Annotated in this window: 110 protein-coding genes, 1 other RNA gene and 1 pseudogene (1 of these 112 running past the window's edge); 65 read left to right on the top strand and 47 right to left on the bottom strand. The window is 50.1% G+C overall.

Annotated features, from left to right (window positions below):
* Positions 1–369 precede the first annotated feature (369 nt).
* Positions 370–1,782 (bottom strand): D-alanyl-D-alanine carboxypeptidase/D-alanyl-D-alanine endopeptidase, encoded by a 1,413-nt coding sequence (dacB, locus tag ACTHSQ_RS05960; RefSeq protein WP_440371165.1) that lies wholly within the window; start codon positions 1,780–1,782, stop codon positions 370–372.
* A gap of 70 nt (positions 1,783–1,852) precedes the next feature.
* The gene (locus ACTHSQ_RS05965; protein ID WP_440371164.1) at positions 1,853–3,280 is read right to left on the bottom strand and encodes an MFS transporter; all 1,428 of its coding nucleotides are present in this window, start codon (positions 3,278–3,280) and stop codon (positions 1,853–1,855) included.
* 136 nt (positions 3,281–3,416) lie between these two features.
* Here ACTHSQ_RS05965 and ACTHSQ_RS05970 point away from each other — a divergent pair, with 136 nt between their 5' ends.
* The 3 genes from ACTHSQ_RS05970 to ACTHSQ_RS05980 all read left to right on the top strand — a co-directional run bounded on the left by ACTHSQ_RS05970 (position 3,417) and on the right by ACTHSQ_RS05980 (position 6,150).
* Positions 3,417–3,983, top strand: a complete 567-nt coding sequence (locus ACTHSQ_RS05970) for an NADPH-dependent FMN reductase (protein WP_440371163.1) — start codon at positions 3,417–3,419, stop codon at positions 3,981–3,983.
* Positions 3,984–4,129: 146 nt separating this feature from the next.
* Positions 4,130–4,807: a response regulator gene (locus tag ACTHSQ_RS05975; protein ID WP_003684585.1), complete on the top strand. Its 678-nt coding sequence runs from the start codon at positions 4,130–4,132 to the stop codon at positions 4,805–4,807.
* Positions 4,808–4,836: 29 nt separating this feature from the next.
* A complete protein-coding gene (locus tag ACTHSQ_RS05980; RefSeq protein WP_440371162.1) occupies positions 4,837–6,150 on the top strand; it encodes a sensor histidine kinase in 1,314 nt (437 codons plus the stop codon).
* Positions 6,151–6,281: 131 nt separating this feature from the next.
* Here the strand turns inward: ACTHSQ_RS05980 and aroB are convergent, their stop codons facing one another.
* From aroB to pilM, 7 genes are all read right to left on the bottom strand, one after another.
* A complete protein-coding gene (gene aroB / locus ACTHSQ_RS05985) occupies positions 6,282–7,361 on the bottom strand; it encodes a 3-dehydroquinate synthase (RefSeq protein ID WP_440371161.1) in 1,080 nt (359 codons plus the stop codon).
* 22 nt (positions 7,362–7,383) lie between these two features.
* Positions 7,384–7,896 (bottom strand): shikimate kinase, encoded by a 513-nt coding sequence (locus ACTHSQ_RS05990; protein ID WP_440371160.1) that lies wholly within the window; start codon positions 7,894–7,896, stop codon positions 7,384–7,386.
* A 132-nt stretch (positions 7,897–8,028) separates the two neighbouring features.
* Entirely contained in the window at positions 8,029–10,161 is a 2,133-nt protein-coding gene (gene pilQ / locus ACTHSQ_RS05995) for a type IV pilus secretin PilQ (protein ID WP_440371159.1), read from the bottom strand.
* 20 nt (positions 10,162–10,181) lie between these two features.
* Entirely contained in the window at positions 10,182–10,724 is a 543-nt protein-coding gene (locus tag ACTHSQ_RS06000) for a pilus assembly protein PilP (protein ID WP_070591494.1), read from the bottom strand.
* A gap of 15 nt (positions 10,725–10,739) precedes the next feature.
* A complete protein-coding gene (locus ACTHSQ_RS06005) occupies positions 10,740–11,411 on the bottom strand; it encodes a type 4a pilus biogenesis protein PilO (RefSeq protein WP_004520855.1) in 672 nt (223 codons plus the stop codon).
* Entirely contained in the window at positions 11,411–12,034 is a 624-nt protein-coding gene (locus ACTHSQ_RS06010; RefSeq protein WP_128580218.1) for a PilN domain-containing protein, read from the bottom strand. The genes ACTHSQ_RS06005 and ACTHSQ_RS06010 overlap by 1 nt, the downstream gene beginning before the upstream one ends.
* A gap of 4 nt (positions 12,035–12,038) precedes the next feature.
* The gene (gene pilM / locus ACTHSQ_RS06015) at positions 12,039–13,130 is read right to left on the bottom strand and encodes a type IV pilus assembly protein PilM (RefSeq protein WP_003684494.1); all 1,092 of its coding nucleotides are present in this window, start codon (positions 13,128–13,130) and stop codon (positions 12,039–12,041) included.
* Positions 13,131–13,283: 153 nt separating this feature from the next.
* Between pilM and ACTHSQ_RS06020 the strand changes: the two genes are divergently transcribed.
* The 3 genes from ACTHSQ_RS06020 (at position 13,284) to ACTHSQ_RS06030 (ending at position 17,020) form a co-directional block, all read left to right on the top strand.
* Entirely contained in the window at positions 13,284–15,680 is a 2,397-nt protein-coding gene (locus ACTHSQ_RS06020) for a penicillin-binding protein 1A (RefSeq protein ID WP_440371158.1), read from the top strand.
* A 65-nt stretch (positions 15,681–15,745) separates the two neighbouring features.
* A complete protein-coding gene (locus ACTHSQ_RS06025; RefSeq protein WP_440371157.1) occupies positions 15,746–16,582 on the top strand; it encodes a PHP domain-containing protein in 837 nt (278 codons plus the stop codon).
* Positions 16,583–17,020 (top strand): hypothetical protein, encoded by a 438-nt coding sequence (locus tag ACTHSQ_RS06030; RefSeq protein WP_241479500.1) that lies wholly within the window; start codon positions 16,583–16,585, stop codon positions 17,018–17,020. It begins immediately after the preceding gene.
* A gap of 46 nt (positions 17,021–17,066) precedes the next feature.
* Here the strand turns inward: ACTHSQ_RS06030 and ACTHSQ_RS06035 are convergent, their stop codons facing one another.
* The 6 genes and pseudogenes from ACTHSQ_RS06035 to ACTHSQ_RS06060 all read right to left on the bottom strand — a co-directional run bounded on the left by ACTHSQ_RS06035 (position 17,067) and on the right by ACTHSQ_RS06060 (position 23,746).
* Positions 17,067–18,254 (bottom strand): hypothetical protein, encoded by a 1,188-nt coding sequence (locus ACTHSQ_RS06035; protein WP_440371156.1) that lies wholly within the window; start codon positions 18,252–18,254, stop codon positions 17,067–17,069.
* 126 nt (positions 18,255–18,380) lie between these two features.
* Complete coding sequence (locus ACTHSQ_RS06040) at positions 18,381–18,893, bottom strand: hypothetical protein (protein ID WP_003684537.1); 513 nt, start codon at positions 18,891–18,893, stop codon at positions 18,381–18,383.
* A 50-nt stretch (positions 18,894–18,943) separates the two neighbouring features.
* The gene (locus ACTHSQ_RS06045; RefSeq protein WP_440371155.1) at positions 18,944–19,810 is read right to left on the bottom strand and encodes a hypothetical protein; all 867 of its coding nucleotides are present in this window, start codon (positions 19,808–19,810) and stop codon (positions 18,944–18,946) included.
* A gap of 155 nt (positions 19,811–19,965) precedes the next feature.
* Positions 19,966–21,180, bottom strand: coding sequence for an MFS transporter (locus tag ACTHSQ_RS06050; RefSeq protein WP_440371154.1), 1,215 nt, complete (start codon positions 21,178–21,180; stop codon positions 19,966–19,968).
* A gap of 264 nt (positions 21,181–21,444) precedes the next feature.
* A pseudogene (locus ACTHSQ_RS06055) lies at positions 21,445–22,884 on the bottom strand (surface lipoprotein assembly modifier).
* Positions 22,885–23,005: 121 nt separating this feature from the next.
* Positions 23,006–23,746: a Slam-dependent surface lipoprotein gene (locus ACTHSQ_RS06060; protein WP_440371153.1), complete on the bottom strand. Its 741-nt coding sequence runs from the start codon at positions 23,744–23,746 to the stop codon at positions 23,006–23,008.
* A 283-nt stretch (positions 23,747–24,029) separates the two neighbouring features.
* Here ACTHSQ_RS06060 and ACTHSQ_RS06065 point away from each other — a divergent pair, with 283 nt between their 5' ends.
* From ACTHSQ_RS06065 to murU, 27 genes are all read left to right on the top strand, one after another.
* Entirely contained in the window at positions 24,030–24,872 is an 843-nt protein-coding gene (locus ACTHSQ_RS06065) for a class II glutamine amidotransferase (RefSeq protein WP_440371152.1), read from the top strand.
* Positions 24,873–25,070: 198 nt separating this feature from the next.
* Entirely contained in the window at positions 25,071–25,523 is a 453-nt protein-coding gene (gene nrdR / locus ACTHSQ_RS06070) for a transcriptional regulator NrdR (protein WP_283120795.1), read from the top strand.
* 14 nt (positions 25,524–25,537) lie between these two features.
* Entirely contained in the window at positions 25,538–26,641 is a 1,104-nt protein-coding gene (gene ribD / locus ACTHSQ_RS06075; RefSeq protein WP_440371151.1) for a bifunctional diaminohydroxyphosphoribosylaminopyrimidine deaminase/5-amino-6-(5-phosphoribosylamino)uracil reductase RibD, read from the top strand.
* A gap of 573 nt (positions 26,642–27,214) precedes the next feature.
* Positions 27,215–28,522, top strand: a complete 1,308-nt coding sequence (locus tag ACTHSQ_RS06080) for a nucleotide sugar dehydrogenase (protein WP_049350758.1) — start codon at positions 27,215–27,217, stop codon at positions 28,520–28,522.
* A gap of 168 nt (positions 28,523–28,690) precedes the next feature.
* Positions 28,691–30,118: an oligosaccharide flippase family protein gene (locus ACTHSQ_RS06085; RefSeq protein ID WP_440371150.1), complete on the top strand. Its 1,428-nt coding sequence runs from the start codon at positions 28,691–28,693 to the stop codon at positions 30,116–30,118.
* 42 nt (positions 30,119–30,160) lie between these two features.
* On the top strand, positions 30,161–31,471 hold the full coding sequence (locus ACTHSQ_RS06090; protein WP_003684579.1) for an O-antigen ligase family protein: 1,311 nt from the start codon (positions 30,161–30,163) through the stop codon (positions 31,469–31,471).
* Complete coding sequence (locus ACTHSQ_RS06095; protein WP_440371149.1) at positions 31,468–32,538, top strand: glycosyltransferase family 4 protein; 1,071 nt, start codon at positions 31,468–31,470, stop codon at positions 32,536–32,538. The genes ACTHSQ_RS06090 and ACTHSQ_RS06095 overlap by 4 nt, the downstream gene beginning before the upstream one ends.
* A 13-nt stretch (positions 32,539–32,551) precedes the next feature.
* Positions 32,552–33,724: a glycosyltransferase gene (locus ACTHSQ_RS06100; RefSeq protein WP_440371148.1), complete on the top strand. Its 1,173-nt coding sequence runs from the start codon at positions 32,552–32,554 to the stop codon at positions 33,722–33,724.
* Entirely contained in the window at positions 33,717–34,334 is a 618-nt protein-coding gene (locus ACTHSQ_RS06105) for a sugar transferase (RefSeq protein WP_440371147.1), read from the top strand. The genes ACTHSQ_RS06100 and ACTHSQ_RS06105 overlap by 8 nt, the downstream gene beginning before the upstream one ends.
* The gene (locus ACTHSQ_RS06110) at positions 34,321–35,295 is read left to right on the top strand and encodes an ATP-grasp domain-containing protein (protein ID WP_440371146.1); all 975 of its coding nucleotides are present in this window, start codon (positions 34,321–34,323) and stop codon (positions 35,293–35,295) included. Before ACTHSQ_RS06105 ends, ACTHSQ_RS06110 begins: the two co-directional genes overlap by 14 nt.
* Positions 35,288–35,980, top strand: coding sequence for an HAD family hydrolase (locus ACTHSQ_RS06115; protein ID WP_154953108.1), 693 nt, complete (start codon positions 35,288–35,290; stop codon positions 35,978–35,980). The genes ACTHSQ_RS06110 and ACTHSQ_RS06115 overlap by 8 nt, the downstream gene beginning before the upstream one ends.
* 13 nt (positions 35,981–35,993) lie before the next feature.
* Positions 35,994–36,773: a methionyl-tRNA formyltransferase gene (locus ACTHSQ_RS06120; protein WP_070631174.1), complete on the top strand. Its 780-nt coding sequence runs from the start codon at positions 35,994–35,996 to the stop codon at positions 36,771–36,773.
* Entirely contained in the window at positions 36,766–37,941 is a 1,176-nt protein-coding gene (locus ACTHSQ_RS06125; protein ID WP_440371145.1) for a DegT/DnrJ/EryC1/StrS family aminotransferase, read from the top strand. The genes ACTHSQ_RS06120 and ACTHSQ_RS06125 overlap by 8 nt, the downstream gene beginning before the upstream one ends.
* A gap of 109 nt (positions 37,942–38,050) precedes the next feature.
* Positions 38,051–39,952 (top strand): polysaccharide biosynthesis protein, encoded by a 1,902-nt coding sequence (locus tag ACTHSQ_RS06130; RefSeq protein WP_440371144.1) that lies wholly within the window; start codon positions 38,051–38,053, stop codon positions 39,950–39,952.
* A gap of 43 nt (positions 39,953–39,995) precedes the next feature.
* Positions 39,996–41,123 carry a polysaccharide export protein gene (locus tag ACTHSQ_RS06135; protein ID WP_003684536.1) on the top strand — a complete coding sequence of 376 codons (1,128 nt, stop codon included), beginning with the start codon at positions 39,996–39,998 and terminating at the stop codon, positions 41,121–41,123.
* A 171-nt stretch (positions 41,124–41,294) separates the two neighbouring features.
* A complete protein-coding gene (locus ACTHSQ_RS06140) occupies positions 41,295–41,744 on the top strand; it encodes a low molecular weight protein-tyrosine-phosphatase (RefSeq protein ID WP_003684563.1) in 450 nt (149 codons plus the stop codon).
* Between the two features lie 26 nt (positions 41,745–41,770).
* Positions 41,771–43,930 carry a polysaccharide biosynthesis tyrosine autokinase gene (locus ACTHSQ_RS06145; protein ID WP_440371143.1) on the top strand — a complete coding sequence of 720 codons (2,160 nt, stop codon included), beginning with the start codon at positions 41,771–41,773 and terminating at the stop codon, positions 43,928–43,930.
* A gap of 135 nt (positions 43,931–44,065) precedes the next feature.
* Complete coding sequence (locus ACTHSQ_RS06150; protein ID WP_003684559.1) at positions 44,066–45,055, top strand: NAD(P)H-dependent glycerol-3-phosphate dehydrogenase; 990 nt, start codon at positions 44,066–44,068, stop codon at positions 45,053–45,055.
* A 74-nt stretch (positions 45,056–45,129) separates the two neighbouring features.
* Positions 45,130–45,453, top strand: a complete 324-nt coding sequence (locus ACTHSQ_RS06155) for a hypothetical protein (protein WP_036472733.1) — start codon at positions 45,130–45,132, stop codon at positions 45,451–45,453.
* Positions 45,454–45,464: 11 nt separating this feature from the next.
* Positions 45,465–45,767 carry a cell division protein ZapA gene (locus tag ACTHSQ_RS06160; protein ID WP_003684483.1) on the top strand — a complete coding sequence of 101 codons (303 nt, stop codon included), beginning with the start codon at positions 45,465–45,467 and terminating at the stop codon, positions 45,765–45,767.
* 8 nt (positions 45,768–45,775) lie between these two features.
* A non-coding RNA gene (gene ssrS, locus ACTHSQ_RS06165) (6S RNA) lies at positions 45,776–45,956 on the top strand.
* 178 nt (positions 45,957–46,134) lie between these two features.
* Positions 46,135–46,566: a 50S ribosomal protein L13 gene (gene rplM, locus ACTHSQ_RS06170; RefSeq protein ID WP_003684605.1), complete on the top strand. Its 432-nt coding sequence runs from the start codon at positions 46,135–46,137 to the stop codon at positions 46,564–46,566.
* A 12-nt stretch (positions 46,567–46,578) separates the two neighbouring features.
* Positions 46,579–46,971, top strand: coding sequence for a 30S ribosomal protein S9 (gene rpsI / locus ACTHSQ_RS06175; RefSeq protein WP_003681515.1), 393 nt, complete (start codon positions 46,579–46,581; stop codon positions 46,969–46,971).
* A gap of 83 nt (positions 46,972–47,054) precedes the next feature.
* A complete protein-coding gene (locus tag ACTHSQ_RS06180; RefSeq protein ID WP_440375945.1) occupies positions 47,055–47,564 on the top strand; it encodes a protein disulfide oxidoreductase in 510 nt (169 codons plus the stop codon).
* Between the two features lie 340 nt (positions 47,565–47,904).
* Positions 47,905–48,342: a homoprotocatechuate degradation operon regulator HpaR gene (gene hpaR / locus ACTHSQ_RS06185; protein ID WP_003684610.1), complete on the top strand. Its 438-nt coding sequence runs from the start codon at positions 47,905–47,907 to the stop codon at positions 48,340–48,342.
* A gap of 10 nt (positions 48,343–48,352) precedes the next feature.
* Entirely contained in the window at positions 48,353–48,853 is a 501-nt protein-coding gene (gene hpaC, locus ACTHSQ_RS06190; RefSeq protein WP_003684519.1) for a 4-hydroxyphenylacetate 3-monooxygenase, reductase component, read from the top strand.
* Positions 48,854–48,938: 85 nt separating this feature from the next.
* A complete protein-coding gene (gene murU / locus ACTHSQ_RS06195) occupies positions 48,939–49,634 on the top strand; it encodes an N-acetylmuramate alpha-1-phosphate uridylyltransferase MurU (RefSeq protein WP_154953102.1) in 696 nt (231 codons plus the stop codon).
* A gap of 93 nt (positions 49,635–49,727) precedes the next feature.
* Here murU and rarD read toward each other — a convergent pair whose 3' ends face one another.
* The 5 genes from rarD to ACTHSQ_RS06220 form a co-directional block, all read right to left on the bottom strand.
* A complete protein-coding gene (gene rarD, locus ACTHSQ_RS06200; protein ID WP_440371141.1) occupies positions 49,728–50,630 on the bottom strand; it encodes an EamA family transporter RarD in 903 nt (300 codons plus the stop codon).
* A gap of 39 nt (positions 50,631–50,669) precedes the next feature.
* Complete coding sequence (tsaD, locus tag ACTHSQ_RS06205; RefSeq protein WP_154953100.1) at positions 50,670–51,740, bottom strand: tRNA (adenosine(37)-N6)-threonylcarbamoyltransferase complex transferase subunit TsaD; 1,071 nt, start codon at positions 51,738–51,740, stop codon at positions 50,670–50,672.
* A gap of 99 nt (positions 51,741–51,839) precedes the next feature.
* The gene (ccsB, locus tag ACTHSQ_RS06210; protein ID WP_154953099.1) at positions 51,840–53,027 is read right to left on the bottom strand and encodes a c-type cytochrome biogenesis protein CcsB; all 1,188 of its coding nucleotides are present in this window, start codon (positions 53,025–53,027) and stop codon (positions 51,840–51,842) included.
* Positions 53,020–54,972, bottom strand: a complete 1,953-nt coding sequence (locus ACTHSQ_RS06215; RefSeq protein ID WP_036472736.1) for a cytochrome c biogenesis protein ResB — start codon at positions 54,970–54,972, stop codon at positions 53,020–53,022. Before ACTHSQ_RS06215 ends, ccsB begins: the two co-directional genes overlap by 8 nt.
* Before the next feature lie 267 nt (positions 54,973–55,239).
* Positions 55,240–55,863, bottom strand: coding sequence for a c-type cytochrome (locus ACTHSQ_RS06220; RefSeq protein WP_049322625.1), 624 nt, complete (start codon positions 55,861–55,863; stop codon positions 55,240–55,242).
* A 215-nt stretch (positions 55,864–56,078) separates the two neighbouring features.
* Here ACTHSQ_RS06220 and yihA point away from each other — a divergent pair, with 215 nt between their 5' ends.
* Positions 56,079–56,720 (top strand): ribosome biogenesis GTP-binding protein YihA/YsxC, encoded by a 642-nt coding sequence (gene yihA, locus ACTHSQ_RS06225; protein WP_440371140.1) that lies wholly within the window; start codon positions 56,079–56,081, stop codon positions 56,718–56,720.
* A 345-nt stretch (positions 56,721–57,065) separates the two neighbouring features.
* Entirely contained in the window at positions 57,066–57,536 is a 471-nt protein-coding gene (locus ACTHSQ_RS06230; protein WP_440371139.1) for a PepSY domain-containing protein, read from the top strand.
* A gap of 99 nt (positions 57,537–57,635) precedes the next feature.
* Here the strand turns inward: ACTHSQ_RS06230 and ACTHSQ_RS06235 are convergent, their stop codons facing one another.
* Together ACTHSQ_RS06235 and ACTHSQ_RS06240 are read right to left on the bottom strand one after the other, a co-directional pair.
* Positions 57,636–57,854, bottom strand: a complete 219-nt coding sequence (locus ACTHSQ_RS06235; RefSeq protein WP_440371138.1) for a hypothetical protein — start codon at positions 57,852–57,854, stop codon at positions 57,636–57,638.
* Complete coding sequence (locus ACTHSQ_RS06240) at positions 57,832–58,065, bottom strand: RNA-binding S4 domain-containing protein (protein WP_002221492.1); 234 nt, start codon at positions 58,063–58,065, stop codon at positions 57,832–57,834. Before ACTHSQ_RS06240 ends, ACTHSQ_RS06235 begins: the two co-directional genes overlap by 23 nt.
* Positions 58,066–58,230: 165 nt before the next feature.
* Between ACTHSQ_RS06240 and dnaE the strand changes: the two genes are divergently transcribed.
* Positions 58,231–61,665: a DNA polymerase III subunit alpha gene (dnaE, locus tag ACTHSQ_RS06245; RefSeq protein WP_440371167.1), complete on the top strand. Its 3,435-nt coding sequence runs from the start codon at positions 58,231–58,233 to the stop codon at positions 61,663–61,665.
* A 344-nt stretch (positions 61,666–62,009) separates the two neighbouring features.
* Here the strand turns inward: dnaE and ACTHSQ_RS06250 are convergent, their stop codons facing one another.
* Positions 62,010–62,345: a hypothetical protein gene (locus ACTHSQ_RS06250; RefSeq protein ID WP_003684489.1), complete on the bottom strand. Its 336-nt coding sequence runs from the start codon at positions 62,343–62,345 to the stop codon at positions 62,010–62,012.
* Between the two features lie 290 nt (positions 62,346–62,635).
* On the opposite strand from ACTHSQ_RS06250, the gene ACTHSQ_RS06255 reads away from it, so the two are divergent.
* The 4 genes from ACTHSQ_RS06255 (at position 62,636) to ACTHSQ_RS06270 (ending at position 67,097) form a co-directional block, all read left to right on the top strand.
* Positions 62,636–63,130 (top strand): restriction endonuclease, encoded by a 495-nt coding sequence (locus ACTHSQ_RS06255; RefSeq protein WP_003684567.1) that lies wholly within the window; start codon positions 62,636–62,638, stop codon positions 63,128–63,130.
* A gap of 21 nt (positions 63,131–63,151) precedes the next feature.
* Positions 63,152–64,003 carry a mechanosensitive ion channel family protein gene (locus ACTHSQ_RS06260; RefSeq protein ID WP_003684477.1) on the top strand — a complete coding sequence of 284 codons (852 nt, stop codon included), beginning with the start codon at positions 63,152–63,154 and terminating at the stop codon, positions 64,001–64,003.
* A 69-nt stretch (positions 64,004–64,072) separates the two neighbouring features.
* A complete protein-coding gene (locus ACTHSQ_RS06265; RefSeq protein WP_440371137.1) occupies positions 64,073–64,939 on the top strand; it encodes a hypothetical protein in 867 nt (288 codons plus the stop codon).
* A gap of 121 nt (positions 64,940–65,060) precedes the next feature.
* Positions 65,061–67,097, top strand: a complete 2,037-nt coding sequence (locus ACTHSQ_RS06270; protein WP_440371136.1) for a M3 family metallopeptidase — start codon at positions 65,061–65,063, stop codon at positions 67,095–67,097.
* 365 nt (positions 67,098–67,462) lie between these two features.
* Here ACTHSQ_RS06270 and ACTHSQ_RS06275 read toward each other — a convergent pair whose 3' ends face one another.
* Positions 67,463–67,726, bottom strand: a complete 264-nt coding sequence (locus ACTHSQ_RS06275) for a hypothetical protein (protein ID WP_036492715.1) — start codon at positions 67,724–67,726, stop codon at positions 67,463–67,465.
* 234 nt (positions 67,727–67,960) lie between these two features.
* Between ACTHSQ_RS06275 and ACTHSQ_RS06280 the strand changes: the two genes are divergently transcribed.
* Together ACTHSQ_RS06280 and ACTHSQ_RS06285 are read left to right on the top strand one after the other, a co-directional pair.
* Positions 67,961–68,380 (top strand): CopD family protein, encoded by a 420-nt coding sequence (locus ACTHSQ_RS06280; RefSeq protein ID WP_003681587.1) that lies wholly within the window; start codon positions 67,961–67,963, stop codon positions 68,378–68,380.
* 38 nt (positions 68,381–68,418) lie between these two features.
* Entirely contained in the window at positions 68,419–68,889 is a 471-nt protein-coding gene (locus ACTHSQ_RS06285; protein WP_313971352.1) for a CYTH domain-containing protein, read from the top strand.
* A 151-nt stretch (positions 68,890–69,040) separates the two neighbouring features.
* Here the strand turns inward: ACTHSQ_RS06285 and ubiG are convergent, their stop codons facing one another.
* From ubiG to ACTHSQ_RS06305, 4 genes are all read right to left on the bottom strand, one after another.
* Positions 69,041–69,754, bottom strand: a complete 714-nt coding sequence (gene ubiG / locus ACTHSQ_RS06290) for a bifunctional 2-polyprenyl-6-hydroxyphenol methylase/3-demethylubiquinol 3-O-methyltransferase UbiG (protein ID WP_199900968.1) — start codon at positions 69,752–69,754, stop codon at positions 69,041–69,043.
* 162 nt (positions 69,755–69,916) lie between these two features.
* On the bottom strand, positions 69,917–70,450 hold the full coding sequence (locus ACTHSQ_RS06295; RefSeq protein ID WP_440371135.1) for a c-type cytochrome: 534 nt from the start codon (positions 70,448–70,450) through the stop codon (positions 69,917–69,919).
* Between the two features lie 469 nt (positions 70,451–70,919).
* A complete protein-coding gene (locus tag ACTHSQ_RS06300; RefSeq protein WP_440371134.1) occupies positions 70,920–71,192 on the bottom strand; it encodes a GIY-YIG nuclease family protein in 273 nt (90 codons plus the stop codon).
* Positions 71,189–72,079 carry a LysR family transcriptional regulator gene (locus tag ACTHSQ_RS06305; RefSeq protein WP_440371133.1) on the bottom strand — a complete coding sequence of 297 codons (891 nt, stop codon included), beginning with the start codon at positions 72,077–72,079 and terminating at the stop codon, positions 71,189–71,191. Before ACTHSQ_RS06305 ends, ACTHSQ_RS06300 begins: the two co-directional genes overlap by 4 nt.
* Before the next feature lie 120 nt (positions 72,080–72,199).
* Between ACTHSQ_RS06305 and ACTHSQ_RS06310 the strand changes: the two genes are divergently transcribed.
* From ACTHSQ_RS06310 to ACTHSQ_RS06330, 5 genes are all read left to right on the top strand, one after another.
* Positions 72,200–72,856 carry an NAD(P)-dependent oxidoreductase gene (locus ACTHSQ_RS06310; protein ID WP_440371132.1) on the top strand — a complete coding sequence of 219 codons (657 nt, stop codon included), beginning with the start codon at positions 72,200–72,202 and terminating at the stop codon, positions 72,854–72,856.
* A 91-nt stretch (positions 72,857–72,947) separates the two neighbouring features.
* On the top strand, positions 72,948–74,312 hold the full coding sequence (gene mnmE, locus ACTHSQ_RS06315) for a tRNA uridine-5-carboxymethylaminomethyl(34) synthesis GTPase MnmE (protein ID WP_440371131.1): 1,365 nt from the start codon (positions 72,948–72,950) through the stop codon (positions 74,310–74,312).
* Positions 74,313–75,343: 1,031 nt separating this feature from the next.
* Complete coding sequence (gene rmuC, locus ACTHSQ_RS06320; protein WP_440371130.1) at positions 75,344–76,999, top strand: DNA recombination protein RmuC; 1,656 nt, start codon at positions 75,344–75,346, stop codon at positions 76,997–76,999.
* 38 nt (positions 77,000–77,037) lie between these two features.
* Entirely contained in the window at positions 77,038–77,544 is a 507-nt protein-coding gene (locus ACTHSQ_RS06325; protein WP_440371129.1) for a glycosyltransferase, read from the top strand.
* Positions 77,493–77,831, top strand: coding sequence for a glycosyltransferase (locus ACTHSQ_RS06330; protein ID WP_440371128.1), 339 nt, complete (start codon positions 77,493–77,495; stop codon positions 77,829–77,831). Before ACTHSQ_RS06325 ends, ACTHSQ_RS06330 begins: the two co-directional genes overlap by 52 nt.
* A 194-nt stretch (positions 77,832–78,025) precedes the next feature.
* Here the strand turns inward: ACTHSQ_RS06330 and dapD are convergent, their stop codons facing one another.
* From dapD to fur, 3 genes are all read right to left on the bottom strand, one after another.
* Positions 78,026–78,847, bottom strand: coding sequence for a 2,3,4,5-tetrahydropyridine-2,6-dicarboxylate N-succinyltransferase (gene dapD / locus ACTHSQ_RS06335; protein WP_003684212.1), 822 nt, complete (start codon positions 78,845–78,847; stop codon positions 78,026–78,028).
* Between the two features lie 262 nt (positions 78,848–79,109).
* Positions 79,110–79,856, bottom strand: coding sequence for a leucyl/phenylalanyl-tRNA--protein transferase (gene aat, locus ACTHSQ_RS06340; protein WP_440371127.1), 747 nt, complete (start codon positions 79,854–79,856; stop codon positions 79,110–79,112).
* A gap of 77 nt (positions 79,857–79,933) precedes the next feature.
* Complete coding sequence (gene fur, locus ACTHSQ_RS06345; protein WP_079453813.1) at positions 79,934–80,431, bottom strand: ferric iron uptake transcriptional regulator; 498 nt, start codon at positions 80,429–80,431, stop codon at positions 79,934–79,936.
* 151 nt (positions 80,432–80,582) lie between these two features.
* On the opposite strand from fur, the gene ACTHSQ_RS06350 reads away from it, so the two are divergent.
* The 4 genes from ACTHSQ_RS06350 to gyrB all read left to right on the top strand — a co-directional run bounded on the left by ACTHSQ_RS06350 (position 80,583) and on the right by gyrB (position 85,359).
* Positions 80,583–80,978: an outer membrane protein assembly factor BamE gene (locus ACTHSQ_RS06350; RefSeq protein WP_039862532.1), complete on the top strand. Its 396-nt coding sequence runs from the start codon at positions 80,583–80,585 to the stop codon at positions 80,976–80,978.
* A 9-nt stretch (positions 80,979–80,987) separates the two neighbouring features.
* Complete coding sequence (gene dapB / locus ACTHSQ_RS06355; protein WP_440371126.1) at positions 80,988–81,797, top strand: 4-hydroxy-tetrahydrodipicolinate reductase; 810 nt, start codon at positions 80,988–80,990, stop codon at positions 81,795–81,797.
* Positions 81,798–81,886: 89 nt separating this feature from the next.
* On the top strand, positions 81,887–82,774 hold the full coding sequence (gene prmA / locus ACTHSQ_RS06360) for a 50S ribosomal protein L11 methyltransferase (protein WP_440371125.1): 888 nt from the start codon (positions 81,887–81,889) through the stop codon (positions 82,772–82,774).
* Between the two features lie 194 nt (positions 82,775–82,968).
* On the top strand, positions 82,969–85,359 hold the full coding sequence (gyrB, locus tag ACTHSQ_RS06365; protein WP_377073697.1) for a DNA topoisomerase (ATP-hydrolyzing) subunit B: 2,391 nt from the start codon (positions 82,969–82,971) through the stop codon (positions 85,357–85,359).
* Positions 85,360–85,567: 208 nt separating this feature from the next.
* Here the strand turns inward: gyrB and queA are convergent, their stop codons facing one another.
* Positions 85,568–86,596 (bottom strand): tRNA preQ1(34) S-adenosylmethionine ribosyltransferase-isomerase QueA, encoded by a 1,029-nt coding sequence (gene queA / locus ACTHSQ_RS06370; protein WP_440371124.1) that lies wholly within the window; start codon positions 86,594–86,596, stop codon positions 85,568–85,570.
* Between the two features lie 355 nt (positions 86,597–86,951).
* Between queA and accB the strand changes: the two genes are divergently transcribed.
* The 4 genes from accB (at position 86,952) to katA (ending at position 90,876) form a co-directional block, all read left to right on the top strand.
* The gene (gene accB, locus ACTHSQ_RS06375) at positions 86,952–87,410 is read left to right on the top strand and encodes an acetyl-CoA carboxylase biotin carboxyl carrier protein (RefSeq protein WP_440371123.1); all 459 of its coding nucleotides are present in this window, start codon (positions 86,952–86,954) and stop codon (positions 87,408–87,410) included.
* Between the two features lie 71 nt (positions 87,411–87,481).
* Positions 87,482–87,673 (top strand): YqaE/Pmp3 family membrane protein, encoded by a 192-nt coding sequence (locus ACTHSQ_RS06380; protein ID WP_049350801.1) that lies wholly within the window; start codon positions 87,482–87,484, stop codon positions 87,671–87,673.
* A 29-nt stretch (positions 87,674–87,702) separates the two neighbouring features.
* Positions 87,703–89,064 carry an acetyl-CoA carboxylase biotin carboxylase subunit gene (gene accC, locus ACTHSQ_RS06385; protein ID WP_440371122.1) on the top strand — a complete coding sequence of 454 codons (1,362 nt, stop codon included), beginning with the start codon at positions 87,703–87,705 and terminating at the stop codon, positions 89,062–89,064.
* Positions 89,065–89,361: 297 nt separating this feature from the next.
* A complete protein-coding gene (katA, locus tag ACTHSQ_RS06390; protein ID WP_440371121.1) occupies positions 89,362–90,876 on the top strand; it encodes a catalase KatA in 1,515 nt (504 codons plus the stop codon).
* A 304-nt stretch (positions 90,877–91,180) separates the two neighbouring features.
* Here katA and groL read toward each other — a convergent pair whose 3' ends face one another.
* From groL to groES, 3 genes are all read right to left on the bottom strand, one after another.
* Positions 91,181–92,815, bottom strand: a complete 1,635-nt coding sequence (gene groL / locus ACTHSQ_RS06395; RefSeq protein WP_049322649.1) for a chaperonin GroEL — start codon at positions 92,813–92,815, stop codon at positions 91,181–91,183.
* An 83-nt stretch (positions 92,816–92,898) separates the two neighbouring features.
* On the bottom strand, positions 92,899–93,531 hold the full coding sequence (locus tag ACTHSQ_RS06400; RefSeq protein WP_440371120.1) for a glutathione S-transferase family protein: 633 nt from the start codon (positions 93,529–93,531) through the stop codon (positions 92,899–92,901).
* A gap of 51 nt (positions 93,532–93,582) precedes the next feature.
* Positions 93,583–93,870, bottom strand: a complete 288-nt coding sequence (groES, locus tag ACTHSQ_RS06405) for a co-chaperone GroES (RefSeq protein ID WP_003684150.1) — start codon at positions 93,868–93,870, stop codon at positions 93,583–93,585.
* 415 nt (positions 93,871–94,285) lie between these two features.
* On the opposite strand from groES, the gene fetA reads away from it, so the two are divergent.
* From fetA to ACTHSQ_RS06435, 6 genes are all read left to right on the top strand, one after another.
* Entirely contained in the window at positions 94,286–96,454 is a 2,169-nt protein-coding gene (gene fetA / locus ACTHSQ_RS06410) for a TonB-dependent siderophore receptor FetA/FrpB (RefSeq protein ID WP_440371119.1), read from the top strand.
* A 212-nt stretch (positions 96,455–96,666) separates the two neighbouring features.
* Positions 96,667–97,626 carry a siderophore ABC transporter substrate-binding protein gene (locus tag ACTHSQ_RS06415; protein ID WP_440371118.1) on the top strand — a complete coding sequence of 320 codons (960 nt, stop codon included), beginning with the start codon at positions 96,667–96,669 and terminating at the stop codon, positions 97,624–97,626.
* Positions 97,627–97,856: 230 nt separating this feature from the next.
* Positions 97,857–98,825: an ABC transporter permease gene (locus ACTHSQ_RS06420; RefSeq protein ID WP_070873659.1), complete on the top strand. Its 969-nt coding sequence runs from the start codon at positions 97,857–97,859 to the stop codon at positions 98,823–98,825.
* The gene (locus tag ACTHSQ_RS06425; protein ID WP_070826345.1) at positions 98,815–99,786 is read left to right on the top strand and encodes an iron chelate uptake ABC transporter family permease subunit; all 972 of its coding nucleotides are present in this window, start codon (positions 98,815–98,817) and stop codon (positions 99,784–99,786) included. The genes ACTHSQ_RS06420 and ACTHSQ_RS06425 overlap by 11 nt, the downstream gene beginning before the upstream one ends.
* An 88-nt stretch (positions 99,787–99,874) precedes the next feature.
* Complete coding sequence (locus ACTHSQ_RS06430; protein WP_440371117.1) at positions 99,875–100,501, top strand: FmdE family protein; 627 nt, start codon at positions 99,875–99,877, stop codon at positions 100,499–100,501.
* A gap of 80 nt (positions 100,502–100,581) precedes the next feature.
* Positions 100,582–101,340 carry an iron ABC transporter ATP-binding protein gene (locus ACTHSQ_RS06435; RefSeq protein WP_070765219.1) on the top strand — a complete coding sequence of 253 codons (759 nt, stop codon included), beginning with the start codon at positions 100,582–100,584 and terminating at the stop codon, positions 101,338–101,340.
* Between the two features lie 68 nt (positions 101,341–101,408).
* On the opposite strand, the gene ACTHSQ_RS06440 is transcribed toward ACTHSQ_RS06435, so the two are convergent.
* From ACTHSQ_RS06440 to ACTHSQ_RS06485, 10 genes are all read right to left on the bottom strand, one after another.
* Entirely contained in the window at positions 101,409–102,701 is a 1,293-nt protein-coding gene (locus ACTHSQ_RS06440) for a valine--pyruvate transaminase (RefSeq protein ID WP_440371116.1), read from the bottom strand.
* A 227-nt stretch (positions 102,702–102,928) separates the two neighbouring features.
* On the bottom strand, positions 102,929–103,699 hold the full coding sequence (locus ACTHSQ_RS06445; RefSeq protein ID WP_440371115.1) for a hypothetical protein: 771 nt from the start codon (positions 103,697–103,699) through the stop codon (positions 102,929–102,931).
* A 2-nt stretch (positions 103,700–103,701) separates the two neighbouring features.
* Positions 103,702–104,121: a hypothetical protein gene (locus ACTHSQ_RS06450; protein WP_440371114.1), complete on the bottom strand. Its 420-nt coding sequence runs from the start codon at positions 104,119–104,121 to the stop codon at positions 103,702–103,704.
* Between the two features lie 408 nt (positions 104,122–104,529).
* A complete protein-coding gene (locus ACTHSQ_RS06455) occupies positions 104,530–105,051 on the bottom strand; it encodes a hypothetical protein (RefSeq protein ID WP_003684204.1) in 522 nt (173 codons plus the stop codon).
* Between the two features lie 70 nt (positions 105,052–105,121).
* Positions 105,122–105,940: a CHAP domain-containing protein gene (locus tag ACTHSQ_RS06460; RefSeq protein ID WP_070633256.1), complete on the bottom strand. Its 819-nt coding sequence runs from the start codon at positions 105,938–105,940 to the stop codon at positions 105,122–105,124.
* A 38-nt stretch (positions 105,941–105,978) separates the two neighbouring features.
* A complete protein-coding gene (locus ACTHSQ_RS06465; protein ID WP_440371113.1) occupies positions 105,979–106,434 on the bottom strand; it encodes a DUF6636 domain-containing protein in 456 nt (151 codons plus the stop codon).
* 41 nt (positions 106,435–106,475) lie between these two features.
* Complete coding sequence (locus ACTHSQ_RS06470; RefSeq protein WP_440371112.1) at positions 106,476–107,513, bottom strand: hypothetical protein; 1,038 nt, start codon at positions 107,511–107,513, stop codon at positions 106,476–106,478.
* 6 nt (positions 107,514–107,519) lie between these two features.
* Entirely contained in the window at positions 107,520–108,041 is a 522-nt protein-coding gene (locus ACTHSQ_RS06475) for an XAC2610-related protein (RefSeq protein ID WP_311459570.1), read from the bottom strand.
* A 62-nt stretch (positions 108,042–108,103) separates the two neighbouring features.
* The gene (locus tag ACTHSQ_RS06480) at positions 108,104–108,562 is read right to left on the bottom strand and encodes a hypothetical protein (protein ID WP_440371111.1); all 459 of its coding nucleotides are present in this window, start codon (positions 108,560–108,562) and stop codon (positions 108,104–108,106) included.
* Between the two features lie 404 nt (positions 108,563–108,966).
* On the bottom strand, positions 108,967–109,266 hold the full coding sequence (locus ACTHSQ_RS06485) for a porin (protein ID WP_283121674.1): 300 nt from the start codon (positions 109,264–109,266) through the stop codon (positions 108,967–108,969).
* Between the two features lie 94 nt (positions 109,267–109,360).
* On the opposite strand from ACTHSQ_RS06485, the gene ACTHSQ_RS06490 reads away from it, so the two are divergent.
* The 4 genes from ACTHSQ_RS06490 to ACTHSQ_RS06505 all read left to right on the top strand — a co-directional run bounded on the left by ACTHSQ_RS06490 (position 109,361) and on the right by ACTHSQ_RS06505 (position 113,201).
* Complete coding sequence (locus ACTHSQ_RS06490) at positions 109,361–110,191, top strand: carbon-nitrogen hydrolase family protein (protein ID WP_003684116.1); 831 nt, start codon at positions 109,361–109,363, stop codon at positions 110,189–110,191.
* A 9-nt stretch (positions 110,192–110,200) separates the two neighbouring features.
* Positions 110,201–110,746, top strand: coding sequence for a crossover junction endodeoxyribonuclease RuvC (ruvC, locus tag ACTHSQ_RS06495; protein ID WP_003684216.1), 546 nt, complete (start codon positions 110,201–110,203; stop codon positions 110,744–110,746).
* Positions 110,747–110,824: 78 nt separating this feature from the next.
* Positions 110,825–111,709 carry a lipid A biosynthesis lauroyl acyltransferase gene (locus tag ACTHSQ_RS06500; RefSeq protein WP_283122203.1) on the top strand — a complete coding sequence of 295 codons (885 nt, stop codon included), beginning with the start codon at positions 110,825–110,827 and terminating at the stop codon, positions 111,707–111,709.
* Between the two features lie 697 nt (positions 111,710–112,406).
* Positions 112,407–113,201, top strand: coding sequence for a 3'-5' exonuclease (locus ACTHSQ_RS06505; protein WP_154953980.1), 795 nt, complete (start codon positions 112,407–112,409; stop codon positions 113,199–113,201).
* A gap of 84 nt (positions 113,202–113,285) precedes the next feature.
* Here ACTHSQ_RS06505 and prmC read toward each other — a convergent pair whose 3' ends face one another.
* Both prmC and ACTHSQ_RS06515 read right to left on the bottom strand, forming a co-directional pair.
* Positions 113,286–114,098, bottom strand: a complete 813-nt coding sequence (gene prmC / locus ACTHSQ_RS06510) for a peptide chain release factor N(5)-glutamine methyltransferase (RefSeq protein ID WP_440371110.1) — start codon at positions 114,096–114,098, stop codon at positions 113,286–113,288.
* 415 nt (positions 114,099–114,513) lie between these two features.
* A protein-coding gene (locus ACTHSQ_RS06515) for an amino acid ABC transporter substrate-binding protein (protein ID WP_049329484.1) crosses the window boundary here: on the bottom strand, positions 114,514–115,343 show its 3' portion. It continues 25 nt past the right edge of the window; only the last 830 of its 855 coding nucleotides appear in the window; its start codon lies beyond the right edge, outside the window — the gene reads right to left on this strand; the stop codon is at positions 114,514–114,516.

Genomic DNA, 115,343 nt, shown 5'->3' on the forward strand with positions numbered 1-115,343 from the left:
CGGTGGTAGCTCAGTTGGTTAGAGTACCGGCCTGTCACGCCGGGGGTCGCGGGTTCGAGCCCCGTCCGCCGCGCCATCAAGTTAAAAGTAAAAAATACCGGTTTTTACCGGTATTTTTTTCGTCTGTACCCTATGCCTTTTTATAAAAAATCCAGCTATTTTAGATAAAATAAAACAGGGCAACGCAATAAAGCAGACATACGGTTTAAACCCTGAAAGACCATCTATCTCAAGCGGATTCACACCAAACGCTTATCCATTAAATCCCTATATCATCTATTCAAAATAGACATAAATACTTGCCTCCCCTTCTTACACAAAGGCCGTCTGAAAACGTCAATGCATTTTCAGACGGCCTTTTTTAACTTATCAAGCCTGATACCTAATCATGCAGGAAGCCTTAGCATCAATCCAATGTTCGCCACCGGGCTGAACAATTTTAGACACCAGTTTATCCAAGTCGCGTAAATAATCGGTTGACTTTTGGCTGTTGATAATCACGACAACCAACAACGGCTTTTCGCCCAACCAATACCCAGCCAGTGCGCGGACATCTTTGAGTGTACCGGTTTTGAGGCGCAGGTTTTCACCGGGCTGTTTCAAGCGTGTTTTAAGCGTGCCGTCTTTACCGGCAATCGGCAGCGTACTGATAAACTCGTTTTTAAACGGGCTGAAGTAGGCTTTTTCCAACATTTGCGCCATCATTCGCGCATTGAGCCGTTCTACGCGGGACAAGCCTGAGCCGTTTTCCAACACCAGCCCTTCCGTATTGATACCGGCAACCGCCAGCTCACTTTTTACGATAGACGCGGCCTTAGTCTGCGCCAGTTTGTAATCAGACATGTTTCCGGCAAATTTAAGGAAAACCGAACGGGCAATCAGATTATTAGAATGCTTGTTCATATCGGTGAGAATATCGGTAAGCGGTTTGGATAGATGGCTCGCCAACACATGCGCATCATGAGGCGCAGCACCTGTCGTCAGGCCGTCTGAAACCGTACCGCCTTGTTGGCGCCATTGGTTCACAAAACTTTTGCCGACATATTCTTTCATGCTGTACATATTCAGATACAGCTCTTTGCCCAAGCAGCTTTCCGGCAGCTTGCCCGATACGGTCAGCGTATTGTTTTTATAGGAAGTCTTCATGTGGTTTTTTAAGACACTGCACTTCCCTTCCTTATCTTCAAGTGTCAATTTGTTTTGAATGTTCAGATTCGGCAGCGGCGGATTAGTACGGATGACCAAGCTTCCGTCTTCTTCTTTTTCAGCACGAAGCTCAACGGTTTTATACGCCAACATATTGGGATCAGGCGGCGTCATAAAGCTTTCGGCAGAGTCGGAAGCAAAATCATCCGGGTTCTTCACATCGCCCCACAGGCTACGGTCGAGTATCAGATGTCCGTCAATATGGCGTATGCCCTTATCGCGCATCTGTTGCTGCATTTGCACCAAATCATGTTGGTCAAACACAGGATCGCCGCTCCCCACCCAATACACATTGCCTTTCAGCGTATCGCCTTTGATTGTGCCGTTGGTTTTAAACTCGGTTTTCCAACGATAATCGCCGTCCAACATACGAAACGCGGTAAACGCCGTTACCAGCTTCATGGTCGAAGCAGGATTGCGCAATTCATCGGCACGGTGCTCAGCAATCACTTTGCCGCTGTCCAATTCCTGCACATAAACGGAAATCTCATTTTCAGGAATACGCCCGAAATCCAAAGCCCATGACGGACAAACCGCCATCATCAGGCCAACTGATAAAATACTTTTCAACTTCATTGTGTTACAAAATCTTATAAATTCTTACGAGGTACTTAGGCCGTCTGAACGTTTCAGACGGCCTTTTTATTTATTTCTGATGCGCTTTCAAACGCAACGCAAACATGACGACCACAACACCGATAACCAAAGCGCAACCCATCGCCAAATGAATACCATCCAACATTGCCTGTTGCGGCATATCTGCGCTGGAAAGTTTCTCACCGATATTGGTCGCACCGACAAAAAACGCCGCACCGATGGCACCGGCAATCGGGTTGATGGTAGTCAGAATCGCCGCGCCGTGCGGATTGAGCGTTTTCGGCAACGCATTCAGACCATGGGTTTCGCCGGTTACACAAGCAGACACGGAAAGCGCCAACAGCGTAAACATCGCCGTCAACATTACCACTTGCGTATCAATCCGCAGAAACAGCCACAATACCGCCAGCGACACCACCAGCATCACTGTTGCCGGCAAGACGACAAAACGTCCGCCCTTTTTGTCCAACAATTTGCCAAACAACGGCGCGGCAACCGCTTGGGCAATACTCGCAGGCATCAGGATCAAGCCGGTTGCCGTACCGGTCAGCATCAGCACTTGCTGCGTGTACATCGGCACCATCAATTCCAAGCCCAAGAACAGGAATATCGCACCGGCCAAAATCACAACGCAATATCTGAACTGTTTGTATTCAAACGCACGAAGGTTCAACAACGGCGTAGCCAAACGGAATTGACGGTGCGCAAACCAACCCACCAGCACAACGGAAGCGGCAAAGAGCAGGATAAATTCCACCAACGGCATATGGGCAAAATTACTGCTCGCATAAACCAGCCCGCCGAAGCCCGCAATCGACAGCACAGCCGACAACATATCAATTTTCGGACGGCTGATGTTGCTCAAATTGACCGTCAAATATTTGCCCACCAGCACCATCGCCACCAACATAAACGGCGTAGTAAAGCCGAACAGCACGCGCCAATGCGTATGGTCGATGATGATGCCCGACAGCGTCGGCCCCATTGCAGGCGCGGCGGTAAACATCATGGTAATGACGCCCATCGCCGTTCCACGCTTGTTGGGCGGGAAAATCGACAACACGCCGTTAAACAGAAGCGGGACAAAAAACGCGGCAGACACTGCCTGCACCATACGCCCGACCACTAATACGCCAAACGTCGGTGCAAACGCGCAAATCAGTGAGCCTGCTAAAAACGTTGCCTGCGTAAACAGCACCATTTTGCGCGTTTCAAACCATTGGATCACGCCTGCCGTAATCGGCGTAAATGCCCCCATAACCAGTAAAAAGCCCGTCGTCAGCCATTGAACCGTGGTCTTATCGACACCGAAATCCTTCATAATCGGCGTGAGCGCGACATTCAGTAGTGTATCGTTGAGATAACCGAAAAATGCGCCGATGAATAAGGTGGCGACAATGGTTTTAGCAGGAAAGTCGGGATTGTCAGCGAAGTATTCGTGTGCCGTTTCGCCCTCTTGCGAATCAGAAGCGTGCATAATAATTTGAAATATCAGCGAAACCGTTATTTTAGCATAAACCGTTTTGACAGGCCGTCTGAAACCTTGACCGCTTCCCCAGATAACACTAAAATTTAGAATTGTTTTCATTTTTATTATTAAACAGGAGAAAAGCATGTCAAAGAAAGTCAGCATCTTGGTCGGCAGCCTGCGTAAAGGCTCGTTCGCACGAAAAGTCGCACAAAACGTCGTTTCCATGTTCCCCGAAGGCTACGAAGCGCAAATCGTCGAAATCGGCCATTTGCCTTTATACAACTTCGACTACGATGATCCCGCCGTTACCGACTTCCCTACTCCGTCCAGCTATACCGAGTTCCGTGAAACCATCAAAGCCTCTGCCGGCGTATTGTTCGTAACTTCCGAAAACAACCGCACCGTCCCGGCCTGCCTGAAAAACGCCATCGACATCGGCTCCAAACCCAATGCCGATGTTGCCTGGAAAAAAACACCTGCCGGCATCATCAGCCATTCTGTCGGCAAAATGGGCGGTTATAGCGCGCAAAAAAATCTGCGCCTTGCCCTTTCGTATTTCGATATGCCGCTGACCGGCCAGCCGGAAGTGTTCCTCGGCAACTCGCCTACCCTGTTTGACGACAACGGCCAGCTCATCGAATCCGCGCGCGAATTTGTTCAAGGCTATATCGACCAATTGGTTGCCTTGATTGAGAAAAACCCTAAATAATCGGGATTGAAGCATACAGGCCGTCTGAAAAACAAAATTTCAGACGGCCTCATCTTTTGCAAAAAATCAGTTTTTCGACAGTTCCTAAATTTTTACTAATTGAGTGCAGTTATAATCACTATCCACCCACCCTCCGGAGAACTTCCATGCGCGTATTATTGGTTGAAGACGATGCCATGATTGCCCAAGCCGTCAGTGCCAACCTGAAAGACACCGGCTACGCTGTCGATTGGGTCAGCCGCGGTTCGGAAGTTGCCGCAGTAGTGGCGGCGCAAGCATACGATTTGCTACTCTTGGATTTGGGTTTGCCCGGCAAAGACGGTTTGGACGTATTGGCGCAAATCCGCAACGGAGGCTGTACCGTTCCTGTCTTAATCGTGACCGCGCGCGACGATTTGCACAGCCGCCTCAACGGCCTAGACGGCGGCGCAGACGACTACATCGTCAAACCCTTCGACATGGCAGAACTGCAAGCCCGTATGCGCGCCGTATTGCGCCGACACGGCGGACAGGCGCAAACGCTGCTGAGCAACGGCATCATCACGCTCAACCCTTCCACCCATCAGGCGGAAGTGGTCGGGCAGGAACAAGCCATTATGCTCAGCAACAAAGAATTTGCCGTCCTCCAAGCCCTGCTGCTGCGTCCGGGCATGATTCTGTCGCGCAGCGATTTGGAAGACAAAATCTACGGCTGGGGCGAAGAAGTCGAAAGCAACGCCGTTGACTTCCTGATTCACGCCTTACGCAAAAAACTCGGCAAAGAAGCGATTCAAAACGTCCGCGGGGTCGGCTGGCTGGTTGCACAAAACAACCAAACCGTCTGAAAAACCAAAATAACACCAACACACAAACCATGCAACGCCTTATCCACACCATCAAACAATCCCTGCAAGTTAAGATCAGCCTCGCCCTGATCTGTATGCTCCTGCCCCTCTCCATTCTTGCAGGCATATTTTCATATTACGATACTTATCACGAGACCCAAGAGGTTCAAGACGACCTGTTGCGCCAAGTCGCAAACTATCTCGACCCGAGCGATGCCGATGACGAGAATCACTCGCTCGACAACGATAACAAGATTTCCGTTCAATTTCCCAATACGCCCAACCCCATTGTCAGCCTGCCTAAGCAGATTTCAGACGGCCTGCACACCATTCAGGCCGATGACGACGACGATTACTACCGCGTTTATACCCGCAACACCAAGCAAGGCCGCATCGCCGTCATGCAGGAAAGCGACTATCGCGAAGAGCTGGCCGAAATGGCCGCCGTGCAGAGTATCCTCCCCATGCTCCTCTCCCTGCCCCTGATTATTTTGCTCACCGTCTGGATTACCCACCGCGCCATGCGTTCCATCAAAACCCTGTCCAACGATTTGGAACAGCGCCAAATCAACGACCTCTCGCCGATGGACACGCAAGACATTCCCAGCGAAATTCAAGGCTTTGTTGTCGCCATCAACAACCTGTTGCAGCGTACCGACGAAAACGTCCGCCAACAGCAACGCTTTATCGCCGATGCCGCACACGAATTGCGCAGCCCCATGACCGCCCTTTCCCTTCAGGCAGAGCGGCTCAACAATATGCAGCTGTCCGCCGAAGCGCGCGAGCAGTCCGCCCTGTTGCAACAAAGCATACAGCGCAACCGCCACCTGCTCGAGCAACTCCTTTCCCTCGCACGCGCCCAAGCCCCCGAAACCCAACGCCCCAAAACCCTGATCAGCCTGCAAAACCAGTTCCGCCGCGTCTTGCAGGAACTCATGCCGCTGGCGCTGGCCAAAGGTCAAGACATCGGCGTCGCCGTTGAAAACGACTGCCAAATCCACGCCGACGACACCGAAATCTACACCCTTATCAAAACCTTTACCGACAACGCCATCCGCTACACCCCCAAAGGCGGCCGCATAGATTTGGGCTTTGACGAAACCGCCGAATACCTCAACATCTGGGTGGAAGACGACGGCCCCGGTATTCCCCCAAGCGAGCGCCAACGCGTTATCGACCCCTTCTACCGCATTCTCGGCACCGAACAACAAGGCACCGGCCTGGGGCTGTCCATCGCAAACACCATTGTCAAACGCCATCAAGGCCGTCTGAAACTGGCCGACAGCCGACGCTTTGACAGCGGCTTGCTGATTATTGCCGAGTTGGATAAAAAGACGCTTTAAATGATTGACCCACCCAAATTAGTTTATCTAGCTTTAAACCGATGAATCAAAACGCTTAAAAAAACCAAAGGCCGTCTGAAAATACCTTTCAGACGGCCTTTTTATATTTTAAAACAAACCTCATTCATTCCTCACAAATACGGCTGCAAGGTTTGGCGGAGGATTTCCATATCGGTAATTTCGGTAATATTGGCTTTGCCCAAGCATTCCAAACCGACAAAACGCATGATGCCGCTGCTGACTTTTTTGTCGTGGCTCATGTGTTCAATCCATTTCTCAAAGGAGAAAACAGGCGGCGCAGACGGGAGGGAGGCGGCTTCCATTAAAGCAGCAATACGATCGGTATCGGCTTGTTGGGTTTTACCCAAAATTTGCGACAAACGGGAAGCAAGGACGCAACCGGCGGCAACGGCTTCGCCGTGCAGCCATACGCCGTAGCCCATTTCGGCTTCGATGGCATGGCCGAAAGTGTGGCCGAGATTAAGCCATGCGCGGATGCCCTGCTCGGTTTCGTCTTGGGCAACAATATCGGCCTTCATTTTGCAGCAATGGTAAACGGCTTCTGCCATTTTTTCTTGGTGTTGCGCCATCAGGTCGGCCATATTTTCTTCCAACCAAGCAAAAAATTCGGCATCGCCCAATGCGCCGTATTTGATGACTTCGGCCATGCCTGCGGAAAGTTCGCGTTGCGGCAGCGTTTGCAGGGCGGTCAAATCGGCCAGCACGGCTTGCGGCTGGTAGAACGCGCCAATCATGTTTTTACCGAGCGGATGGTTGATGGCGGTTTTACCGCCGACTGAGGAATCGACCTGGCTGAGCAAGGTGGTCGGCACTTGGATAAAAGGTGCGCCACGCTGATAAGTCGCCGCGGCAAAGCCGACCATATCGCCTATCACACCGCCGCCCAAAGCGATTAAAGTGGTTTTGCGCTCGGCACGGTTTTGCATCAAGCCATCGTAAATCAGGTTAAGCGTCTGCCAGTTTTTATATTCTTCGCCGTCGGGAAGGATGATGCTGAAATGCGGCACGCCCAGTCTGTCTAAGGCCGTCTGAAGCTGTTTGAGATAAAGCGGCGCAACGGTTTCGTTGGTAATGATGGCCGCTTTTTTGCCTAAATAGGGCTGAAGCAGCGTATCTGCCTGCTCAATCAGTTTATGCCCGATAAAGATGGGGTATTGATGGGACGGAGTTTGGACAGTCAGGGTGCGCATGGTGTTCCTTTGCAAAGCGTATTTATTCGCCTAAAGCCTGTATCAGGCGCTTGAGCGTTTTGTGACAGCTGTCGGATTCGATGACGAGATGGGCGGTTTGACGGTACAGTGTATCGCGTTGGTCATACAGCTCTTGCAGTTTGGCCAAAGGGTTGGCAACTTGCAACAGCGGCCGGTTGCTGTCGTAACGGGTACGCTCCAGCAAGGTTTCGGGACTGGCATGCAGATAAACAACCGTGCCGTTTTGGCGCAAAATCTGTCTGTTTTCACTGCGTAAGACAGAGCCGCCACCAGTCGATAAAACAATATTGCGCCGGGAAGCGAGCTTCTTCAGCATATTGGTTTCGCGGTTGCGGAAGCCTTCCTCCCCTTCCATCTCAAAAATGGTCGGAATGGATACGCCCGAAGAAGTGCAGATTTCGTAGTCGCTGTCGTAAAACGGGCATTCAAACATTTGGGCAAGCTGCCTGCCCAAAGTGGTTTTTCCCGCGCCCATCAGCCCGATTAAAATTAAATTGCCGTTGATTTTTTCCATGTGGGTCATTTTATACGATATGGTGGTTTCGTGGAAAAGTTCGTCGTTTTTCAGACGGCCTTTTCTTCTCTGGCCGTCTGAAAACCAAAACAGGCATACCTTTGCAGATATGCCTGTTTGTCATTTTAAAAATCAGTAACGCAGATTGTTACCCACATTATCCATAATGCGCGGCGTGATGAAGATCAACAGCTCACGGCGGTTTTCACGTTTGCCGCGTGATTTGAACAGATTGCCGACAACGGGAATATCGCCCAAAACAGGTACTTTGTTCACCGCATTGGTGCTTTCTTCCTCGTAAATACCGCCGACAATCAGCGTGCCGCCATCTTCAACCATGGCTTGGGTATTCAAGTGTTTGGTGTTGATACACTTGGTCATCAGAGAATCTACGGTACAGTCGATCGGGGTATCGCGATTAATCTTCACAGTCATGATAATTTGACCGTCAGGCGTAATGTTCGGCGTTACGGTCAAGCCCAAAACGGCTTTCTTGAAGGTAATCGAAGTAGCACCGCTGGAAGAAGCCTCTTGGTAAGGAATTTCCGTACCGGATTCAATTTTGGCTTCTTTACGGTCTTGTGTCAGCACGCGCGGATTGGAAATGGTTTTGCTCTTACCTTGTTCTTCAGACGCGCTGATTTCCAAGCCCAATGCGCCGGACGAGAACGCACGCACCAGCGCAATGCTGTTGACTGCGGCTGCGGTCGGCAGACTGACGTTCGGATCCAAAGTCCATGTGCGGTAGCCTACCTCGCCACGGTTAAATGAGGCATTGGTCTTGTAGTTGGTTTGTGCATTGCTCCAGTTGCTGCCCCATGCCGTACGGCCTATCGCACCACCGGAACCGAATTTAACGCCCAAGTTGCGGAAGAAGGTATCTTCAGCTTCCACAATACGCGCTTCCACCATCACTTGACGGGTTGGAACGTCCAATTCATCAATCAGTTTGCGGAATTTCTCAATCACGCCGCGGTTGTCGGTTACGATCAGCGTATTGGTGGCCGGATCGATTAAGGCGCTGCCTCGGTTGCTCAACAGAGTGTTGCGGGTGTTGGAATTATTGCTGTCGTATTCTTCCAAACGCAGAATTTTGCGGAATTCATCCACGTTTTTGTATTTCAACTGGAAGGTTTGAGAATACAGCGGACCCAATTCGGCAATCTCTTTTTCAGCCTGCAAGAAGGCTTTGTCTTTTGCCAACAATTCATCGCGAGGTGCGATATTGATAATGTTGCCTTGACGGCGCATATCCAAATTGCGCGCCTGCATAACCAAGTCTAAAGCCTGATCCCAAGGTACATCTTTCAGGGACAAAGTCATAGTGCCTTTGACGGTATCGCTGGCAACAATATTCATGCCGGATTCTTTTGCCAAAATCTGCAAGATGGTACGAACTTCTACATCTTGGAAATCCAAAGAAATTTTACGGCCTTTGAACGATTTGTTCGCATTGTGGTTTAAGCCGCTGGATTCGGTATTGGCGGCTTTAGGCGATACTTCAAATACAAAACGGCCGGAAGAAGCTTTGGTATTGATGTCCCAATTCGCATTATTATTGCGGATAATGAGCTGGGTAGAATTGCCGATACGTTTGAGCGTAACGTTTTGTACAGGGGTATTGAAGTCAGCCACATCCAAACTGCGTTGCGCTTGTGTCGGCAGCGTATGGTTTTTCAATGTCACAACCACGCGGTCGCGCTGCTGTTTAATATCCGGCTGTCCGCTGAAACCAAGGGCGGACAATTCAATAATGCCGGAATTGCGTGCGCCTTTGCGGAAATCGATATTGGCTGCTGAAACGGCTTGATAAGTCTGAGCAGCGCGCGCGGTAGGCGGCGTAGCCGCACGTTCATTGGCAACGGCCGCATTGGTTTGATCAGTAGATTCGTTTACAAATACCCAAACTTCGTTGCCGCGAATCTCAGTATTGTATTGGCTGATTTTGTTCAAACCCAAAACCACGCGTGCACGGTCATTGTTTTGCGCCGCAGTAATTTGATTCAGCAATGGGTCGGCATATTCCAAAACAGGCTGAGGCAAACGGATATTGGTGTTGGCAAAATCCAATGCGATACGCGCCGGCGTAGATGTTACAAAACCATGAGGTGTGGTGACATCTTTGTCGAAACGGATTTTGATGATTTTTTGGTTGTCAGGCAAAGTAGAAACGTTAATATCGGTAATATTGCCTGCAAAGGCCGTCTGAACAGCGAGGGCAACGCTGAAGCCGGCAAATAATTTTGTCATGTGCTTGGTTTTCATAATCGAGTGAGACCCCTAAATTAATTTGAATTCGAACTATCTGAGCTATTGGAAGAATCCGCCTCTTTACTGCTCAATGGCAATTCGGCCTTCCGGTACACCCAGTTGCCGTAGCTGTCTTCAACTTGCTCGGTCAAGATAATTTTATCTTCGGTAATACTTTGGATTCTGCCGTAATTCTGACCGATGTAGTTTCCGGGATAAACGGTATAAACATGGTCGTTGACCTTGATAAATCCGGAAACTTTGCCGCCGCTTTGCAGCGTTCCGACAAAGGCCATGTTTTCCAAACTGAAGGCTTCCAATGTTTCTTTCGGACGGTTCACATCCGGCGCATTGCCGCCTTTAGGCGCAGTGTCCAAACGGCGTGAATCAAACGCATTCATACCTTTAAAGTTCGGCGGGCTATACGGTTTAGGCAATGCAACCGTCGGCTCTTCAAACGGAATAATCTTGGATTTTGCTTCCTGACGGGTTTGCGTCATCCATTGAGTCAAATCTTCATAGCTTTGCGTACAGGCTGCCAAGGGAAGAAGACTTAAGAGTAAGATGATTTTTTTCATGATTTCCCTATTCTTTTATTTTTGCTCATTCTCGGCAGGTTTGCCTTCTTCTTGTGCCTGTTGCGCAGCCAATTCGGCAGCAATCTCTTCGGCCGGACGTGCTTTGTAAGTCGTCGCAATCGCGCTCAATGTCAACTCGCCTTTATTGCCTTTGCCCTCTTTATCCTCGCCTGCGTTCACGAGTTTCAAGGAATCTAACGTAATAATGCGCGACAAATCGCCTACATCACGGGTAAATTGGCTGATCTGAGAGTATTTGCCTGTGATGGAAATCTGATACGGCAGTTTTTGAATCGGACCATCGTTTTCAGGTTGGAGTGGTGCAACGCTGTCCAAACGCAGCCCGTTGGTTGAACCTGCCTGATGCAGCTCTTGAATCAGGTTCGGAATTTCCGCGTCGGTCGGCAGTTGCTTCAACAAAACGTCAAATGCAGAACGGATAGAAGCTAATTCTGCTTTCAAATTGTTCAAGCTTGCCGCCTGAATGCTTTTACGCGTAAAGGTTTCCTTCAGCTCTTCTTCTTTGGCTTCCTGCGTATTCAGGGTTTCAATCTGATCTTTAAATACGCCGACATAGCCCAAAGCCAACATACCGACAATCAATAAACCTGCCAGCAAAAGTTTTGAAGGCATATTGAGCAGGTACAGGTTTTGTACGTCCAATTGTTTCAAGTTTTTAGATGCCATTATTGAGCCTCCGGAGCAGGTTCTGCCACAGGTTCGGCCGTTTCACCGCTGCTTTGGGCAGTCGGTGCAGGAGCCGGCGTATTCACTTGGTTGATTGAAGATTTCAAAGTAAATTCTTGGTAGTTATCTACTTTTTTAATGCTCAACAATTCAGGCTGCAAGAAAATACCTGTACTTGGCAGGGAGCGCATCATAACGGCGATCTTATTGTCGCTGACGGCATGGCCGCTAATTTTATAGCTGGTCGGGCTTTCTGCTTCCAACGCAGTCAAATAAGTATTATCGGGCGTAAGCGCATTCAAAGAATCAAGGATATAAGCTGCTTGATAGCGTTTTTCCTGCAATTCTTCCACTTTCAGCTTCTTGGCCAAGAAGGCTTCTTTTTCTTGCTGAAGTTTATCAATTTCGCCCAATTCTCTATCAAGTCTGTCGATTTCGGTTTGCAGGAAGTTGTTGCGGCCTTCTTGATTGCTGATGGCGCTATCAATACCGAGATAGGTAGCGGCTGCCAAGCCCAAACCCACTGCAAAAGCGCCAAGCATCAATACTTTGAATTGCTGCTGCTTGCGCTGTTTAATCTCTTCCCGATACGGAAGAAGGTTGATTCTGGTTAATTCGATCATATTCTCAAAGTCCCCTTAATGCCAATCCAAACGCCAACGTCAGTGACGGCGCATCAATTTGAAACTGCGGCAATTCTACTTTTGCACTGCGTTCCACATATGAAATCGGATGCAGGTATTCTGTTGCCGTATTGGTTTGCGAGAAAATGCTTTCCGCCAAACCTGCCTGCTGAGCGGTAAAGCCGGTCAGTAGGATGTGTTTGATATTGGCGAAAGAATCAGTGGCCTGCGTGGTATAGTAAAATTGCAAAACCCGCTGAACTTCTTGCGCAACCTGCACATTAAAACGGTCGGCAATCTGAGACTGGTAGTCGGAAGGCTTGTTTTGGGAAGCCATCATTTGAGCGGCTTTTTCTTCCGTTACCCGATAAGTACGCTGAATCAGCTGATTGAGCTGCTCTGTGCTGACCGGAGTTTCTTGTTTATAGAGAATGCGGCCGTTTTGCAGAATCAGGGCATACATTTGCGTCGCATGAATGCCGAACACGGCAACTTTTTCCTCTGCCATTTCGGGAGCATGCGTATTCATCCAATAAACGAAGGCATTGCGTTGCGCCAGTAAGTCCAAATCCAAAGCGGACAAAGGCAAGCCCACATTTTCAAACATTTCAATGCGCGGTTCGACATCGTCTTTTTTAGCGGCAACAGCTAAAACATGCTGGCCCGAACCGACTTCTTCGGCTTGAAAGTCGTAGTTCATTTCTTCAATAGGCGCAAATTGGCCGACTTCCGCCTCGACAAACTCTTCCAAGTCCAAATCGGTATCACGCGGGTTGTAAATAATTTGCTCGACTGTCGCCAAATTTTGTGGCACAGCCGCAACAATATTTTTGCAAGAACTGCGTAATTGTGTGTAAGTATGTTGGATGTAAGTGGCAAGCTGATCGTAGTCTTGAATTTTGTTGCCTTTGACAATATTTTTAGGCAATTTGGTAATAACGTATTTTTCCAGCTGAATTTGGTTTAAACTACGGCCTGTCAGTTGTACCATCTTAATGGCATGTTGGCTGATGTCGACGCCGATGGCAGAGCGGTTGTTCAATCCGCTAGAAGCCTTGCCTGTTTTGGTATCTTTCGTGCTTTTAAATAAGCGCATGATTTGACTTCCCTGTATCATTTAGGAGTGAGTAACTGTTTCGTTATCCGTAAAGGACTTCTTATTCTTTACACAGTATTGACTGTGGCTGATAGAAATCGTTTCCCATTTTACTTTATTTATCGCCATTAATGGCAAAATTATTACTTAGTCATGATTAAAAAGATTATAACGACCTGTATGGGTCTCTTATTAGGACTGGCTCTTTTCGGTGTAGGTCTGATTGCAATTGCAATTCTGGTAACCTATCCAAAACTGCCGTCTTTGGACTCTTTACAACACTACAAACCAAAAATGCCGCTGACGATTTATTCTTCAGACGGCCAAGTCATTGGCGTTTACGGCGAACAACGGCGTGAATTTACCAAAATCGGCGACTTCCCCAAAATTTTGAAAGACGCAGTGATTGCCGCCGAAGACAAACGCTTCTACGACCACTGGGGTGTGGATGTTTGGGGCGTGGCGCGCGCCGCAATCGGCAACGTCATAGCCGGCGGTGTTCAATCCGGTGCCAGTACGATTACGCAACAAGTTGCCAAAAACTTCTACCTGAGCAGCGAGCGTTCGTTCACCCGTAAGTTCAACGAAGCCCTGTTGGCCTACAAAATCGAGCAGTCTTTAAGTAAAGACAAGATTTTGGAGCTGTACTTCAACCAAATCTATTTGGGTCAACGCGCTTATGGTTTTGCCTCCGCCGCCCAAACTTATTTCAATAAAAATGTTAATGATTTAACATTGGCCGAAGCCGCCATGTTGGCCGGCTTGCCTAAAGCACCTTCCGCCTACAATCCGATTGTAAACCCTGAGCGTGCCAAACTGCGCCAGGCTTATATTCTGAACAATATGCTGGAAGAAGGCATGATCACCCTGCAGCAACGCGATCAGGCTTTGAAAGAAGAGTTGCATTACGAGCGTTTTGTACAAAACATCGACCAAAATGCCCTGTATGTTGCCGAGATGGTGCGTCAAGAACTGTTTGAAAAATACGGCGAAGATGCCTACACACAAGGCTTCAATGTATATACCACCGTCGATACCGCACACCAGCGCGTCGCCACCGAAGCCCTGCGTAAAGTTCTGCGCAATTTCGACCGCGGCAGCAGCTACCGCGGTGCAGAAAACTACATCGACCTGAGCAAAAGCGATAACGTAGAAGAAACTGTCAGCCAATATCTTTCTACACTTTACACCGTCGATAAAATGATTCCTGCGGTTGTATTGGAAGCCTCACGCAAAGGTGTACAGATTCAGTTGCCAAGCGGCCGTAAAGTCACGCTGAACAGCCACGCTTTAGGCTTTGCCGCCCGTGCCGTCAACAACGAAAAAATGGGAGATGACCGCATCCGTCGCGGCTCCGTCATTCGCGTTAAAGGCAGTGGCGATACTTTTACCGTCGTTCAAGAGCCTTTGTTGCAAGGCGCATTGGTGTCTTTAGACGCGAAAACCGGTGCAGTCCGTGCATTGGTCGGCGGCTACGACTACCACAGCAAAACCTTCAACCGCGCAACTCAAGCCATGCGCCAACCCGGCTCGACGTTCAAACCGTTCGTTTATTCCGCCGCTTTGGCAAAAGGCATGACTGCCTCCACCATGATTAACGATGCGCCGATTTCCCTGCCGGGCAAAGGTGCAAACGGTAAAGCGTGGAACCCGAAAAACTCTGACGGCCGCTATGCCGGTTACATCACGCTGCGTCAGGCTTTGACCGCGTCGAAAAACATGGTGTCCATCCGCATCCTGATGTCTATCGGCATCGGCTACGCGCAACAATACATCCAACGCTTCGGCTTCAAGCCGTCTGAAATCCCTGCCAGCCTGTCTATGGCTTTGGGTACAGGCGAAACCACTCCGTTGCGTATTGCAGAAGGTTACAGCGTCTTTGCCAACGGCGGTTACAAAGTATCTGCCCACGTCATCGACAAAATCTACGACAGCCAAGGCCGTCTGAGAGCGCAAATGCAGCCGTTAGTGGCCGGTGAAAACGCACCTCAAGCCATTGACCCGCGCAACGCCTACATCATGTACAAAATCATGCAGGACGTTGTCCGTGTCGGTACCGCGCGCGGTGCAGCCGCACTGGGCCGCTCCGACATCGCCGGTAAAACCGGTACCACCAACGACAACAAAGACGCATGGTTTGTCGGCTTCACCCCTAGCGTTGTGACTGCCGTCTATATCGGCTTTGACAAACCGCGCAGCATGGGCAGTGCAGGCTACGGTGGCACAATCGCCGTACCGGTTTGGGTAGAATACATGCGCTTCGCCCTGAAAGGCACCAGCGTCAAACCGATGAAAGCACCTGAAGGCGTGGTTACAAACGGCGGCGAAGTGTATATGCGCGAACGCATGACCACCAGCTCCGACCTGGCCTTGGACAACAGCGGCGTTGCTCCGCGTCCTGCTCAACCTGCCCGTCGTGCCGTTCCGAATGAAAACCGCCGCAGTGCCGAGAGCAATACTGCGCCAGCCCGTGAAGAATCAGACGAAACCCCAGTTCTGCCAAGCAATACCGGCAACAATAACAGACAACAACTGGACTCTCTGTTCTAATGTTCTAAAGCAAGGCCGTCTGAAACGTTCAGACGGCCTTTTTTAAGAAAATTCAAAGCAAAACCATGATTGATTTACACTGCCATTCGACCGTTTCAGACGGCATGTTGTCCCCAACCGAAGTTGTCCGACTCGCCCGTCAAAACGGTTGCACCCTGCTCGCCCTGACCGACCACGACCATACCGGCGGACTTGCCGAAGCACGCACCGAAGCCGATACCCTCGGCCTCCCCTTCGTCAACGGCGTGGAGATATCCGTCACTTGGCACGGCCGCACCATCCACATTGTCGGTTTGGACTTTGACGAACACAACGAAGCCCTGCAAAACCTGCTTGCCGAAGTCCGCAAAGGCCGTCTGAAACGACTGGAATCCATTGTGGCCAAACTGGAGAAAAAAGGCATAACAGGCGCGTATGAAGGCGCACTGGCATTGGCCGCCAACAAAGAAATGGCCAGCCGCACCCACATTGCCGAATTCCTCATCCGCAAAGGCCATGTCAAAAACAAACAGCAGGCATTTACCAAATATCTGGGAGACGGCAAATCCTGTTCCGTCAGACATGAATGGGCCACACTGGAAGACTGCGTAGCCGCGATTACAGGCGCGGGCGGCATGGCCATTATCGCCCACCCGATGCGCTATGAATTATCCGCCACCGCCAAACGAAACCTGTTTCAAGAATTTAAAAATCTCGGCGGCGCAGGGATTGAAGTACACAGCGGCAACTGCTGTAAAAACGACCGCCTCAACTATGCCCTGCTTGCCGACCGCTTCGACTTTCTCGCCAGCGCAGGCAGCGACTTCCACCGCCCCAACGACTTCAGCGGCGGCATACTCGGCGCCTGTCCCGACTTACCCGAACAATGCCGCCCTGTATGGAAACACTTTAAGGCCGTCTGAATGCCTCACGCAAAAGGATTATCCTGCCAAAAAAGCAGCCTGCACCCCATCTCCCACCGAAAGACCCGAACCATGTGCGATTACTGCGCCGACCTTCGTCCCACCGTCCGCATCAAAACCCCGCAAAAACTGTCGCAAATGCTACTGCGCGCCGCCGACCGCCTGGCAGACGGCACGCTGGCCGACATCACCCTCGCCTACGCCAAAGTCCGGCGTATCAGTCCCGACTATGTTCAAACCTTCGCCCGCAGCGGTTACATCATCGACACCGACCCACAGGGCAACCGCCGCCTGCACGGCTGGTACGATTTCCTGACCCACTATTTCCAATGCACACACTGCAAAGCCGTGTTCGAGATTGATGCCGAAACCTACCACGGCAGCGGCGGAGAATGGAAAATGCTGGAAGAGGCGGCCAAGCGTTTTCAGGCTACCTGAAAATAAAAAATCAGCATATCTTTGGAAGCCATATCTGATAACGTGTTTATACGGCCGGGATATATGCAGTATTTTCTCCGGGCAGTATAACCGATGTTGAAATTTCCGTCGGATACACGACATCAGCGGCTGTCTCTGCTGAAATTTCACCTGCCAACTCATTGTAAATTCCTTTGTCGTTTTGGAAATCAATATCGGCAACCTTGCGCCTTTCCCCATTTTCCAAAACCACTTCTGATTCAAATAATATTTTATTATCGGCTTCATCTTTCAGATTGATTTCTGCAAAATCCAAAGAGATCGACTGGATATCCCAGTCGGACAATAGAGAAAGCTCTCCTTCCTCCGTTTTCCCGTTACTGTTTTCGTCATGCCAGATTCTTAGCTCGCCCCACAATTCATCATATTGATTAATGATATTATTATTGTCGCTGTCCAAATCTTTCAAAGCTTCTACGCCGTTTTCTGCGCGCTTGCCGTCAGACATAACTGTTGCCTCACCAAACATCTCCGTTCCGTCGTTTACCATGCCGTCTCCATTTTTATCCCAAACCAAAAAACCGCTGCCTTTTTTGAGCCAAGCCGTCTGTTCGGCCATCCCGTCGCCATCCATATCAAAACTCACTCCATCCTCCACCGAAGTCGTGAGCAACTCTTCTCCATACAGCTCGATAGCAAGAGGAGTATGGTAATTTTTGGCAATTTGGTCAAAATTCTGCTGAAGATTATCCACTCCGCCCTGTAAATCAAGTGAAATATTGGCTTTGTTCAGTAAATCCTGCAAAGCTTTCAAAGCTTCGTTTTCATTATGAATTTCTTTGCCTTTTCCTGATGCCTGTTCGGATTTTTGCTGTTCGACCAAAGCAGCCAAGCGGTTAACTGCATTGGAATGAAGCCTGCTGGCTGAAGTAATCAGTGCCGCATACGCACTTTTTGAGTAATTTACTAAATTATCGTTGAAGCTGACACTCTTGCCCGCGCTACCGATACCGAATTCAATCGCCCCCTGCTTTCCGCCTGAAGAATAATATAACGCTGTTCTTGCAGCCGTCGTTACCGTACCGTCTGCCAAACGGCTGTTGGCAGGTACAAATACCACCATCAACATAGGATTTCCACGTGTCATAATCGGCATCAGACTAAGCGGCATATTTGGATCGGTTTTCTGAAAGCGAACCCGCTCGTCACCTACGCCAAACAGTCTGTTGGGATGGTCAGGCGCTGCTTCATCCATTCCTGATTGCAGAATTTTTTGCTTTTCGGCTGGAGTTTTACCGTTTAGCAGGTTTGGATTGGTTTCCTTAAGGAATACAGATTTCGCCCATGTCCAATAAGTATGGCTGGGCTGTCCGCTGGGGTTTTAGGTTTTCATTTTGTGGGCAAAATAATCAACAGCCTGTTGTTGGTTCATCGCCTTGATTGCTGCCGTATCCGATCCGTATTTGGTTTCTTTGGGATTGTTCCGCAAATCAAACTGAAAACGGTTGTATTCGGCTTTTCCTTCTTCATACAAAAAACGGCGGGCATACTCATTTGCAGTAAGGTTTTTTGTTGGATTTCTCTTATCAGCAAGATCTAGTCTATAAAGAGTATCAGAAATACCATGCTCGATTTCATGGGCATAATCAGAAGCCGTAAGATAATCTTTTCCAAATACCATCTCACGGTATTCAATGTCTCCTTTTAATTTTCTCGTTGTATAAGTGGCTGGAACATGATGATCGACACGAATACTTGATAGCCCCCATTTATTGATAAAAATATGAGTCTTTTGCATAATAACATTATCCCGCGTGATGCTATCAATCTCCTTTTTAGGCATGCCCATGCGAATAAAATGCTGCCGAATTTGTGCATTTTGAACTGTTGCCATAATAATTCTCCTATTAATTGATTGAGTAAATTTTTAATTTTAATTGGTGATCAAATAATTTTTTTATATTGAATATAAGATATTTCCTTGCTACATCTCATATTTTCTTGGTTATCATGCATAAAGTATAGAGATACACTATCATGAATAGACAATCTTGCATGAAAATCCTTAATATGACCGTTGTTGTCAATAGCCTCTAATGATTTTTCAAAACTTACAGCAGAATCAGAACAAAATATCGGTCTAAACATTAAATGCCAACCAATTCTTGGCAAGGGCAAATCCTCGGGATAACGGTTGTCAGGAAACAGCGAACGGTAATGCTTTAAATAATCAGGCGTTGCTTCGATTTCTAAAAAAGTACTGCCGTCGTAGTCGGTCTGATGCACTACCGTAAAGCCGTCGGTCGGACGTTTTAGCTTACGCCGCCTGTGTTTGAGCCATTTCTGCCGCTCTGCCTTGTCTTTCCATCTGAGTACCGCCTGTTTTTCTCCGTCAGGCCGCAAACGGCCGGAAAGCTGCAGATAGCGCCGGTACACGGGAATCTGCCACTTTTTCGCTAAATCTTCAGGCGGCATATCAAGCAAACAGGCACTATGCAGCGTGCCGGCCATCTGTCTGAACAAATTCTCGAAGCTCTCTACAGGATAAAGCTGCCCGCAGCCCGTTGCGTCATCTGCATATGCTTGAGAAACAGAGACCGTCTGAATGCCGCTATCGGCATGAGACAAAATGGGCAGCAACATGGCCGGCCACAGCAAAGCAGCTAAAAATTTCACACTCATCTCCTTCTTGATAAAAATTATTACTTGCATTGATATTATTTCCAATATTTTTTCACTGCAAGCACATTTGCACGCTAATTGAGACCTTTGCAAAATTCCCCAAAATCCCCTAAATTCCCACCAAGACATTTAGGGGATTTTTCATGAGTACCTTCTTTCAGCAAACCGCCCAAGCCATGATTGCCAAACACATCGACCGTTTCCCACTAATGATAGAAAAAGGTCGTCTGAAAACCGCTTTTCCGTTTTCAGACGACCTTTGTTCTTTGCTTTGTTTAAGCGGTTTACGCCGTTTTCTTTTCGCGTATCGGCAGGTTCAGCAAAGCCGCCGCCCCCGCCAGCAACGCATCGGCATACCACATCCAGCCGTAATCGTTGAATTGATAAATCACGATGCCGCCGATATACGAGCCTAAAAAGCCGCCGATTTGGTGGCTCAACATGGTCAGCCCGAACAGCGTCGCCAGATAGCGCGTGCCGAACAGTTTGCCCGTAATCGCAGCAGTCGGGGCAACGGTGGCGAGCCAAGTGAAGCCCAGCGCGGCGGCGAAAATGTAGAAATTGATGTCGGTTCTTGGGGCGGCAAGGTAGATCAACACCATCGCCACGCGCGAGGCGTAGAGTCCGAACAAAACGTATTTGCCCAAAAACCGCCCCGTACACCAGCCCGAAAAAATGCAGCCCGCGATGTTCGCCAAGCCGATAATCGCAATCGAAGTCGAAGCGACCGAAGCGGGTAGGCCGCAGAGCGCGATTTCGTTGGGCAGGTGGGTTACCAAAAACGCGATGTGGAAACCGCAGGTAAAAAAGCCCAAGTGCAGCAGGATGTAGCTGCGGTCTTTAAACGCCGCTTTGACCGCCTGCCCCAGCGTTTGCCCGTTTTCAGACGACGTGTGGTGCGTAGCGACAGCGTTTTTGCTGCCCGCCAGCCACCACGAAATCGGCAGGATTAAAAGTGCAATGCCGCCCCAAACATAAAACGTTCCCGTCCAGCCGACGGCGGGCAATATCAACAAACCCTGCACCAGCGGCGCAAACAGAAACTGCCCCGCCGAACCGCCCGCGTTGACCAGACCCGAAGCCAAACCGCGTTTGTGCGGCGGTACTTTCGTCGCGACCTGCCCCATGATGATGGAGAAACCGCCCGCGCCTGTTCCGAATGCAAAAAGCAGCCCGATTGCCAGCATCAGCCCCCAATAAGTCGGCATCTGCGGCACCATCAGACAGGCGCAAGCCAGCAGCAGCGCGCCGCCGCCCAACACCTTAAACGCGCCGAAACGGTCGGCAAGCGCGCCGGAAAGCGGCTGGGACAAGCCCCACATCAACTGGAAAACGGCAATAATCAGGCTGAACTCTTGGATACTCAGCTCGGTAGAGTCGACGACCGGACGGACAAACAGCCCCATAGTCATGCGCATACCGATGGTAATCAGTAGGATAGCGGCGGCAGCAGTGATAACCAGCCAAAGGTTAGGGGATTTTTGCTGTGTGTGGGTCATGGTTATGGTTTGTTTCTATGAAAAATGCCGTTCAATCAACCGGCAAAACGACGGATTCTAGCAAATTAGGTTGATATCGGCTAAATAACTCCTGATGCTTTGGATATAGCCAAAACCTCTATCCGCGCCGTTTTTCAATTTCTTTCTATCTGAAAAGTAGGGCATGGGATATGGGCAGAAAATACGGCGCATAAAAAACAGCAAAGGTCGTCTGAAAACCCGAAATCCGATTTTCAGACGACCTTTGTGTTTCTGCGTCCTGCGTTAGAACGATTTGACCAGCGACAGACTGACTGCGTTTTGTTTGTAGCTGTACAGCCAGTCGGTGTTGCCGTGGACGCGGCGGTGTTTGTAGCTGAGGACGGGTTTGAGGCCGGCGAATTTCCAGCGGTCCGCGCCTATGCTGAGGCGGTAGGTTTGCTCTTTGTCGCGGCGGCGTTGTTCGAGTACGGCGTTTTCTTCGCGGTGGCTGCGGATGCCGAAGGTGGCGGAGGCGGAAGCGTCGAAACCGGCTTCAAACATTTTTGCCGCGCCCAGCCGTGCGGAGATGAGGCGGTAGCTGTCCACCGGTTCTTTGGCTTTGCGCTGCTGCCAGTCTATGCCGCCGTAGAGCATGAGGTCGTTGCGCGGGAAGTAGGACAGGGTGTTGTAAACGGAGATGAGGTTGCCGTCGAGCAGGCGGGTTTTGTCGGAATAGGAGAAGTGTTCTCACTCGGCTTCGGTGTTCCATGTCCAACTGCCTTTGTCGAGGTTCCACTCGCTGCGTACGCCGTAGGCGCGGTTGAGGGTTTTGCCGCCGCTGCCGTTCCATTCGACAAGCGGGGCGAGGGCGAAGGTGTGGCGGTGGTTTTCAAACTGGTAGCCTGCGCTGAGGTTGAGCGTGTGTTCGTTGAAGTCTTTATGGTCGCGGTAGAGGCGGCCGTAGCCGAGCGCGCGGGCGGCGATGCCGTGATGCCCTTTAATCTGCCAGCGGCGGACGGCGGCGGCTTCGTATTTGATGCCGTTGGCGGAAATAGGCTTGTCGCCAGAAAATTCTTCCCAGCATTCGCCGTCGATTTCGGTTTTACACCACACTTTGCCGCTGGCTTCGTTGATGTTGCTGTTGTAGACGGCGCCGACGGAAAGGCTGCCCTGCCAGCTTTGGCGTTGGTTTAAGGAATCGCGGAAATGGCCGATGTTTTCTTTGACAGCTTCGGGCAGGTCTTCGTTTTGAAGGCGCATAAATTCGGAAGTGGCCTCGCGGTTCAGACGACCTTCAAAGAGCAGTCGGGCGTAATCGAGCCGTCCGCGCGTGAAGTCGGGGTGGCGTTGCAGCAGGGTTTCGTAGTCTTGTTTGGCATTTTTCCACCTGCCTTCGCCGCGGGCGAGCGAGGCGCGGGCAAAGAGGGCGATGTCGGGGTCGTATTCGGTTTGCTGGGTATAACGCTCAAGCAGCGGGCGTACGGTTTGCCAGTCGCTGCGGTTGACGGCGTTAAACAGGGCTTCGCCTTGGTCGGCTTCGGGGTCGGTTTCGGCTGTCTGCCCGATATTTTCGGCGGGAATGTCGAGGCGGTATTCGCGCATTTTTTGTTCCTGTTCCTGCATGGTTTGGCGGGTGTCCTGCCACAGGCGTTGCGCGGTACGGTCGTCTGAAAAGTCAGAACGGGGCGCGGCAAGGACGGGGGCGGCGAGAAACAGGATAAGGCAGGCAGACGGTTTGTACATGGTGTCGGCTTTCCGGTCGGCGGTTTCAGACGACCTTGAGAAGGTTGGCGGGCTGGTGTTTAAAAAAGCCTGCGTGAAGCAGGCTTTATTTTACTTAACTCATTTTACTTAACTACGGATTTTAGCGTTTCACACCGCCGAATGCCGTATCCAAATTGCGGTCGGTTTTAAATTTGGCAACACCGGCCAGCGCGCTTGCGTTGTGACCGAAGAAGTGGCCTTCGGTTTTACCGAAGTGGCCGTTGGCGCGGGCGTAGCCTTCAAACGATGCGCTGGACGGTTTGATGCGGGAATGGATGTCCATCTGTACAGCGTTGTTTTTCATAGAACCTGCCAAGACGCGTTGACCGAAGTCTGCGCGTAAAGTACCAACCATCGGGTTGTTGCCGGTGTAGTTGTTGATACCTTTAACTGCGTAGTTGGCTACGCCGGATACCGGCATAGAGGTAGCGCGTTTGTCGCCAGAGTAGAAAACACCGCGGTTGGTGCCTTTGGCGTATTCTTTGCCGACCCACTCGCCGTAATACACTTCCGAACCACCGCTCTTGATGGTGTTGAATGCATAGCGGCCGAGGTTTTGACGGGTGTATGCGTCGTTGACCTGTACGGTTTTCACGCCGTTGCGGTCTACATTGCCGGGCATGCGGTTGACGTTGGTGTAGTGCACGCCCGAACGGTAGGCAGCGTGTTTCATCACTTTTTCGCCTTCGGCTTCAGATGCAGGCTTACCCCATTTTTTGCCGTATTTGTGATTTTTGTAGCCATACTCGAATGGGTTATAGGCATTATTAGCGGCAAATGCGCCTGCGCTGAACACAACAGCCAAAACAGCAGCGGTGGTTTTTTGCAGATTCAGTTTCATTGAACACTCCTTGAGGTAAGACGATGGTGGGGAAAATTATGTTTCGTTGTGAGTAGAACATATCGTTATGTGAGGAGGTCTTTTTGTTCTACAAAACATTTTATAGGGGAAGTGTTAGCACAGAATTAGCAAATATCCTAAAAATCTCCAATAAGGCGAAAATATTTATTTTTAATTCGATACGACCTGTATCACCTGCCCCAAAACGGCAAAGAATATATTGAAACTGCCTGCCCGATACACCATAATGACCCTATAAATACCCGAAAAAAAGGTTAACGCCATGTGCCAACTGCTCGGCATGAATTGCAACACTCCCACAGACATCATGTTTTCTTTTGAAGGCTTCCGCCGTCGTGGCGGCATTACCGATTACCACGCCGACGGCTTCGGTATCGGCTTTTTTGAAGGCAAAGGCGTGCGCTTGTTTCACGACGACAAGCCCAGCGCCAACTCGCCTGTTGCCGACTTGGTACGCGCCTATCAGATCAAATCCGAAAACGTTATCGCCCATATCCGCAAGGCCTCACAAGGCCAGACCTCATTGGCGAACACTCATCCCTTCATGCGCGAGATGTGGGGCGAATATTGGCTGTTTGCACACAACGGCCATTTGATTGATTTTTTCCCCGAGCAGGGCGAGTACTACCATGCCGTCGGTTCAACCGATTCCGAACGCGCATTCTGCTTTATCCTCAACCGCCTGCGCAGTTGCTTTGCCACCAAGCCCGAACCTGAAGTTTTGTTTGACGCCATTGCCGGCCTAACCCATGAAATCCGCCGCCACGGTTTGTTCAACTTTGTGATGTCCAACGGCGACTGCCTGTTTGCCCATGCCAGCACCTTGCTGCACTACATCGTGCGCAAAGCCCCGTTTGGCAAAGCGCGTCTGCTGGACGATGATGTGATGGTCGATTTTTCCAAAGTGACCACGCCAAACGATAAGGTCTCCGTCATCGCCACCCTGCCCCTGACCCGCGATGAAACTTGGTCGCAGTTGGCAGTCAATGAATTGGTGATGTTTCAAGACGGCGATATCGTCCGCAGCGACCGCCCCGAAAATCCGGTTTATATGAGCGCGGAAGAAGGTTTGGAAATCGCCCGTGCCGTCGGCGTATCGGTTTAACGGTTGATTGACTGAAAAACTCAAGGCCGTCTGAAAAGCTCAACTTCACTCAAGTTGCCCTTTCAGACGGCCTTTTTATACTTAATCCAGCGAAAAGCCTTTACTATACGAAAATAGCGCAATCCGCTACAATAATAGGTCACAAACAATAAATTCAATTGCTTAGCGACCTTGCCGAGCGTATGACAAGGAAACCCGATGAAGTGCCCGTTTTGCCAACACCCCAACACACAAGTAACCGACTCGCGATGGCTGGAAGACACCAACAGCATCCGTCGCCGTCGCAAATGCTTGGAATGCGGACAACGCTTCAGCACCTTTGAAACCGTTGAAATGCGGATGCCGCAAGTCATCAAATCCGACGGCGCACGGGTTCCCTTTAATCCGCACAAACTGCAGACCAGCCTTGAGCGCGCGCTGCACAAACGCCCTGTTACGCAAGAACAAATCGATGAAACCGTTGCCCTTATCGAGCAACGCCTCTACCGTTTGGGCAAAAAAGAAGTCGCTTCACACATCGTCGGCGAAATGGCAATGGAAGAGCTGGCAAAAATCGATCAAGTCGCTTATGTCCGCTTCGCGTCTGTCTATAAAAGCTTTAAAGACGTTTCCGAATTCACCCAAGTCATTGCCGAATGTAAAGCCAAATAAGGCCGTCTGAAACCATGTTTTCCGCACTTGATACCCAAATGATGCAAACCGCCCTCGAGCTGGCCAAGCTTGGGCGGTTTTCTACTTCCCCCAATCCCCGCGTCGGCTGCGTAATTGCACACGGTGCCCAAATCGTCGGACAAGGTTTCCACGTCAAAGCAGGCGAACCGCACGCTGAAGTTCATGCGTTGAGGCAGGCCGGAGCGGCGGCAAAAGGCGCAACCGCCTATGTCACGCTGGAACCTTGCAGCCATTATGGTCGCACACCGCCATGTGCCGAAGCGCTGGTTCATTCCGGCGTAACGCGCGTGGTCGCCGCCATGACTGACCCTAACCCGTTGGTCGCAGGCAAAGGCTTATCTATGCTGGAAGCCGCCGGAATACGTACCGAAAGCGGTTTGTTGGAAGCTCAGGCGCGCGAACTCAACCGCGGTTTCCTGTCGCGTATCGAACGCGGCAGACCGTTTGTCCGCCTCAAATGCGCCGCCAGTTTAGACGGCAAAACCGCCCTTTCAGACGGCCGCAGCTTTTGGATTACCGGCGAAGCAGCACGCGAAGACGTACAAATTCTCCGTGCCGAAAGTTGCGCCGTTTTGACCGGTATCGGTACCGTACTTGCCGACAACCCGAAACTCAACGTCCGCAGCTTCCCCACCCTGCGCCAACCTGCGCGTATCGTCTTGGACAGCCGACTGCAAATTCCTTTGGACTGCCACCTCGTTACCGATACCGAAAGCCCGACCGTTATCGTTACCCTTTCCTCAGACGAACAACGTTTGCAGGCTCTAAACGCATTTGAACATATCCGCATCATCAGGCCGTCTGAACACATCAACGGCTGCATCAATCTTCTTTCACTCATGCCGCAACTGGCAGAGTTTGGCTTTGGCGAAGTTCTGGTAGAAGCCGGCTCCACACTTGCTTCAGCCTTCCTGAAGGATGACTTGGTGGATGAAATCGTCCTCTACCAAGCGCCGAAACTGTTAGGCGCAGGCAAACCTCTTTTCTCCCTTTCTGAAAATCCGGCCGTCCTACTTTCAGACGGCCCTTGGCAAAGTCAATCAGTAGAAATCATCGGACAGGACATTAAATGGGTTCTCCGGAAAAAATCCATCTAATTACCCAAACTTAATAATAAAATTACTTTCAATAAAATATATCTATTATTTGCATAGCAATAAATGTAATTTTTTCGTCAATATATTATAATGACTTTAGTGTATTCCAATTTAAAACTTTGACTTAAGTTAACTATCCTCAAGCTGATTGTCGACAAATTTTCCTTTTTTTCATCACGAAATAATGGATTATTAAGATAAGTTAAGACACGAAAATTTATTAAAAGTTTTTATTCTAGAAGGGTTTTAAACGGCATAAACGGTAGTTTCATTTCATGAACCATGCATTTGACAAAACAATATCTAAAATCAAAACATGTAGTTGAATGTAACTTCTAAAAATTAAGCATTCAAAAATACCGTTTTCATGCCTTATAGGCCGTCTGAACGACCATTAAACTTTTTTGATTGAGACGAATCAGATAAGTGCTTATGATTTTGTCTAATGTAATTATAAGTATGGGTTTAAGGCTTCACACAATACGGCAGCCGGCTATGGCTATGCGGTTGCAGCAAACAACTCAGGCATCGCGCAAACATCCCGATTTACTCATTCATTAAACGAAAGACATCATGAAAAACATTACGATACAAAAATTTGCCGATAAGACCGCAAAAATCGGCATCGTTGGCTTAGGCTACGTTGGTTTACCACTGATGTTGCGCTATGTGGATATCGGTTACCAAGTTTTGGGTTTCGACATTGACACCAACAAAGTCGACAAGCTCAACAAAGGCGAAAGCTACATTGAGCATATCCCTTCCGACAAAATTGCCGCTGCTTCCAACAGCCTGTTTGAAGCAACGACCGACTTCTCCCGCATCGGCGAAGTAGAAGCCGTTATTTTGTGCGTACCGACTCCGCTGAACAAATACCGCGAGCCGGACATGAGCTTTGTGATCGACACTACAGATGCGGTAAAACCCTACCTACGCGCCGGTCAAGTGCTGTCTTTGGAATCCACCACCTACCCCGGCACTACCGAAGAAGAATTGCTGCCGCGCATGGAAGAAGGCGGCTTGAAAGTCGGTCAAGACGTATTCTTGGTTTACTCTCCTGAGCGTGAAGACCCGGGTAATCCTAACTTTGAAACCCGTACCATTCCCAAAGTCATCGGCGGCCACACCCCTGATTGTTTGGAAGTCGGCCTTGCGCTGTACCAACCTGCCATCGATAAAGTTGTTCCAGTAAGCTCCACCAAAGCTGCCGAGCTGACCAAACTTCTGGAAAACATCCACCGCGCCGTAAACATCGGCTTGGTGAACGAGATGAAAATTGTTGCCGACAAAATGGGCATCGACATTCACGAAGTCATCAATGCCGCCGCAACCAAACCGTTCGGCTTCGTTGCTTATTACCCGGGCCCTGGCTTGGGCGGCCACTGTATCCCTATCGACCCGTTCTACCTGACTTGGAAAGCACGCGAATACGGCGTAAACACCCGTTTCATCGAGCTGGCCGGTGAAGTGAACTCCCATATGCCCGACTACGTTATCGAAAAAGTCGGCCTGGCTTTGAATGATCACAACCGTTCTATCAAAGACAGCAAAATCTTGGTATTGGGTATCGCCTACAAGAAAAACGTGGACGATATGCGCGAAAGCCCGTCTGTGGAAGTTATGGACCGCCTGCACAAACTGGGCGCAGTGGTTTCCTACTCTGACCCGCACGTTCCAGAGTTCCCGCACATCCCCGGACACCACTACTTCGACCTGAAGAGTGAAGCGCTGACCCCCGAAACTGTCGCCCAATACGATTGCGTGGTTCTGACCACCGATCACGACAAATTCGACTATGACATGATTACTGAACATGCCAAGCTGATTGTCGATACACGCGGCAAATTCCCAGTGAAAAATCCTAAAGTCATCAAAGCATAATCTTGCTTCAGACGCATCCGGCTGCCTCCGGTTTCCCTGATTGGGACGGCGGCCGGTTTCCCAAGGCCATTTGTTTTTCAGACGGCCTTGGCAAACCGGCAAGGGTAACAACACATACCTTACGAAAAACGCTCAGCTCGAACTTCTGGCCGTCTGAAAACAAATAATATGAACGCGAAAAAAATCCTCGGCTACGCATTGGGCCCGGTAGGAAGCGCCGCCTTCGGCCTGCTTTCCCTGCCACTCATCTCATGGTACTTCCCTGCGGAAGACATCGGCCGTATCGTACTCTTGCAGACCATTGCCGGACTGAGCATTCTGCTCTTGGGCTTGGGGCTGGACCAATCCTATATTCGCGACTATTACGCCGTTAAAGACAAGGCTGCGCTGTTCAAATCCGTTTTTTTATCGCCATTGATTCTGACGGTGGCGGTTGTGGTTTTAGTGTTATTGATAAACGCATCATGGCCGTCTGAAATCATTTTTGACATCCCCAGTGCAAATTTGGGGATTCTCTTTCTGATTTTCTTGGCCACCACGCTGATTACCCGTTTTTTAGCCCTGATTTTGCGGATGAAAGAGCAGGCATTGGCTTTTTCCGTCAGCCAGCTTGCGCCGAAATTCTTGATTCTGGTGTTGGTTTTTGCCGTGATTGCTTCCGGCTTGCCTACCAATACTACTTCGCTGGTTTTTACCTACACCGCAGCCCAAGTGCTTACCGTTGTACTGTTGATATATCAGCTGTGCCAAGACCTGCAAGCCGTTTCCCATGCGAAATGGTCGCCCGAGCTGCATCGGGACGGCCTGCGCTACGGCCTGCCGCTGGCATTCGGCAACTTGGCCTATTGGGGCCTGACTTCGATTGACCGCTTTGTCCTCAAAGACATCTCGGGTTTGGACGAATTGGGCATTTATTCGATGGCAGTCAGCTTTGGTGCCGTCGCCCTGATTTTCCAAAGTGTGTTTTCCACTATTTGGGCGCCTTTGGTGTTCAAATGGGTAGAAGAAAACACCAATCTGGACAAAATCGGCGACATCACGCTTTCCATGACAGTCCTCATCAGCGCAATGATTTGCCTTATCGGGATTTTCTCGCCGATGGCGACTTGGATACTGCCGGAAAAATACACGCAGGTTCAATTTATCCTGCTCTCGTGTATGCTTTTCCCCCTGTTTTACACGTTAACCGAAGTCAGCGGCATCGGTTTGAATGTCGTCCGCTCGACTTGGCTGATTACCGTCATCAACATCGTTGCCTTTATCGCCAATACCGCCCTGCTCTATCTGCTGGTACCGAAATTCGGTGCAAAAGGTGCGGCTATGGCCAGCGCAACGGCTTTTTGGCTGTTTTTCATCTTTAAAACCGAATTCTCTTCACGCCTATGGCAACCTTTGCCGCGCCTGAAGATCTATACCAATTCAACGCTCTGCCTGATGATCTGCCTTGCCTACACTTGGCTGGGTACGCGCGACAACTACATTTGGTTTGCGCTGGCATGGGCAGTCGGACTGGGTTTCCTGTTCCTAAAATACAAACACGCACTATTTGCCGCGGCCGAAAAAATCAAAGCCAAATTAAACCGTTCGGCAAAATAGCCAACCTGAGATTCACGTCTCTACGATAACAACAGAATGACCATGAAAATAAAACGTCTGAACTTATACACTTACATCCTATACATCATGCTCGCAGCCTATATGCTGGGACCCGCGCTGTCCTTTAAGGTCGGTGTGCCGCGTATCGACAACCCGCTGACCCTGATATTTGTACTGCTTGGTTTTGTCGTATTTTTTCTGGAAAGCAAGCATATTCCGCGCAAGATTTTTGCCATGCTCTGCGCCCTGACCGCCATGTGCATCTGGCCTGCCATCCACATGGGTATTACGTCGCTGACGCCGACGCAGTACATGGATATTTTGTTTTTTATGGCGATTCCGGCTTTCTTCTACTTGTTTTACCAAGTATCGAAACGTGCCGACGACCCTTTGGGAACGATTCAAAAGTTCCTCATCGTATTTACGCTGTTTATCGCCGTGCCGCCTTTTGCAGAGTTGGCCACCGGCATTCAGTTTGTGAGCGCCAGCGATGAGTTGGCTATTGATGAAGGTTCACTCAAAGGCTTGTTCTTTAACCCGAACAACCTTGCCGCCACCGCAGTCTGCCTTGCACCTGCCATTTTGTTTTTCTTCCAACTCCAAGGACGAAAACACAAAGAAAAACTACTGGGCTGGGGTTTGTTCCTGCTGTTGGGCATGGCCATTTTCGCCAGTGTATCGCGTACCGCCATCGGCTGTTACCTGTTGATTTTGCTGGTTTATACGGCCTATCGCAAAAACGGTTTTATTACAGTCGGCGTAGCTGGTTTGCTGGCGTTGGTGTTGTCGATGATTCCGTCACGCGCGATTGCGGAATTTTTGCTGTCGCTCAACGGCAACCAGTTTTTGGAACGTTTTTCCAGCCGCGTGTACCTCTTCCTGTACGACTTGGGCAGCGACAACTCCGTGTCCTACCGTCAGGAGATTTACAACTACTTCTGGAACAATCCGCCCCTGCTGCTGACCGGTTACGGTCCTAAAAACTTCCGCGAATATTTCGGCGGCCACTTGAGTAACAGCGTGGGTTTTGAAAATCCGCACAGTTTTATCATCGAACTGTATTTGGGTTTCGGCATAATTTCCCTGCTCGGCTTTATTGCATTTGTAGCGTTTTATTTCCTCTACACTGCCTCAAGCCGTGCACTAACCAATAAATCACGCGTACTGGCTTGGGTTACCTTGGGCATTTTCCTGCTGGCCGGTTTTATTCCATCCACCATTTTACGTATGCCGTTTATCTGGCTGCCCTGCCTGCTGATTTTTATTTACAGCGTATTTGTTGCGCCCAAGCTGAAAGATATGGCCGCTTACGCATACAACGAAACACTATACGATACGAAGAAACCATCATGAAAATCATCCTGACTACCTCCATGTCCGGTCTCGGTGGCACTGAAAACGCCACTTTCCGCCTCGGTCGCCTGCTCAAACAACGCGGACACGATATCGTATTGGCCTCTTCAGACGGCCCTTTGATTCAGGAAGCGCAAGCATTGGGCATCCGTTGGCAGCCGATTGATTTTTACCAAGGCGGTCTTTTGGGTTACGTCAAAGGCATGTTTGCCTATATGAAGCTGCTGAAAAAAGAAAAACCTGATGTGATTCACTGCCAAATGGCGCGTATCGTTCCAGCCTGCGCCATTGCAGCCAAGCTCGCTTCGCCGAAAACCAAAGTGTTCTACCACGCGCGCGGCCTTGATCCGGAAACTTATCCAAAAATTGCCAAGCTTTTCGACAAGCTGGGCGTGTACATCATCGGCAACTGCAAACACGAACGCGAAAAACTCATCCGTTATGGTTTCCCTGCCAACCGCATCACCTACACTTACAACGCTCTGCACAAAGCAGATTTCGTTCCTGAAAAAACGGTCAAAGACTATGTTCAACTGGGCACGCTTTCCCGCTTGGACACCGTCCGCGCCGTGCATCTGATGTTGGATATTTTGAAGAAAATGGTTGACCGCGGTATGCCTGTACGCCTCAACGTTGCAGGTATCGGCGAAGAAATGGACAACCTCAAAGCCCAAGCCAAACGTTTGGGCATTGAAGACAAAGTGACCTTCCTCGGCGGCGTCCGCGACTTGACCGGCTACTTCAAAGAAGTCGATATTTTGGTGAACACGCCACATTGCGTGGGCGACCACGGCGCAGGTGTCGGCAACAATATTTTGGAAGCCGGCCTTTACGACACGCCTGTCGTGACCTACAACATGGCGGGTATTTCCGAAATGGTCATTACCGGCCAAACCGGCTACTGCATTCCTTTTGGCGATGACGAATCGTTTATCGAAGCCGTCGATACACTCATCAAGCATCCAGAGTTGCGCGGTCAAATGGGCAAAGCCCTGCACAAACATGTCGAAACCTTATGCTCCGACGACGAAATCTACCGCACCACCATGGCTGCGTACGAAATGTAAGGCCGTCTGAAACATGAACATTACCATCGTCGCCCCTTATTGCTCGCTGCCGTCCGAGCCGCATTTCAACCGCTTCTGGTATCTTGCCGAGCTGTTGTCGCAGTCTCATGACGTGTTGCTGATTACCAGCAACTTCAAGCACTACAACAAATCTTTCAGACGGCCCGAAGATGCCGAGGCCGCCTCACAAGGCCGTCTGAAAGTCATGCTGTTGGAAGAGAGCGGCTACGGCAAAAACGTATCGCTGGACCGCGTCAAAAGCCATCATGTGTTCGTCAAACATTTTGAGCAATGGCTGAACAACTGCCGCTCCGGCGAGCAAGACGTCGTCTTTTCCGCCTACCCGCTGATCGCCACCAACCTGCTTTTAGGCGAACACAAAGCGCGTTTGGGCTACAAGCTGATTATCGACGTGCAGGACGTATGGCCTGAATCTTTCTCCTCGGTCGTGCCGTTTTTAAAAAAAATCCCGCACAACCTGCTCCCCTTCTCCTCCCGCGCCAACCGCGCCTACCGCTACGCCGACGCGCTGGTCGCCGTATCGCAGACCTACCTCGACCGCGCCAAAGAAGCCAATCCGAACGTTCCTGGCGAAGTCGTCTATATCGGTGCGGATTTTCCGAAACTCGATGCCGCGCCGGCAAAAGACTTTGGCGACAGCAAAACCCGTTTCTTCTACTTGGGCACGCTCAGTTACAGCTATGACGTGGAAACCGTGTGCAAAGGCGTTCGCAAGCTGTTGGACGACGGCGAAAACGTCGAATTGCACATCATGGGCGGCGGCCCCGATTTGGACAGGCTCAAACAATACGCCTGCGACGGCATCAAGTTTTACGGCTACATTCCTTACGCCGAGATGATGTCGGTCGCCAAGGGCTGCGACATTTCCGTCAACGCCATCCACTCTTACGCCATGCAGTCGATTACCAACAAACTGTCCGACTATATGGCTTTGCAAAAACCGATTCTGAACAGCCAGGTCAACTACGAAGTTGCCGAAGTCCTCACCCTGCTGCCGCACGCGGACTACCGTTCCGGCGACGTGGACAGCTTCGTCCAAGCCGCCAAAGACATTCTGGCGCGCAAAAACGACCCCGTTCAATCCGACGAAATCGTCCGCCGCTTCAAGCGCGACGTGGCGTATCAAAAAATCGTCAACCTGATTGAAAGATTAGCCCATGAGTAAATTCTTCAAACGCCTGTTTGACATTGTCGCCTCCGCCTCAGGACTGATTTTCCTCTCGCCCGTATTTTTGATTTTGATATACCTCATTCGCAAAAACTTGGGCGAACCTGTCTTCTTCACCCAAGAGCGGCCGGGCAAAGACGGCAAACCGTTTAAAATGATTAAATTCCGCTCCATGCGCGATGCGGTCGATAAAGACGGCAACCCGCTGCCCGACAGCGAACGCCTGACCGATTTCGGCAAAAAATTACGTGCCACCAGTTTGGACGAACTTCCTGAATTATGGAATGTCTTAAAAGGCGAGATGAGTCTAGTTGGCCCTCGTCCGCTGCTGATGCACTACCTGCCGTTGTACAACGACTTCCAAAACCGCCGCCACGAAATGAAACCGGGCGTGACCGGTTGGGCTCAAGTCAATGGCCGCAACGCCATTTCATGGGATGAAAAATTTGCCCGCGATGTTTGGTACATCGACAACTTCAGCTTTTGGCTGGATATCAAAATTTTGTTCCTGACGGTTAAAAAAATCTTCGTCAAAGAAGGCATCTCAGCCGAAGGAGAAGCCACCATGCCTTATTTCACGGGTAATAAAACTGATGAAAAAAAATAACATACTGATTCTGTCGGCAGGTCGCCGTGTCGAATTGGTGCAGGACTTTCAAACCGAAGCCGCACGTTTTTCAGACGGCATCGGCGTTTTTGCCACTGACCTCAACCCACACATGTCTTCTGCCTGCCATGTTGCCGACCGCGCTTTCAGTGTGCCGCGTATCGATGCAGCCGAATACATTGACAGCATTCTCGAGCTGGCCCAACAACACGACATCGGTCTGATTGTGCCAACCATCGATACCGAGCTGCTCAAACTGGCCGAAGCACGTGACCGTTTTGAAGCTGAAGGAATACATATTGTCATTTCCGATGCAAAGCTGATTACCCTGTGCTGCGACAAGCGCCTGACCGCAGGCCTGTTTGCACAATACAGTATCCGTTCGCCTGAAATTTACGAACGGGACCGCCTGGTTTTCCCATGTTTTGCCAAGCCTTATGACGGCAGCCGCGCCATCGGTGCGAAAAAAATCAACACACCGGCTGATTTGACTGTCGATATTACCGAAGACCCGAAAATGATGTTTGCTCAATACATCGATATCGAGAATACTTTCTCCGAATTTACCGTCGATATGTATTACGACCGTCAAGGCCGTCTGAAATGCGCCATTCCTCGCGAACGTTTGGAAGTGCGCACCGGAGAAGTCAGCAAAGGCGCAACCCGACGCAATGCCCTGTATGAAGAGCTGATTGAAAAAATGGCCGTATTGGAAGGCGCACGCGGCTGCATTACCGCGCAATTCTTCGTCAGCAAAACCGACAACACGACCTACGGCGTGGAAATCAACCCGCGTTTCGGCGGCGGTTTCCCGCTGACTTACGCCGCAGGCGGCAACTATCCGGGCTGGCTGATTCAAGAATACATCGGCGGCCAAGACATCCCTTTCTCCGACGACTGGGAAAACAATTTAATCATGCTTCGTTACGATGCTAAAGTTTTGGTAAGAGAACATGATTAAGCCGGAAGAATCCGTCATCGTCTTCGATCTTGACGATACGCTTTACTCTGAGTACGACTACAAATGCTCCGGAATACAGGCAGTTGTAGGGATAATTACGTCGCTTTACCCGCAATACGATGCCGACGTACTAAATGAAATTGCAGACAATAAAAGTAAAGACTGGCTCGATAATTTGTGCCATCATTGCAAATTAAACGAATTAGAGAAACAATCACTTTTGTGGCAATATCGACTACACCGGCCTGTTATCCGACCTTATGTCGAACCGTCTTTTTTACGGAAGCTGATGCGCCCTTTTGCCGCACGCGCCCTGATTACAGACGGCCGCAGTCTGACACAGCGTTTGAAAATACAGGCCTTGGGTTTGACCGATTTGTTTGACGACATTTTGATTTCGGAAGCCATGCAATCGGAAAAACCCGAAGATAAGCGTTTTGTCTTCCTGCAAAACAAATATCCGGCTGCAAAACATTTCATCTACATCGGCGACAACATCAAAAAAGATTTTGTCGCACCCAACAAACTGGGGTGGCTCTCCATAGGCATCATGCCTAAGCCGCACAATATTCATCAAGCCGAGCCCGAGCAATACGGTCGTGAATACCAGCCCACCCTTTGGATAAACACCCTGGAAGAATTGACTACACTGACAACTTCCGCCACCGAAAAAGCAAATGCATAAGGGACATTTCTCCATGAAAATCTTATTTATGGGTCGTAAACAGGTTTCCGCCAACCTGCTTCGTTTTTTGACCAAACAAGACCATATCGAAATCGTCGGTGTCTTAACCGACAGCCATCTGCAAGGCTCGCCGACTACGGCCGCCGCGCAGGAATTGGGCTTGCCCCTGTACACCTTCGATACGGCTTTGGAAGCAATGCGAGAAGGCCGTCTGAAATACGATTTGGGCTTGTCCGTCCTTTACTGGCGCAAGCTGCGTGATGAATTCCTGAGCATTCCAACTTTAGGCACGATCAACTTTCACCCTGCGCTGTTGCCCGAATACAAAGGCACAGGCGGCTACAACCTGGCCATCATGGACGAGCTGAACGAATGGGGCAATACCGCCCACTACGTCGATGCTTCCATCGATACCGGCGAAATTATCGAAGTGGACCGTTTCCCTATCGACGCTGAAACAGAAACTGCCCAATCGCTCGAACGCAAAACCATGCAGGCATTGGAAGATTTCGCACGACGCATCATCACCCGTGCCATCGAGTCGAAAACCAAATTGCCGACCACGCCCAACATCGGTGGCCGCTATGTCAGCCGTGACGAAATGGAAGCCATGAAGCAAATCCGCGACGACGACGATGTGGAGAAAAAAATCCGCGCGTTCTGGTTTCCGCCGTACGACGGCGCATACGTCAAAATCAACGGTCAGAAATACACCCTGATCAACCGCCAGCTGCTGGAAGAAATCGCCCCCAAAGGCTCAACCAGTCTTTTCGCAGGAAAAGCCAATGCTTAATACATCACTCTCCCCATGGCCAAGCTTTACTCAAGAAGAAGCCGATGCCGTTTCCAAAGTCCTGCTGTCCAACAAAGTCAACTACTGGACAGGTACGGAATGTCGCGAATTTGAAAAAGAATTTGCTGCCTTTGTCGGCACGCAATACGCCGTCGCCCTTTCCAACGGTACGTTGGCTTTGGACGTAGCCCTCAAAGCAATGGGCATCGGCCAAGGCGATGATGTGATTGTCACTTCGCGCACTTTCTTGGCTTCCGCGTCATGTATCGTGACCGCCGGTGCAAATCCGGTTTTCGCCGATGTGGATTTAAACAGCCAAAACATCAGCGCCGAAACCATCAAAGCCGCTTTGACGCCAAACACCAAAGCCATCATCGTGGTTCACCTTGCCGGTATGCCTGCCGAAATGGACGACATCATGGCTTTGGCCAAAGAACATAACTTGTGGGTTATCGAAGACTGCGCCCAAGCGCACGGTGCGAAATACAAAGGCAAATCCGTCGGCTCCATCGGACATGTCGGCGCATGGTCGTTCTGCCAAGACAAAATCATGACTACCGGCGGCGAAGGCGGCATGGTAACTACCAACGATAAAGAGCTGTGGAGCAAAATGTGGTCGTACAAAGACCACGGCAAAAGCTATGACGCCGTGTACCACCGCGAACACGCCCCCGGCTTCCGCTGGCTGCACGAAAGCTTCGGCACCAACTGGCGTATGATGGAAATGCAGGCGGCCATCGGCCGCATCCAGCTCAAACGTATGCACGAATGGACTGCCCGCCGCCAAGCTCACGCCGCCAAACTGGCTGAAAGCTTGGGCAAATTTGCCAGCATCCGTTTGGTTGAAGTTGCCGACTACATTGAACACGCGCAATACAAGTTCTATGTTTTCGTCAAACCCGAACACCTGAAAGACGGCTGGACGCGCGACCGCATCGTCAACGAACTGAACGCACGCAAAGTCCCATGCTATCAAGGCAGCTGCTCAGAGGTGTATTTGGAAAAAGCCTTCGACGACACGCCTTGGCGTCCGAAAGAGCGTTTAAAAAACGCTGTAGTGTTGGGCGACACCAGCCTGATGTTCTTAGTACACCCAACCCTGACCGATGAAGAAATTGCGTTCTGCAAAGAAAACATCGAAGCCGTATTGACTGAAGCCACGGCATAATCATTTTCAGACGGCCTGCGACTTCAGGCCGTCTGAAAAAAATAAAACAGCCTGCTTCAAACAATCCGTACCAAGCCACATTACAACACTCAGACACAAGAAATATAAAATGAACTTGGAAACCCTGCTGGCTCTGCCGCGCAACCTTAAAAAAACCTTCTTCGTCATCCACGATATCTTGATGATATTCGTGGCATTTTGGTTTGCCCAAAGCCTCAAAGTGCAATATTCCGACGAATGGCTGAGTATCGCCAACTGGCTGGCTTTCGGCAGTACCGCTGTGCTGACCATCATCCTTTTCATCCGTATCGGCCTCTATCGCGCCGTCACGCGCTTCGTCAGCATCCGCGTCCTGACCGCCGCCGCATTCGGCAGCATCATTTCAGCGGTCTTGTTCTGCCTGACCACCCTGATTTTTGAACAAAAACTGCACCTTGCCCTGCCCATTGTCTATTTCTTGGTCTTAGTGGTCGGCGTAACCAGCTCGCGCATGATCCTGCGTGCGATTCTGACCGATCATCACCGTAAACAAATGACACCCGTCATCATCTACGGTGCAGGCCAATCCGGCCGCCAGTTGTTGGAAGCCATCAAACAGGTTAACGAATACTCGGCCATTGCCTTTGTCGATGACAACCCAAAAATCCAACGTACCGTCATCTATGATCTTGCCGTCTACAACCCCAACGAAATCCCGATGCTGATCAGCCGCTACGGCGTCCGTAAAATTCTGCTGGCGATTCCAAGTTCTACGCCGGAAGAACGCAAAGACATCATCCGCCGCCTCGAAGCATACAAATGCGAAGTCCTGACCATTCCGGGCATGAAAGATTTGGTCGACGGCAAAATCAACGTCAGCTCATTGAAAAAAATCTCTGTGGTCGATTTGCTCGGCCGCGCCCCTGTAGCACCACGCCCTGAATTAATGAGCGCCGACATCAGCAATAAAGTCGTGATGGTGACCGGCGCAGGCGGCTCTATCGGCTCCGAACTTTGCCGTCAGATTCTCAACTGCCGTCCGACCAAACTGCTGTTGTTTGAATTGTCCGAGTTTGCCCTGTACAGCATAGACAAAGAATTGCGCGAAACCCAAGCCGCGCAAGGCAGCCAAGTCGAAGTCGTACCGCTTTTGGGCTCGGTTCAAAACAAAGAACGCCTTAGCAGCATCATGAAGGCCTATCACGTCGACACCGTCTATCATGCCGCAGCCTATAAACACGTCCCTATGGTTGAGTTTAACACCATCGAAGGCATTCAAAACAACGTGTTCGGCACACTCTGCTGCGCGCAGGCCGCCGTAGATGCGGGCGTTTCCACCTTTGTTTTGATTTCCACTGACAAAGCCGTCCGACCGACCAACACTATGGGCGCCAGCAAACGCATGGCCGAACTCTGCCTGCAAGCCCTTGCCGCCGAGCCGGAACAAAAAACACGCTTCTGCATGGTACGTTTCGGCAATGTATTGGGTTCGTCCGGCTCCGTTGTCCCTGTATTTGAAAAACAAATTGCTGAAGGCGGTCCGATTACCCTGACCCATCAAGACATTACCCGCTACTTCATGACCATTCCCGAAGCAGCGCAACTGGTTATCCAAGCCGGTGCAATGGGTAAAGGCGGCGACGTATTCGTCCTCGACATGGGCGAATCCGTCAAAATCATCGACCTTGCCCGTCAAATGATTGTCCTCAGTGGCCTCAAAGTCAAAGACGAGCAACACCCACACGGCGACATCGAAATCAAGATTACCGGCCTGCGCCCGGGCGAGAAACTTTATGAAGAACTGCTCATCGGCAACGAGGTACAAAAAACCACTCATCCCCGTATTATGACCGCCAGTGAAGTAATGCTTCCATGGACGCAATTATCTGACATACTGTCGGAACTCCATACTGCCTGTCTCCAAAGCGACCAAAACAGCCTGCGCCAGCTTCTGCTGCGCGCACCGACAGGCTTCGTATCTAAAGACGGTATCTGCGACTTGGTTTGGCAACAAAACAATAAGGCCGTCTGAACATTTTCAGACGGCCCGGACACCATCCCGCAAGGACTACTACATGAAAAAAACGCTCTCCCTGCTTACTCTATTCGCACTGACTGCCTGTAACAGCACGACAGTCATTCCTGGTTCAACCATCAAAACCAGAACCAAAACCATTGTTTACACCGATACCGACACCGCAGCCGACACCAACCTCGACAGCCGCGTTGCCGTTTACCCCATCACGCCCAACCTGATTGAAAAAATGCGTAAGCCGCCTGTACTTTCCCAAAACAACCAAGGTTTGGAGCAAAGCAAAAGCGCTTACCGCTACCGCATCGGCAGCGGCGACGTCCTCAATATCATGGTTTGGGCGCACTCCGACCTTAACTCCCCTATCCAGCAAAGCAACCCGCAAACCAACCAAGTCAGCCGCGGGGCCTGGGTAGATGAGGGCGGTTATATTACTTACCCGCTGGCAGGCAAAATTCAAGCCAAAGACAAAACTTTGGACGAATTGCAAAACACCCTGACCAACCTTCTGAAACGCTACATCAAAAACCCTCAAGTAGCCATCAACGTTACCGAATTCCGTTCGCAACGCATTTCAGTATCCGGTGCCATCAATCAAGCAGGTCAACTGCCGATTACCAATATCCCGATGACCATTTTGGATGCCATCAACCAAGCAGGCGGCGTTACCCAAAGTGCCGACACCCAACACATCAAATGGACGCACAACGGCGTCGACCGCACCATCTCCCTGCAAGACATGCTGCAATACGGTGATATGTCGCAAAACCATCTTCTCAGCCATGGCGACATCGTTTACGTTCCTAACAGCAGCAACAACAAAATCTACATCATGGGCGAAGTCGGCAAACAAGCCACACTGCCGATCGGCAATCACGGCCTCAACCTGACCCAAGCGCTCGGAGAAGTCGGCGGTATGAACCAAAACTATGCTGACGCAACCGGCGTATTCGTAATCCGCCGCGCACCAGAAGACGCGGCCAAACCTATCCACATCTATCAGCTCAACCTGAAAGATGCGACTTCTTACGCATTGGGCAGCGAATTCAAACTGCGTTCGGAAGATACCGTTTACGTTACCGCCGCCCCGGTTACCCGTTGGAACCGCGTAATGTCACAAATTACCAACTCCATCAGCAACGTCAACACCCTCGACAATACGTTTAGATAAACAGTGGTTCCTGCTGTCAGACCCTTGTTTGACAGCAGGATACAAAATCACGCACAATCCAAGCTAATTACATAAACGGCATACAAAAGCCGTACACACCGCACAAACGGAAAAGCAGTATCTTATAGTCTGACTCACGTTTTTTTCAGGCCATAAACCGAAAACAATATCATGTACCACAACATACTCATCGTCTGCCTAGGCAACATCTGCCGCTCCCCCACTGCAGAGCGGATCATGCAGAAAAAACTACCCGGCCATCAAATCAACAGCGCCGGCATAAAAGCACTGGCAGGTAAGGATGCCGATTTCCAGGCCATTAAAACCGCACTCAAACACGGCGTCATCGTTGCAGGCCATACGCCACGCCAACTGACCGCCCCGATGTGCGAACAGGCCGATTTGATTCTCGTCATGGAGCCCAGTCAAATCGATATGGTGGCCGACATCCATCCGCCGGCACGCAGCAAAACCATGCTGTTTGCCCAATGGTTGCCTAAAAAAACCATACCTGACCCATACAAACAAAGCAGCGAAATGTTTGAAGCCGTTTTTGAACAGCTCAATGCTGCCGCAGACACTTGGAAAACCAAACTAAACGGAAAAACTCAACCGGTATAAAACCGGCATGAACAAGAAAGCAAGCAATGAAAAAAACGACCTACACACCTTACAGCGCAGACAACGACGAAATCGACTTCGGCCAACAGCTGCGCGTAATTTGGACAAATAAATACAAAATCCTCGCCGCCCTGCTTGCAGGCGGCATTCTTGGCGCAGCCTTCAGCCTGGCATCCACTCCGCAATACCGTGCCGACGCCATGCTGGAAATTGAAACGCGACAAAACCAAATCCTGACCGAAATCAACAGCATCTTCAACAACCAAACCACGCCGTCTGAAGCAGAAGTCGAGCTGGTTCAATCACGCTTGGTACTGGGTAAAACCGTTGACAACCTTCAGCTTGACCAAGAAGTCAAAGCCAAATACACACCCGTTATCGGCAGCCTGATGCACAACGTCAGCGGCGACCCTGATCCCAAACTGACCGTCGGCAGCTTTACCGTACAAGACGAATGGTTCAACAAAACCTTCACGCTGACCGCCAAGAGCAACAAAGCCTATACCCTTACCCTGCCTGACAAACGCGTTGTAGAAGGCAAGGTCGGCGTACCTCTGAAAATCAACAATCAAACCACCCTCAAAATCGATCAAATCTTAGCCAATCCGGGTCAAGAATTTGCGTTGACCAAGTTCTCGCGCATCAGCGCCATCGAAAACATCCAAAACAAACTGGCGGTCATCAGCAAAGGTAAAACCAGCCCCATCATCAACCTTACCTTTACCGGCACTGACCCTAAACGTACCAGTGTCATCCTCAACAGCATTGCCGACAACTACGTTGCGCAAAACCGCGAACGCGACGTCCAAGTTGCATCCAGCGGTTTGGCCTTCATCAGCGAAGAATTGCCACGCTTGAAAGAAACCTTGCAAGACGCTGAAAACAAACTCAATGCCTACCGCCAACAATCAGGCTCCCTCGACATTCCACTCGAGTCCAAAGGCGCATTGGAAAGCCTGACCGGCATCGAAACCCAAATTACCCTGCTCAAAACCGAAGAAGCAGGTTTGGCCGAGCTGTACACGCCGGAACACCCTTCCTATAAAGCCGTATTGGACAAACTTGCCGTTCTCGAGCGTGCTAAAAACAAAATCAACCAACAAATTGCTGAGTTGCCGAATACCCAACAAGAAGTTATCCGCCTGACCCGCGACGTAGAAACCAACCAGGCTACCTACGTCCAACTGTTGAGCAAACAACAAGAACTCAACATCATGAAAGCCAGTGCGCAAGGTAATGTCCGCATCGTCGATTATGCCTATGTCCCTGAAAACCCCGTTGCCCCGCGCAAAGCCGTCATCACGCTCCTGAGCGCACTTGCCGCAGGTTCATTGACCGCTTTGTGGCTGATGATTCGCAACCGCATGAAAAACGGCATTACTTCATCCGAAGAAATCGAAAACCTCAATTTGGAAGTCGTCGCTCTTGTTCCGCACTCCAAAACCCAGCAAAAACGCGACTTCTTCAAAAGCAAATTCAAGAAAACCGGCGGCCGTTCCAACTATCTGCTGGCCAGCGAAGACCGTACCGACACGGCCGTCGAAGCCATCCGCGCCCTGCGCACCAATATCTACTTCTCCATGCTGGACGCGCCTAACAACGTCCTCATGATTACCGGTGCCTCGCCTGAAGCAGGTAAATCCTTTATCTCCGCCAACCTCGCCACCGTAATGGCGCAGTCGGGCAAACGCGTTCTGCTTATCGATACCGATATGCGCAAAGGCTACCTCGACCGACTCTTCAGCCTTACCCCCGAGTTCGGCTTGTCTGACATCCTCAACGGCAAAGCAGCTCCGGCTAAAGCCGTACAAGAAACCGGCATTGAAAACCTCCACCTCATCAGCAGCGGCAGCTATCCTAGCAATCCGTCTGAGCTTTTGATGGACAACCGTTTCAACGAGTTGCTTGCCAACGCTAGCCAACGCTACGACTACGTCATCTTGGACACGCCGCCCGTATTGGCCGTGACCGACGCCGTCATCATCGGCCAACATGCAGGCACCGTCCTGATGATCAGCCGTTATGCGCACACGCGTGCACGAGAGCTTGAGGCCAGCGTCGAACGCCTCAAACAAAACCACATCAACATCAAAGGTGTCGTCCTCAACGGTATGAAGCGCGAAGCCAACAACAGCTACGACTACTACGCCTACGATGCCTACCATTCCGGTAACAATAAATCATAAACCGAAGCAGGCCGTCTGAACTTTCAGACGGCCTAAGGCTTTTTAAACGGCACAAAATATTTTTCACAAACGCCGCCCTTGCACCCAAAAGCCGTTTGTTTTAAAGTAAGCCCCATTCCCATATGGAAGAGAAACATGAAAATTACCGTCATCGGCGCAGGTTCGTGGGGTACAGCTCTCGCGTTGCACTTTGCGCACCACAACAATGAAGTTGCCCTTTGGACACGCAATCCCGACCAAATCCGCACCCTGCAAGCAGATCGCGAAAACAAACGCGGCCTGCCCGGCTTCCCTTTCCCTGAGTCCCTGACCGTTCACGCCGATTTGGGCGAAGCGCTGAAAGACAGCCAACTTGCCCTGATCGTTACCTCCGTAGCCGGCCTCAGAAGCAGCGCCGAGCTGCTCAAACAGCATAACGCCGCCGATATTCCCGTTCTCGCCGCCTGCAAAGGTTTTGAACAAGATACCGGCCTTCTGACTTTCCAAGTACTGAAAGAAGTCCTGCCTAACAATAAAAAAATCGGCGTTCTCTCAGGTCCGAGCTTTGCCCAAGAACTTGCAGCCCAACTGCCTTGCGCCATCGTGCTTGCTTCCGAAAACAAAGACTGGGTGGAAGAAACCACTGCCCACCTGAACACCAACGTAATGCGCCTGTACGGCAGCACCGACGTCATCGGCGTCGCTGTGGGTGGTGCTGTTAAAAACATCATGGCGATTGCCACCGGCCTTTCAGACGGCCTCGAATACGGCCTCAATGCACGCGCAGCCTTAGTAACACGCGGTCTTGCCGAAATCACCCGCCTCGCCATCGCCATGGGCGCGCAACCCAAAACCATGATGGGCTTGGCAGGCATCGGCGACCTTATCCTGACCTGTACCGGCGCACTTTCGCGCAACCGCCGCGTCGGCCTCGGCCTCGCAGAGGGCAAAGAGTTGCATCAAGTGCTTGTCGAAATCGGCCACGTTTCCGAAGGCGTCAGCACCATTGAAGAAGTCTTCAACACCGCCGCCAAATACCAAATCGATATGCCCATCACTCAAACCCTGCTGCAACTCATCCGCAAAGAAATGACCCCGCAGCAAGTCGTTGAACGACTGATGGAACGAAGCGCGCGCTTCGAATAAACGGTCGCGCCGTCTGCCGTTCAGACGGCCTGACACACAATATGACGGCCATAAGGCCGTCTGAAGGGAAATACATGAACCAATCACTGAACAATCTGGAAATCAACGTTTACCAACTTGTCCAAAAATTTGAAACGCTGGTTTCAGAAAACCGCCGCCTCAACGAAGAAATCGACAGACTCAAACTCGAGCAAGAGCAACAAAAAAACCAACACGAAGCAGCCATTGACGAACTCAGCGAAGCCTTGCTGGTTCAAGTCGGCAAACTCAAAGAAGACCTGCAAAGCAAAATTGACAACCTGACTGCCGAAAAAGAAAACTACCGCAATGCGCTGGCCCAAAGTGCAGACCAAATCCGCAGCCTCATTGCCCGATTGCCCCAAGAAACACAACAATAAAAGGACGCCCCGTGAGTATCGAACAAGTCAATCTCGACATCATAAATGTCAACTTCACCATCAACACGCCGAGTGAAGAAAAAGCCACCCTCCTGCAAGCCGTTGAAATGCTCAACAAAAAAAGCGATGCGATTAAAGAAAGCGGCCGCATCGTCGGTACGGACAAAATCGTCGTCATGGCAGCCCTCAACGTCGTACACGACCTCTTGAAAGCCACCCTCAACGACGATTTGGCAATCGGTGAATTTGAGCGTAGAATAACCGACATGAACAACGCGTGCCAAAAAGCACTGGCGCGCTTGGAGCAAAACTGATTTCCCCCTTTTCCCTGCGGTGTTCGCGAAGGCATATATTCCTTTGAACCAATACGTTCGCTTTAGGTTGCCGGGAGCTGTAGTGGGCGCGAGCGTCCGTTTGTCGGACGCACCCGAAACTACCCGAGGTGACCGCCTTGTCAGCAAGGTTCAAGCGGATTCAGCCTAAACGGCACTCGTGGGGATTCCCTAAAAAAGCCATACCGACAGGTGTGGCTTTCCCCTTTCTAAGTAAAGACTTTCGTAAAGATTTCCGGCCGTCTGAAAAAACCGCATATTCATGCATCAAACACGTTCAATTAAGATTGACAAAAGCCAATCTCCTCTTTAAAATCCATAACTTTCTATATATATCTGGATTCCAACCATGAAAACCTTCTCTGCAAAACCCCACGAGGTGAAGCGCGAATGGTTCGTCATTGACGCAGAAGACAAAGTTCTGGGTCGTGTCGCAGCCGAAGTCGCACACCGTCTGCGCGGCAAACACAAACCCGAATACACCCCTCACGTTGATACCGGCGACTACATCATCGTCATCAACGCAGACAAACTGCGCGTGACCGGTGCTAAATTCGAAGACAAAAAATACTTCCGTCACTCTGGTTTCCCAGGCGGCATCTACGAGCGTACTTTCCGCGAAATGCAAGAGCAATTCCCAGGCCGCGCTTTGGAACAAGCCGTAAAAGGCATGTTGCCTAAAGGTCCTCTGGGCTACGCCATGATCAAAAAACTGAAAGTGTACGCCGGCGCCGAACACGGCCACGCTGCACAACAACCTAAAGTTTTGGAACTGAAATAATAAGGACACGACATGAACGGTAAATACTACTACGGCACAGGCCGCCGCAAAAGTTCAGTGGCTCGTGTATTCTTGACTAAAGGTACCGGCCAAATCATCGTAAACGGCCGTCCCGTTGACGAATTCTTCGCACGTGAAACCAGCCGCATGGTTGTACGTCAACCTCTGGTTCTGACTGAAAATGCCGAATCTTTCGACATCAAAGTTAACGTAACCGGTGGTGGCGAAACCGGTCAATCCGGCGCTATCCGTCACGGCATCACCCGCGCCCTGATCGACTTCGACGCAGCTCTGAAACCAGCTCTGTCTCAAGCAGGCTTCGTTACTCGCGATGCTCGTGAAGTTGAACGTAAAAAACCAGGTTTGCGCAAAGCACGTCGCGCAAAACAATTCTCCAAACGTTAATACGTTTTCAGAATCGAATCAAAAAGCCTTGCTCTGCAAGGCTTTTTTCATTTATAAAACAATAATCCAATACCACGCAATATATGATGAAAACCCTGCTCCACTACGCCAAATCATTGCTTCAGGCTGTGATTATCTTCATCTTCTTATCCCTGATTGTCGACTGGGTGCGCAAGCCTGACCAACCCTTGCAGTCGGCAGCACAAACACTGACTTTAACTGATGGGCAAACCACTTCCCTTCAATCCTTCAGCCAAAATCGAGTTGCCGTCGTTTATTTTTGGGGCAGCTGGTGTCGTATTTGTTCATACACATCGTCCACCATAGAAAAGCTGCACCAAGACAATATCCCAACACTGGGCATAGCCTTGCGCTCCGGAAGCGATGCGGACATTACCCACCATATGCAACAAAACAATCTATCCTTTCCAAACTTCAATGATTCAGACGGCCTGATGGCTCAAAAATGGAACATAGCCGTCACGCCGACCATTATCATATTAAAAGATGGCAAAATGATTCATCACACATCTGGACTTTCCAGTTATATCGGATTAAAAATCAGAATTTACTTGGCAAATATCTTCAGCTAAATTCATTGAAAATCCACCAAAAATAGAAAATCTAAAGAATAATTTCACCTGAATATATTCAACCAATTCGATTTCATAAATAAATAAACTATCTCTTTCCCAATAACATATGATTTTGTTGAGATTATAAGGAAAATAGACTAAGATATAACCATAAGAACAATTGGAAACATTATTATCAAAACAAACTGTTAGAGATCTTCATCTAATATTGTGGCAGTGATGCTTTTGTTCCCATAAACCCGGCTGCCGACGGCAGACTTAAAACAGCAATATTCGCCTTTATCAATCTACCTCACGCTTCAACGGTTTGATTTTTGATAACACCGGAGACTTAGTAATGCCCAACCAATCTAAACATGCATCTATCAATATCGGTCTGATTCAGGCGCGGGAAGCATTGATGACCCAATTCCGCCCTATTCTGAACCAAGCCAATATTACCGACCAACAATGGCGTATCATCCGGCTCTTAGCGGAAAACGGCACACTCGACTTTCAAGATTTGGCCAATCAGGCCTGCATCCTTCGCCCCAGTCTGACCGGCATTCTGACCCGCTTGGAAAAAGCAGGTTTGGCCGTCCGCCTGAAGCCTTCCAACGACCAACGCCGTGTCTACCTGAAACTGACGCCTGAAGGTGAGAAACTCTATGAATCCATCGGTGCATTGGTTGACGAACGCTACGATGCGATTGAAAAAGTTCTATCCAAAGAAAAAATGGCACAACTCAAAGAACTCTTGGCAGAGCTGGCAAAAATCGAACAGGCATTAAAATAAAGAAAGCCGGATGACAGACTCAACACACACACTCAAGAGATCATTTCGAGATGCCATGGCCTCCTGTGCCGCCGGCGTGCATGTTATTACGACAGACGGCGAAGCAGGACGCTATGGCATTACCATGACTGCCGTCACTGCCGTTACCGACGAGCCACCGACGGTCATGCTGTGCATCAACCGCCAATCCGCCATCATTCCCATCCTGCAAGGCAACCATGATTTGTGCATCAACACGCTCAACGACAGCCAGCAGGATATCGCCGAACACTTTGCCGGACTGACCGACCTCTCACCCGAAGAACGCTTCGAATACCATATTTGGCATAGAGGGCAAACCGGGCAGCTCGAAGTCGAAGGCGCGCTGGCGCACCTGCACGGCAGCATTGTTGATCAACGCGAAATCGGCACGCATTACGTCTTTTTCGTTCAGCTCAATGAAATCCGCAATACCGACACGCAAGCACCGGCATTGCTGTATTTCCGTAGGCAATTCAAATATTTGGCATAAATAAAGGTCTCAGCCGTCTGAAACATCGGTTTCATTTTTCAGACGGCCTGAGACCTTTTCTGTTTCACACATTATAGGCACACCCATGAAAGCAATGATCCTGGCCGCCGGTCGCGGCGAACGCATGCGCCCCCTGACCGACCACACGCCCAAACCCTTACTCGAAGTAGCTGGCACGCCGCTTATCGGTTGGCACTTGCGCCGCCTGCAACAGGCCGGATTCACTGAAATCGTCATCAACCATGCCTGGCTTGGCCAGCAAATCGAAGATACCTTGAAAGACGGTTCAGACTACGGCGTGCGCATTGCCTATTCTCCCGAACGCGCCGGAGGTCTGGAAACCGCTGGCGGCATTGCCACCGCCCTGCCTCTTTTGGGCGACGAGCCGTTTTTGGTCGTCAATGGCGACGTATTGACCGACATTGATTTCCAAGCTGCACAACTGGCTGCCAAGCGTATGCAGGAACACAACCTTCTCGCCCATTTGTGGCTGGTGGACAATCCGCCCCATCATCCCGAAGGCGACTTCGGCCTGCTTTCAGACGGCCTGGTTTCCGCCTCATCCACAGACGGCCAAGCCCTGACTTTCAGCGGCGTAGGTGTCTATCATCCTGCGCTTTTCAAAGATACCCCGGCGCACCAAGCTGCCAAACTTGCCCCACTGTTGCGTCAAGCCATGAGCCAAAACCAAATCAGCGGTGAACATCACAACGGCCTTTGGTTGGACGTCGGCACAGTCAAACGCCTGCAAGAAGCCGACCGTATTGCCCAAAGCTGGTAAAACAAAAGGGACGCATCCGATACGTCCCTTTCAATATCAAAGGCCGTCTGAAAATATTGTTCAACTCAGTTTTCAGACGGCCTTAATCTATCATCAAGCTTTAGCCAATTTCTTTTCTTTCTTCATTCCCAACAAGCCATTGGCTATCATCACGCATAATCCCGACCAAATCAGGCCATAGCCGATCAATGCACCTTTTTGTACCGGCTCGCCCAGCCACACAATCGACACGATAAAGAGCAACACAGGTTCCAAATAGCTCAACATACCGAACACTGCAACCGGCAGCAACTGATTTGCCTTCAAATTCAAATGCATGGATATTGCGCTATTGAAGCCCAGCAACACAATAAAGAAGATTAAAACCGGTTTGGCCGCTATCATCGCCGGCGTATCCGTTGCAAATATAATATACGCCAACGCAAATGGCATAATCATCAACAAATCAAACGTCAATCCGATTAAAGAAGGCACACCCAGTTTTCGGCGCAACAAATAATAAAACGGATAAGTACCAAACACCCATACAGTCGTCCACGAAAACGCACCCGACCGTACCAATTCACATGCTACGCCTGCACATGCCAATGCAATGGCAACCGTCTGCAATCGGTTTAAACGCTCTTTAAACCAAATCCGTCCGCCCAGCATCATAGACAATGGGAACAGAAAATAGCCCATCGCCACGTTTACGCCTTCGCCGTTGACCGGCCCCCAGACAAACAGCCACAACTGGCTGGCAAATATCGGCGTCGGCAATACAATCAACAGCCATCGCTTCCAATCACGGCCGATATTGATCACAAACCGCGCAGCCGCCTGCCAACCGTTGACCATCGTCATCAGTACGCATAAAGCCGACAGCATCGCCACCATACGCCATGCAAAAATTTCCGTGCCGCTCATCGGCTGCATCCATACGCCGTACAGAAACAGCATGGCAAACAACACATTGGACGTTATGGCCGCCAGCAAACCTTTGGATAAATTCGTCATTTCAGACGGCCTTTCATTGCATCGAAGCAGTCTAATGCATCAGCCCTGCTTCACAATATCCGACAGTGGCCAGCGTGGCTTGACATTGAATGCGCCGACAGCCTGACGTTCGGCAAGACGCATCGCGCCGGCAAAGGCAATCATTGCGCCGTTGTCGGTGCAATATGCCATCGGCGGGAAATAAACATTGATTTTTTCTTCCTGCGGTTTGGGTTTGCCTTTTTCAGACGGCATTTTAACGGTTAAGCGTGAAAATTCATCACGCAGTTTCCAGTTTGCACCCACACCGCCGGCAACTACCAAAGTCCTGAAGCCGGTATCCAACAACGCTTTTTTGGCTTTGGCCGCCAACACATCGACCACCGCATCTTGGAAAGCGCGGCAAATGTCGTTACGCGTCTGTTCCGGAATTTCATCGCTGCCGGTTTCGGCGCGGACTTTTTCGACTGCGGTCAAAACGGCAGTTTTCAAACCGGAAAAGCTCATCTGCAAATCGTGCGAATGGAGCATGGGGCGTGGGAACGTGAAAGTATCAGGTGTGCCGAGTTTGGCCAGCTCGGACAATTTGGCACCGCCGGGATAAGGCAAACCCAAAAGTTTGGCCGTTTTATCAAACGCCTCGCCTGCCGCATCATCCACGCTCTCACCCAGCAAGGTGTAATCGCCGATACCGCGTACAGCCATAAATTGCGTATGTCCGCCCGACACCAGCAAAGCGACAAATGGAAATTCAGGCTTGTCGTCTGCCAACAAGGGCGAGAGCAAATGGCCTTCAAGATGATGAACGGGGATAACGGGCTTGCCGATGGCAAACGCCAATGCATTGGCGAAGCCTGAACCGGCCAGCAATGCGCCGCCCAAACCCGGGCCTTGCGTAAAGGCAACCGCGTCAATATCGGCATAGCCTACGCCTGCTTCCTTCAAGCAACCTTGCGTCAACGGTACGACACGGCGGATATGGTCGCGGCTGGCCAATTCAGGGACAACGCCGCCATATTCGGCGTGCATCGCCATTTGTGTGTGCAAATGATGCGCCAACAGGCCGCGCTCGGTATCGTAGAGCGCAACACCGGTTTCGTCGCAAGATGATTCAATTCCTAATACCAACATGGTTTGAGGCCGTCTGAAAAAATGATTAAAAACGATTCAGACGGCGTTTTCTCCGAAAACGGAAAAAGGCCGTCTGAAATAAAGTGCGGGATAGGCTGCTTACAAAGTGCCGTAAGAATGCAGGCCGCTCAAGAACATATTTACGCCGATAAAGGCAAAGGCGGTAATGATTAAGCCGATGACCGCCCACCAAGCCAACACCCTGCCGCGCCAGCCTGCCACCAGCCGCAAATGCAACCAGACAGCGTAATTCAGCCAAACGATAAACGCCCAAGTTTCTTTCGGGTCCCAGCTCCAATAGCGGCCCCACGCATCGGCTGCCCACAATGCGCCGAGGATGGTGGCGATGGTGAAAAACAGGAAACCGACAGCAATCGCTTTGTACATGACTTCTTCAATGACTTGAGATTGCGGCAGCCATGATTTTTTGCCTGCATCTTCTTTTCTGAGTGCCAACAGTTCGGCAATACCCAGCATGGCGGCGATACAGAATGCGCCGTAGCCGATAAAGTTGGCCGGAACGTGGATTTTCATCCACCAAGACTGCAACGCAGGAATCAGCGGCTGAATGGCATGCGCTTCGCGTGAAACGCTGTACCACAAGACAAATCCGACCACAATCGCCATAAAGCTGAAGACGAAGCCGCCTAGTTTTTGTACGGCAAAACGGCCTTCGTAATAGAGGTACATCAGCGCCGTAATGACCAAGAACAAGATGAATACTTCGTAAAGGTTGGAAACCGGAATATGGCCGGCATCGGGACGCAGCAGATAGCTTTCATGCCAGCGCACCAGCAAGCCGACAAAGCCCGCCACCGCGGAAACCCACGCAAACACGGTACCCATGCCCAAAAGCGTATTGGACGGCACATTTTTGCGCACCGCCGCTATTGCGCCGACGATATAGGCAAACAAGGCGAAGAACACAAACGCGCATTGCCACATAATCGCCGACTGGCTGCTTAACAGGTATTTGAGCAGGAAGCCGTCTGCGTGTTTGATGTCGCCACCATACAAATCAACGGCCAAATACGCCAAGCACACGCCCAAAGGGATAAACCAGCGCATCGGTTTGAAAAACCAACCCAGAAAAACGGCAATACCGCCACTCACCCACAAAATCGCCATTTCGTAGATGTCCATGTGCAGACCGGCCTGGGTTTGGGCAATAAACGCACCGATTGCAATCAGCAGCGCGAACGCCCAGTCGAAAAGGTTAAGGTTTCGGATAAATGATTTGTGTGTCAGAAGCTCATGCTCGGGCAAGGCCTGATGTTTGTTATTCATGGTTCAAATCCTTGGCAAGCTGCTGCAATTGCCGTGTGTGTTGCGGAAATTCTTTCTGCAAGTCGCGTTCGTTGCGGCTGGAAGACATGGCAAAACGGATACGGCCGTCTGAAAACAGCAGCCAAGCACGTTTTTCACGAATATAGAACATAAACACCGTACCCAACACCAGCAATACCGAACCCAAATACACCAAGAATGCGCCCGGCGAACGGGTCATCTGCAGGCCGGAAGAGCGCACTTCGGTAAAACTTTCCAGTTGCAGCAGCATCGGCGCGGGATATTCGGTCAAACCGGTGTAAGCATCCATTGCATGCAGCAGGAAGCGGTTGCGTTTTTCATCCTGCGGCCAAGCCGGCAGATTGTATGTGCTGATCGTATCTTCCAAAGCGGCATTCATCACACCATAGAGCATCTCATAGAAATAGCCCTGCATTTTTTCCTGCTGCTCTTTCGGAATGTTGGTGGTAACAAATTCGTCCAAAGCCAAATAGCCGCCTTTGGCAAAAATCGACAAGGTGTTTTCCGCTGCCGCCATAAATTGCTCACGGATTTCGGCAGGCGCGCCTTTAACGGCGTTGGCAACGGTTTTACGGCGTGCCGCATCGTCTTTCAGATATTGGCGCAAAGCCATAAAGGTGTCGATTTGGCCGTTTTTATCCATCGGAATGCGCAACCAGCGGTATTGCTGTGCCAAGCCGCTGCGTGTGCCGGTAATGAAGAAATAGTCTTCATCTTGTTTTACCGGCAACATATAGTTTTTATATTCGACCGCCTGCCCTGCTTTGTCGCGGATACGGTAAACGATAGACGGGCCGATATTGGTGTATTTTTTGCCTTCTTGACGGACGGAGCGAACATCGTTGAGGGCGGATTTCAGGTTTTGCTCTTTTTCAGACGGCTCGCTCATGTCTTCGACGTTCATCGAAGTAAACTGGTCAAATTCCAGTTTATAAGAAGTCTTGCCCAAATCCAGCGGAAACTCGCGCATGGAAGTCGCTTTGAGCTTAACTGGAGTACGGTCGGCATCAGCCAGATTCCACGCTTTAAACGTCAAGTCAGAGCCGCCGTCGGCAAAACTTGCCTGATAAACCGTGATACCGTGCAGCGTCAAAGGATGGTTGACGCGGATGGTGTGTTCGCTGACTTTTCCGGTTGCCTTGTCCGTTACTTCCAAGTCACTGGCAAAATCACGCGGCATACCGGTATCGTAAAAGTCGATATGGAATTTCTTTAATTTAACCGAAAACGGCAGGTCTTGCACCAGCATGCCGTTATCCGCATTCAGAAACACCACGTCCGCGCTCTGCCCTTCCGCGATATTGACATTGCCCCTAAACGACAGGTTGGATTCACCCAACACGCTTTCTGGCTTAAAGTCTTTGGCGTAAACCGCCGTATTGTCGGGCACGATTCGTCCGGTGAGCATACCGATTTTCAGCAGGATATTGCTGTCTATCAAACCGCCCAAACAAATCACAATCAGCGCGGCATGGGCAAAGATATAGCCCCATTTGTTCATCGCGCCTTTTTTCGCCGCCACCAAAACCGAACCGTCTTCACGCGTAACGGTTTTGCAGCCATAGCCTTGTACTTCCAAATACCGTTGCGCGATTTCGGGCGTCACCTGTCCGTCTAAAACGATGGAATGGCGCATTGCCGCCAGCGATTTTTCCTTCGCGTTTTCACGGAACGAACGAATCTCGCGCAAAAACGGCGGAACATTGCGAATCAGGCACAATCCGGTGGAAATCACCAAAAACATCATGATGACAACGAACCACGCCGAGGCGTACACGTCGTACAGACCCAAAAAACCGAAAATCTGCGACCAAAACGGGCCGAATTTCACCAAATAATCAACTTGTGGCTGGTTTTGCTGCAAGACCGTACCGATAATCGAAGCCACGCCCAATAGGCTGAGCAAGGCGACGGCAAAACGCATGGAGCTGAAAAAGGCAAACCATGGTCTGCGGATAAGTGGGACGGATGATGAAGATTTACTCATGTCTCAAATGTCGGCTGGGGGCAACCCGATCGATGGAACGGACTGCAATGACGTGTGATGCGAAAGGAAGAATACTGCATATTGTAGTAAAAATCTTGCTGTCGCTATTTGAAAAAAACAATCAGGCTTATCGGCATATATTGGCTAAGGCCGTCTGAAGGGTTTTCAGACGGCCTGTATCAATAAGCTCGTTTTAAAACGAAATTAGTGCAAACCTTGGATAAAGTTGGCTACTGCGTTCAACTCTTCTTCGCTCAGGCGGTTGGCAATATCGGCCATGATGGCGTTTTTGCGTTGGCCGGATTGGTAAGCTTTCATTTGCTCGACAACGTAAGCTTTGTGTTGGCCGCCCAGACGAGGATAGGCTTGGATTTCAGTACCGCCGCCTGGGATACCTGCGCCGCTAGGACCGTGGCAAGACATACATGCCGGCAGTTTTTTAGCGCTCAGGCCGCCACGATAGATTTTCGCGCCCAACTCTGGGTTTTCTTTAGGATTGGCTTCGCCCGGTTTGCCTTGTTGTTTGGCGTAGTAGGCGGCAGCGTCGCGGATGTCTTGTTCGGACAAGTTCATCACCATCGGTTTCATCACACCAGCAGCACCGTGGGTACGGGTACCGTCTTTGATGGCCATGGTTTGACCGTAGGTGTAGGCCGCGAACTGACCTGCCAGTTTAGGATAAGTTGCGATACCGCTGTTACCATCGGCTGCGTGACACGCCGCACAGATAGTAGTCGCTACCTGTTTGCCTTTTTCAGCATCTGCTTTAGGGGCAGCGGAAACCGCGCCGGCAGCCAATACCAAGGCCAATAAAGTCAATCGTTTCATGGAGTGCTCCTGATTACAGCATTGCGTACCGCGTCAATGCCTTTTTTATACTCAAATACCGGGGAATTTTCCCGATTAAAACCGATAATTCTATAAACGTGCTATTCTATACCAAGTTTACATTAAATTACTACTCAAATTACCAAACTGCTGCAACATAAATGCCCGATACAAATTATGATGTTGCAGTTTTGTTTCCATGCAAGGAAATACTAATGAACCTTTTTCAAAACGCCAAATTCTTTACAACGGTCAACCATCTGAAAGACCTGCCCGACACGCCGGCCGAGATTGCCTTTGTCGGCCGAAGCAATGCCGGCAAATCCAGCGCCATCAATACTTTAACCAATCATGTGCGCCTTGCCTATGTTTCCAAAACACCGGGACGCACCCAACACATCAATTTCTTTGAACTTGAAAACGGCAATTTCATGGTCGATTTGCCCGGCTACGGCTACGCGCAAGTACCGGAGGCCATCCGTACGCACTGGGTCAAACTCTTGGGCGACTACCTGCAACAACGCCGCCAACTGATCGGCCTGATTTTGATTATGGACTCGCGCCATCCGCTCAAAGCTTTAGACATTCAAATGCTGGACTTTTTCCACATTACCGGCCGTCCTGTGCATATCCTGCTGTCAAAAGCAGACAAGCTATCTAAAAACGACCAGATTAAAACGTTGGCCGCAGTAAAAAAATCACTCAAACCCTACACCGAACGCCAAAAAATCAGCGTTCAATTATTCTCCAGCCTGAAAAAACAAGGCATGGACGAAGTCAATCAAGTGGTCGGCTCATGGTTTGACGCGCATTGCAAAGAAATCGAGAATCTTGCAGGCGAAGCATCGCCTGAATGATTGTAAAACAAGGCGGAATGAGATAAGTTGACCAACCGCAAATCTTATTCCGTCATTTGGTTTCTCACCATCGCATTTACCATTTAATCCGGGGCATGTCTCACACATGCCCTTTTTTTCATCACGCTTTTTTTGTTTTCACACGCAAACCACAATCTGCGCCAAATATGCCATCACAATATATCAGCAAGACCGTCTGAAAGCGCGGCTTCGATCTCCATTATTATTAAAATGTTAATTTTAATATTGCCACCAATTACACATCTTAGCATTTTGCTCATATTCAGCTAATTGTTGAGATATAGAATGCATTCATCGTTTAACAACACAGTAGGAAAGAAAATCATGAAACGCATTAACGCTTTTATTTCAAAAAAACTCATCATTGCCGGTATTATTGCTTCAAGTTTGGGCGTTGCCGGTGCGGCAGGTACCATGGCTTTCAAAGAAGGTATGTTTGCAAAGGTTTCCGGCCAGCAAGCAGCCGCAGCAGCGGTAGCAGAAGTGGGCGGCGTCGTTAAAGATGTTGATTACAAATACAAACAACATTTGGGCGGTCGTTACAAAGTAGAAATCTTGAAAGACGGCGTCGAATACGAAGCTTTGGTTGATGCTCAAAACGGCAAAGTATTGGCAGTAGCACAAGATGACGATCAAGACAAACGACACTTTAGTAAACATGATAAGCATCATAAACATGATAACTATGACAATGCCGAGCCCTCTTCATCGCAAAATACAGATTATCAGGCTTCTGCCGATGCTGCACCTGACACACCTGAAAATGCAACCGCTTCCGAGGTAACAAAATCTTAATTTAAACTTTAAAAAAGCCAATGCCGTCTGAAACTTTCAGACGGCATTGGCTTTAATGCAGCATTATTTAAAACACGATTTACATCAAGCCAATCGTTTTCAGACGGCCTTTGTCTCATCTTCGCCGCCTACCCAACCTGCTTTTTTCAATTTCCGCCGTTGTGCATCATAGCGGGCTTTTTCCGCCCAATACATTGTCTGAATACAGGCATCGCCGCATTCACTGCCGCAACATTCCCACGACTCGGGGCGGACGGGTTCGTCTAAAAGCGGCTCGCCCAAGATGGCTTCGGCTTTATTCTTCAGGGTCGTATCCATCGGCAATTTCCAAGCGCGCACCGTCAAATTCAATCACTTCGCCGCCGCGTATTTTGGCGGTTTTACGGGTTTCAGTTTCGCCGTTGCGCAACACCAGCCCTTCAGCGATAAACGCTTTTGCCTGTCCCCCGCTTTCGGCAAGGCCGGCCAATTTCAACAGGTCGCATAAAGCGATGTATTCATTATCTTCAAGATAGACTGTTGCTTCCATCATTTAATCCTTTTCAATAATGGCGATATTTTAACATGGCCGTCTGAAAGAAAGCCCCCTTCTGTTTGATTTGCTTTATCCAAACCCATTACATTTGGTTTTCAGACGGCCTTTAACCGCCAACCCTGCTACAATATGCCTTTTATTATTCACGCCGATTTTGCCATGACCGAGCCGACCTACATCCCCCTGCGCCTGCATACTGAGTTTTCGATTACCGACGGTATGGTGCGGATTAAAAAACTGATTGCCAAAGCGCAGGAATACGGTTTGCCTGCTTTGGGCATCAGCGATTTGATGAACGAATTCGGCTTGGTGAAATTCTATAAAGCCTGCCGCGGTGCAGGGATTAAGCCCATCGGCGCGGCGGACGTGTGGATAGGCAATCCGAATGCGCCCGACAAGCCGTTTCGTGCCATGCTGATTATCCGCAACGATGCGGGCTATCTGCGCTTGAGCGAGCTTTTGACGGAGGCCTATGTCGGCAAAGACCGCAATATCCATCATGCGGAACTCAATCCCGAATGGCTGGAAAACGGCGACAACAGCGGCTTGATTTGTTTGAGCGGCGCGCATTACGGCGAAGTAGGCGTGAATCTGTTGAACGGCAATGAAGACGCGGCGCGTGCGGCGGCGTTGAAATATGCGGCGTGGTTCCCTGATGCGTTTTATTTAGAGCTGCAACGCCTGCCCGAACGCCCCGAATGGGAAGCCTGCGTTTCCGGCAGCGTGAAGCTGGCGGAGGAACTGGGTTTGCCGGTGGTAGCAACGCATCCGACCCAGTTTATGAGCAGCGATGATTTCAACGCGCACGAGGCGCGTGTGTGCATCGCTGGCGGCTGGGTGCTGACGGACAAAAAACGTCCGCGCGATTTCACGCCGAGCCAATTTTTCATTCCGCCGGAAACCATGGCCGAACGTTTTGCCGATTTGCCCGAAGCCCTCGAAAACACGGTGGAAATCGCCAAGCGCTGTAATCTGCACATCACATTGGGCAAAAACTTCCTGCCGCTCTTCCCTACTCCGGACGGCCTGTCGCTGGACGATTATTTGGTGAAACTGTCAAACGAGGGGTTGCAGGAACGCATGGTTCAGCTTTATCCCGACGAAGCGGAACGCGCGGCAAAAATGCCGGAATATCAGGAACGTTTGGATTTTGAGTTGAACATCATCATCCAAATGAAATTCCCCGGCTATTTCCTTATCGTACAAGACTTTATCAATTGGGCGAAAACGCACGGCTGTCCGGTAGGGCCGGGCCGTGGTTCGGGCGCAGGTTCGCTGGTGGCGTATTCATTGAAGATTACCGACCTTGATCCGCTCAAATACGCGCTGCTGTTCGAGCGTTTCTTAAACCCTGAACGCGTTTCCATGCCTGACTTCGACGTGGACTTCTGTCAGGCAAACCGCGGCCGCGTGATTGAATATGTGCGCGAGAAATACGGCGCGGAAGCGGTCAGCCAGATTGTTACCTTCGGCACAATGTCGTCCAAAGCGGTGATCCGCGACGTGGGGCGCGTGCTGGAGCTGCCGTTTATGCTGTGCGACAAACTGTCCAAGCTAATTCCGTTGGAAGCCAACAAACCCCTGAGTTTGGAAAAAGCCATGGAGACCGAGCCGCAAATTCAGGAATTAATCGAAGCGGAAGAAGCGGACGAACTGATTACGCTGGCGAAAAAGCTGGAAGATTTGACGCGCGGTCTGGGTATGCATGCGGGCGGCGTGTTGATTGCGCCGGGCAAGATTTCCGATTACAGCCCCGTGTATCAGGCGGACGAATCCGCCTCGCCCGTATCCATGTACGACAAGGGCGACGTGGAAGACGTGGGTTTGGTGAAGTTCGACTTTTTGGGTCTGCGCAACTTGACCATTATCGAAATGGCGCAGAACAATATCAAAAACACCACAGGCGATATCGTCGATGTCGGCAAGATTCCGCTTGATGACCAGGCTGCCTACCAAATCTTCCGCGATGCGAACACCACCGCCGTCTTCCAGTTCGAGTCGACCGGCATGAAAAAAATGCTGAAAACGGCGCATACCACCAAGTTTGAAGAACTCATCGCCTTCGTATCGCTCTACCGTCCCGGCCCGATGGACAATATCCCCGACTTCGTTGCGCGCATGAAGGGTCAGGAATTCCAATACATCCACCCGCTGCTCGAAGGCATCCTCGCGCCAACCTACGGCATTATGGTGTATCAGGAACAAGTGATGCAGGCGGCGCAGATTATCGGCGGCTACTCGCTCGGCGGCGCGGACTTGCTGCGTCGTGCCATGGGTAAGAAAAAGCCCGAAGAAATGGTGAAACACCGCGAAATCTTCGCCGAAGGCGCGGCGAAACAAGGCATTTCGCGCGAAAAATCCGACGAAATCTTCAACTACATGGAAAAATTCGCCGGCTACGGTTTCAACAAATCCCACGCCGCCGCCTACGCTCTGATTTCCTACCAGACCGCATGGCTCAAAGCCCATTACCCCGCCGAATTTATGGCGGCAACCATGTCGTCTGAATTGGACAACACCGACCAGCTCAAGCATTTCTACGACGACTGCCGCGCCAACGGCATCGAGTTCCTGCCGCCCGACATCAACGAATCCGACTACTGCTTCACGCCGTATCCGAACATGAAAATCCGCTACGCACTCGGCGCGATTAAAGGCACGGGCGAAGCCGCCGTCGAATCCATCATCGCCGCACGACAAAGCGGCGGCAAGTTTACCGGCCTCTTGGACTTCTGCGAGCGCGTCGGCAAAGAACACATGAACCGCCGCACCCTCGAAGCCTTGATACGCGGCGGCGCGTTCGACAGCATCGAACCCAACCGCGCCATGCTCTTGGCAAACATCGACCTCGCCATGAACAACGCCGACCAAAAAGCCGCCAACGCCAATCAGGGCGGACTGTTTGACATGATGGAAGACGCCATCGAGCCGGTGCAGCTCGTCGATGCGCCCATGTGGAGCGAATCGGAAAAACTCGCCGAAGAAAAAACCGTCATCGGCTTCTACCTGTCCGGCCACCCGTTCGGCCCGTATGCCCAAGAAGTCCGCCAAATCGCCCCGACCAAATTAGGCCGTCTGAAACCGCAAGACAGCGTGCGCCTCGCCGGATTCGTCACCGCAGTGCGCACCATGATGGGCAAGCGCGGCAAAATCGCCTTCGTCAGCCTTGAAGATTTGAGCGGACTGGTGGAAATCATGGTCAGCGGCCACACGCTGGAAAACTGCGCCGACTACCTAAAATCCGACCAAGTGCTGATCATCGAATCCAAAGTCAGCCGCGACGACTACGGTGGAGGCGACGGGCTGCGCATCATAGCAAATCAAGTCATGACCCTGCAAATGGCGCGCGAACGCTACGCCCGTAGCCTCAGCCTCGCCCTCACCCCCGGCCACGACATCGCACGCCTCGCCGCCATTCTCACCGCACACCGCCTGCCAGACACGTCGCACATCCCGCTGCAACTGTCGTACAGCAACGGCAAAGCATCGGGCAAATTGAAAATTGCGCCAAAATGGATGGTAACGCCAAGCACTGCCTTGTTTGACGAACTGGAAACATTGCTCGGCAGTAGGGCAGTTCGTGTGAATTGGTAAAACTAAAGGCCGTCTGAAACTACACGTTCAGACGGCCTTTAATTTAAAAAGCGCTTTAAAAACATAAATCAATATTCGGCTTTCAGACGACCTTATTGTATAGAACGGTTATCTGAAAAGTTTATTGCATAAAGCCTTTGACCAATAAGGAAAGATAGCCCACAACAAAGGGGAGCGACAATGCCGAAACAATGTCAAGCACCCAGTAAATACATTGGTTTAATACAGTTTTTGAGGCGGTAAGCCGCAGCAGTTTGAAATATAGGGCAAACCAAACAAAGGGAGTGAAAATACCCCCCTTTTTCTATAGAAGCCCCATATTAAAGGCCGTCTGAAAAACAGTTTTATTTAACGATTTCAACAGGACCGTGGTCGTCGCAATGGTCGCCGTGTTGGTGGTGCAGACGGCCGTTGACGATGTAGTCAACATGATCGCCGTGCGGTACGGCTTCGTGGCCGCAACCTTCTCCGTGAACGTGGCCGTGGCAGGTGTCAACCGGATGGCAGCCGTCAGGATTGGTTTCATTGACGCTCAGTGCATGCTCATCGTAGTGGCCGTTGTGCTCATGATGCAGGTGGCCGTCGTGCAGATAATCAACGTGGCCTTCGTGTTTGATGGCAGTGTGGCCGCAGTTTGCGCCGTGAACGTGGTCATGATGTTCGTGGGTTTTGCAGGTCATTTTTTCTCTCCTAATGTTCAGTGAATAGCAATCTTTCTCGATTGATTTTTTTATCTTATCTTTTTTTGATATAAACGTAAAAAATTTTACAGTTATTAATATATTGTTACGATATATCATCTGTTGATATATCGGCCTATTTTATTTTTTCAGACGGCCTTTCATTTATAATTCATTTATTTTCAGCGAGAACTTCAAACCCTTCCGACAATGCAAAATATCGAATTTTTCAGTCGTAACGGGTAACATGGAAACAAAGGGATGGGTTCTTCAAACAAACAGGTACTGCAATGGGAAAACAAGCCAGACTTTATATGGTTCGCAGCACGCAAGGTGCGCTTTATGACGTATTTTTCGAACGCGGCGTGGCGGCGTTGGCTTGGCCCATGCTGGCTGAAGCGGCGGCAAAAGGTTTTGGCCGTGAGGAGCTGACCGATATTTACCGTTCGGCCGTGCCGGATGTGAAATTGAGAACGGCGCAATCGGGCGCGGCTCAAATGTGGCGGTTTGTCAACGAATTGGCTGATGGAGATGCCGTACTGACCTACTCGCCTGCTTTGCGCCGTTATCGGGTCGGCAGGATTACAGGCCGCGCAGTGCATTGTCCGCAATGGGATGATGAGAAAATGTCGCTGGTGCGGCCGGTTGAGTGGCTGGGCGAAGTATGTCGCGATGATTTGAGCGTGGCAGCACAACGGGCTTTGGGCAGCGTGACAACTTTGTTTGCGGTATCGGAAGCGTGTGCGGCAGAAATTTTTGAACGCGTGGGTTTTCAGACGGCCTAAAAAGGGAAAGGAAACAGCATTATGTGGAACACCATACAGGATTGGCTGAATGCTTTGCCTGTCAGTGAAGAAATCATCAAATCGGCTTTGATGATTGTGGCCATCATTGCCGGGCGCAGCATTTTACTCTCGGCTCATTTTCGCAGCCATCCGGATTTAAGCATTGAAAACAAACGCCGTTCGCTGGTGGTCAGCCGCAACATCACCATGCTGCTGCTCTTGTTCGGGCTGGCGATGATTTGGGCGGCGCAGATTCAAACGTTGGCGTTGTCGATGTTTGCGGTAGCCGCAGCGATTGTGGTAGCAACCAAAGAATTGATTATGTGTTTGTCCGGCAGCATCCTGCGCTCGGTGACTAAACAATATTCCATCGGCGATTATATCGAAATCAACGGCCTGCGCGGACGGGTAGTCGATATCAATATGCTGAACACGCTGATGATGCAAATAGGCCCAAATCCGTTGGTTGGCCAGCTTTCCGGCAAAACGCTCTCGTTTCCCAACAGCTTACTTCTAAGCCACCCCGTGCGCCGCGACAATATTTTGGGCGATTATGTAATTCATACAGTGGAAATCCCCGTGCCGATTCATTTGGATTCGGACGAAATCATCGGCCGTCTGAAAGACGTTCTTGAGCCCTTGTGCGAGCCTTATGTCCCTGCCATCAAGCAGCATTTGGAAAACGTGCAAACCCAAAAGTTGTTTATCACGCCCGCCGCCCAGCCGCGTGTATCCCGCGTGCCACATGATGACAAGGTGTACAACATCATTGTGCGCTTTGCCTCGCCCGTAGCCAAACGCTTGGAAATCCAACAGGCGGTTTTGGACGAATTCTTGCGCACGCAATACCAATTAATCAATAAATTAAAATAGCCAAGTTTATATATATACTATCAAATCCCTTACAATACCCAAATTCACAATCAACAATAAGGAAAACTCATGTTGCCCGAATCAGCCCTTGCCGAAATGTACCCTGTAATCATGACCCCCAGCCATGACGGCAAATATTTCCACAACTACACCCTCTCACTTCTGAACATCGTCCACACCAACGCCTCCCTCGGCCTGCCGCTTCAAGTAATGATGCAGCGCGGCGAAAGCCTGATTACGCGCGCGCGCAACAACTGCGTGGCCACATTCTTAGAAAACAAAGAATGGACGCATTTATTCTGGATTGACTCTGACATCGGCTTCTCTCCCGATTCATTCTACCGCCTGCTCTTGGCCGACAAAGACGTTGTAGCCGGCGTTTATCCGCTCAAACGCGAAAACTGGCCTGAAGAAGGCGTTCCGGCCGGCACAACCCAAGCCGACTTCGAGCGCATGTACACTTCTTATACCGTCAACACCAGCGAAAAAAATGAAAACGGTGAAATCGTACTGAAAGTCGATGAAGACGGTTTTATGAAAGTTCATGATGCGCCAACCGGCTTTATGGTTATCAAGCGCAGCGTATTTGAAAAAATGATGGCAGCCTACCCCGAGTTGAACTACATCTCCGACAGTGACTACAACAGAGAAGACAAAGGCCTACACTACCGATTCTTCGACTGCATGGTTGATCCGGAAAGCAAACGCTATCTGTCCGAAGACTACACCTTCTGCCACCTCTGGCGTCAAATCGGCGGCGACGTATACGTCGACGTACAATCCAACCTGACCCATCAAGGCGCAAAAGTGTATCGCGGCTCGTTTGCCGAATCCCTGCAAACCAATATTGCCAATGCCGTATTTGCCCCGAAAGGCACGCCGATGCGCCTCGAACTGGCTGCACCGTTGCACGCCAATCCGCGCGGCGCAGAATAAGATTGGCCGACAGGCAGGCGGGACACTTTAATTCTGCCTGTCTGCCACCATATAACGCCTATCGTTTTCTTTTCAGACGGCCACAAGGCCGTCTGAATCCATCTTATTCAGGAGAAACCATATGAGCGACAACATCCTGCTCCACTTGGGCGAAGAACCCCGTTTCGACCAAATCAAAACCGAAGACATCAAGCCCGCCCTGCAAACCGCCATTGCCGAAGCGCGCGAACAAATCGCCGCCATCAAAGCGCAAACGCATACCGACTGGGCCAACACCGTCGAAAAACTAACCGATATTACCGAACGCGTCGGCCGCATTTGGAGCGTGGTTTCCCATCTCAACTCCGTGGTCGATACGCCCGAGCTGCGTGCCGTATACAACGAATTGATGCCTGAAATCACCATTTTCTTCACCGAAATCGGTCAAGACATCGAGTTGTACAACCGCTTCAAAATCATCAAAAATTCTGCCGAATTCAACACCCTCTCCCAAGCGCAGCAAACCAAGCTCAACCACGACTTGCGCGACTTCGTCCTCAGCGGTGCCGAATTACCGCCCGAACAGCAGGCAGAACTGGCGCAACTGCAAACCGAAGGCGCGCAACTTGGTGCCAAATTCGCACAAAACGTCCAAGACGCGACCGACGCTTTCGGCATTTACTTTGACGATGCCGCGCCGCTTGCCGGCATCCCCGAAGACTCCATCGCCATGTTTGCCGCCGCCGCGCAAAGCGAAGGCAAAACAGGCTACAAAATCGGCCTGCAGATTCCGCACTACCTCGCCATTATCCAATACGCCGACAACCGCGAACTGCGCGAACAAATCTACCGCGCCTACGTTACCCGTGCCAGCGAATTGTCTGACGAAGGCAAATTCGACAACACGGCCAACGTCGGACAAACGCTTGCAAACGCACTGAAAACCGCCAAACTGCTCGGCTTCAAAAACTACGCCGAGCTGTCGCTGGCAACCAAAATGGCGGATACGCCCGAACAGGTTCTGAATTTCCTGCACGACCTTGCCCGCCGCGCCAAACCGTTTGCCGAAAAAGACTTTGCCGAAATTAAAGCCTTTGCACGCGAGAGCCTGAATATCGAAGATCCGCAATCTTGGGATTTGAGCTACGCCGCCGAAAAACTGCGCCAAGCCAAATACGCCTTCAGCGAAACCGAAGTGAAAAAATACTTCCCTATCAGCAAAGTATTGGCAGGCCTGTTTGCCCAAATCAAAAAACTCTACGGCATCGAACTGGCTGAAAAAACCGTCCCCGTTTGGCACAAAGACGTGCGCTATTTCGAGCTGAAACAAGACGGCCAAACCATCGGCGGCGTTTACATGGACTTGTACGCACGCGAAGGCAAACGCGGCGGCGCATGGATGGACGGCTACAAAGGCCGCCGCCGTTTCGCCGACGGCAGCCTGCAACTGCCGACCGCCTACCTCGTCTGCAACTTCACCCCGCCTGTTGGCGACAAAGAGGCACGTCTGAGCCACGACGAAATCATCACCCTCTTCCACGAAACCGGCCACGGCCTGCACCACTTGTTGACCCAGGTTGACGAAGTGGGCGTATCCGGCATCAACGGCGTCGAATGGGACGCGGTCGAGCTGCCCAGCCAATTCATGGAAAACTTCGTTTGGGAATACGACGTATTGGCGCAAATGTCCTCGCACGAAGAAACCGGCGCAGTATTGCCGAAAGAGCTGTTCGACAAAATGCACGCGGCCAAAAACTTCCAACGCGGTATGTTCCTCGTCCGTCAAATGGAATTTGCCCTCTTCGACATGGAAATCTACCATCAGGAAGATGAAGGCCGTCTGAAAGAATGGCCGCAAATCTTGGACAAAGTGCGTCAAGAAGTCGCCGTAACCCAACCGCCGGCATACAACCGCTTTGCCTTGAGCTTCAGCCACATCTTCGCCGGCGGCTACTCCGCAGGCTATTACAGCTACGCATGGGCAGAAGTTTTGAGTGCAGACGCTTACGCAGCGTTTGAAGAAAACGACGATGTGGCCGAAACCGGTCGCCGCTTCTGGAAAGAAATACTGGCCGTCGGCGGTTCGCGCAGCGCAGCAGAATCCTTCAAAGCCTTCCGCGGCCGCGAACCAAGCCTGGATGCCCTGCTCCGCCACAGCGGTTTTGACAACGCAGCCTGATTGGAAAATCCGCCGTTTTAAAAAGAATGGTTGCTGATCCAAAGCTAAAGGCCGTCTGAAATGTTTCAGACGGCCTTTTTATAATCAATTCAATATTTTCAGAAAAACAAATATAAAACCATTCAGCCGATAAACCCACCCAGCGCGGAACGCCGCAATGATTGCCAAGCTCAATATTTTCCAAATGCAGACCAACCGCCCATAAAAACAGGGCATGTTCCCATGCCCTATCATTTGAATTTCAGACGGCCTTTCGGTTGTCAAAACTGATTAGGAACAATAAGTAAGCCCTGTCCCTAACGAAATTTTCGAGAAAAACAGAAATCCGCATTTCAAACTCCTATCTCCCCGGCCCATCGCTAAAATTAGTTTTTGCCCTTTTTATCGCCGGCTGCCAAACGCATATTGATAAATTCCATCATCAAATCTTTTTTCGTCCAGAAAAAGGTTTTCATTTTTTCCAAAGAATAGATTTTCCGAATCATCGCCGGCAATCCTGCATGAACGATGGCCGCGACTTCGCCATTGGTTGTTTCGTTGTCCATGGCGGCTTTGAGGTTGAGATTGCGCGTATTCAGGTAGTTGCTAAGCTCTTTCCTGACGCTGTTGCTGATTTCAAATTGTTTCATGTTTTCCATCCATAATGTTTTTATAATTAAATAGCATAGGATTTTAACAAGTTTTTTGCATCGTGCATATCCCAACTTGCATATTATTGCAGAATTTACAATTTGGTTTTTGGGTAAAGTCATGCCTGCAACACATTGTTGCGACGCACTAAATCGGATTGTTTTGACTATTTTGTTTTGGCTCGGGCCGTATTGCGGATAAAATAATGGTTTTAGGTTTTGAGGCCGTCTGAAATGTATTTGTGGTTTAAGCTGCTGCATGTGTTTTTTGTAATTTCTTGGTTTGCCGGACTGTTTTATCTGCCGCGGATTTATGTGAATCTGGCGCAATTAGAGCCTGGCAGCGTGGAATATGTACGGCTGACGGATATGTCGCGCAGGCTTTACCGCTTTATGTCGCCTTTGGGCTGGGGAACGCTGATATTTGGCGCGGCCATCGGGTTTGTAAACAATTGGTGGGGCAACGGCTGGCTGGCGGTTAAATTATTGTGCGGCCTGCTGCTCTTGGCCTACCAGCTTTATTGCGGCCTGCTGCTGCGCCGTTTCCAGAACGGCAGCAATGTGTATTCGCACCGCTGGTATCGGGTATTCAACGAACTCCCCGTATTGATGATGGTGGCTGCGCTTTATATGGTGGTTTTCAAGCCGTTTTGATCTTCAGACGGCCTGTTTGGTAAATAAGGAAAGAATTCATGACGGTCGAAATCGAACGCCGCTTTTTGCTGGCAGATGACAGTTGGCGCGAAGCGGCAAGCGAGCCGCTGGTGTTGCAACAGGGCTATTTGAGCGTGGAAAAAGAGCGCACCATCCGCGTGCGGATTATCGGTTCGCAAGCATGGCTGACCCTGAAAGGCTATATTTCCGACATGACGCGCAGCGAGTTTGAATACGAAATCCCGCTGGCTCATGCGCAAGCGATGATGGCGGATATGTGTCCGTTTAAAATGGAAAAATACCGCTATCGGGTCGAATTTAAAGGCTTTGTGTATGAAATCGACGAATATTTCGGCGACAATGCGCCATTGATTGTAGCGGAAATCGAATTGCCGTCTGAAGATACCGAGTTTCCCAAACCGTCTTGGCTGGGCAAGGAAATCACGGCAGACGGTAAATTCACCAATGCGTATTTGAGCAAACATCCGTATTCGTCTTGGACGGAATAACGAGTACAACCCACATACAAAAAAGGCATGTATCGAACATGCCTTTTTTCTTTTCAGACGGCCTGATTTACCTTACCGATATTTGTATCGAGCTGCTTTCGACATATCGTTTCAAATATAGGGCAAGTCCGTGTGTTTTATCAGTTGAACCTTACGCCGGACGGCAGGCCACCATATAGTTGACTTCGGTCGAGTCGCACAGGGAATAACGGCCGCTCAACAAATTGTAGGTCATGCCCTTGCTGCCGACGGTATCCAATCCGGCTTGGCGGCACATACGCGCGAGTTCTGCCGGCGTGATGAATTTTTTCCAGTCGTGCGTGCCTTTGGGGACGAATTTCAACAGATATTCCGCGCCGACAATCAGATGCAGATAAGATTTGGGATTGCGGTTGATGGTGGAGAAAAACACCATGCCGTCGGGTTTGACCAGTTTCGCGCAGGCTTGAACGATGGCGGACGGATCGGGAACGTGTTCCATCATTTCCATACACGTTACCACGTCAAAGCTGTGCGGCTGCTCGGCGGCGAGGTCTTCGACGCGGATGCAGCGGTAATCAATATTGGCAACATGTTGGCTGGCCGCATGGGCAGCGGCGGTTTGCAGGGATTTTTCCGCCATATCGATGCCGGTCACGTGTTCTGCGCCGCGTTTGGCCATGCTTTCCGACAAAATCCCGCCACCGCAGCCTACATCCAACACGCGTTTGCCTGCCAATCCGGCATAGCCGTCGATATAGTCGAGGCGCAAGGGGTTGATGTCATGCAGGGGCTTGAATTCGCCGTTTTTATCCCACCATTTGTCGGCGATTTGGCTGAACTTGGCGATTTCGCCGGCATCTACGTTGTCGTGTTGATTGCTCATGGTTTGCTCCTGCATAAAATAATTCGCCTGATTTTAGCCGATTGCGCTTCAAAATAAAATGTTTCAGACGGCCTTTGCCGGTTTATCGGCCCTATTTCAACTTTCATCCGCCTGCCCATAAAAAACGCACCTTGTGGCAAGGTGCGTTTCAATCGGTGCAGTTTAAAATTTAGCGCCGGATTCGTTGGCCATGTAGTCAACTGCGGCTTTCACTTCATCGTCGCTCAGGCTGCCGTTGCCGCCTTTGGCAGGCATGGCATTGAAGCCTTCGAGGGCGTGTTTGTGCAAAGTATCTTGGCCTTGTTTGATGCGAGGCGCCCAGTCTTCTTTTTTACCTACGACAGGAGCGCCGGGAATCAAGCCGCCGTGACATGTTTTACAGTTCGCTTCGTAAACAGCTTTACCGTCCACTTTGGCAGCTTCTGCAGGTTTGGCGTCAGCGGCAGGCGCTTCAGTTTTTTCTTCAGGCTTGGCAGCTTCTTCAGGTTTAGCGGCTTCCTCTGCTTTGCTGGCAGCAGCTTCGGCTTTATCGGCAGCTTCTTGAGCAGCAGACGCAGCAGCATCGGCAGCAGAAGCAACTTCGTTTTTAACTTCAGATGCAACGGCTTGAGCAGCCTCTTGAGTCTCCTGTTTAGCCTCTTGGGAACAAGCTGTCAAACCAGCCATCATCATTACGGCAATCAGTAATTTGTTCATGTTCTGTCTTTCCTTAGTTTTAGTTTAAATCACTGTTTTATATAAACAGCTTAAAAATTCTAGCATAGAAACTAATACCTTCGACCTACACTATAATAAATATTGGCATAAATCAGATTTTGTCACAAAAACAGGAAAAACATATTGACACCACACCTCTACTCAGATAGAAATCCACGCCCATTTGTCATTTAGTATGGTAATTTTCATTTTATTGTTCAATCAGTTATACTCTTAAATCTTAATGTTTCTTTTTAAATTCAACTTTTTACAAACTTTCCAGATAATATCATAAGCATTAAACCGACTTTTATCCTAAAAAGGCCGTCTGAACCCCAATCAGGTTTCAGACGGCCTTTTTGAATCATGTCAATAAACATTTGTCGCTTGGCTATGCAAAAGACACCAGCAGGCTTACCTATTTATGTGGTTATTCATATCCCGACTACAATTTAATCCATTGCCGCCATTAACCTTTTGCCAATGTTTCAGCTTCAGCCCATAATCCCCGCTTCTGCTCTGCCGTCAATTTCTTAATGCCGATTTCCCGTTTCAGCGCTTCACTTTTGCTCAGGCCGTCTGAAACGATGCGCATCTCGACAGGCTTGTTCAAACGCGTGTATTTCGCGCCTTTTCCTGACAAATGCACCGCAAATCGCTCCTGAGGACGGTTGCTGATGCCGCAATAAAACGCGCCGTTTTCGCACAAAATCAGGTAAACGCTCCAATTTTCCGCGTTCATAAATCCCCTTCCTTGGCAAAACTCTCGGTAAAAATGCGCACTGCAGCCTCGGTTTTGGCAGACTGGACGCGGTAAGGCGTCACCAAATAAAGACTAATCGGCGGCAATGTCCATTCCGGCAAAACCACTGTCAGACGGCCCTGTGCAATTTTCTCCCTCACTTCGCCGTCCACCTGCAAAGACAAACCGAAACCGCTTTCAGTCAGACTACATGCGGCGGCAAGATGCGTGCAGGCAATGCTGTCGGCGACATCGAGGAAATAGCTTTCGCCGCCGTGTTGCAAGGTGGTGCGTACAGGTAAAAAATGCAGCCAGCGGTGCGCATGAAGCTGAGAGGGATGAGTGATGGGCGGATGGCGGTCGAGATAATCGGGCGCGGCGCAAATTATGTACGGCCACGTCACGAGATGGCGCGCAACCAAGTTGGGATCGTCCAAAGCCCGATCGCCACCGCGTATGGCGATGTCGGTCTGATTGTGTTGCAGGTCGTCCAAGGTATCGCTGAAATTGAGGACGGGGCGGATTTTAGGGAACTCGGTTTGCAATCTTGTAAACGCCGTCTGAAAAGCGCGGGATTCGATGACCGTGGAAGTCAAGGAAATCCGCAATTCGCCGACGGGTTCTGTTTTCAGATTGTCGATAACGGTACGCGTATCGGCAAGCGTGGCGGCTAAGCGGCGGCAGTATTCGCCCAAGGCGCGGCCGGCATCGGTAGGCGCAAGGCTGCGCGTACTGCGGTTTAACAGCTTGATGCCGTGCAGGGCTTCGAGGCGGTTGATGTGCTGGCTGACCGCCGACGGTGTCATGCCCAGCGCGGCAGCAGCGGCGTTCATGCTGCCGTATTCGAGGACGGTAGCGAAAACAAGTAAGGGTTTGATGTCTTGCATTTGGAAATAATTGTTTAGTTTAACTTCACAATCATAACAGTAAATCAGGGATTATCAAACGTTTCAGACGGCCTTACAATGCACTCATCTAATCAATCACACCTCAACAAGGAGTCAAACATGAAAATCGCAGTTATCGGTGCAACAGGTTATGTCGGCAACGCAGTCGTTCAAGAATTGGCAGGTCGTGGGCATGAAGTAACCGCTTTCGCCCGCAACACAGACAAAGTATTCCAAGCGCAAAATGTTGCCGCCGTTTCCGCAGATGTCAACGCAGCAGATTTTGCCGACAAACTGGCCGGTTTTGATGCCGTAGTCAGCGCCTTCAACCCAGGCTGGACCAATCCGAACATCGACGCGGATTTCACACGCGGCGCAAACAATATTGTCGAAGCGGCAAAAGCAGCGCAAGTGCCATATCTCTTAATCGTCGGCGGCGCAGGCAGCCTGTATGTGGCACCCGGTTTGCAACTTATCGATACGCCTGACTTCCCGAAAGAAATTTTCGACGGCGCCAATGCCGCACGCCATCTTTTGGCAGAGCTCCTGCTGCGCCGCGACGTGAACTGGTCTTTCGTTTCCCCTCCTGCACGACTGGGCGCGGATGGCGGTTTCAGCGAAGACAAAACCGGCAAATACCGCTTGGGCAAAGACGATTTGCTGATGGACGGTGAAATTCCGGCAGGCATCAGCGTGGCCGATTTGGCAGTCGCCATCGCCGACAATGTGGAAAACAAAACGCATTTGTTTGAACGCTTTACCGTCGCCGCTGTTTAATCGTCTTAATTTAAAGGCCATCTGAAACCCAAAGTTTCAGACGGCCTTTTGCTATAATACGCACATTAAATTTACCTATACGCGAGTTCTCATGTCCGCAACCCAACCCACCATCGCCGCCATCGCCACCGCACCCGGACGCGGCGGCGTCGGCGTGATCCGTCTTTCCGGTAAAAACCTGCTGCCCTTGGCGCAAACCCTCAGCGGCGGCAAAACGCCCAAACCGCGTACCGCGCTTTACACCGACTTTCTCGGTGGCGACGGGCAGCCGATAGACAACGGCATCCTGCTCTACTTCGCCGCCCCCGCCAGCTTTACCGGCGAAGACGTGATTGAATTGCAGGGACATGGCGGCCCCGTCGTGATGGACATGCTGCTCTCGCGCTGCCTCGAACTGGGCGCGCGCATGGCGGAGCCGGGCGAATTTACCAAACGCGCCTTCCTCAACAACAAACTCGACCTTGCCCAAGCCGAAAGCGTCGCCGACCTCATCGACGCCTCCAGCAAGTCCGCCGCACGCATGGCGTTGCGTTCGCTCAAAGGCGCGTTTTCCCAACACATACACGAGCTGGTGGACGACCTTATTACTTTGCGGATGCTGGTCGAAGCCACGTTAGACTTCCCCGAAGAAGACATTGACTTTCTCGAAGCCGCCGACGCGCGCGGCAAGCTCCAAGCCCTGCAAGGCCGTCTGAAAACCGTCCTTGCCAGTGCGGAACAAGGTGCGATTTTGCGCGAAGGCATGAACGTCGTCCTCGTCGGCGCGCCCAACGTCGGCAAATCCAGTCTGCTCAACGCCTTGGCTGGCGACGACATCGCCATCGTGACCGACATCGCAGGCACCACCCGCGACACCGTGCGCGAACAAATCACCCTCGACGGCGTGCCCGTCCACATCATCGACACCGCAGGCCTGCGCGAAACCGACGACGTGGTCGAACAAATCGGTATCGAGCGCAGCCGCAAAGCCGTTTCCGAAGCCGATGTCGCCCTGATCCTGATTGACCCGCGCGAAGGTGTGAACGCCAAAACCCAAGCCATTTTGAACAGCCTGCCCGAAGGTTTGAAAAAAATCGAAATCCACAACAAAGCCGACCTGACCGGCGAACCCGTCGCCGTCCGTTCAGACGGCCTCACGCAAACCGGCGCAGAAAGCGTCATCAGCCTGTCCGCCAAAACCGGCGCGGGTCTCGACTTGCTCAAACACGCGTTGTTGCAGGAAGTCGGTTGGCAAGGCGAAAGCGAAAGCCTGTTCCTCGCCCGCAGCCGCCACCTCAACGCCCTGCACGAAGCCGAAGCTGAGCTGGAAAACGCCGCCCTCTGCAACAACAACCAAATCGAACTTTTCGCCGAACACCTGCGCCTCGCCCAAAACGCGTGCAGCGAAATCACCGGCGAATTCACCGCCGACGATTTGCTGGGCGTGATTTTTTCGCGCTTCTGCATCGGCAAATAAAACGGTTTGCCATCAAAGACAAAGGCCGTCTGAATGTTCAGACGGCCTTTTTTATCACCAAAACAAGCTTAATTTCACTTGCGTTTATTTATTTATTGGCAACTTCTGCCATATTTTTTGCAATCTTGGTTGCGCCAACTGTCAAACCGGACATGCCGATCAAAGAAGCCGCAGCCAATTTGATTAATGTTTTCATTTTAACTCTTTTCTGTGTATTGAAGGGTGTGTTGTGTATTTTTTTATTTGTCGGCATCAGCCATATTGTGGGCGATATTGGTTGCACCGACGGTCAGGCCGGACATACCGATTAAAGAGGCGGCTGCCAGTTTGATTAAAGTTTTCATTGTTTGTCTCACTTTCTTGTCTGTCGGCCGAAAAACGACCTAAGTTGCGTTTCCAGAGGTATTGTAATTAATTCGTTTATGATTGAATTATTTGTGTACTACCGTTTCAATATTGTAGGCGACGCCGAGGGCGGAGGCCGGTATCCCCGACATGCCGATTAAAGAAGCGGCGGCAAGCGTTATTAAATGTCCCATTTCAAGTAGTCCTTTTTCATAGATACAAAATGTTATTTAACAACATCACATTTTTTCGCCGGCATCTGCGCTGCCGACAGGACAAATCATACCGTGTTAATCGTTAATTAATACAACTTTTCCGTAAAGATAAAATGATAAAAATATACATAACGAAGATTTTAGTTAATTTATATTTTGTTTTGAAAATGACACCGATGTCTTTCTCAATGACACCGATGTCTTAATTACATACACACTACAAACGTATCTTGCTGCGCCCATAAAATCCCTCCTTTTTTGTTGCAAAATCGCACTCTAAATTAAATATTATTTTAAATTCAATATGTTATAATTATATCTTTTTGACAAACCAACTCTTCACTTAGTCAAAACCAATACCTTTGATAGCTTTTTTTAAAGAAAACACACGTTTCTAGCGTATATCCGACCATAAAATGCGCTGCAAATATATGATATAGTGAAACATTCTGCGTATTGACTATTTCCAGCATGAACAACACCCTAATCCTGACCGGCGCGGCCGCATTTTTTATCGGCGCGCTGTTTGCTTGGCTGATAACACGCTACCAAGCCCAAAGCCGACACTTTATTGTTTTGCAAGAATTGGCCGAAAGCCGCCGCCTGCATGAGTTTGCCGAACAGGTGCAGGCTCAAACTGCGGCAGACTTGGCGCAAAGCCGCCATACCGTGCAAGAATTGCAAGACGAATTGCAGGAGACGAGCAACCGCTTTGCCGCAGCCGAAAAACAGATTGCCTATCTGCAAGATTGCGAGGCCGAAGCCGAAGCTTTGAAACACGAATGTGCAAAATGGCAGCAAAGCGCGCAAAACCTGCAAATCAACAATGAACGATTAAACACGCAGCTGGTTCAAGAACAGGCATTGAGCTCGGATAAAAATACGCTTTTGCAACAACAAGAAACGGAAAAAGGCCGTCTGAAACAAGAATACGCCGCCCTTTTGGAGCAAAACCACGCGCTTCAAGTCCAAAACGAGCGCCTCAACACCCAATCGGAAAAAGACCGTCAGGCTGCCGAAGAAAAATTGGCCTTGCTGGCAGATGCGCGTAAAAACTTGAGCGACCAGTTCCAAAACCTCGCCAACACTATTCTGGAAGAGAAAAGCCGCCGCTTTACCGAACAAAACCACGACCATCTCCAGCAACTGCTCAATCCGCTCAACGAACGCATACACGGCTTCAGCGAGCTGGTTCAGCAGACTTATGAAAAAGAAGCCAAAGAACGCCTGACCATCGAAAACGAGCTCAAACGCCTGCAAACCCTCAACACCCAGCTCCACCACGATGCCAAAGCGCTGACTACCGCGCTGACCGGCACGCAAAACAAAACCCAAGGTAACTGGGGCGAGATGATTTTGGAAAGCGTATTGGAAAACTCCGGCCTGCAAAAAGGCCGCGAATACATCGTTCAAGCTTCCAGCGTCCGCCACGAAGCAGACGGCACCCAACGCCGCCTCCAGCCCGACGTCCTCATCAATCTGCCCGACAATAAACAAATCGTCATCGACTCCAAAGTATCGCTGACCGCCTACGTCCGCTATACGCAAAGCACCGGCGCAGAAGCAGAACGCGAGCTTGCCAACCACGTCGCCAGTATCCGCGCCCACATCAAAAGCTTGGCCGCGAAAGATTATACCGACCTTGAGGGCGTCAAAACGTTGGACTTCGTCTTTATGTTCGTCCCTGTTGAACCGGCCTACCTCCTCGCCCTGCAACACGATCCAAACCTCTTCCAAGAGTGTTTCGACAAACGCATCATGCTGACCGGCCCCAGCACTCTGCTCGCCACCCTGCGCACCGTTGCCAACATCTGGCGCAACGAGCAGCAAAACCAAAACGCGCTGGCCATTGCCGAGGCAGGCAGCAAACTCTATGACAAATTTGTCGGCTTTGTCGAAAGCATGGACGGCATCAATAAAGCGCTTGGTCAGGCACAATCCCAGTTTCAGACGGCCTATGGCCGCTTGGTTTCCGGCAGGGGCAACCTCATCAGCAGCACCGAAAAACTGCGCAAATTAGGCATCAAAGCCGGCAAACAGCTGCAACGGGATTTAGTAGAAAAAGCCGTATCGGAAAACGAAGACCACGCCGCTTTACCGACCGCACAAGACCAAGAAGATAACTAATAAAATTTAAGACATTGCAAATAAAGGGAATTTAAGCAATGAGCAACATCACCATCGTCCTTGCCGCCGATACCGGCTATGCCGAGCAGGTTCATACCCTGATGAAATCCATCTGTACCCACAACAAAAATGTCAATTTCTACCTCATGCACAATACCTTCAGACGGGAATGGATCGACTATACCAACCAAAAGCTCGCAGCCAGCGGCGGCCGTCTGAATGATGTCAAAATCGAGATGGACTTCAGCCAATATCGCCGCCTACCCCATATTTCGGATGCCGCATTTTTCCGCCTGATGATGCAGCACCTGCCTGTCGACCGCGCCCTGTATCTCGACAGCGATATGGTGGTTACCCAATCCCTGCATGATTTGTTCAACCTCGATATGCGTGGCTATCCCGTTGCGGCGGCACAAGACTCCTTTTTGCCCGTACCGAATGGAATCACCCGACCGGCCTGCACACCACGCCCTATTTCAATTCAGGCATGCTGTTGGCCGACTTGGTGCAATGGCGGGAACACAATATCGCGGCGCAACTGCTGAAAACCGCTGCCTGCCTCAACGAAGCCGTACCCTATGGCAACCAATGCTTTCTAAACACCGTATTTCAAAAAAACTGGCTGCAATTAGAAGAATCTTGGAACTTCCAAACCGGCGCAGTCGAATATTTCCAAAAACGAAACCTCAGCGAAGTATTCCCCAAACCCGACACCGTCCCGCCCGTTATCCACTACACCACACGCGCCAAACCGTGGTTGTGCGATTACGGCGAGATTCCTTTTATCGAAGTCTATTGGCAATACTATTGCGCCGACTGGCCGAAAGCGTAATTTCAGGCAAGGATTTTCGTTTCCTTCAATTATCTTTAAACAACCCATCATCAAAAACAAAAGGCCGTCTGAAATCGTTTCAGACGGCCTTTAAGCCATAAAAAACAGGCAGAACATTCTGCCTGTTTTGTGTTCAAACCCGACCGTAAAGCAGACTTTGCCCCCACCCTCGGGTCGGCGTCATCGTTATCCGATTAGATACCGCGCAACAATTCGTTCACGCTGGTTTTCGCACGGGTTTGCGCGTCCACGCGTTTGACGATAACCGCGCAGTAGAGGCTGTGGCTGCCGTCTTTGGAAGGCATGCTGCCGGATACGACAACCGAACCAGCCGGTACGCGACCTTGATAGATTTCGCCGGTAGTACGGTCAAAGATTTTAGTGGATTGACCGATGAACACGCCCATAGAAATCACGCTGCCTTCTTCGACAATCACGCCCTCAACGATTTCAGAACGCGCACCAATAAAGCAGTTGTCTTCAATAATGGTCGGGCTGGCTTGCAGAGGCTCGAGTACGCCGCCGATGCCGACGCCGCCGCTCAAGTGCACGTTTTTACCGATTTGCGCGCAAGAGCCGACAGTCGCCCAAGTATCGACCATCGCACCTTCGTCAACGTATGCGCCGATATTGACATAAGAAGGCATCAACACGACATTTTTCGCCACAAAACTGCCGCGGCGGGCAACGGCACCCGGAACTGCGCGGAAACCTGCGCTGCGGAATTCGTCTTCAGACCAATCGGCAAATTTAGTCGGCACTTTGTCGAAGTATTTGTTCACACCGTCGTTGAGGATTTCATTGTCCTGAATGCGGAAAGACAGCAATACGGCTTTTTTCGCCCATTCGTTGACTTTCCATTCGCCCACACCCAAACGCTCGGCAACGCGCAGTTTGCCAGAGTCGAGTTGGCGGATGGTTTCCAAAACCGCTTCACGCACTTCCGGGGTAACGGTATTCGGATTGATTTCGGCACGATTTTCAAAAGCCGTTTCAATGATGTTTTGCAAAGACATGTTGATTCCTTCAAGAGATTAGGGCCGTCTGAAACCTATTCAGGCCACCCTATTACAAATATTTAACTCGTTATTTTGCCATGTAAAAGCGATTTCGTCAGCTATTAACATGATTAGCGCCGAGCGTTACACGGCCGGATTTTGGTTAAGCCAAGATTTTCAGACGGCCTGTTCAAGAGAGTTGAATCGTATTTATTTTCCAACCGGTTTCCCAATCACAATATGCAGACTGTCGATTCTGACGACACGCCGTGCCGATAAATCAATCTTCGCCGCCAATCTTTTGCAGAAGATTTTCAGCCACCACGCGGCATTCGATATTCCGCTTTAACGGTTTCGCGTTCAAATCCTGCAAGGCCGTCTGAAAGTCGGCAAAATCCATCAACTGCGAACCGAAACGGCGCATATGTTCGGTATCCTGCTGACAGTCTATCAGTGCAACGCCCAAATCCGCCAGAAACGGGACGGCGCGGGCAAACGCAATCTTTGACGCATCGGGACGCAAGGCAAACATCGATTCGCCATAAAATACGCAGCCGATTTGCACGCCGTAAAACCCGCCTGCCAACTGCATTTCGCCTTGTTCGTCCGGCAACCAACATTCAAACGAATGTGCATGCCCCTGATGGTGCAGCTTCAAATAGGCCGTCTGAAACGCAGGTTCTATCCACGTTCCGTCCTGTTCCGGGCGCGGTACATTGGCGCAATGGGCAATCACTTTTTCAAAACAGCGGTTGACCGTTACCCGATACGGCTTGTGGCGCAAGGTTTTTGCCAAAGAGCGGCCGATATGTAGGTTTTCCGGCACAATCACGGCTCGCGGCGCAACCGCATACCAGAAAAACCAACCCTCGCGGCTAAACCATGGAAAAATCCCCTGCCCATACGCCGACAACAGCCGCCCCGTATCCAAATCGCCGCTGACGCCGACCAAGCCGTCGCATTCATCTAATGCGTAAGACGGGTCGGGGAAACGATAATCTCGTGGCGCAAGAAAAGGAATCTTCATCGTAAAGCCCATAAAGTTTCAGACGGCCTCAGGCTGAAAACGCCCAAGGCCGTCTGAAAAATCAACATACAAACTGCTTAACGTTTGGTTTTGGTTTGGCAATCGCCGCATACGCCGTACATATACAGCGCGTGATCGACGATGCGGTAGCCGTTTTCTTCGGCAATTTTGTCTTGCAGCGCTTCGATTTCCGGATTGTGGAATTCGGTTACTTCGCCGCATTTCACGCAGACGATGTGGTCGTGGTGATCGCCTTTGTCCAATTCGTAAACCGCTTTACCGGTTTCAAAATGGTGGCGTTGCAAAATGCCGGCCTGTTCAAACTGAGTCAGCACACGGTAAATCGTCGCCACGCCGATTTCCACACCCTCTTCCAACAGGATACGGTACACATCTTCCGCACTCAAATGCTCCTCGGCATGAGTCTCGAACAAGTCCAAAATTTTCAAACGTGGACCTGTAACTTTCAAACCGCTGTCTTTCAATTGCGCAATGTTGCTGAATTTTTCCATAATATTCAATATCCCTGTAAGGTAATAACCGTTATAATACGCACTTTCCGCCCGTTTGCCCACTATTGGGCCGTTAAAGGGCGGCAATCTGCCGCCGGTCTTGCAATTGAAAATCGGCGAAAAGAAAAATTAAGAAGATGATTATCGTTTGCTTTTTAAAAATATTCAAGCGATGATAAACATCTTTCCCGAAATGACACAGAAAGGTAAGCCCGTGAATAAAGCCTTATGCCTTGCCATCGCCGCTATTTTAGGTCTGGCCTCATGCAGTGCCGAGCGCGTATCCAACTTTCCATCCTACAAACTCAAAATCATTCAAGGTAACGAGCTCAATCCCCGCGCCGTGGTTTCCCTGCGCCAAGGTATGACCCGCGACCAAGTCCAACTGCTGCTCGGTACGCCGCTCCTGCGCGACGCCTTCCATGCCGACCGCTGGGATTACACTTTCAACACCAGCCGCAACGGCATCATCAAAGAACAAAGCAACCTGACCCTGTACTTTGAAAACGATGTCCTCGCACGCGCCGAAGGCGATGCCATTCAAAAATCCATCGAAGCCGTTCAAGCCGGACAAAACGTCGTTCCGACCACCGAAACCAACGCGAAATAAGGAAGTCCCATGAGCGCATTGAAAATCGCCATTGCCGGCGTCAACGGCCGCATGGGTCGCGTTTTGGTTGAAGCGGTCAACAACCATCCCGATGCCGTCCTCTCCGGCGCACTCGAGCATTCCGGTTCGGAAGTATTGGGTTTGGATGCAGGCTTCGCCTCCGGCCTCAAAACCGGCGTCGCCATTTCAGACGACGTGGATGCCGTACTGGCTCAAAGCGATGTCCTCATCGACTTTACCCGTCCCGAGCCAACCCTGAAACACCTGCAAAAATGCGTGGAAAAAGGCGTCAACATCATCATCGGCACCACCGGTTTTGACGACGCAGGCAAAGCCGCCATCCAAGCCGCAGGCGAAAAAACAGGCGTCGTCTTCGCAGCCAACTTCAGCGTCGGCGTCAACCTGACCTTCCATATCCTCGACACCGTCGCCCGCGTGTTAAACGAAGGCTACGACATCGAAATCATCGAAGGCCACCACCGCCACAAAGTCGATGCCCCAAGCGGCACCGCGTTACGCATGGGTGAAGTCATTGCCGACGCCCTCGGCCGCGACCTCAAAGAATGCGCCGTTTACGGCCGCGAAGGCCACACCGGCCCGCGCGATCCGTCCACCATCGGTTTTGCCACCGTCCGCGCAGGTGACATCGTCGGCGACCACACCGCCCTCTTCGCCACCGACGGCGAGCGCGTAGAAATCACCCACAAGGCCAGCAGCCGCATGACCTTTGCCGCCGGTGCCGTACGCGCCGCAGTTTGGGCAAACGGCAAAAAAGGCCTGTACGATATGCAAGACGTACTGGATTTGAAAAACCGATAAACCCGCATCATCAGGTTTCATACCTTACAAGGCCGTCTGAAAGCACAACGTCGATTTTCAGACGGCCTTATTAAAAAGAAAGCCCCACCATGTCCTATCAACAAATCACCATCAACGTCAACGATGCCATCGCCGAACGCCTTGCCGATGCGCTGATGGAACACGGCGCGTTGTCCGCCGCCATTGAAGATGCCTACGCCGGTACAGAAAACGAGCAGGCCATTTTCGGCGAGCCGGGCATGCCGACCGAGCAAATCTGGCAACAAAGTAAAGTCATCGCCCTTTTTGGCGAAAGCGACGACGCCGCTTCCATTATCGAAGCCGCCGCGCAGGAATGCGGTTTGAACGATTTGAAATACACCGGCGAAATCCTTGAAGATCAAGACTGGGTACGCCTGACCCAAGCGCAATTCGACCCGATTCAAATTTCCGACCGCCTGTGGATTACCCCGTCTTGGCACGAAGCGCCCGACAGCAACGCCGTCAACCTGCAACTCGACCCGGGCCTTGCCTTCGGCACAGGCAGCCATCCGACCACCCACCTCTGCCTCAAATGGCTGGACACGCAGCTCAAAGGCGGCGAAAGCGTATTGGACTACGGCTGCGGCTCGGGCATTTTGGCCATTGCCGCCCTCAAACTCGGCGCAGGCTCCGCCATCGGCGTAGATATTGACGAACAAGCCATCCGCGCCAGCAAAGACAATGCCGCGCAAAACAACGTCGACGCGCAGTTCTACCTGCCGGACGGCCTGCCGCAAGGTCAATTTGATGTCGTTGTCGCCAACATTCTGGCCAACCCGCTGCGTATGCTCGGCGAAATGCTTGCCGCGCGTACCAAACAAGGCGGCCGCATTGTCTTGTCCGGCCTTTTGGACGAACAAGTCGAAGAACTCAGCGGCATTTACAGCCAATGGTTCAACATCGAGCCTGCCGAAATCGAAGAAGGCTGGGCGCGATTGAGCGGCGTCAAACGCTAAACCTGTTTTCCGATACAAAGGCCGTCTGAAATTTCATCTTTCAGACGGCCTTTTTGCACTTAAAACGCTGAATATTCCAGCAAAATCAGGTATAATTGCCTATTATTTTGACCTTTCGGAACACATCCGCCGCGCCCGTTTGACATTTCATTGCGCGCACGGAAAAATTCCTTGAAATTCAGCAAGAAAAGACCATGACTGACCAAAAACACGAAGAATACGGCGCCGACAGCATACAAGTGCTGGAAGGCTTGGAAGCGGTACGCAAACGCCCCGGTATGTATATCGGCGACACGCAGGACGGCAGCGGCCTGCACCACATGGTGTTCGAGGTGCTCGACAACGCCATTGACGAAGCGCTCGCCGGACATTGCGACAAAATCACCGTAACCATCCATGCCGACAATTCCGTCAGCGTGGCCGACAACGGCCGCGGCATGCCGACCGGCATCCACCCGAAAGAAGGCCGCTCCGCCGCCGAAGTCATCATGACCGTATTGCACGCGGGCGGTAAGTTTGACAACAACAGCTACAAAATCTCCGGTGGCCTGCACGGTGTAGGCGTGTCCGTCGTCAACGCGCTGTCCGACTGGGTCACGCTGACCATCTACCGCGACGGCAAAGAACACTTCGTCCGCTTCGTGCGCGGCGAAACCGAAGAGCCGTTGCGAGTGGTCGGCGATTCCGACAAAAAAGGCACGACCGTGCGTTTCCTCGCCAGCGCGGAAACCTTCGGCAACGTCGAATACAGCTTCGACATCCTCGCCAAGCGTATCCGCGAACTTTCCTTCCTGAACAACGGCGTGGACATAGAATTGATTGACGAACGTGACGGTAAACACGAAAGCTTCGCCCTTTCCGGCGGCGTGGCCGGCTTCGTGCAATACATGAACCGCAAAAAAACGCCGTTGCACGAAAAAATCTTCTACGCGTTCGGCGAAAAAGACGGCATGAGCGTCGAATGCGCGATGCAATGGAACGACAGCTACCAAGAAAGCGTGCAATGTTTCACCAACAACATTCCGCAACGCGACGGCGGCACCCATCTGACCGCGCTGCGCCAAGTGATGACCCGCACCATCAACAACTATATCGAAGCCAACGAAGTGGCTAAAAAAGCCAAAGTAGAAACCGCCGGCGACGATATGCGTGAAGGTTTAACCTGCGTGTTGTCCGTCAAACTGCCCGATCCGAAATTCTCGTCCCAAACCAAAGACAAACTGGTTTCCAGCGAAATCGGCCCCGTCGTCAACGAAGTCATCAACCAAGCCCTGACCGACTTCCTTGAAGAAAACCCGACCGAAGCCAAAATCATCACCAGCAAAATCGTCGATGCCGCGCGCGCGCGCGAAGCCGCCCGCAAAGCACGCGAAATTACCCGCCGCAAAGGTGTGATGGACGGTTTGGGCCTGCCGGGCAAACTTGCCGACTGCCAAGAAAAAGACCCTGCCCTGTCCGAACTCTACCTCGTCGAGGGCGACTCCGCAGGCGGTTCCGCCATGCAAGGCCGCGACCGCAAATTCCAAGCGATTTTGCCGCTTAAAGGTAAAATTTTGAACGTCGAAAAAGCACGTTTTGAAAAAATGCTGGCCAGCCAAGAAGTCGCCACGCTGATTACCGCTCTAGGCGCAGGCATCGGCAAAGAAGAATTCAACGCCGAAAAACTGCGCTACCACCGCATCATCATCATGACCGATGCCGACGTGGACGGCGCGCACATCCGCACCCTGCTCCTGACCTTCTTCTACCGCCAAATGCCCGAGCTGGTCGAACGCGGCTACATCTACATCGCCCAGCCGCCTTTGTACAAAGCCAAATACGGCAAACAAGAGCGCTATCTCAAAGACGAATTGGAAAAAGACCAATGGCTGCTCGGTTTGGCCTTGGAAAAAGCCAAAATCGTTTCAGACGGCCGCACCATCGAAGGCGAAGAGCTTGCCAATACCGCCAAACAATTCCTGTTGGCCAAAACCGTCATCGAGCAAGAAAGCCGCATCATTGACGAACTCGTCCTGCATGCCATGCTGCATGCTTCGCCGGTCGATCTCAGCACAGCAGAAAGCGCAGACCGCGCCGTTGCCGAATTGAGCGGTCTCTTGGACGAAAAAGAAGTCGCGCTCGAACGTATTGAAGGTCACGAAGGACACCAGTTCATAAAAATCACACGCAAGCTGCACGGCAATGTGATGGTGAGCTACCTTGAGCCTAAGTTCCTCAACAGCAAAGCCTACCAAACCCTTACCCAAACCGCCGCCGCACTTAAAGGCATGGTCGGCAAAGGGGCGAAGCTCTACAAAGGCGACAACGAATACGACATCGACAGCTTTGAAGGCGCTTTGGACATCTTGATGAGCGTTGCCCAAAAAGGCATGTCCATCCAACGATACAAAGGCTTGGGCGAGATGAACCCGGAACAACTTTGGGAAACCACGATGGATCCTACCGTCCGCCGTCTCCTGAAAGTCCGCATCGAAGACGCCATCGCCGCCGACGAAGTGTTCGTCACCCTGATGGGCGACGAAGTCGAACCGCGCCGCGCCTTCATTGAAAACAACGCCCTGCTGGCACAAAACATCGACGCCTAAGCATGGGGATATAAAAGGCCGTCTGAAAAACGATTTTCAGACGGCCTTTTTGTTTTTTATTTTATTTCTTATAACTCAAATTCCAACCACTTCGCACGTTTGCTTTAATCATTTATTTTAATTCGCATATTTTAATAGAGCGTTCCAACTGATTCAGATTCGGGACAACCCAAATAACCAGTTTAAAACGCTCCAATCTGCTTCCGATTTATTCCGCTTTCCCCAAAATCATCGCATCGCCATAGCTGAAAAAGCGGTATTCCTGCTCCACCGCATGGCGGTAAACGCTGCGGATATGCTCCATGCCCGAAAACGCGCTGACGAGCATCAACAAGGTTGATTTGGGCAGGTGGAAGTTGGTAATCAATCGGTCGGCAACATTGAAGCGGTAGCCCGGCGTAATGAAAATATCGGTATCGCCGCGTCCGGCTTTCAGACGGCCTGTCTCGCGTGCGGCGGATTCCAAGGCGCGCATGGAGGTTGTGCCCACTGCCCACACTTTATTGCCGCGCGCTTTGGCGGCTTCAACGGCGGCAACGGTCTCGGCCGGTACGTCAAACCACTCACTGTGCATTTTGTGCTCTTCAATTTTATCGACGCGCACGGGTTGGAATGTGCCGGCGCCGACGTGCAGGGTTACTTCCACGGTTTCTACGCCTTTGGCTTTCAGACGGCCCAACAACTCATCGGTAAAGTGCAAACCCGCCGTCGGCGCGGCCACTGCGCCTTGATACTTGGCGTACACGGTCTGATAGCGGCTGTCGTCTTCATCATCGGCCGCGCGTTCGATATAAGGCGGCAAGGGCAAATGGCCGTTTTGCTCCAAAAGTTCATAAACGGTTTGCTCGCCTTCAAATTTCAGGCAAAACAATTCTTCCGCACGCTCCATCATGACGGCGCGGATATCGCCTTCAAAAATCAATTCCGTACCCGGTTTCGGCGATTTGGACGAACGGATATGCGCCAATGCGGTATGCGCGTCCAATACCCGTTCAATCAGGGCTTCGATTTTGCCGCCACTGGCTTTTTGGCCGAACAGGCGCGCCTTCATCACTTTGGTATTGTTAAACACCAGCACATCGCCCGGTGCGACATAATCGGGTAAATCGCCGAAATGTTTGTCTTCAATCGGCAATGTAGGCAAGGCAACCAAAAGCCTGCTGCTGCCGCGCACTTCCGGAGGATGCTGGGCAATCAGTTTTTCAGGCAATTCAAAATCAAAATCGGAAATATCCATTGTCGTGCATACTTAAAAAAACAGGCGCCATTATACGCGCAAAGTTGGTTTTCAGACGGCATGTTTTGTCGAAAAACCAATAAATTAGAATAAACGCTCTTGGGAAAATCACCTTTTAACGAAAATCAGCGTTCCTTTCTTTTTTCGCCGAAAAGCGCCTTTTTTCTATCTTTTACTGGACATTTACCGACAAGTTCGGGAAAATAACCAGATTCATTTCTCAGGCTCCGCCCTGTTCCGACATTATTTAAACGCCGGATGGCAAACCTGCCTTCCGACGTCTCAGGAAATCATCTAAAACCACAGCGGCGCATACCCAATATGCACTTTATGCCGCGCTAAAGAAGGAAAAGCAATGGATTTGCGTAAATTAAAAAAACTGATTGATTTGGTCGAAGAATCAGGCATTGCAGAAATTGAAGTTACCGAAGGCGAAGAAAAAGTCCGCATTACGCGTACCACTGCCGCCGCAGCTCCTATTTATGCTGCTCCGGCACCTGCCGCAGCCGCTCCGGTTGCCGTCGCCCCTGCTGCTCCGACGGCAGCCGCTCCAGCCGCCACCCCTGCCGCTCGCGATTTGTCCAACGCGCAAAAATCGCCTATGGTTGGTACGTTCTACCGCGCCCCCGGCCCGAACGCCGCCGCTTTCGTTGAAGTAGGTAAACAAGTAAAAGCCGGCGATACTTTGTGCATCATCGAAGCCATGAAGCTGATGAATGAAATCGAAGCCGAGAAATCCGGTGTCGTTAAAGAAATTCTGGTTGAAAACGGTACTCCGGTCGAATACGGCGAGCCGCTCTTCATCATTGAATAATCCGTTTTTTCAGACGGCCTTTATCTTTAAGGCCGTCTGAAATTCCTTTTTCTGTTCATTAAGGACAAACCATGCGTCTGATTTTGGCTATTTTCTTGCCTTGGTTGCAGTTTTTCACCATTGGCCGTCCGATTGCAGGCATCATCTGTCTGATTCTGCAATGTACGCTGATCGGTTGGATACCGGCAGCCATGTGGTCGGTTTACGCCTTGAGCCAATACAAAACCGACCAAAAAATCCGCAACGCATTAGGCGGCCGCTGAGGCCGTCTGAACCATCCGGAAAGATTATCATGCTGAAAAAAGTATTGATCGCCAACCGGGGCGAAATCGCCCTGCGCGCCCTGCGTGCCTGCCGTGAAATGGGCATCGCCACCGTCGCTGTCCATTCCGAAGCCGACAAAGACAGCCTGCACGTCAAACTCGCTGACGAATCCGTGTGCATCGGCCCTGCCGCATCCGCACAAAGCTACCTCAACATTCCCGCCATTATTGCTGCTGCCGAAGTGACCGAAGCCGACGGCATCCACCCGGGCTACGGCTTCCTCGCCGAAAACGCCAACTTTGCCGAACAAGTCGAACAATCCGGCTTTGTCTTCATCGGCCCGAAAGCCGATACCATCCGTCTGATGGGCGACAAAGTATCCGCCAAACATGCCATGATCGAAGCCGGCGTGCCTTGCGTTCCCGGCTCTGAAGGCGCATTGCCGGACGATGGCGAAGAAATCCTCAAAATCGCCGATAAAGTCGGTTATCCCGTCATTATCAAAGCCTCCGGCGGCGGTGGCGGTCGCGGTATGCGCGTCGTCGAGAAAAAAGAAGACCTCCTCCAGTCTGTCGAAATGACCAAAGCCGAAGCAGGCGCGGCATTCGGCAACCCGATGGTTTATATGGAGCGCTATCTGCAGCGTCCGCGCCACGTCGAAATCCAAGTGATTGCCGACGAACACGGCAACGCCATCTACCTCGCCGAGCGCGACTGCTCCATGCAGCGCCGCCACCAAAAAGTCATCGAAGAAGCTCCTGCTCCGTTCATCACTGAAGAAGAACGCGCCAAAATCGGCAAAGCCTGTGCCGACGCTTGCAAACGCATCGGCTATCGCGGCGCAGGTACGTTTGAATTCCTGTACGAAGACGGCGAATTCTTCTTTATCGAGATGAACACACGCGTTCAGGTTGAGCATCCGGTTACCGAGCTCATCACCGGCGTGGACATCGTCCAAGAGCAATTACGCATAGCATCCGGTCTGCCTTTGCAATACAAACAGGAAGACATTCAAGTCGAAGGCCACGCGTTTGAGTGCCGTATCAATGCCGAAGACCCGTACAACTTCATTCCAAGCCCGGGCCTGATTGAAAGCTGCCACCTGCCCGGCGGCTTCGGCATCCGCGTCGACAGCCACATCTACCAAGGCTATCGCATCCCTCCTTACTACGACAGCCTGATCGGCAAAATCTGCGTTGTCGGTAAAGACCGCGACCAAGCCATGGCGAAAATGCGCGTAGCCCTTGCCGAGCTGGCGATTACCGGCATCAAAACCAATACACCGCTGCACCGCGATTTGTTCAGTGACCCAGGCTTCCAAAAAGGCGGCGTCAGCATCCACTATTTGGAACATTGGTTGGAAGAACGCAAAGCCAAACTGGATAAATAATCCTTTGTTTTAACTAAAAATAAGGCCGTCTGAAACACAAAATAAAGTTTCAGACGGCCTTTTTTACAGCTTAATTATTAATAAAAACTAATAGAATTTGGTTCCTGATTATTAATATTAATTCTAAATCGATTTCATAGTTCCAATAGTTAAAATCTTTCTGTATAGTTTTGTTCATAGCTTAATACAAATGAAATATAAATATCGATATTAAATTTTTATTAGTTGCTTGGATATAAGCATCCCGTCCGGCAAACCGTCTCATCAACCTATGAAAACTTCACAAAGGAAATAACTATGTCCATCTCCAAATGCCCCGTAACCCATCTGACCATGAATAACGGCGCACCCGTTGCCGACAACCAAAACAGCCTGACCGCCGGCCCGCGCGGTCCGTTGCTGGCGCAAGATTTATGGCTGAATGAAAAACTTGCCGACTTCGTGCGCGAAGTCATCCCCGAACGCCGTATGCACGCCAAAGGTTCGGGCGCGTTCGGTACGTTCACCGTGACACACGACATCACAAAATACACCCGCGCCAAAATCTTCAGCGAAGTCGGCAAGAAAACCGAGATGTTCGCCCGTTTCACCACCGTGGCGGGCGAGCGCGGCGCAGCCGATGCGGAACGCGACATCCGCGGCTTTGCGTTGAAGTTCTATACCGAAGAAGGCAACTGGGATATGGTCGGCAACAACACGCCCGTGTTCTTCCTGCGCGACCCGCGCAAATTCCCCGACCTGAACAAGGCGGTCAAACGCGACCCGCGCACCAATATGCGCTCCGCCACAAACAACTGGGACTTCTGGACGCTGCTGCCCGAAGCCCTGCACCAAGTTACCATCGTCATGAGCGACCGCGGCATCCCCGCCAGCTACCGCCATATGCACGGCTTCGGTTCGCATACATACAGCTTCTGGAACGAAGCGGGCGAGCGTTTCTGGGTGAAATTCCATTTCCACACCCAGCAAGGCATTAAAAACCTGACCAACGAAGAAGCCGCGAAAATCATCGGAGACGACCGCGAAAGCCATCAGCGCGACCTGTACGAAGCCATCGAAAGCGGTGAGTTTCCGAAATGGACGATGTACATCCAAGTCATGCCTGAAGCCGATGCGGAAAAAGTCCCTTATCATCCTTTCGACCTGACCAAAGTTTGGCCGAAAAAAGACTATCCGCTGATTGAAGTGGGCGAATTCGAGTTGAACCGCAATCCCGAAAACTTCTTCGCCGATGTGGAACAATCCGCCTTCGCACCGAGCAACCTTGTGCCCGGTATCGGCGCCAGCCCCGACAAAATGCTGCAAGCCCGTTTGTTCAATTACGCCGACGCGCAACGCTACCGCCTGGGGGTAAACTTGTACCAAATCCCCGTCAACCGCCCGCGTTGTCCCGTCCACAGCAACCAGCGCGACGGACAAGGCCGCGCCGACGGCAACTACGGCAGCCTGCCGCACTACGAACCCAACAGCTTCGGCCAATGGCAGCAACAGCCCGACTTCGCCGAACCGCCTTTGAAAATCAACGGCGACGCGGCGTACTGGGACTACCGCCAAGACGATGACGACTATTTCAGCCAACCGCGCGCCTTGTTTAACTTGATGAACGACGCGCAGAAACAGGCTTTGTTCGGCAATACCGCCGCAGCCATGGGCGATGCGCCTGACTTCATCAAATACCGCCATATCCGCAACTGCTACCGTTGCGATCCGGCATACGGCGAAGGCGTAGCCAAAGCCCTTGGACTGACTGTCGAAGATGCTCAAGCGGCACGAGCTAACGACCCGGCTTTAGGTCAACCTGGTTTACTGTAAGGAAGCATTATGTGGATAGAAATTGAAGAAATCTTGTCTCAAGCTGTCCGATACAGCCGTTCAAACAAAAAGTAACGGTTTAGATCATTAAGCAGGCCGTCTGAAACGCAAAATAAAGTTTCAGATGGCCTTTTTTAATGATGAAGTTTATTTGATGGCTTCTGATTCAATGGAACTGGCTGCCCTTATTTCTCTGTAAATCATGGCGTACCCCTCACCATCTCACGCTTCTTACTGGCAAATAAAAAACCGCACGGCTGCTTGCCGTGCGGTTTTGCTTTTTGTCTGAAGGTTTCAGACGGCCTTACATCATGCCGCCCATACCACCCATGCCGCCCATATCAGGCATAGCAGGTTTTTCTTCAGGGATTTCAGCGATCATGCAGTCTGTGGTCAACATCAGGCCGGCGATAGATGCGGCGTGTTGCAGTGCAGAACGGGTTACTTTGGCAGGGTCGAGTACACCCATTTCAATCATATCGCCGTATTCGCCGGAACCTGCGTTGTAACCGTAGTTGCCTTTACCTTCCAACACTTTGTTCACGACCACGCTAGGCTCGCCGCCTGCGTTGGCAACGATTTGGCGCAGCGGAGACTCAACGGCACGCAAGACGATTTGTACGCCTGCGTCTTGGTCGGCATTGCCGGTGTGCAGGTTTTCCAAAGCGGCACGGGCGCGCAACAGGGCTACGCCGCCGCCTGCAACCACGCCTTCTTCAACGGCTGCGCGAGTAGCGTGCAGCGCGTCTTCCACGCGGTCTTTTTTCTCTTTCATTTCGACTTCGGTAGCGGCACCGACTTTGATCACTGCCACACCACCTGCCAGTTTGGCAACGCGCTCTTGCAGTTTTTCTTTGTCGTATTCGCTGGTTGCGGTTTCGATTTGTTGGCGGATTTCGGCAACACGCGCTTCGATTTGGGCTGCGTCGCCGAAGCCGTCGATGATGGTGGTGTTTTCTTTACCGATTTCGATGCGTTTGGCTTGACCCAAGTCGTCCAAAGTCGCTTTTTCCAGAGACAGGCCGACTTCTTCGGAAATCACCACGCCACCGGTCAGGATGGCGATGTCTTGCAACATGGCTTTGCGGCGGTCGCCGAAGCCAGGGGCTTTCACGGCAACGGTTTTCAGAATACCGCGGATGTTGTTCACCACCAAAGTTGCCAAGGCTTCGCCTTCTACGTCTTCAGCGATAATCAGCAGCGGACGGCTGGCTTTGGCCACTTGTTCCAAAACAGGCAACAAGTCGCGGATGTTGCTGATTTTTTTGTCGAACAGCAAAACAAACGGATTGTCCAAAGCAGCAATTTGTTTTTCAGCGTCGTTGATGAAGTAAGGAGACAGGTAGCCGCGGTCGAACTGCATACCTTCAACCACGTCCAGCTCGTTTTCCAAAGATTTGCCATCTTCAACGGTAATCACGCCTTCTTTGCCGACTTTTTCCATCGCTTCGGCGATAATCGCGCCGACTTGTTCGTCAGAGTTGGCGGAAATAGAGCCGACTTGGGCGATTTCTTTAGAAGTGTCGCAAGGTTTGGCGATGTTTTTCAGCTCGTCAACCAAAGCGGCAACGGCTTTGTCGATACCGCGTTTCAGGTCGGTCGGGTTCATGCCGGCGGTAACGTATTTCATGCCTTCGGCAACGATGGATTGCGCCAATACGGTTGCAGTAGTGGTACCGTCGCCCGCTACGTCGTTGGTTTTAGACGCCACTTCTTTCACCATCTGCGCGCCCATGTTTTCAAACTTGTCTTTCAATTCGATTTCTTTTGCAACAGACACACCGTCTTTAGTGATGTGCGGGCCGCCGAAAGCGCGGTCAAGTACCACGTTGCGGCCTTTAGGGCCCAAAGTTACGCGTACGGCGTTTGCCAATACATTGACGCCGTTTACCATTTTTTGGCGAACTTCATTGCCGAATTGTACGTCTTTTGCTGCCATGATTGGTTTCCTTAATGAAATGAAAAATAAATATTTACAAAAAATCAGATATTTTCAGGCTGCCTGAACAGTGCAGGCTACTTTTATTCCAAGCCCATCTGTTTCGCGAGTTCCGCATCCAGCGCTTGCGATTTGGCAAAGGCGGGATGCTCCGTATGGCGTTTCATAAACGCGCCCAATTCGCTGTCCATATCCAGCACCTGCGCCCGCATAATGCCCCAAGCAATCAGGCCGCTCAAATACACGTCCAGTGCAGTGAAACGGTTGCCCAGCGCGTATTCTTTGCCGTGCAGAAACTTAGTCAGCGTGGCGACGACTTCGTCAAAGCTGCCGTAGCCGATGCTGCGTTTGCGTTCCGGTGTTTCAGGAATGCCGTGCCACTTGTCCATAAAGGCGTATTCGGCGTGCATGGCGAACATCAGCCAGCGGTAAAACTCGCCGCGTTCTGCGGTGCCGACGGCGGGAATCAGGTTTTTCTCTGGGAAGAGTTCCGCCAGAAAAGTTATCAGCGCAGCGGTTTCGGTGATCACCGTGTCGCCATATTTCACCGCAGGCAGTTTGCCCATGGGATTGATGGCGAGAAAGTCGGCGGATTTGGTGCCGTTTTCGCCGTAAGGCACGGGGACGACTTCATAATCCGCACCGCATTCTTCCAGCAGCCAGCGGATAATCCGGCCGCGCGAATTGGGGTTGGTATAAAGCGTAATTTTTTCCATGTCGGGAACTCCTGATTTAATTGCGAAACGAGCGTGCAGGCTGCCTGAAACTTATTCCACGATGCCGAAGATATCTTCTTCACGCATTACCAACAGCTCTTCGCCGTCGGCTTTTACGGTTTGACCGCTGTATTTGCCGAAAATCACTTTGTCACCGACTTTGACATCTAGCGGACGGCGTTCGCCGTCTTTACCGATTTTGCCCGCACCCACGGCGATTACTTCGCCCATGTCGGGTTTTTCAGCGGCTGCGCCCGGCAAGACGATGCCTGATGCGGTTTTTTCTTCAGCTTCTAAGCGTTTGACGACTACGCGGTCGTGTAAAGGGCGGATGGTCATGTCTTAATGCTCCGATAAATAAATAGATTGAAAACAATTGTCTGTCGGACATGACAGACACGGTTTGCTTGGAAATAGCGGCGCGCTTATAGAAAGCCTGCCGTAATGGCGAGTAGATTTGGGTTGTTTGCGACAAATTCAAGGGAAAAAGTAAAAATTTCTATGCAGTCTTTCCAAATATTTTCATACGCAAAAATGCCTGATCACATATTTTTCAGACGGCCTGATACACAAACTGCAAAATTCATTTAAAAACAACCTACTTCCTTTACAAATTCAACACAACTCTTTACAACTATTTCTTTTTAATGCATTATTATAAATGATGATTATTCTTAATTGCATCTTTTAAAGATAATTTCTCTTTATTTGCTTTTATTTTTTATTACTGTCATTTTATTAAGGACATTTCTCAATGAATACGCCCCTGTTTCGACTGAGCCTGCTGTCACTGACACTGGCAGCCGGTTTTGCACACGCAGAAAATGAAGCCAAAGACAATGTTGTGCTTGATACCGTTACCGTTAAAGGTGACCGTCAAGGCAGCAAGATCAAAACCAATATCGTCACTCTTCGTCAAAAAGACGAAAGCACGGCAACCGATTTGCGCGAATTGTTAAAAGAAGAACCTGCCATCGATTTCGGCGGCGGTAACGGCACATCCCAACACATGACCTTGCGCGGCATGGGTCAGAACTCTGTCGACATCAAGGTGGACAACGCCTATTCCGACAGCCAAATCCTTTACCACCAAGGCAGATTTATTGTCGATCCCGCTTTGGTTAAAGTCGTTTCCGTACAAAAAGGCGCGGGTTCCGCCTCTGCCGGTATCGGCGCAACCAACGGCGCGATCATCGCCAAAACCGTCGATGCCCAAGACCTGCTCAAAGGCTTGGATAAAAACTGGGGCGTGCGCCTCAGCAGCGGCTATGCCTCTAATGACGGCGTAAACTACGGCGCAAGCGTATTCGGAAAAGAGGGCAACTTCGACGGTTTGTTCTCTTACAACCGCAACGATGAAAAAGAGTACGAAGCAGGTAAAGGCTACAAAAGTCCCAACGGCGGCAAAACCGTACCTTACAGCGCACTGGACAAACGCAGCTACCTGGCCAAAATCGGAACAACCTTCGGCGACGGCGACCACCGCATCGTGTTGAGCCACATGAAAGACCAGCACCGGGGCATCCGTACTGTGCGTGAAGAGTTTACAATCTTCGAGTCCGACCCTGCAAAAGACAGGCAGAAACCCTCATACCGTGAAACTACCCAATCCAACACCAACTTGGAGTACACGGGTAAAAACCTGGGCTTTGTCGAAAAACTGAACGCCAACGCCTATGTGTTGGAAAACGAACGCTATTCCGCCGATGACAGCGGCAGCGGTTACGCAGGCAATGTGGTCGGCCCTAACCATACCCGAATCGCCACTCGTGGTGCGAACTTCAACTTCGACAGCCGCCTTGCCGAACAAACCCTGTTGAAATACGGTATCAACTACCGCCATCAGGAAATCGAGCCGCAAGCGTTTTTGAACAACGAATTTAAGATCTCCGGTAAGAAACCAGACCCCAAAGATCCTAAAAAAGAAATAGATAAGACCGATGAAGAAAAAGCGAAAGACAAGAAAGTTATGGATCTTGTCCATTCCTACAAACTGTCCAACCCGACCAAAACCGATACCGGCGCGTATATCGAAGCCATTCACGAAATTAACGGCTTTACCCTGACCGGCGGACTGCGTTACGACCGCTTCAAGGTGAAAACCCATGACGGCAAAACCGTTTCAAGCAGCAGCCTTAACCCGAGTTTCGGCGTGATTTGGCAGCCGCACGAACACTGGAGCTTCAGCGCAAGCCACAACTACGCCAGCCGCAGCCCGCGCCTGTATGACGCGCTGCAAACCCACGGCAAGCGCGGCATCATCTCGATTGCCGACGGCACCAAAGCCGAACGCGCGCGCAATACCGAAATCGGTTTCAACTACAACGACGGCACGTTTGCCGCAAACGGCAGCTACTTCTGGCAGACCATCAAAGACGCGCTTGCCAATCCGCAAAACCGCCACGACTCTGTCGCCATCCGTGAAGCCGTCAATGCCGGCTACATCAAAAACCACGGTTACGAATTGGGCGCGTCCTACCGCACCGGCGGCTTGACTGCCAAAGTCGGCGTAAGCCACAGCAAACCGCGTTTTTACGATACACACAAAGATAAATTGTTAAGCGCGAACCCCGAGTTTGGCGCACAAACCGGCCGCACTTGGACGGCTTCCCTTGCCTACCGCTTCCAAAATCCGAATCTGGAAATCGGCTGGCGCGGACGCTATGTTCAAAAAGCCGTGGGTTCGATATTGGTGGCAGGTCAAAAAGGTCGCGACGGCAAACTGGAAAACGTTGTACGCCAAGGTTTCGGTGTGAACGATGTCTTCGCCAACTGGAAACCATTGGGCAAAGACACGCTCAATATCAATCTTTCAGTTAACAACGTGTTCAACAAGTTCTACTATCCGCACAGTCAACGCTGGACCAATACCCTACCAGGTACCGGACGTGATGTACGCTTGGGCGTTAACTACCGCTTCTAAAAAGAGCGGGTAAAATACGGGCAGGTCGTCTGAATCAGCGTCGGTTTTCAGACGACCTGCCTGTCAATCAGATTTCTCAATCTGGCATTTCCCAAATTTTTTTGACAATGGCAGGATTGGAATGGGTGTTTGATGCGTGCATCCGCTTTGCGGATTTTCAGACGACTCCTCCATATTACCTGTCCCGAACCCGACAACGGAGAAATTATCCCATGTTACGTTTAACTGCTTTAGCCGTATGCTGCGCCCTTGCTTTGGGCGCGTGTTCGCCGAAAGATTCCGCTTCAAACCAAAACGCCCAAACCGCTTCCGCAGCCCAAACCGAAGGCGCAGATTTGACCGTCAAAACGACGCGCGGCGACGCGAAAGTGCCGCAAAATCCCGGACGTATCGCCGTTTACGATTTGGGTATGCTCGACACTTTAAACAAATTGGGCGTGAAAACCGGTTTGTCCATCGACAAAAACCTGCTGCCTTATTTGGACGAATATTTCAAAACGACAAAACCTGCCGGTACGCTGTTCGAGCCGGATTACGAGGCGCTCAACGCCTATAAGCCGCAGCTCATCATCATCGGCAGCCGCGCAGCCAAAGCGTTTGACAAGTTGAACGCCATTGCGCCGACCATCGAAATGACCGCCGATACCGCCAACCTCAAAGAAAGTGCCAAAGAGCGTATCGACGCGCTGGCGCAAATCTTCGGCAAACAGGCGGAAGCCGACAAGCTGAAGGCGGAAATCGACGCATCTTTCGACGCTGCGAAAACTGCCGCGCAAGGTAAAGGCAAAGGTTTGGTGATTTTGGTCAACGGCGGGAAAATGTCCGCCTTCGGCCCGTCTTCACGACTGGGCGGCTGGCTGCACAAAGACATCGGCGTTCCTGCTGTCGATGAATCAATTAAAGAAGGCAGCCACGGCCAGCCTATCAGCTTTGAATACCTGAAAGAGAAAAATCCTGATTGGCTGTTCGTTTTGGACCGCGGCGCGGCCATCGGTGAAGAAGGTCAGGCTGCGAAAGATGTTTTGAACAATCCTTTGGTTGCCGAAACGACCGCTTGGAAAAAAGGCCAAGTCGTGTACCTCGTGCCGGAAACCTATCTGGCGGCCGGCGGCGCACAAGAATTGCTGAATGCTTCCAAACAGGTCAGCGATGCGTTTAATGCGGCCAAGTAATTCGGAACGGGCATAGCCGCCCGCTTCTTTCAGACGGCCTGAACGGTTTAATGATTCACAGGATCAAGCTGCTTGATCTGAAGTCATTGAATTTAGGCCGTCTGAAAATACATGGTACAAATGGACAATTTTTGCCTGTTTGCATCTGTTTTTATGATGGGCAAACCTGCTTTTTTTCCCAAATACTTTAACCCTTCTTTCAGACGGCCTTATTTTTTCCGAACCATTTTATGTTTCACAAACCTTCATTTTTAAATGCGGTCAACGGTGTGGCGCTGCTGATATTGTTTGCCGTCAGCCTGTCGGTCGGCGTGGCCGACTTCAAATGGTCCGCCCTGTTTTCGCTATCCGACAGCCAGCAAGTCATGTTCATCAGCCGCCTGCCGCGCACGTTTGCGATTGTGCTGACGGGTGCGTCGATGGCGGTAGCCGGCATGATTATGCAGATTTTGATGCGCAACCGTTTTGTCGAACCGTCGATGGTGGGCGCAAGCCAAAGCGCGGCTTTGGGTTTGCTGCTGATGACCCTGCTGCTACCGGCCGCGCCACTGCTGGCAAAAATGTCGGTTGCCGCCGTTGCCGCGCTGATCGGGATGTTGGTCTTTATGCTGCTGATCCGCCGCCTGCCGCCGACCGCGCAACTGATGGTGCCTTTGGTCGGGATTATTTTCGGCGGTGTAATTGAGGCGGTGGCCACCTTTATCGCGTATGAAAACGAAATGCTGCAAATGCTCGGCGTGTGGCAACAGGGCGATTTTTCCGGCGTGTTGCTCGGACGGTATGAGCTGTTGTGGGCAACGGGGATTTTGGCTTTGTTTGCCTATTTGATTGCCGACCAGCTGACGATTTTGGGTTTGGGCGAAACGGTGAGCGTGAACTTGGGGCTGAACCGGACGGCAATTCTGTGGTCGGGGCTGATTATTGTGGCGCTGATTACGTCTTTAGTGGTCGTGACGGTCGGAAATATTCCGTTTATCGGCCTAGTCGTGCCGAACATCATCAGCCGCCTGATGGGCGACAAACTGCGCCAAAGCCTGCCTGCAGTGGCCTTGCTGGGCGCGTCTTTGGTGTTGCTGTGCGATATTGTCGGACGCGTGATTGTGTTTCCGTTTGAAATTCCGGTCTCTACGGTTTTTGGCGTGATGGGGACGGCTTTGTTTTTGTGGCTTTTATTAAGGAAACCTGCTCATGCCGTCTGAAAAAAATATCGGTTTTATGGCAGGAAGCAGCCGTCCGCTGTGGGTCGCGTTTGCGCTGTTGCTGGTTTCCTGCGTTCTGTTTATGACGCTCAACGTCAAAGGCGATTGGGACTTTGTCCTGCACCTGCGTCTGACCAAACTTGCCGCGCTGCTGATGGTTGCCTATGCGGTCGGCGTGTCCACGCAACTCTTCCAAACGCTGACCAACAATCCGATTCTGACCCCTTCGATTTTGGGTTTCGATTCGCTGTATGTGTTTTTGCAGACCTTGCTGGTGTTTACGCTCGGTGGCGTGGGCTATGCTTCCCTGCCGTTGACGGGCAAATTCGGCTTTGAACTGGTCGTCATGATGGGCGGCTCGCTTCTGCTGTTCTACACGCTCATCAAACAGGGCGGACGAGATTTGTCGCGCATGATTTTAATCGGCGTGATTTTCGGGATTTTGTTCCGCAGCCTGTCGTCGCTGCTTTCGCGCATGATTGACCCCGAAGAATTTACCGCGGCGCAGGCGAATATGTTTGCCACTTTCAATACTGTCCACTCGGAATTGTTGGGTATCGGCGCAGTCGTGTTGCTCATCAGCGCCGCCGTGATCTGGCGCGAACGCCACCGCCTCGATGTTTACCTGCTCGGCCGCAATCAGGCCGTCAATTTGGGCATCAACTACACGCGCAACACCTTATGGCTGCTGTTGTGGATCGCCGCATTGGTTGCAACTGCGACCGCCGTTGTCGGCCCGGTAAGCTTTTTCGGCCTGCTGGTTGCCGCGCTGGCCAACCACTTTTCCCCGTCGGTCAAACATTCCGTCCGCCTGCCCATGACTTTTTGTGTCGGCGGCATCCTGTTGGTCGGCGGGCAAACCATCTTCGAACACTTCCTCGGCATGCAGGCCGTATTGAGCGTGGTCGTCGAATTTGCAGGCGGATTGGTATTTTTATATTTGGTGTTGAAAAAGAAATAAATTAAACGTGCCCAAACGCTCGCAAAAATAAATTCAGGCCGTCTGAAACCTTCAGACGGCCTAAGCAAACCCATAAAGGACAACCCTCATGACACAAGAACGCCTTCCTTCATTCTTCGATGACGCCCCGACCATTACCGTCCAAGACGCATTGGCCGACTTCCTCGGCGCGGCCGAAAACGGCATCCTCACTTACCGCTACGCCGATGCCGTGCGCCTGTGCGGCCACTCCTGCCCGACCGTCGCCGGTGCCTACCTGATGGTGGTCAAAGGCCTGAAAGCCCTTTACGGCACAGAGCTGCCGCAACGCGGCGACATCGAAGCCTTTATGCAGGGCGAGCGTGACGAAGGCACGACCGGCGTTACCGCTTCCGTCGTCCAACTCCTTACCGGCGCGGCACCTGAAACCGGCTTTGGCGGCGTAGGCCCAGCCGGACGCTTTGCCCGCCGCCACCTCTTGTCCTTTGGTGCAGGCGAAATCAACGGCACACTCGCGCTCCGCCGCCGCGACACCGGCAAAACCGTTGCCGTCAGCCTCAACGCCGCGCTCCAACCCTTTGCACCGCAAATGCGCGACATCATGCCCAAAGCCGTCAGCGGCAGCGCAAGTACTGACGAACTCAAACAATTCGGCGAACTCTGGCAAGAACGCGTCCGCGCCTTCCTGATTGGCCAAGCCGACAATCCTGAATTTGTCACCGTCAAAGAAATCTAAAACGTCATAATCAATAAGTTTCAGACGGCCTTAAAACTCAAGGCCGTCTGAAACCCCAATTTCCATTTTCGGACCAACCTATGATTACCATCCGCAACGTCAGCCACACCATCGGCAGCAATCCCATCCTCAACGACGTCAGCCTCGACATTCCCGAAGGCGGCATTACCGCGCTGATCGGCCCGAACGGCGCAGGCAAATCCACCCTCCTCTCCTTTATGGCGCGCCTGCAGCCCTTGGTACACGGCAACATCAGCTACGCAGGCAAAGACATCAAAACCACCCCCACCGCCGAACTTGCCCGCACGCTCTCCATCCTCACCCAAGAAAACAGCATCATGAGCCGCATTACCGTGCGCGATCTGCTCATGTTCGGCCGCTATCCCTACCATCAAGGCAGGCCGTCTGAAACTGATAAAACCATCGTCGAAGAAGCGCTCGCCGAGTTCCACCTGCAAGACTTCGCCGACCGCTACCTGACCGAGCTTTCCGGCGGCCAACGCCAACGCGCCATGATTGCCATGGTGTTCTGCCAGCGCACCGACTACGTTTTGCTGGACGAACCGCTAAACAACCTCGACATGTATCATGCCCGCTCCCTCATGCAAATCCTGCGCCGGCTGACCGACGAACACAAACGCACCACTGTCGTCGTCCTGCACGACATCAACCAGGCAGCAGCCTACGCCGATTACGTCGTCGCCATGAAAAACGGCCAAGTCGCTATGCAGGGCAAGCCCAACGATATTTTCACCGCCGAAAACATCAAAACCCTATTCGATATGGACGTCAACGTCCTCGATTACGAAGGCAAAAAACTGGTTATCCACCATATCTAAATCCGACAAAAAGGCCGTCTGAAACCCGATTGTTCAGGTTTCAGACGGCCTTTGCCTATTCAAAGCGTTTATTTTTTATCGTACAAACCGCGCACCACGCGACCGATCGCGACAATGCCTTTTTCCAGCGTTTCCGCGTCCTGCGCAATGCTCATGCGGATGCACTCATGCGCGTGCGGATAGTCTTGCGTATCGATGCCGACAAAAAAATGCTCGCCCGGAATAATCAGCGTGCCTTCGGCCTTGAGCATTTCGTACAAAGTTTGCGACGAAACGGGCAGGTTTTCAAACCAAAGCCACAAGAAAATCGCACCTTCAGGCTTGTGGATTTTCAACGGATACGCGCCCAATTCACGCTTGAGCAGGGAAACCGCCGTTTGCGCCTGCTGACGGTAAAACGGCTGAATCACTTCGTCGGCCAGCTGTTTCAGACGGCCGTCGTTTAACAGCGGAGCCGCAATCGCCGCGCCGAAACGGGTTGGCGACAGATTCACAATCGCATTCAAACTGCTGACGGCTTTGACCACTTCCGGCGCAGCGACAATAATGCCGGTACGCACGCCGGGCAGGCCGATTTTAGAAAGGCTGAAGCAGAGGATGATGTTTTCGTGCCAGTTGAGCGTCACATCGCTGTAAATAATATTCGGGAACGGCATGCCGTAAGCGTTGTCGATAATCAGCGGAATCCCGTGTTCTTGCGCCAAAGCGTCCAAACGCGCCATCTCGCCGTCGGTCAGCACATTACCGGTCGGGTTGGTCGGGCGCGAACAGCAAATCGCACCGATTTTGCCCTCTTTCAATTCAGGCAGGCTCTCCAGCGCGTCAAAGTCCACGCGGTATTTGAAAAATCCCGCTTCGCCTTCGTGTTCGACGTTTTCGATTTTCGGCTTAACCGAAATAAAATGCTGCCCTTCGACATGCACGTCGGCATAACCGATATATTCAGGCGCAAGCGGCAACAAAATGGCTTTTTCAGCCGTTTGGCCGTCTGAAAGATTAAACTTGCCGCCGAACAGGTTGAACAAATAGAAAAACGCGTTTTGCGAACCATTGGTCAGCGCGATATTGTCTGCCGTCAGATTCCAGCCGTATTCGCGGTTGAGAAACTCAGTCAAAGCCGTAATCAGCGTCGCATCGCCCTGCGGATTGGAATAATTGCCGATATTCTCAACAGCGTGTTCCGCCGCCAGCTTGGAAAACACATCGGCGAACACGGCATTGACTTCAGCAATCTTCGCCGGATTACCGCCGCCAAGCATATTGACGGGCTTGTCGCTTTTGAGCGCGTCGCCCAAATCGTCCATCAACTGCAAAATACCGCTGTGTTGTGTGAATTTTTCGCCGAATGCTGAAAACTGCATGGAAACTCCGTTGCTGGGTGCGTGAAAACAATAAACCGTTATTATAAGAACAAAGGCCGTCTGAAAACCAGTTATCCTGATTTTTCAGACGGCCTTTAGTTTCTCAGCTATCGATGCTGAATAACCCGATAGCCATTTTCTACGCTTTATTGTTCATGAGTAACTATCCATTGAAAGAATAAGGGAAAATCGTACTATCATCAGCATTCTTCAAATTTGGGAAGGATTTAACCAAACGAACGACCACCATAGCTGCGCTCTTCTTGAACTTGCGGAACATTTTGAGCGACTTCTTGAGTCTGATTTTGTTTTAAGGTTTCTCGCAACTCATCTCTAAAATTCGCCACTACATCGGCATTTTCAGCCAATGCTTTGGTTGTGAACGTACCATCTTTGTCATTTTTAAAGCCTTGAATTAGAGCTTGAAGTTTGTCAGCTGCAGTTAAAGCTGATTCAGCAAAATTTACGCCTATTTCTCCAAGATTAACCTTTTTATGTTGTAACTCCCAATTTTGGCGAATATTCCTTAACTGTTCCTCAGGTATCAATAAGGACTCTTCTCCTGGTGTTAAAGCATGCCCTAAATCAGGATCATTTAACCCTATACCTTTTAATAAGGTGGAGGCAACAGAGTTACTATTATCTCCTAAACCGAAGAATGGATATGTGAATTCATGTTTATTAATTTCTTTTCCTATCGCATACCCTAAATTAAATTTATCCATAACATCTTTATAATTCCCTTCAAAAACTACTTCTTGATTTTGAGATGAATTATAAAAAAATCCTTTTACTTCTTTTTCATTGTAAACATACAATTTATCAGAAGGTAAATAACCGATTGGTTTAATTTCCCCATCTTTTGATGTGGCAAGTCCATTCAATTCATGAATTACCCGATTATTAGGATCCAATACAGCAATAAAATTATGTCCAGCTATACCTCCTAAAAGAGGTAATTGTGATTTCACAATTTTATAGTTCCCAGTATTTTCCATATTTAATTCACCTTCTCCGTATCTTCTACAATTTGATATTCAATCTTCAAAGAATCCATCCCTTTTTTAGGGAAAATAACGATATGATAAATGCGTTTTGCCCGACCACTTCCCGAGCTAATACCGGCAACCTTAGTTTTAATATATCCTGAATACTCGCACATCTCTTTTTCTACTTCACAAGTCATACCCATTTGGGAAACGGTCTTTCTAATATTATCAGCACTTTTATCACCACTTAACTGAGCATAAATCATTTTGCTCAATGCTTCTTTTTCAGGTTCATTTGGAAATGTTTTAGTAATATATTCTTTAATTTTCCCATGGGGCAAATTATCATAATTAACAGTCATTTTGGGAAAGCCTAAATCACAAGCTGCCAAAAGAAGGGACAAACTCAAAAGAATAGCTAGTTTTTTCATTTTAAAACTCCTTAACTTTTTAGCAATCTAAACCATTATAATAACTATTTCTTTATAATTAATAAGTTTACATTAAATTATTCACATTCTAGCATGTATTTCGCAAACATAGATAAAATAAAACGACAAACGGCCATATTTTAAGACAATGTACAAAACTTTCCAAAAACCACTCTCTCTTCTATCATGCTTCCATAAATTTCATAAAATAGATGATTTTAAGCCTACTAATTTTTTCCAAGCATCCTTAAATACAAAAAAGAGCGTATGTAATACACTCCTAAAATTCTTCATTTTTAACAATAAAAACTGTGATCTAAAGGCACATTCTACAATTATCCTCACAATAGACAAAGGCCGTCTGAAAACCAGTTATCCTGGTTTTTCAGACGGCCTTTAGTTTCTCAGCTATCGATGCTGAATAACCCGATAGCCATTTTCTACGCTTTTACCTGTCTTGGCACAAAGTTCATCGCCGCATCGCACGATATTGGCTCGATTGATGCGGCCGACCATATCCGCATCCTGTCGTTTTTGGTCAATCAACATTGTATAAAAGAAAGATAATGCCAATCCGCCAATAACCAATGTTGCCATTGCAAGCGAAATAATCCATACCAAACGTGAAGAAATCTTCTGATTTTCTTCATTTACCTTATTCAAGTATGCATTGAATTCACGTACTTGATCAGCCATTTGGTTGCGTGCCTTTTCCATATCTCGCACATAACCTGCCACCGAATTTGACATTTCTTTCGTCACTTCCGCACGCACCATCTCCGTAATCATTTTGCGTTGATCGTAAAGTGATTTATCCAATTTATCTTCAAGATTTTGGACAATCTGATGGGTACTTTGCCTAAATTGTGTCATTACCTCGGCGGTTTCAAGCAAAAGATTATGTGCTTGCTCAAGTTCGTTATTATTCATGCGTAACTATCTATTGAAAGAATAAGGAAAAAACGTACTATCATCAGCATTCTTCAAATTTGGGAAGGATTTAACCAAACGAACGACCACCATAGCTGCGCTCTTCTTGAACTTGCGGAGTATTTTGAGCAACTTCTTGAGCCTGATTTTGTTTTAAGGTCTCTCGCAACTCATCTCTAAAATTTGCCACCACATCGGCATTGTCAGCCAATGCTTTGGCTGTGAACGTACCATCTTGGTCATTTTTAAAGCCGTTTATCAAATTTTGCAATTTATTCTTTGAAGAAAGTTCGTTTACAGTGGATGATTTATTTATTTCTTGAATTCGTTTATCAATTTCAATATCCCAATCAGGTGTACCATACCCTTTTATTGTATTTTTGTCTAAAGGATATTGTTTCTCCCTAACTGTTGTTCCATTTCCATCTCCAGGTTTAGCACTAGTATTACCTTCAATTGTATAAACAATACCTTTTTCCAAATCAACGTCAATAACAACTCCCGTATGATTGACCGTCCTGGATTTATCTTTTGTGGGGTTAAGAAAGAAAATTTGATCGCCTTTTTGAGGAACATAATCTTTTGCATCATGCCAATTACCTATTTTTTGATAATTAGCTTTACTAAGTTCCGTTCCTGCAGAAAACCCACCTAGCATTTTTTGAGCATTTCGCCTGCCAAACGAATCTTCCATAACATAATCAACATACATATCGCACCAATATTGGCCTTGCATGCCATAATGAGCCCCAAAAATGGTATTATCCTTACCTTTTTCGGTATAGCCATTATATTTCCTTAAATTTTCAATATAATCATTGATAACCTGTTCTCGAACTTGGTCTCTTTGATTTTCTTGCTTGTGATTACCAGTTTTATTTGTATCCATATACCATTCCTTTAATAAATTAAATTCCTAAAGATGTATTAAAACAGCTTCTGCACTTCCTGACTAATCTTAAATCCATGTTTATCTTGATTTATGCAAGTTACTTCTGAACCGGAAGCCGTACATTGCCAGCCATTACCTTTAACTGTTTCTCCATTTTTCAAGATACGGGCTTTGGGATTAAAAGGAAAGTCACTATGACAAACCATATCTGCTTTACCGGTTTTACCTAAGAAGAATGTTCCACCCCATTCAAGTTCGCAATCGTTGGGGCGCGGTAAAACAGGCTTACCTTTAATTTCAGTCAGACATGATACACCCTGAGCCAAATCAGATACTTTCGCATCACCGCCGCAATAAATCTTACCGTTTCCGGCACGAAAATCGATATTATATAATCCACTATTTATCACATCTTCAGTTTCTTCCATTGGAAATACAGCACAAGCCGAAACTGATAAAGTTAATGATATTAGAATAAATAATTTCTGCATACAAAGACTCCTATTAGGGTTTTAAGGTTATTAAATATTTCCTAACTAAACGATCGACCGCCAGAGCTGCGCTCTTCTTGAACTTGCGGAGTATTTTGAGCAACTTCTTGAGCCTGATTTTGTTTTAAAGTCTCTCGCAACTCATCTCTAAAATTTGCCACCACATCGGCATTGTCAGCCAATGCTTTGGCTGTGAACGTACCATCTTTGTCATGCTTAAAGCCTTGAATTAGAGCTTGGAGTTTACCTGCCGGACTTAAGTTTAATTCTGCAAGATTTGTATCAGATTTTTCCATACTATGTTTTTCAGGGCGCTGTTTAATCAGCTTCAAATATTGCAATTCAGATTTTTCACGGCCTGAAAAATTAGAATTTGCCCCTTTAGAATTTACCCCTATAGTTTGTTTTATTCTTGAATGCAAAGCAGTCTCTGAAATTTCACCTCTCCAATAATCGCCAATAGCATCAGCTACTTTTTTAGCTTTTTCTATCCGACCATGGTAAGTCATAGAATATAGAGCCGCACGTTGTTCTTCTGATAAAGCTTCTTTAGGGCAATTTACTTTTTTTAAAACTTCATTATCCAATCTTCTTTCATACTCAGGAGCAATTTGAGCATACATTTCCATCGACTGCTGACGAGTTAAACTAATTTTTATTGTGCTTTCTGATTGAGTATAAACATCATAAGTATAAGTACCATTGTGCTTTGTTAACTTTATTGTTCCAAATATTTGCGCAGCTTCTTTTCCAAGCTCTGATGATAACAGAGACGTGAAGTTAGAATATTCAGTTGGTTTCGGTTGATATTTATTTAAAAGGTTTTCTTGTTTATTTAATGAGGTATTCAGAATTTTATTTTCTTCTTTAGTTAAATTTAACATGTTAGCCAATTTCGCAACTCTATCGGCATTCACATGCCAACGCTTATCTTTACCGCGTTCAATTAATGCAACACCAGCAGAAATTGTTGGAACTGCCCTAGTATCTAAATAGATATTATCGACAACGTTCTCATTGTTTTCTATCATCTTATCACGCAATTTCATATAGCGATCTTGATCGAATTTATCATTCATAATATTTTACCTATTTTTAACAAAATGCCATTTACCATTACGCCAACAATAATGATCCTGGGAGTATTCCATTGAATTTTTCCGATAATCAACGTAAATACAGTTTTTTCCACTAGCATGAATTTCGCCAAGCTGGGTAATATCTTTAGTTTCTTCAAATTGTTTAGTTTCAGGATTGAACATATAAAGTTCATTACCATTAATTGCTGACGCTGCAACAGGAAAACCCTTTAAAATAACATCAGGGTATCCATCATTATTTAAGTCTTGTATTTGAACCAAATGATCTGCAGTTAGAGGGGGATGTGACATACTTTCAATAATTTGTATTTTTTTAGTTTTTTTATTTGTAATGACAGCCTGATAATCCATATCAGAAAGTGGTTTTATCTTAATTCCAAAAGAAAAATTTGCTACTGGTGGATAAACACTTTCTTTTCCAACTACGTTTCCACTTTGCACGGCGCACGCAGTAGAAAATAAAGAAAGTGCAATAAAAGGAATTGTGAATAGTTTTTTATATTGCATTACTCCTCCTTGAAAAATGTGGATTTTTTTCAAATTACATTATAACCTTAAATTAAGATAAATCAAATATTTTTATCAAAATTTTCTAATGTTTTTATATGAAATAATTTCTGCTCCACATTACAAACAAGCTCTTTTGCATCATAAGAATTTTTTAACCCATCGGTAATATCATTTAATGGATTAAAACAAGCTTCATCCTCATAAACAGAGTACGTTTTTCTTAACTTAGAAAAATAACTTGAAGGAAATTTTTCAACTAATTTATTTTTTTTGTTTTCAATTTGTAATTTTTTATATTTTTTATCTATTGCATTATCTAAGCTAAGAGATAAACTATACAAACATTCATTTCCAATTTTATGTAGTTGATCATATTTTTCTACATTGCATAGAGTATATGTTTTCTCATCGATTGACTTCTTAATAGTATCTTTAAAAACAGAAAGTGCTGAAAAATCCTGAGCAAAACAAGAACCAGCTCCTAACAGGCAAATAGAAAGAAATAATGCTTTTTTCATGTCAAACTCCTTAAATTTGTAATGGCTTAGCCCATTATAGCAATACCCATTTTTTAAAACTCATAAATTTATATTTTATTGCTCACAATATTCTAGCACCATTTTGAAAACTTAGTCCTAATAAATAACTATCAATTAGATTTTAAAGATAGAATTTAAAAAATAACCGTTCTTTGATTATGCTTCTATAAATTTCATAGAATAGATGATTTTAATCCTACCTATTTTTTCAAACATCCTTTAATACGAAAAAAGGTATATGCAAGCTCCCACAACTCGTCATTTAAAACAATAAAAACAGCAAGTTAAAATACACTATATAATTATTCTCAAAATAAAAAACAGGCCGTCTGAAAACCAGTTATCCTGATTTTTCAGACGGCCTTTACTATCCAATCTTTCCTTTAACGGCCAAAATTGTCTCGACGTTCGCGCCAGTCTTGGCGGATGGATCCGCTTTTGCCGACAGGGGTGTCTTGTTCGACTTCCCAAATAAAATTCGTTCCGCCGCCAATCGGATGCGAGCCACGCAAACCGATGTGGCTGCCTTGGTCGGCAACGGCGGTTCGGCTGTATGTTTGGCCGCCGAAACGGGTTTGCGAGGTTTCGATGCCGCTTTTGATGCTGCCGTAAAGCTGTACGTCGGCGTGTGCGGCAAGTGCGGCGGGGGAAAGTGCGGCAGTGAGGAGAAGTTTCAAGTTCATGGTTTATCCTTTTTGGGAGAGGAATTGTGTGACGATTGTATCGGCCTTGTACGTAAACAAGTTACAATTCTTGCAAAATCTGACAGGAGTTTTGATGATGCGCTCTTTACGCGCCGCCGCTGTGCAAATGGTGTCGTCCACCGACCCCGAAACCAATATTGCCACCATGAAGCGCCTTGTCCGCGAGGCTGCGGAACAAGGGGCAGATTGGGTGTTGCTGCCCGAATATTGGCCGCTGATGGGCAAAAACGATACGGATAAGCTGGCATTTGCCGAGCCTTTGGATGATGGACGAGTTGGCAAAACCTGCCACACCCGTTTTCAGACGGCCTTAAGCAAAACGGCAAGGAAATGCAGCGTGGTGTTGTTTGGCGGTACGGTTCCGCTGCAAAGCAAAAACGCTGGCAAGGTGATGAACACGATGCTGGTGTATGACCGCGACGGCAACCGAGTCGGGCTTTACCACAAAATGCACCTGTTCGGCTTTTCCGGTTTGGGCGAACGCTACGCCGAAGCCGATACGATATTGGCGGGCAACGATGTGCCGAAGCTGAGCGTGGACGATGTTCCGCTGGCGGCCGGGGTCTGCTACGATTTGCGCTTTCCTGAGTTTTTCCGCGCCCAGCAGCCATTTGATGTTTTGCTGTTGCCGGCTGCATTTACCTACACAACCGGCAAGGCGCATTGGGAATTGCTGCTGCGCGCCCGTGCAGTGGAAAACCAATGCTACGTCATCGCGTCGGCACAAGGCGGACCGCATGAAAGCGGCCGCCGCACATTCGGCCACAGTATGATTATCGACCCTTGGGGTGATGTGTTGGCGACGTTGCCGGAAGGCGAAGGCGTGATTTGTGCCGATTTGGATACTGCGCGCCTGCAAAGCGTGCGCACGCGCCTGCCTGCCCTGAAACACCGATTACTTTAAACACGCACTATGTCCCAGTTCCAACCCACACGCATTCTCGGCATCGACCCCGGCAGCCGCGTGACCGGCTTCGGCGTGATTGATGTCCACGGCCGCGAGCATCATTATGTTGCTTCCGGCTGTATCAAAACGCCGACCGGCGCGTCGCTTTCCGAACGCATCGCCGTGATTGTCCGCCATATCGACGAAATCATCCGCCACTATCAACCCCATCAGGCAGCCATCGAGCAAGTATTCGTCAACGTCAATCCGGCCGCAACGTTAATGCTCGGTCAGGCGCGCGGTGCAGCGATTGCCGCTTTGGTCATGCACGATTTGCCCGTGTTTGAATACACCGCTCTTCAGGTCAAGCAGGCTGTGGTCGGCAAGGGCAAGGCCGCCAAAGAGCAAGTGCAGCATATGGTTGTCCAAATGCTTGCACTTTCAGGCACGCCGCAAGCCGATGCCGCCGACGGACTCGCCGTCGCCCTCACCCACGCCCTGCGCAATCACGGATTGGCTTCGCAACTCAACCCCGACGGACTGCAGGTCAAACGCGGCCGCTTCCAATGGTAAGCCGACATTCAGGCCGTCTGAAATAGTGTTCCAGCCCGTTTTCAGACGGCCTTTCGGTTATAATAACCCTTTGCCCACATACAGCGAGCCTTCATGAAAGCCGCCTTCCTTTTTCTCTACCTCATCCGCCTGCTGCCTTTTTGCGTGTTGCACAAGATTGCCGACGCGATCGGTATTCTCGCCTATTACGCGGTCAAACCGCGCCGCAAAGTCGGCGAGGTCAACCTCAAAAAATGCTTTCCCGAGCTGAACGACAGCCAGCGCACCGCCCTGCTCAAACGCCACTTCCAACACATGGCGAAGCTGATGCTCGAATACGGCCTCTACTGGTACGCGCCTGCGGACAAGCTGCGCTCGTTGGTACGCTATCAAGACAAACACCATCTCGACGAAGCCCTTGCCGCCGGTGAAAAAGTCATCATCCTCTATCCGCACTTTACCGCATTTGAAATGGCGGTTTACACGCTCAATCAGGATGTGCCGCTGACCAGCATGTATTCGCACCAAAAAAACAAAGCCCTGGACGAGCAAATCCTGAAAGGCCGTCACCGCTACAACAATGTTTTCCTGATCGGCCGCACAGAAGGCCTGCGTGCCATCATCAAACACCTGCGCAAAAGCGATGCGCCCTTTCTTTATCTGCCCGACCAAGACTTCGGCCGCAACGATTCCATTTTCGTTAATTTCTTCGGCATTCAGACGGCCACGATTACCGGCCTCAGCCGTATCGCCGGCATGACCAAAGCCAAAATCATTCCCGCCATCCCCACGCGTGAAGCCGACAATACCGTAACCCTGCGCTTCTATCCGGCTTGGGACAATTTCCCAACCGAAAATGTCGAAGCCGATACCCAGCGCATGAACGACTTTATCGAAGAGCGGGTACGCGAGCATCCCGAACAATATTTCTGGCTGCACAAACGCTTCAAAACCCGTCCCGAAGGCGAAAGCAGCTTTTATTGACTACATCGAATTACAATTTGAATATACAAAAAGCGGCGAAATTTTTCTTTCGCTGCTTTTTCATTTTAATTGAATCAAACCGAAACTCATGTTTGAGTTCAAACAATCAAATAATATTCCGCTTTAAATGCTTTAAAAACAACTTTTTTCATTTATATATTAAATTTAATTTCTTTTAAAAACAATATATTGCAAAATAGTTCATTTGAAAAAATACATTTTAATCATTTAAAATATGAAATAAAATTAAATTAAAATTTAAAAAAATAAAATAAATACCTAACTTTTGAACAATTATGAAATATAATTGCAAAAATATGACAACACCTGAAATTTATACCAAAACAAGCCTTCAGAAAAAAATACTTGGCAAACTGTAAAAATTCGCGTAAATTTCACTACATCAAATTACAAAACGCTCAGACGGCCTCGCCGGTTTTAGATACTTTTGTAAGCATTTTTCTGATATTGCAAGAAATTGCGGTATCTTAGAGGATTTCGGTGCAATACCCGAAATGAAAGTTTACTGATGCAGAGTTGAGCTGCATCTGTAAAGCCGCAGGTGAAAACCTGTATTGTTTGTGAAGCGTAAATCTCTGATTTGAGGTATTGGGGCAATCCTGTGGGGGATTGCCTCTTTTTTTATCTGCGCCGTCATGCCACAATGACATCATCCCTTATCCAACCCGATCACGCCATGACTCCGATACTCGCCTTCGACATCGAAACCATTCCCGACGTAAACGGCATCCGCCAGCTTTACGATTTACCTGCCGATTTGCCCGACAATGAAGTCGTCCTGTTTGCCCAACAACAACGCCGTGCCAAAACCGGTAGCGACTTTATGCAACACCATCTGCACCAAGTCGTCGCCATCTCCTGCTGTATGCGCTGGGGGCAAGACAAAATCCGCGTCAGCACCATCGGTGATCCCGAAGACAGCGAAGAAGTCATGATTGCCAAGTTCTTCGAGGTCATCGAAAACTATACGCCGCAACTCGTCAGCTGGAACGGCGGCGGTTTCGACCTGCCCGTCCTCCACTACCGCGCCCTGATACACGGCATCAGCGCCGCCCGCTATTGGGACATGGGCGACGGCGATTTTGGCGACAGCCGCGACTTTAAGTGGAACAACTACATCAGCCGCTACCACACCCGCCATTGCGACCTGATGGATTTGCTCGCCCTCTACCAACCGCGCGCCAGCGTGCCTTTGGACGATATGGCCAAACTCTGCGGCTTCCCCGGCAAACTGGGCATGGACGGCAGCAAGGTTTGGGATGCTTATCATGCAGGCCGTCTGAAAGACATCCGCGATTATTGCGAAACCGATGCCGCCAATACCTACCTGATGTACATGCGCTTTCGCATGATGAGCGGTGCGCTCGATGCCGACGAATACGAAGTCGAAATCAAACGCATCAAACATTATCTGGCCGCACAAGCCGAAGAAAAACAACACTGGGCAGAGTTCGTCGCTGCTTGGCATTAAACCAGGCCGTCTGAACAGCTAAACCAAAAAACCAAAAGGGCGTGATCGACACGCCCTTTTTTATATTCCGACAAATCATGCCCGCTAAGCAGGCAAACGCCCTAGCGTGACCCTGTCCAATCCAGCCAAATCCTGTTCGGTTGCCACTTCGGCAAAACCGTTCTCCAACATAATGTTCCGTACTGCTTCACCTTGGTCATAGCCATGTTCAAACAGCAGCCAGCCATTGGCTTTCAGGTATTTGGGGGCTTCTTGGGTAATGTGGCGGATATGGCTGAGGCCGTCTGAAAAGTCGGTCAACGCGTTTGGCGGTTCAAACCTCAAATCGCCTTGCGATAAATGTTCATCGCCGTTTTCAATATACGGCGGATTGGAAACAATCACATCGTATCGGCCTTCAGACGGCCTGTCGGTATCAAACCACGAACCCTGCGCAAACTCGACTTTTGCGCCCAATTCGGCCGCATTTTGACGGGCAGTATCCAAAGCACCGGTGCTGATGTCGGATGCGCGAACATCGGCATCAACGCGTTCAAGCGCGACGGTCACGGCAATGGCGCCGCTGCCCGTTCCCAAATCCCACACGCGGCCTTGCGGCGGCAAGCGTTTGAGCACGGCTTCCACCAAATGCTCGGTTTCAGGGCGTGGAATCAGTACATGGGGATTGACGGCAAAGCGTCGTCCGTAAAACTCACGCACACCCAAAATATAGGCCATCGGCTCGCCGCTCAGACGGCGTTGCGCCAGCCTGTCCGCCCGCTGCCGGACTTCGTCCGGAATTTCTTCCCCACCCCGTGTCAACAACTGCACGCGCGTATATCCCGAAGCATATTTCAGCAGCATTCTTGCTTCATTTTTAGGTAGTTTTGACAAGCCCAACCATTCGTCAAACATCATTTTTTATCCCGTCTGCCGCCGATGCGGCTCGAACATTTTTTCCGGCTTTGCGGCACGCTTGTTCAAAAAATATCATTTTCGCTTTGAAATTATATAATAAAGAAAAACACCTTATCGCCATTTCGATACCGTAGGAATTTATCCGAATAACAGAAACGCTCCGCCGTCATTCCGCGAAAGCGGTCATCCGGAAACATAAGGCTGAAGCGATTTTCGGGAATGACGATTTGAAAGTTGCCCGAAATTCAAAAACAAGCGAAACCGAACGGGGCGGATTCCCTTCCAAGCGGCAACAACGGAATAAATAAAAAACAATGATATAGTTGATTTTACTTTGAATTTGCGATATTTGCGGCAGCTGAAAAAATCCGCACCCGCCTTCAAATGCGGATACGGATTTTCTTGTTAAACAAACTTATTCGGCCAACAATGCTTCCGGTTTGACTTTTTCGCCATACACGGGCAACAGGGTTTTTTCATAGGCGGCTTTCAAACGGCCGTCTTTTTTCATGGCGGCGATTTCGCCGTTGACCCAGTTCAAGAGATCGGCGTTGCCTTTTTGAACGGCGGGTGCGATAAATTCGGCAGGGCCTAAATTACCGATGGCGACTTCAAAATCCGGGTTTTCTTTCGCCCACGCCCACAGCAGGGCGTTGTCGTGGGCAAGTGCCGCGCCGCGTCCGTCTTTCAGCGCGTCAAAGGTTTCGGTGTTTTGGTCGAATTTCAGCAGTTTGACTTCGGGATGGCTTTTGGTGAAGAAGGCGTCGGCGGTGGTGCCTTTGTTGACCAGCAGGGTTTGGTCTTTCAGTTGCGCCACGTCGGTAATCGGTTTGCCTTTAGGGGAAACCACGCCCAACGCCACTTTCATGTAGGGGTCGGCAAAATCGACAGCTTCGGCGCGTTCGGGGGTTTTGGTGAAGTTGGCCAGGATGAGGTCGACTTTGCCGGAACGGACGTATTCAACGCGGTTTGCAGCCTCGGTCAGGACGAACTCGACTTTGTCTGGGCTGCCGAGCAGGTCTTTGGCCAGGTCTTTGGCGATTTCAACGTCAAAGCCTTGGTTTTTGCCGTTTGCGTCAACATAGCCGAACGGGGGCTTGTCGCCGAATACGCCGATGCGGATCACGCCTTTTTCCTTGATGGCGGCAACGGTTGCCGCGCCGCTGCTTTGTGAAGATTGGGTGTCGCCGGAGCCGCCTCCGCAGGCGGTCAGACCGATGGCGATGGCGGCGGAAGCGAGTAGCG

The organism is Neisseria sp. P0009.S008, assembly GCF_051958615.1.
GTDB classification, from domain to species: domain Bacteria; phylum Pseudomonadota; class Gammaproteobacteria; order Burkholderiales; family Neisseriaceae; genus Neisseria; species Neisseria subflava.

Excerpts from the sequence above, each read along its gene's own strand:
- dacB (WP_440371165.1), bottom strand. The coding sequence starts at position 1,782 with ATGAAGTTGAAAAGTATTTTATCAGTTGGCCTGATGATGGCGGTTTGT.
- ACTHSQ_RS05965 (WP_440371164.1), bottom strand. The coding sequence starts at position 3,280 with ATGCACGCTTCTGATTCGCAAGAGGGCGAAACGGCACACGAATACTTC.
- ACTHSQ_RS05970 (WP_440371163.1), top strand. The coding sequence starts at position 3,417 with ATGTCAAAGAAAGTCAGCATCTTGGTCGGCAGCCTGCGTAAAGGCTCG.
- ACTHSQ_RS05975 (WP_003684585.1), top strand. The coding sequence starts at position 4,130 with ATGCGCGTATTATTGGTTGAAGACGATGCCATGATTGCCCAAGCCGTC.
- ACTHSQ_RS05980 (WP_440371162.1), top strand. The coding sequence starts at position 4,837 with ATGCAACGCCTTATCCACACCATCAAACAATCCCTGCAAGTTAAGATC.
- aroB (WP_440371161.1), bottom strand. The coding sequence starts at position 7,361 with ATGCGCACCCTGACTGTCCAAACTCCGTCCCATCAATACCCCATCTTT.
- ACTHSQ_RS05990 (WP_440371160.1), bottom strand. The coding sequence starts at position 7,896 with ATGGAAAAAATCAACGGCAATTTAATTTTAATCGGGCTGATGGGCGCG.
- pilQ (WP_440371159.1), bottom strand. The coding sequence starts at position 10,161 with ATGAAAACCAAGCACATGACAAAATTATTTGCCGGCTTCAGCGTTGCC.
- ACTHSQ_RS06000 (WP_070591494.1), bottom strand. The coding sequence starts at position 10,724 with ATGAAAAAAATCATCTTACTCTTAAGTCTTCTTCCCTTGGCAGCCTGT.
- ACTHSQ_RS06005 (WP_004520855.1), bottom strand. The coding sequence starts at position 11,411 with ATGGCATCTAAAAACTTGAAACAATTGGACGTACAAAACCTGTACCTG.
- ACTHSQ_RS06010 (WP_128580218.1), bottom strand. The coding sequence starts at position 12,034 with ATGATCGAATTAACCAGAATCAACCTTCTTCCGTATCGGGAAGAGATT.
- pilM (WP_003684494.1), bottom strand. The coding sequence starts at position 13,130 with ATGCGCTTATTTAAAAGCACGAAAGATACCAAAACAGGCAAGGCTTCT.
- ACTHSQ_RS06020 (WP_440371158.1), top strand. The coding sequence starts at position 13,284 with ATGATTAAAAAGATTATAACGACCTGTATGGGTCTCTTATTAGGACTG.
- ACTHSQ_RS06025 (WP_440371157.1), top strand. The coding sequence starts at position 15,746 with ATGATTGATTTACACTGCCATTCGACCGTTTCAGACGGCATGTTGTCC.
- ACTHSQ_RS06030 (WP_241479500.1), top strand. The coding sequence starts at position 16,583 with ATGCCTCACGCAAAAGGATTATCCTGCCAAAAAAGCAGCCTGCACCCC.
- ACTHSQ_RS06035 (WP_440371156.1), bottom strand. The coding sequence starts at position 18,254 with ATGGATGAAGCAGCGCCTGACCATCCCAACAGACTGTTTGGCGTAGGT.
- ACTHSQ_RS06040 (WP_003684537.1), bottom strand. The coding sequence starts at position 18,893 with ATGGCAACAGTTCAAAATGCACAAATTCGGCAGCATTTTATTCGCATG.
- ACTHSQ_RS06045 (WP_440371155.1), bottom strand. The coding sequence starts at position 19,810 with ATGTCTTGGTGGGAATTTAGGGGATTTTGGGGAATTTTGCAAAGGTCT.
- ACTHSQ_RS06050 (WP_440371154.1), bottom strand. The coding sequence starts at position 21,180 with ATGACCCACACACAGCAAAAATCCCCTAACCTTTGGCTGGTTATCACT.
- ACTHSQ_RS06060 (WP_440371153.1), bottom strand. The coding sequence starts at position 23,746 with ATGAAACTGAATCTGCAAAAAACCACCGCTGCTGTTTTGGCTGTTGTG.
- ACTHSQ_RS06065 (WP_440371152.1), top strand. The coding sequence starts at position 24,030 with ATGTGCCAACTGCTCGGCATGAATTGCAACACTCCCACAGACATCATG.
- nrdR (WP_283120795.1), top strand. The coding sequence starts at position 25,071 with ATGAAGTGCCCGTTTTGCCAACACCCCAACACACAAGTAACCGACTCG.
- ribD (WP_440371151.1), top strand. The coding sequence starts at position 25,538 with ATGTTTTCCGCACTTGATACCCAAATGATGCAAACCGCCCTCGAGCTG.
- ACTHSQ_RS06080 (WP_049350758.1), top strand. The coding sequence starts at position 27,215 with ATGAAAAACATTACGATACAAAAATTTGCCGATAAGACCGCAAAAATC.
- ACTHSQ_RS06085 (WP_440371150.1), top strand. The coding sequence starts at position 28,691 with ATGAACGCGAAAAAAATCCTCGGCTACGCATTGGGCCCGGTAGGAAGC.
- ACTHSQ_RS06090 (WP_003684579.1), top strand. The coding sequence starts at position 30,161 with ATGAAAATAAAACGTCTGAACTTATACACTTACATCCTATACATCATG.
- ACTHSQ_RS06095 (WP_440371149.1), top strand. The coding sequence starts at position 31,468 with ATGAAAATCATCCTGACTACCTCCATGTCCGGTCTCGGTGGCACTGAA.
- ACTHSQ_RS06100 (WP_440371148.1), top strand. The coding sequence starts at position 32,552 with ATGAACATTACCATCGTCGCCCCTTATTGCTCGCTGCCGTCCGAGCCG.
- ACTHSQ_RS06105 (WP_440371147.1), top strand. The coding sequence starts at position 33,717 with ATGAGTAAATTCTTCAAACGCCTGTTTGACATTGTCGCCTCCGCCTCA.
- ACTHSQ_RS06110 (WP_440371146.1), top strand. The coding sequence starts at position 34,321 with ATGAAAAAAAATAACATACTGATTCTGTCGGCAGGTCGCCGTGTCGAA.
- ACTHSQ_RS06115 (WP_154953108.1), top strand. The coding sequence starts at position 35,288 with ATGATTAAGCCGGAAGAATCCGTCATCGTCTTCGATCTTGACGATACG.
- ACTHSQ_RS06120 (WP_070631174.1), top strand. The coding sequence starts at position 35,994 with ATGAAAATCTTATTTATGGGTCGTAAACAGGTTTCCGCCAACCTGCTT.
- ACTHSQ_RS06125 (WP_440371145.1), top strand. The coding sequence starts at position 36,766 with ATGCTTAATACATCACTCTCCCCATGGCCAAGCTTTACTCAAGAAGAA.
- ACTHSQ_RS06130 (WP_440371144.1), top strand. The coding sequence starts at position 38,051 with ATGAACTTGGAAACCCTGCTGGCTCTGCCGCGCAACCTTAAAAAAACC.
- ACTHSQ_RS06135 (WP_003684536.1), top strand. The coding sequence starts at position 39,996 with ATGAAAAAAACGCTCTCCCTGCTTACTCTATTCGCACTGACTGCCTGT.
- ACTHSQ_RS06140 (WP_003684563.1), top strand. The coding sequence starts at position 41,295 with ATGTACCACAACATACTCATCGTCTGCCTAGGCAACATCTGCCGCTCC.
- ACTHSQ_RS06145 (WP_440371143.1), top strand. The coding sequence starts at position 41,771 with ATGAAAAAAACGACCTACACACCTTACAGCGCAGACAACGACGAAATC.
- ACTHSQ_RS06150 (WP_003684559.1), top strand. The coding sequence starts at position 44,066 with ATGAAAATTACCGTCATCGGCGCAGGTTCGTGGGGTACAGCTCTCGCG.
- ACTHSQ_RS06155 (WP_036472733.1), top strand. The coding sequence starts at position 45,130 with ATGAACCAATCACTGAACAATCTGGAAATCAACGTTTACCAACTTGTC.
- rplM (WP_003684605.1), top strand. The coding sequence starts at position 46,135 with ATGAAAACCTTCTCTGCAAAACCCCACGAGGTGAAGCGCGAATGGTTC.
- rpsI (WP_003681515.1), top strand. The coding sequence starts at position 46,579 with ATGAACGGTAAATACTACTACGGCACAGGCCGCCGCAAAAGTTCAGTG.
- ACTHSQ_RS06180 (WP_440375945.1), top strand. The coding sequence starts at position 47,055 with ATGATGAAAACCCTGCTCCACTACGCCAAATCATTGCTTCAGGCTGTG.
- hpaR (WP_003684610.1), top strand. The coding sequence starts at position 47,905 with ATGCCCAACCAATCTAAACATGCATCTATCAATATCGGTCTGATTCAG.
- hpaC (WP_003684519.1), top strand. The coding sequence starts at position 48,353 with ATGACAGACTCAACACACACACTCAAGAGATCATTTCGAGATGCCATG.
- murU (WP_154953102.1), top strand. The coding sequence starts at position 48,939 with ATGAAAGCAATGATCCTGGCCGCCGGTCGCGGCGAACGCATGCGCCCC.
- rarD (WP_440371141.1), bottom strand. The coding sequence starts at position 50,630 with ATGACGAATTTATCCAAAGGTTTGCTGGCGGCCATAACGTCCAATGTG.
- tsaD (WP_154953100.1), bottom strand. The coding sequence starts at position 51,740 with ATGTTGGTATTAGGAATTGAATCATCTTGCGACGAAACCGGTGTTGCG.
- ccsB (WP_154953099.1), bottom strand. The coding sequence starts at position 53,027 with ATGAATAACAAACATCAGGCCTTGCCCGAGCATGAGCTTCTGACACAC.
- ACTHSQ_RS06215 (WP_036472736.1), bottom strand. The coding sequence starts at position 54,972 with ATGCGTTTTGCCGTCGCCTTGCTCAGCCTATTGGGCGTGGCTTCGATT.
- ACTHSQ_RS06220 (WP_049322625.1), bottom strand. The coding sequence starts at position 55,863 with ATGAAACGATTGACTTTATTGGCCTTGGTATTGGCTGCCGGCGCGGTT.
- yihA (WP_440371140.1), top strand. The coding sequence starts at position 56,079 with ATGAACCTTTTTCAAAACGCCAAATTCTTTACAACGGTCAACCATCTG.
- ACTHSQ_RS06230 (WP_440371139.1), top strand. The coding sequence starts at position 57,066 with ATGAAACGCATTAACGCTTTTATTTCAAAAAAACTCATCATTGCCGGT.
- ACTHSQ_RS06235 (WP_440371138.1), bottom strand. The coding sequence starts at position 57,854 with ATGGATACGACCCTGAAGAATAAAGCCGAAGCCATCTTGGGCGAGCCG.
- ACTHSQ_RS06240 (WP_002221492.1), bottom strand. The coding sequence starts at position 58,065 with ATGGAAGCAACAGTCTATCTTGAAGATAATGAATACATCGCTTTATGC.
- dnaE (WP_440371167.1), top strand. The coding sequence starts at position 58,231 with ATGACCGAGCCGACCTACATCCCCCTGCGCCTGCATACTGAGTTTTCG.
- ACTHSQ_RS06250 (WP_003684489.1), bottom strand. The coding sequence starts at position 62,345 with ATGACCTGCAAAACCCACGAACATCATGACCACGTTCACGGCGCAAAC.
- ACTHSQ_RS06255 (WP_003684567.1), top strand. The coding sequence starts at position 62,636 with ATGGGAAAACAAGCCAGACTTTATATGGTTCGCAGCACGCAAGGTGCG.
- ACTHSQ_RS06260 (WP_003684477.1), top strand. The coding sequence starts at position 63,152 with ATGTGGAACACCATACAGGATTGGCTGAATGCTTTGCCTGTCAGTGAA.
- ACTHSQ_RS06265 (WP_440371137.1), top strand. The coding sequence starts at position 64,073 with ATGTTGCCCGAATCAGCCCTTGCCGAAATGTACCCTGTAATCATGACC.
- ACTHSQ_RS06270 (WP_440371136.1), top strand. The coding sequence starts at position 65,061 with ATGAGCGACAACATCCTGCTCCACTTGGGCGAAGAACCCCGTTTCGAC.
- ACTHSQ_RS06275 (WP_036492715.1), bottom strand. The coding sequence starts at position 67,726 with ATGAAACAATTTGAAATCAGCAACAGCGTCAGGAAAGAGCTTAGCAAC.
- ACTHSQ_RS06280 (WP_003681587.1), top strand. The coding sequence starts at position 67,961 with ATGTATTTGTGGTTTAAGCTGCTGCATGTGTTTTTTGTAATTTCTTGG.
- ACTHSQ_RS06285 (WP_313971352.1), top strand. The coding sequence starts at position 68,419 with ATGACGGTCGAAATCGAACGCCGCTTTTTGCTGGCAGATGACAGTTGG.
- ubiG (WP_199900968.1), bottom strand. The coding sequence starts at position 69,754 with ATGAGCAATCAACACGACAACGTAGATGCCGGCGAAATCGCCAAGTTC.
- ACTHSQ_RS06295 (WP_440371135.1), bottom strand. The coding sequence starts at position 70,450 with ATGAACAAATTACTGATTGCCGTAATGATGATGGCTGGTTTGACAGCT.
- ACTHSQ_RS06300 (WP_440371134.1), bottom strand. The coding sequence starts at position 71,192 with ATGAACGCGGAAAATTGGAGCGTTTACCTGATTTTGTGCGAAAACGGC.
- ACTHSQ_RS06305 (WP_440371133.1), bottom strand. The coding sequence starts at position 72,079 with ATGCAAGACATCAAACCCTTACTTGTTTTCGCTACCGTCCTCGAATAC.
- ACTHSQ_RS06310 (WP_440371132.1), top strand. The coding sequence starts at position 72,200 with ATGAAAATCGCAGTTATCGGTGCAACAGGTTATGTCGGCAACGCAGTC.
- mnmE (WP_440371131.1), top strand. The coding sequence starts at position 72,948 with ATGTCCGCAACCCAACCCACCATCGCCGCCATCGCCACCGCACCCGGA.
- rmuC (WP_440371130.1), top strand. The coding sequence starts at position 75,344 with ATGAACAACACCCTAATCCTGACCGGCGCGGCCGCATTTTTTATCGGC.
- ACTHSQ_RS06325 (WP_440371129.1), top strand. The coding sequence starts at position 77,038 with ATGAGCAACATCACCATCGTCCTTGCCGCCGATACCGGCTATGCCGAG.
- dapD (WP_003684212.1), bottom strand. The coding sequence starts at position 78,847 with ATGTCTTTGCAAAACATCATTGAAACGGCTTTTGAAAATCGTGCCGAA.
- aat (WP_440371127.1), bottom strand. The coding sequence starts at position 79,856 with ATGAAGATTCCTTTTCTTGCGCCACGAGATTATCGTTTCCCCGACCCG.
- dapB (WP_440371126.1), top strand. The coding sequence starts at position 80,988 with ATGAGCGCATTGAAAATCGCCATTGCCGGCGTCAACGGCCGCATGGGT.
- prmA (WP_440371125.1), top strand. The coding sequence starts at position 81,887 with ATGTCCTATCAACAAATCACCATCAACGTCAACGATGCCATCGCCGAA.
- gyrB (WP_377073697.1), top strand. The coding sequence starts at position 82,969 with ATGACTGACCAAAAACACGAAGAATACGGCGCCGACAGCATACAAGTG.
- queA (WP_440371124.1), bottom strand. The coding sequence starts at position 86,596 with ATGGATATTTCCGATTTTGATTTTGAATTGCCTGAAAAACTGATTGCC.
- accB (WP_440371123.1), top strand. The coding sequence starts at position 86,952 with ATGGATTTGCGTAAATTAAAAAAACTGATTGATTTGGTCGAAGAATCA.
- ACTHSQ_RS06380 (WP_049350801.1), top strand. The coding sequence starts at position 87,482 with ATGCGTCTGATTTTGGCTATTTTCTTGCCTTGGTTGCAGTTTTTCACC.
- accC (WP_440371122.1), top strand. The coding sequence starts at position 87,703 with ATGCTGAAAAAAGTATTGATCGCCAACCGGGGCGAAATCGCCCTGCGC.
- katA (WP_440371121.1), top strand. The coding sequence starts at position 89,362 with ATGTCCATCTCCAAATGCCCCGTAACCCATCTGACCATGAATAACGGC.
- groL (WP_049322649.1), bottom strand. The coding sequence starts at position 92,815 with ATGGCAGCAAAAGACGTACAATTCGGCAATGAAGTTCGCCAAAAAATG.
- ACTHSQ_RS06400 (WP_440371120.1), bottom strand. The coding sequence starts at position 93,531 with ATGGAAAAAATTACGCTTTATACCAACCCCAATTCGCGCGGCCGGATT.
- groES (WP_003684150.1), bottom strand. The coding sequence starts at position 93,870 with ATGACCATCCGCCCTTTACACGACCGCGTAGTCGTCAAACGCTTAGAA.
- fetA (WP_440371119.1), top strand. The coding sequence starts at position 94,286 with ATGAATACGCCCCTGTTTCGACTGAGCCTGCTGTCACTGACACTGGCA.
- ACTHSQ_RS06415 (WP_440371118.1), top strand. The coding sequence starts at position 96,667 with ATGTTACGTTTAACTGCTTTAGCCGTATGCTGCGCCCTTGCTTTGGGC.
- ACTHSQ_RS06420 (WP_070873659.1), top strand. The coding sequence starts at position 97,857 with ATGTTTCACAAACCTTCATTTTTAAATGCGGTCAACGGTGTGGCGCTG.
- ACTHSQ_RS06425 (WP_070826345.1), top strand. The coding sequence starts at position 98,815 with ATGCCGTCTGAAAAAAATATCGGTTTTATGGCAGGAAGCAGCCGTCCG.
- ACTHSQ_RS06430 (WP_440371117.1), top strand. The coding sequence starts at position 99,875 with ATGACACAAGAACGCCTTCCTTCATTCTTCGATGACGCCCCGACCATT.
- ACTHSQ_RS06435 (WP_070765219.1), top strand. The coding sequence starts at position 100,582 with ATGATTACCATCCGCAACGTCAGCCACACCATCGGCAGCAATCCCATC.
- ACTHSQ_RS06440 (WP_440371116.1), bottom strand. The coding sequence starts at position 102,701 with ATGCAGTTTTCAGCATTCGGCGAAAAATTCACACAACACAGCGGTATT.
- ACTHSQ_RS06445 (WP_440371115.1), bottom strand. The coding sequence starts at position 103,699 with ATGGAAAATACTGGGAACTATAAAATTGTGAAATCACAATTACCTCTT.
- ACTHSQ_RS06450 (WP_440371114.1), bottom strand. The coding sequence starts at position 104,121 with ATGAAAAAACTAGCTATTCTTTTGAGTTTGTCCCTTCTTTTGGCAGCT.
- ACTHSQ_RS06455 (WP_003684204.1), bottom strand. The coding sequence starts at position 105,051 with ATGAATAATAACGAACTTGAGCAAGCACATAATCTTTTGCTTGAAACC.
- ACTHSQ_RS06460 (WP_070633256.1), bottom strand. The coding sequence starts at position 105,940 with ATGGATACAAATAAAACTGGTAATCACAAGCAAGAAAATCAAAGAGAC.
- ACTHSQ_RS06465 (WP_440371113.1), bottom strand. The coding sequence starts at position 106,434 with ATGCAGAAATTATTTATTCTAATATCATTAACTTTATCAGTTTCGGCT.
- ACTHSQ_RS06470 (WP_440371112.1), bottom strand. The coding sequence starts at position 107,513 with ATGAATGATAAATTCGATCAAGATCGCTATATGAAATTGCGTGATAAG.
- ACTHSQ_RS06475 (WP_311459570.1), bottom strand. The coding sequence starts at position 108,041 with ATGCAATATAAAAAACTATTCACAATTCCTTTTATTGCACTTTCTTTA.
- ACTHSQ_RS06480 (WP_440371111.1), bottom strand. The coding sequence starts at position 108,562 with ATGAAAAAAGCATTATTTCTTTCTATTTGCCTGTTAGGAGCTGGTTCT.
- ACTHSQ_RS06485 (WP_283121674.1), bottom strand. The coding sequence starts at position 109,266 with ATGAACTTGAAACTTCTCCTCACTGCCGCACTTTCCCCCGCCGCACTT.
- ACTHSQ_RS06490 (WP_003684116.1), top strand. The coding sequence starts at position 109,361 with ATGATGCGCTCTTTACGCGCCGCCGCTGTGCAAATGGTGTCGTCCACC.
- ruvC (WP_003684216.1), top strand. The coding sequence starts at position 110,201 with ATGTCCCAGTTCCAACCCACACGCATTCTCGGCATCGACCCCGGCAGC.
- ACTHSQ_RS06505 (WP_154953980.1), top strand. The coding sequence starts at position 112,407 with ATGACTCCGATACTCGCCTTCGACATCGAAACCATTCCCGACGTAAAC.
- prmC (WP_440371110.1), bottom strand. The coding sequence starts at position 114,098 with ATGATGTTTGACGAATGGTTGGGCTTGTCAAAACTACCTAAAAATGAA.